The sequence below is a fragment of the Shewanella sp. 0m-8 genome (genome assembly GCF_052977265.1).
In genome coordinates this window covers 1-115,343 of record NZ_JBRIMB010000003.1, presented here as the reverse complement: position 1 = coordinate 115,343, position 115,343 = coordinate 1, and the positions used below count along the sequence as shown (strand labels likewise).

Genomic DNA, 115,343 nt, shown 5'->3' with positions numbered 1-115,343 from the left:
AAATGACTATGCTCTTCACTCGTTGCAAACCACATGGTCTTGTATGTTCCCGACATACATAAGACATTTCCTCTATCCGTTAAGGTTTGCTGCTGGAAATATCATAAATGCAAGCTTGTATGAATACACGACTATATGAAAACAAGGCTATATGAATACAAGGCTATATGAATATAGGAGGCTGAGTAACGCAGGCGCAGTTACCGAAGAGCCATGAATGGCCTTGCCTCTGCAGCGCTAAGCTCTGGCTGAGGAAGCAAATCTTTATACTGACTTTGATTACCTGTTAAAGGGGGAGCAGCACCAGTAGTGTTTTAAACGTTAACCGCATGTCGACTAAGAATACATTGTTAAATTACAGACACAAAAAAGCCACTCGAAGGAGTGGCTTTTTTGTTTTTATGGTGCCGGCACCAAGAGTCGAACTCGGGACCTACTGATTACAAGTCAGTTGCTCTACCAACTGAGCTATGCCGGCTTATTTGTTTAACCAGTCAATTAACTATTGTTAACTCACTCATTAAAAAATGTTGGTGCCCGAACCCGGAATCGAACCAGGGACACGAGGATTTTCAATCCTCTGCTCTACCGACTGAGCTATTCGGGCAACTAATCGCTACTAAATGTAAGCGTTAGATTTGCTACTGCAAACTTGATGGCGTTAAAGCCAGTCCCGTTTGGAGTGCGCGTATAATATAGCGATGTTTTTGAAGGTGCAAGTACCTAAGTGTGCAACTGCGCAACAAATAAGCTCTCCCCGAGGTTTGCGCTTGTTTTTAAGGCTGCTTGAGCTTTATTTGCGCAGTGGCGCCATTTGCTTTGCCACTATGAGCTGTAAGCTTTCGCTGCAAAGGGGTAAGTCAGGTAAATATGTTTGCTGGCAAAGCAAGATACTATGAACGCTAGGTGCTATGAACGCTAGGTGCTATGAACGCTAGGTGCTATGAAAAATAACCGAATCATGATGCTTGCGATTTAAACAGTAAGCAAAGCCGTCAGTTTCAGTCGTAAGTTCATTAGTAAGCTAAGCAGAATTTAGCAAAAGGCGTTAGCAAAAGTAAGCTATAGCTAAAAAGGGTAGGTTGCAGTCATTCGAAGTCGATTGAATCGGGCTGCGTCACATTGGGTTTGGCTAAATCAGGTTTCATCATATTAATTGTGATAGTTAAGTATGCATGAGTTACAGTGGCTACCTGACATAAATTATTCAGTCAGGTGAGCAATCCCTGGTGTGATCGAAAGATAATTTATTGAGTGATGTAGCTTAGGTATAGATTGGGTATAGCTTTGGGAATATGCTTGCTGATTTTAGATACAAAAAAGCCACTCTATTGAGTGGCTTTTTTGTTTTTATGGTGCCGGCACCAAGAGTCGAACTCGGGACCTACTGATTACAAGTCAGTTGCTCTACCAACTGAGCTATGCCGGCTTATTTGCTTAACAAGTCAATTAACTATTGTTAAGTCACTCATTAAAAAATGTTGGTGCCCGAACCCGGAATCGAACCAGGGACACGAGGATTTTCAATCCTCTGCTCTACCGACTGAGCTATTCGGGCAACTAGCGATACATAAATGTAAACGTTAGATTTGCTACTGCAAACTAGATGGCGTTAAGGCCTGTCCCGTTTGGAGTGCGCGTATCTTATAGCGGGATATAAAATCCTGCAAGGGCTTTTTTACTCATTAATGATTGTTCGGCTAGTTTGTGTGCAGCTTGATAAATCAGAACAATCAACTGAGCCCATGCGCTCATCAATTGATTAACCGTTGCGCTATTAATAAAGCGTTAACGAAAACAGCAATAGTAATACCGCGATGTTTGAGCTGCTTTATTCAACCATGAGCAGTTTGCTTAGCTATCGAGCAAAACCTTTCTAAAAAATAGAATTTAACCGCCTAAATTTGCTGGTTTTATGTTTAAAAATAGTTTGTATGATGGGTTCATTAACTAGGTGCTGGGAAAATTATGTTTCGCAATACAGATAACTCTTACGGCTTGGTGGCCATTTTGATCCATTGGTTATCAGCCATCGCTGTGATTGGACTGTTTGCCGTCGGCTTTTGGATGGTCGATTTAACCTATTACAGCAGTTGGTACCAAACTGCCCCCCACCTGCATAAGAGTATTGGGTTGTTATTGCTGCTACTGACTTTAATTAGACTCGTTTGGCGTTATTTTTCGGTTAAACCGGCCGAGTTGACGACCCATAAGCCTTGGGAAAAGCGTGCAGCTCACTTAGCGCACAATGCACTTTATCTATTAATGCTGCTGATTATGCTCAGTGGTTATCTCATTTCGACGGCGGATGGCAGAGGTATTTGGATATTTGATTGGTTAGAGGTGCCAAGTTTTGGTGAGTTGATAAGCAAACAAGCCGATATCGCTGGGGCTATTCATCAATATTTAGCTTATGGGCTAATTGCTCTGGTGGTTATTCATGCTATAGGCGCATTCAAACATCACTATATTGATAAAGACAAAACCCTAAGCAGAATGATTAAGCCATTGCCATAGGGCCTTAAAGTTACGCCGCTATGGCAGCAAAGATTAACCAGCTCAAACGATTTAGCTCATTTAATCGAGCGCACGATAAACAAGGATAGAATATGAACAGCCAATTTTTAGCTCTAGCATTAACAGCATCAGTAACCACTTCTATGAGTATGGTAAGTACCGCGCAAGCCGCAGACTATGTGATAGATACAGAGGGCGCGCATGCCTCTATCGAATTTAAAGTAAGCCATTTAGGTTATAGCTTTGTGGTAGGCCGTTTTAATCAATTTGCAGGTGATTTTAGCTTCGATATCAACAATATTGCAGATTCTACAGTCAATGTGACCATTAATACAGCCAGCGTCGATTCTAATCATGCTGAGCGAGATAAGCATTTACGTAGTGGCGACTTCTTAAATACGGGCAAATTTCCGCAGGCAAGCTTTGTATCAACATCAGCAGTAGACAAGGGCGACGGCAATTTTGTTATTAATGGTGACTTTACTTTTAATGGTGTCACAAAGCCGTTAGCCATAGATGCCAAAATAATAGGTGAGGGCAGTGACCCATGGGGCGGCTATCGTTCAGGTTTTGTTGGCAGCACTGAATTTGCCTTAAAAGACTATGACGTTAAAGTCGATTTAGGGCCAGCATCAGCTAATGTGGTTTTAGATTTAGTGGTAGAAGGAATTCGTAAGTAATTTCAAGTCACCAAAAAGTGCTTTAAATAGATAAAACAAAACGCCGCTTAAATTAATTTAAGCGGCGTTTTTGATGACGTTACATTGTGGCGCAGACTAAAGCTGCGACCAGCTCGAACTAATGCTAAACAGTCAGTTACTCGTCGTCTTTTTGCGGCACGTAGCCTTCAATTTCGACATCTTTACCTTCAAACAAAAAGTTTACCATCTGCTCTTCTAAGAACTTACGGTCATCAACATTCATCATGTTCAGTTTCTTTTCGTTGATCAGCATGGTTTGCTTTGACTGCCAAAGTGCCCAAGCTTCTTTACTGACATTGTCGAAAATACGCTTGCCCAAGTCACCTGGGTAAAGCTGAAAACCTAGGCCTTCTGCTTCTTTGTTTAAGTACACGCAGTTTACTGTGCGAGCCATGATTACTCCTTAATTAATACAGAACCTAAGTCAGCCAGAATTCGCTCAGTAGCGGCGGCTAAACCAACTTTAGGTGGATGAGATAAGTTATACCAGAGCGCGGAACTTTGTTCCATGATCTGGTTATTGCTAATACCACTTACTCGGACCAACACCGGCTGGATATCGAGGTGAAAGTGGCTAAAAGTGTGTCTAAAACCGACTAACTCTTGTTGCGAGGTCATTTTTAGTTGCTTGTCTTTAATATAAGCGTCGAGTTCGGCGCGCTCTGCAAATTGAGGAAAGCACCAGAGACCGCCCCAAATACCCACGGGTGGTCGTTTCTCAAGATGCACTTGATGCTCATCTTCTATGACTAATAGCCAAGCAAACTTTTCTGGAATGGATTTCTTTGGTTTTTTACCTGGATATTCGGTCTGCCGGCCACTTAACTGGGCTTTACAGTCTATGGCTACAGGGCATTGGGCGCAGTTAGGCTTGGAGCGCGTACAGACTGTTGCACCAATATCCATCATGGCCTGATTATATTTTTGAATATCTTTAGCTGGGGTTAACATTTCGGTTAATTGCCAAAGTTGCTGCTCGACAGGTTTTTTACCTGGCCAGCCTTCGATTGCACCATGGCGAGCTAAAACACGCTTCACATTACCGTCGAGAATAGCAAAGTTGAGTCCTAAAGATAGCGAAAGCACTGCACCTGCCGTTGAACGACCAATACCAGGTAATGCCAAAACATCATCAAAGTGAGTTGGAAACTCGCCATTAAAATCAGACTGCATTATTTGTGCGGCTTTATGTAGGTTTCTGGCGCGCGCGTAATAACCAAGTCCAGTCCAGTGATGCAACACTTCGTCCTGCTCGGCACAGGCTAGGCTATCAATATCTGGAAATCGTGCGATAAACTTTTCGAAATAGGGGATAACCGTAGCAACTTGCGTTTGCTGGAGCATGATCTCTGAAATCCATACTTTATATGGGGTTTTATTGAGTTGCCAAGGAAGTTGTTTACGACCAAAGTTGTCGTACCATTCGATAATTCTTGTTGAAAAAAGCGCGGTAGTTTTCATCGGCGCAGTGTAACTTTAGCCTAGGGTTTAAACAAGCAAAGCACAGGGCTTTTTATGGCAAAGTGGCTGGAGTTGTAAGCAAAATATGGCTTATTTAGCTGTAAAGCAAAGGCACTGCTCGCACAAACTGAGATTATTGGTATAATTTCGCCACAATAAGGCTTGCACTGAAGGTTGAACTTTGGATAATGCCTTTCTTTTTTAAATTATGCTGTCTTAAGCGAGGGCGAAAATGAGCGACGTAACAACCGCTGAATTCAATGAAGAAGGTAAATACCTTCGCAAAGTGAGAAGCTTTGTATTGAGAGAGGGCCGTTTAACTAAAGGCCAAGCTCAAGCAATGGAGCAGCAATGGCCAATCATGGGCCTAGATTACACTCCAGAATCGATTGATTTAGTCGAAGTATTTGGTCGTGAAGCAGATACCGTTCTAGAGATCGGCTTTGGCATGGGCGCGTCATTGGTAGAAATGGCTAAGGCGGCTCCTGAGCTTAACTTTATCGGTATCGAAGTGCATAAACCCGGCGTCGGTGCATGCTTGGCAGAAGCTGCTGAAGCGGGCGTGACTAACTTACGTGTTTATCACCATGATGCAATTGAAGTACTTGAAAATAGCATTGCTGAAGGCAGTCTGGCTTGTGTGCAATTGTTCTTCCCAGATCCTTGGCATAAAACTCGTCATCATAAGCGCCGTATCGTTCAAGCACCATTTGCTGAATTGATCCGCAAGAAACTTAAAGTTGGCGGTGTATTCCATCTGGCAACAGATTGGGAAAACTACAGCGAACATATGCTAGAAGTGATGAATGCCGCGCCTGGTTATAAAAACCAATCTGCGACAGGTGATGTTGTTGAACGTCCAGATCATCGTCCATTGACTAAATTCGAAGCGCGTGGCCACCGTTTAGGTCATGGGGTTTGGGATCTTATGTTTGAGCGTGTTTAAGCGCTAAACCGAATTTATATACTGTAAATAAGCTATCTAGGAGAACAACCATGGCAGCAAACCGTAGCCGTCGCTTACGTAAGAAATTACGCGTTGATGAGTTCCAAGAGTTTGGATTTGACGTTAACTGGATTTTTAATGAGTCAGTAACAGAAGAGCAAATTGATGCAATCGTTGATCAGTTTATCGATGAAGTGATTGAACCTAACGACCTAGGTTATCACGGCGGTGGACACAAAGAGTGGGAAGGTATTATTGCCACTCAAGGTATCGGCAAGTGTACAGAAGAGCACCGAGCTGCAGTTAAAGCATTCTTTGACGCTCAACCTGTATCTGATCTCGAAATTGGCGAGCTTTACGATATTTGGTGGGGCTAATGCCTGAATTGGCATTACTTGAAGAGATCCTAGAAAAAGTACGACCTCTTCTAGGACAGGGTAAAGTGGCTGACTATATTCCAGCCCTTGCCCAAGTTGATGCTAATAAGTTAGGTATTGCAGTGACGACCTCTGACGGTGTCACTATAGGGGCTGGAGATTATCTCGAGCCCTTTTCAATTCAGAGTATTTCTAAGGTATTTAGTCTTACCTTGGCGCTAATGCTGTATGAAGAAGATGAGATTTGGTCGAGAGTCGGTAAAGAACCCTCAGGCCATTCTTTTAACTCTTTAGTTCAAGTTGAATTGGAAAAAGGCTTACCGCGAAATCCATTTATCAATGCTGGTGCGCTGGTTATTGCCGATCTTTTGCAAAGTCGTTTAGGTGCGCCTAAGCACCGTATGCTTGAGATTGTTCGTGGTTTAAGTGAAAACAATAGAGTGGGATACGATAAAATCGTTGCCGCATCTGAATATCAACACAGCGCAAGAAACGCCGCGATAGCTTACTTGATGAAATCATTCGGTAATTTTAATAACGACGTTGATACTGTGTTGCACAGCTACTTTCACTATTGCTCACTTCGCATGAGCTGCGCAGATCTTTCCCGTGCTATGTTTTACTTAGCTAACTCAGGTAAAAGCCTTGCTGGTAAACAGTTAATTAGTCCTGTACAGAATCGGCAGTTAAATGCGTTATTAGCCACATCCGGCCTTTATGACGGTGCGGGTGAGTTCGCTTATCGCGTCGGTATGCCGGGTAAGAGCGGTGTCGGCGGTGGCATTATCGCGGTGATCCCTGGTGACATGTCTGTATGTGTTTGGTCTCCGGAGCTTGATGCCAATGGCAACTCTTTAGCGGGCACGGCAGTGTTAGAAGCCTTGAGTCAGACTTTAGGCCGTTCGATTTTTTAGTTTTACTCAGTCAATTGTCTACAGCCAGTCACTATAGTCAGTTTCTACAATTAGTTCCTACATCAGTATCAACATCAGCTGTTTTTGATATTTGGCCAATTGTTAGCTTAATTGGCCAAATATATTATTTAGCAGCGTGTATCACCTCTATACAACTCAAGTGATAACCTTTAAAAACATGGTGTTAGCTTGTTTGGCATGGTCTATGCTTTATTTACATCAAGATTGAAAATAATATCATACAGACTATAGCGATAAAGGATTGATGCGATGAAAAAACTACTTACCTCTGTTGGGATCTCAGCCGTGTTGCTATCAGCAACGAGTCTACAAACCGTTGCCGCTCATAGCGACCAGTCAATGAATAAAGAGTGCGAAGTCGCGCTTAATTATGACGTCACGGTAGAGCCTAAGAAACTGATTGTCAGTGAGGTTGGTGATGAAAAGTATCGCATCGAAATGGATGAGCTATTTGTTAATGGCAAGCAAGTGTCACTTAATAAACAGCAGCAAGCATTAGTGAGTCAGTATTCACAAGAGGTTTCTTCGCAAGTACCTGAGGTGATTGAACTGGTTAATGATGCGGTTGGAATGGCTTCTTCTGCAGTGAGTCTTGCGTTAACCCCACTGTTAGGTGATAGCGCAGGTGCTAAGATTGACGAAATGATGTCAGGTCTTGAGCAACGAATCGAAAGCGTAGCGTACCAACATGGCGATACGTTTTACCTTGGCTCGACAGAGTCATCACTAGAAGATGCCTTTGGAGAGGAGTTTGAGCAAGAGATGGAAGAGTTAGTGCAGAACTCACTCGGCAGCATGATGATGACTTTAGGCGCACAAATGATGTCGGGCGACGGTGATAGCTTTGAACAGAAGATGGACTCTTTTTCTCAAAAGATGGAAACCATTGGTGATGATATCGAGATGCAGATGGAGCAGCAAGCCGCTGATCTAGAAGCCCGTGGCGAAAAGCTATGCGAAAGATTTAAAACCTTAGTGGTACTGGAGCAACAGTTGCGTGACGAGATCCCAGAACTTGCTAGCTATCCTTTAGTTGAATCCTCTAATACCACTATGCTTGAGTAAACATTACTTCACTGGACTCGTTACTAAGATATACGCTTGGTAAAACAATGAAGTAAAGCTGTTGCCTTGATTGATTTGCAACCTCCCCTGCATCCCCCCTTTATGCAGGGGTTTTTACATTTAAAGCCTCACTAGACTTTTGTACTACCGATCCCCTTTGTACCTAGCCCAAACTACATATTTGATGAGTTATGGGGATTTTTTGGTATACTTCTAAAAATAAAAACAAAAACCAACTATTGGTTACATAATACAAACTCTACTCTAGCGTACATATATTCACTTAAGATATTGTTTTTAATAGAAAACAGCATGTCTTAGCGATGGAAGTACTATTACTGTCGTAAACACCTTAAGGCGATTTACATGTTAGAACTTTTAGAACCAATCGCAATTTTTACCCATGTGGCTCGAGCGGGCAGTTTTAGCTCTGCGGCGAGAAAGTTAGGCATATCAAAGTCTAAAGTAAGTACCCAAGTGGCCGATCTGGAGCATAAGCTTGGTGTTCAATTGATTCAACGTACCACAAGAAGCTTGAGTTTAACTGAGGCGGGCCATCTATTGTATGCCCAAGGAGAAGAGTTATTAAGAGATGCCGACCAAGCTGTTGCTAGCGTTCATAATCTTAATGATGCTACCCGAGGCGTATTGAAAGTGGGTATTTCTCAGTCATTCGGTACCATGCACATCATCCCTGCTTTGCCAGAGTTTATGGCTAAGCATCCAGAGCTCGAACTTCAAGTTAGCTTACTTGACCATAAAGTCGACGTGGTTAGTGAAGGTTTAGACCTACTACTTACGATGTCAGAGCAATTGCCACTTGGGATGGTTGCAAGACCACTGATGAAATGTCAGTTCTTGTTAGCCGCGTCGCCATCATATGTAGAGAAGCATGGTGTACCTAGCCGCCCAGAGCAGTTAGTAGACCATAACTGCTTGGTATATCAAGGTGAATGGCATGAGCACAGTATCTGGCAATTTAAGCAAGGTGATGATTACTGTGAGATTGGCGTAACAGGTAATTTCAGAGTCGATAATGCCCCAGCATTAAAGTCGGCGGCGGTAAGCGGACTCGGTGTGGTTTATCTAGCAAGCTATCTGCTTGAAGATGAGCTGGAAAAGGGGACTCTGGTGCCAATTCTTGAAGACTGGCAGTTGACTCATCATTTGCCATTACAAGCGGTTTACCCAAGACGTAAACACTTAGCACCAAAGGTCAGTGCCTTTATTGATTTTATAAAAGATCATATCGGTACACCGCCATATTGGGATGCGCCTTTAAAAGAATTGTATGCAAAACGTAAGTAAAATGGAGAAACATTGTTTTATATTTTGAACAGTGTGAAATCTTGCTAATGTAGTGAGTTCTTAAGTGCTTTTTATTCAATCACTTAATCCCTGCTGTACATTGTTTAGTCAAGCTGAATTTAGCCTTGGCTAAACAACTTAAAATCATTTCAGTTGAAGTTTGTTCTCGTTTTAATACAATTGCTGGCAGTTGATTCAAAAGTTCTGAGTCCTATAGTGTAATCGAGAATGACCCCTCTCTATTGTGCTATACAGAGCAGCTAAAAGCATTTTGCATCAATGCTGACAGACGGTTTAAGAACTAAAACAATGTCAGCCTTAAAACCATCACCTAGTTTGGTTTACCCCGGTTATTTATAGCCGGGGTATTTTTCTTTTTGGGCTGTACCAAAGCTTAAATACCTTCCCTTGTTCTGCATTTGAAACAGTTTGAAGTTCGTTCTATATCAAGGTCTTTCACTTTTGAATCATTTCAGTCTGGTGAATAATGAAAGTCGTGAGCAGTCTGCTTACTGGGCTGGCAGGTGAACCGTGCTACTGTTTATAACCGAGGAGATGAGTTTAGCGAGCCTTATCATCATCGGCATCTGCTGGTGGCCTGGGTATAGAAGCCATTGTTAGCCGAATTTGCTTGCAGGGTTAATGACCAAGCATATTTCGGCCTCGAGTTTAGTTACGGCCCAGATTGGTATAAAGCGCTTGATACTTGAAGTGAAACTATCTTAAGCTACAGATAATATTGGAAAATATTATCTTCTCTTAGCTTTATCGTTCGATGCTTTGTAGAGCCATTTATTTCATGAGACATGTATTACATTGAATAAATTTATTAAGTCACTTTTTTCGCGTTCTGCTGATCTTGGAACTGCATCTGAAACCGTAGCTGAAACTATCTCTGCAGAAAAGATTTCAGCAACAATTACTTCGGAAACAACTACCTCAGCAGAAAAGATTTCAGCAACTACGACCTCAGAAACAAGTGCTGAGCATGAATACTCTTTTCAGCACCATAGGTTGTACTACGATGGATTGATTCAGCTGCAAATCGTTAAACGCAGTGGTTTCAATATTGAGCTATTGAGTCAGTTTGAATTGGTTGGTAGTGATAACTGCGAACTGCTTTTGGTTGAGTGGCTTGATGATGAGCGCTTTATTGCGGTGGATTCAATAGGCCGAATTTATAGTGCTTGTTTCAGCTCTGGTGCCCGCTCTGATATCAGCAATGGCATAAGCTCCGACATGAGTTTAAATACATCCTCAGCTTCTAGCTCTCAAAGCCGCAAGCCAAGCAAGCTGAGTTTAGTTGCGCTAACATCGCTAGAGTTGTACCCAACAAATGATGCCTGCTGTAACAATGGCAAGCTTTGGCTCGTTGGCGCCAAGCAGGGTGGGCGACGCAGCGCCCGGTCAATGTACTGTATCGATATAGGCGCAGCCTTAAATAGGCAGGCAAGCGCGGCTGCAGAGAATGACTGCCATACAAAAGTTGGCTCTTTTGAGCTCCTCTATACCGATATCAGTTGTTATGAAATGCCATTTAGGTTTGTTAACGGCAGTATGGTGTATTTGGCTGATAATGAGTTTGTGTTTTATCAGCGTGAAAAGCGCAGAATGCATCAACTGGTGAGCTTTAGCCCTCTTAGTTCTGAGATGAAAGTTCATCCACTTGAAGGCAAGCCCGCACCGACGGAAATTTCTGTTCGTAATACTTTTTTCATGGATAACCAACGCGGTATAGCGCTGCTTGCCAATGCTGAGACGGTTAGCATGACTGTATTAACTGATACTGACGCTTCTGAATCGATTGCCGAGGCTCTTAATCAAGCTGAAGTGATTGCTCAGGCTGAAGCTTTTGATCAGGCTGAAGCTCCAGGCTTTGATTTTGTATTACAGCTAATCGATTTTAAGCAGAAAAAGGCACTGTGGAGCCGCAGTGTTAGGACACTTAATCCATCACAAATTTGTGCCAGTTATCAAGCTGAAGAGCTTGTGGCGTCATTAACTGCGATTGCCGCTGGCGATAGCAGCTCAAGTCACCATGATGAGCTGCAAACCTTTGTAGAGTGTCTAACCTCGGCCACTGTTGCTGCTGATGGCAACAGCATTTGGCTTGGCTGGCAAGATGGCGTGGTGCAGCAGCTATCGTTAACGGGTGAATGTATATTCCCTCTGAAGCAACTGATGCAACGAAATAGTGGTGGCATTCTTCGCTCTTTGCTGGTGTTTGGGCTCGAACCCGTTGTGATTAAATCTCAAATTGATGACCAATTATTGGTGGCGGTTGGTGACGAGGAGGATGGGCGTATTTGGCTGATGGATCTCGCTGATAAAAAACAGGGTTCTTCAGCGAGTCTTGTTTCAGCGGTATGTCGGCAAAAAGGGGTCATATTAGATATACCAGCAGGGCTGACTGAAGTGCCGACTCAGAGTGGGCAAGTCGATATTTTTTATCAAGATTTAAATGATACGTCAGCAAAGCTGGCAACGCTTGAAACACTGAACGCTTTAATGCCGAAGCTACAGCTGCATTACCACGCCAGTTATGAGCTGATGAATAAAAATGCCCCCAACTTGGATGCAAAGCTAGAGCTAAGTAATGAGCAGAATAAAGTTTTAAATAAAACGCCAAACCAAGCTCTAAAACAAGAGCAAGCTCAAGATAAGCCGTTATCACTATTCTTTGGCTTTGTTACTCAACAAGTCAACGGGTGTACCGTCCAAAGTGAGTACGATCTGTTTGCTTCAGCAGGTTACGATGAAAAGGGCGCAGACTTATTAGCAAGTATCATCAAGCAGTTTGCCAGCTGGGACTGTGCCGCTCATCTGTCAGGTCTTAAAGGGGCGCCGGTAATGGCCGATGCAGTGTTAGCTCTAGCTGACAAAAAAGAGTATTTAGATATTCTTGCTGAGTACTTTAACGCCATTGGTGCTAATGAGCCTATACATCCCTTTCATGTACACAGGACGATGGTTGTGATCCGTGAGCAACACGCTGACTCTCCTGAATTAGCAGCCTTTATGGCGAAGGTGCCTTGGCCTTGGAATGATGTCAGTTTTAGCGTGCCTAATGTCGGAGCTTACGACTAAATGTGATGGCCTAGAACCTAGGACCTAGGACTGAACATTTTCATGATGTTTTTCAGAGCTTGCCCTTCTTAGAAACGACATGGTTTGATGTGGTTGGGTTCTTCATAATATGGCCACCTTTAAATCCCTTTATTGTGCCAGTCGCTGCGATAATCCAGGCACAAATTAAGCCGGCAAATAAAATAACTGCAGCCCACTCAAACGCAGGTAGCCCAGTATGTAAAGCTAATTGTGTGGTTCCGGTAACGCAAGTACCAACAGGGAAAGTAAATGCCCACCAAGTGAGCGCAAAGGGCATTTTTCTGCGCAGAGCGCGCAGTGTTAGTAAGCTTGCTAATATCGACCAGAAAAAAGCAAATCCCCAGATAGGCACCCCATAAAGAATTGCCATAGTATTCATGCCTGTAGAAATCGGCTCATCGACCACAAATAGCGCCGCGCTACCCAGTGCTCCAGCCGCAGTAACAGATTGCCCGAGAGGCCCTAAGACAATCCAAAGGGTCGGAACGCGCGCGCTGCCTGATGTGCCTGAGTAAGCTAAGCGGCTCCAGATCATGGTGATAATGATTAGTGCACTAAGTAAGCTAATGCCAAACATGGCGTAGCAGGCATAAAGCAGCGTTTGTTGTAGGGCAATATTTTCAGAATGGGGGATTAACATGGCGCCAATAGCAGCAGAGACCATAGGCGGTACAACGGGCATCAACCAACCACCAAAAGCGGCGTCTTCCCGGACCTGATGATGGGTAAAAAGACGAAATGGAATAACAACGGCGGTCAGCAGCCCAAGTAGTGTTCCTACTATCCACAGGCTCCAGGCTAGCGTCATTGCGGTCTCTACGGCCATAACTTGTGAGCCGTACAACAGCGCGCCTCCTGCTATAGTCATCATCGCCATGGGAGGTGCACCAAAAAATTGCGACATCACTGGGTCGTTAAATTGTCGTTTGATAATGTGGGGCTTGGTAATGGTCTGAACTATTTTCAGTAATAGCATAGCAACTAACATCAAGGATGCGAGTAACCAGATAATCAGCCCTATGTCGTTTAAGTGCCCGCCAAACATAGGTAGCCCGATTGCGGCGTTAGCGATGATGCCTGTGCCCATAACAGAGGCAAACCAGTTTGGACCTATCTCTGTGCTTAGCTCAACTTGCGTATTTTCAGACATATATTCCCTTAACCGCAACATGTTTACATTTATCTTATTAAAACTAATTTGTTTGAGGTGATAAGTACAATTTTGAATCGAATTTACTGTTTACATAAACCGTTAGGCTGCAATCAATGGCTAAGGCCGTGAGGTAAATTAGAATATTTTAGGGCTGGTGTCTTGTTGATCAACTTAGAAATGAAAGCGGGCACAATATAATTGTGCCCGCTTTCATTTAGATTTCTATATTGCGCTAGAGCGACTGCAATTAAGCAACTGCAGCTAGGCTTCTATCGCTCAGTCATTGTGGCAGGCTGGCTCATCGTGGCTAAGCTAGAGCAACTAAGCAACTAAGCAACTGAGCAACTGAGCAATAGCGACTGAGCTCGCCTGACAGCACCTGGATGACTATTTACAACCGTTATTAATCGCTGTTATTAGCTGTTTTGCTCTATCCATAGGTCGATTTCACTTTCGAGTACATCTAACGGTACTGGACCATTTTTAAGGACTATGGTGTGAAAATCGCGAATATCAAATTTATCGCCTAGGGCTTGCTGCGCTTTGTCTCTTAAGGCTAGTAGCTTTAGCATTCCCACTTTATAAGCGGTTGCCTGAGATGGCATCACAATATGGCGCTCAACCATTTTTACTGCATCAGATTTGGCATTGGGCGTGTTAGAAACGTAATACTCGATAGACTCTTCACGCGTCCATTTTTTAGCGTGAATACCGGTATCGACCACTAAACGACAAGCGCGCCATAACTCCATCGCTAAGCGGCCAAAGTCTGAATATGGGTCAGAGTACATGCCCATCTCTTTCGGGAAATACTCACTGTAAAGCCCCCAGCCTTCGATATAAGCGGTATAGCCGCCAAACTTACGAAACTTTGGTACACCATTAAGCTCCTGGGCGATAGCTATCTGCATATGGTGACCCGGCGTGCCTTCATGGTAGGCCAACGCCTCCATCTGATATTTTGGCATGGCTTTCATGTCATATAGATTGGCATAGTAGGTACCAGGGCGGCTTCCGTCTGGTGATGGGTTGTTGTAAAAAGCTTTACCTGCAGATTTCTCTCTAAAGGCTTCAACCTGTTTAACTATCATAGGTGCTTGAGGTTTGACCTTAAACACTTCATCGAGCCTGCTGCTCATGGTGTCGATAAGTGCGGTGGCCTCTGTGAGGTATGCCTGACGGCCTTTATCGTCATTGGCGTAATAGAACTGCTCGTCTTCGCGCATAAACTTGAAGAACTCGGTTAATGAGCCTTCAAAGTTAACTTTGGTCATGATATCGCGCATTTCGCTGTGAATACGCGCCACTTCAGATAGACCTAGCTCATGGATATCATTAGCGGTCATGTCGGTTGTCGTCGTGCGAGCTAATGCATTGTTGTAGTAAGTCTCGCCCTGTGGAAATTTCCACGCGCCGTCACGAGTATCGGCTTTAGTTTCAAGCTTAGTCATGTAGGCGATTAGCTTGTCGTAGGCAGGTTTTACATCGTTAACTAATGCCGTTTTAGCATCGCGTAATAAGCTATCTTGGTCGCTATCGCTCAATTCAAGGCTTGATACTTTGCGTTTAAAGTCAGCCCATAGCGCGCTATCTTGTGCCATATCGCCCTTATTAGACTCAGCAGTGAAAGGTGCGCCAGCTACGATATTTTTGCTGTCGGTTATTACATAAGGGAAGACAAACTTAGGCGCAACAATGCCCCTAGTTTCACGCGCTTCTAAGGCCGCTTGTAGTTGAGATAATCGCTTAGGCACACCTTGTAGGCGGCTAATATAGGCTTTGGCATCTTCAACGTTGCCAATTTGGTGCTGGTTAATCAAGAAAGAGGCGATTTGTGAGTGGCCACCATACATCTGGTTGACCGGGTAGCTATGGTAACGCCACTTGTCATCTTTAATGCTTTGCTCAAGCTTTTGAGTTAATAGCTGATAGCTAAGTAGAGTCTGTCTATCGAGCTTACTTGGGTCGATTTTTTGTAGCAGAGTTAAGTTTTTTTTATCTCGTGCAAGGGCTGCGTCATCGGCGGCATCACCCATCTCGTCCCATTTGTCATAGTCAGTTTTAATCCCAAGGTGCGTTTGTGAAATAGGGCTCGCCATAACATTTTCCATGAAAATGCTTTCAAATAAGAGGTTGGCTTTTTCTGACTCGCTTTCAGCCTTATGAGCAATGCTCTCACTTGGACTTAATAATTGTACAGAGGATGAGGCGGCAATCGCTGTGGTGCTAAATGTGGTAGTGGCACTAAATACAATTGAAAGTGATAGGGCGATAGAGCTGATTTTTGTTTTTATAGGCATTTTTAGGCTTCCTTAGAATTATGATTGTTATCCTAAAGAAGCCGGCGGTTAATTTTTTGATCTAAGTGTTAGTAAATGTTTCTATGCTAGCCGGTATTAACCGGCTTTGCTTTTTTATTCAGCTAGTTAATTGGTGTTTGTAACAGATGGAACGCGCTATAGAAACTGTGACAGCAACTCATTGACGAACAGGTGACCTTTGCTAGTCAGTTGCCAATGTTCATCAGACTCGGTCATTAAGCCTTTGGCACAGGCTTGTTTGATGCCATCACTAATGGTGTCTCGTGATAAACCGGTACGCTGCTCAAATTGCACCTTAGGAATGGGGCTCATTAGGCGTAAGCGATTCATTAGATACTCTAATGCTCGATCTTCTTGCGCAACTTCGGTGGTTTCGTAGGTATAGTTATCTGCTGTTAAATAGCCCTTAGGGTGCTTTATTTTAACTGTGCGGATAATTTTGCTGTCGCTAACGTTATTATCGTTAATTAGGGTGATTTTACCGTGGGCGCCACAACCGATCCCCAAGTAGTCGCCAAACTGCCAATAGTTAAGGTTATGTCTGCACTGATAGCCTTCTTTAGCATATGCTGAGATCTCATATTGCTGATAGCCCAGCTCAGCTAGACGTTTCTGGCCTTGTTCGTAGATCTGCCACAAGTTTTCATCATCTGGTAACTGCGGTGGTTTAGAATGGAACAAGGTATTTGGTTCTATGGTGAGCTGATACCAAGACAAATGCGGCGGCGCGAGTCCTGTTGCTGTTTCAATATCGGCAAGGGCTTCATCAAAACTTTGGTTTGGTAAACCATGCATTAAGTCTAAGTTAAAGCTTTGGTAGCCTGAAACTTTGGCTTTTTGCGCAGCAACTTGAGCCTCATCTTTATCGTGAATACGACCAAGCAGATTGAGCTTGTCAGTCGAGAAACTTTGTACGCCAATAGAAAGACGAGTTACACCTGCTTTATTGTATGCTTCAAAATCATCATGCTCTAGGGTGCCAGGGTTTGCTTCCATGGTGATTTCAATGTTGTCGCTAAAGGGGATGAGTGCATCCACCTCTTCGAGTAAACGCCCTATATGCGCAGCATCGAACAAAGAGGGCGTTCCGCCACCGATAAAAATCGTGTGTAGTTGCCTACCTTGCACATAATGCAGATCTTGTTTGAGATCCTTAATCAGTGCTTCAACATATTCAGCCTGGGGTAACTCTCCATGTTGGCCATGGGAATTAAAATCACAATAAGGGCACTTTTGTACGCACCAAGGAATATGAATATAAAGGCTTAACGGTGGCAGGGTTAGCATTAGTTAAAGATACCTTGTTGCTTCATGGCTTGAATTAACAATACCAATGCTTTACCACGATGACTGAGCGTATTTTTTTCATCACTGCTTAGCTCAGCTGCGGCGCATTCGTGTTCTGCAGGGATAAAAATAGGGTCGTAACCGTGGCCATTTTCGCCTTGTGGGCCAAAACCTATTGTGCCTTCCCATGCTGCTTGGCAAATAATAGGGGTTGGATCTTTAGCGTGACGCATATAGACCAATACACACTGAAAACGCGCATTGCGTTCAGTTTGGCCTTCAAGTGCATTTAATAGTTTTGTGTAATTTTGCTCATCTTTAGCGCCTTCACCGGCATAACGCGCTGAGTAAATACCTGGGGCGCCTTGTAGGAAGTCAACTTCTAGACCCGAGTCATCAGCGATGGCAGCATGACCGGTAATTTCCGCGGCGTGCCTTGCCTTGATAATGGCATTTTCAACAAATGTAGTACCAGTTTCAGGGACTTCAACAACATTGAACTCACTCTGAGCTAAGATCTCGACGCCGTAATTAGCCATCAATTCAGAAAATTCTTTGAGTTTACCTTTGTTGCCGCTGGCAAGGACGATTTGGTTCATGGGATTCTTTCGATGAGTCAGTAAATAATGGCGGCAATAATAGCCGAGATACGGTGTTTTCGATAGTAGCAATCGCGTTGAACAATTAAAAAAATAGAGGCGAAATGCCCCTATTTATTCAATTTAATGAGAGATTATTCGACGTAGAATTTTTGTTTGAACTTGAGTGTGGTATTGAGCTTTTTACCGGACTTAATTGCGATCTTGAAGTTGATCTCTTGATCGTCACGATACGGAACTTCGGCAATATAATAAATAGAGTTACCTTCGCGAATTTCCCTAAACTTTAAGTCGATTCTGGCATCGAGTAAGTTATTGGCGACGCCTGAGATCTCAACAGGAACGGCAGGGTGACCTTTGACGCTAGTATCGAGCACTGAAATATTGATGATGCCGGTGTAGCTACTACGTTTAATACCATAACTCTTGGCAATACTCGGGGTTAAAAAGGTGCTACTAAGGGCTACATAGTGGATATCGTAGTTGCCCACTTTTTCTTTTTGTTCGGCAAATGCATTGCTGCTTAAACAAAAGCAGAGCATTAGCACAGCGGTTAAAGAACGGATCATATTCGCTTTCCTTAGGAAGATATCTTGCTAACAGTATAGAACTTTGTTGGGCTCAATGCGCTATTGGAATAATACGCATAAGGTTACAAAAGGTTTTGTATTTCAGCTGGGATAAGCTTAGGAGCGGTGATTTTTACCTGTTTATGGCGTCCCATTTGGTCTTTCACTATGGCAATATCGCCCTTCGGTACTTTAAAGGCTTTTGATAAGTACTTAGTTAAATGGGCGTTGGCCTTGCCATCAACGGGTGGCGCTGTGATAGCAATTTTTATCTCTTCACCATGTAGGCCAACAATTTGGTCACGACTCGCTTTAGGCTGGATATAGAGTTGAAGCAGCAGGTCACCCTGCTGCAATATGGCTGGTGTCACTATACGCTAGCCCAAAATGGCACGTACTGCGCGAGTAAGATATTGACGAAGTTAAGAATAATCATCATGACCAGCAATGACAGATCTAAGCCGCCCATTGGCGGTAAAATACGGCGAATTGGCGCAAGCAATGGCTCCGTCAGTTGACCCATTACCATCTCAATTGGGTTACTGCCTTGGCTTACCCAACTTAAAATTGCACGTAAGATTAGCATCCAGAACAGCAGTACACCCGCTTCTTTAATCACAGAGACTAGCGAGATAAGTAGCAGTGTCAGTACATCAATCGCTGCGCCAGCCATCAGGCTTAAGATAACAAACTTTGCTATCACGACGGTTATTGCCAGTACGAAAGAGGCGGTGTCAAAACTACCAAAAGAGGGCAGTACTCGGCGTAATGGGCCAACAATCGGGTGGGTGGCTTTTACAATAAATTGGCTAAACGGGTTATAAAAATCAGCTTTGGCTAGCTGTAGCCAAATACGTAATACCACAACCATCAGGTATAGATCGAATACCGTGCTTATCAGAAAACTAAATGCATTCATCTGTTTACTCTACTTGTTCAAGTTAAATTTAAAAACTAATACTGCTTTGCCATCTCTTCAGCGCGGGCGATGCAATTGTTCATTGCGCTATCGACCAAGCCTCGTAAGTTACCTTTTTCAAACGTCTCAACGGCTTGCGCTGTTGTGCCCCCTTTTGAGGTGACGTTTGCTCTTAGCTGAGCAAGGCTTAGCTCAGGGTTTTGCTTCACCATTAACGCCGCACCTAGGGCTGCTTGCTGCGCCATATCTCTAGCGGCTACTTCAGACATCCCCCCTTTGACAGCACTTTCTACCATAGATTCTAAAAATAGGAAGAAATAAGCTGGAGAGCTACCCGCTAGTGCAATGACTTGGTTTAAATCGTCTTCCTTGTCGACCCAAACAATTTCACCACCTGTGGCCATTAGCGTTTCGCAAATAGCTTTTTGCTCAGCAGATATATCTTCACCTGCAAAAAGGCCCGTTAAGCCTACACCGATTTGCGTAGGAGTATTAGGCATAGTGCGGATTAGTTTGATCTCTTGCTTAAAATAATCGCCATAACGCTTTGCAGTAACCCCTGCTGCTATGGTGATAATCAGTTTGCTTGAGAGATCTAAGCCGCTAAGCTCTTCGCCAACAACTTGCATTAAATGCGGTTTAACGCCAAGTACGATGACCTCTGCTGCTTGTGCAGCTTTAAGATTGTTATTTGAAACCTTAATACCAAAATCGCTGACCATAGCATCTAGCTTTGGTTGGCTAGGGTTAGTGGCTTCGATTAGTTCAGGGTTATAACCGCTGTTGACTAGGCCGCTAACGATACTGCGAGTCATATTGCCCGCACCAATAAAGCATACTTTTTTTTGCGTCATGAAGATCTCTTGTTGTTTTAGTTGGTTTTATGGCAACTTTAGCTATTAATATCTGGGCTAAACCGTGAATTGCAAGCTGTTGGCACTTAAATGTATCGTGCTAGCAATCATTTCATATTACGATTGATTTCATCTTACGATTGTTTGCCAAGCACTATTATCTTAAATCTTATCTAACTGTAATCGCGAGCACCAAATATAGCGCTGCCAATACGTACCATGGTTGAGCCGTGAGCGACGGCAAGCTCTAGATCGTTACTCATGCCCACAGACAAGGTATCGACACTATCAAAGCGCTTAGCGAGCTCTGTATAAAGGCCTTGTAACGCTGAAAGTTCAGCCGCTGCGGTTTGTTCATCAACGTCGGCCGAGGGGATCGCCATCAGGCCGCGTAATGTCAGCTTAGGTAATTGCGCTATTTTTTCTGCAAGGTCAAATACATCATCTACAGCCACCCCTGATTTACTGGCTTCTTGGCTAATGTTGACCTGAATACATACATTGAGTGCTGGCAATGATTCAGGGCGTTGTTCGCTTAAGCGTTGAGCGATTTTTTCACGCTCAAGTGTATGCATCCAGTCAAACAAGCTTGCGACTATTTTGCTCTTGTTAGATTGCAGTGGCCCAATAAAGTGCCATTCGATATCTGGATACGCTTCGCTAAGCGTATTTATCTTAGATTCCCCCTCTTGCACATAGTTTTCGCCAAAGCGACGTTGTCCGGCTTGGTAGGCTTCGATTATGTATTCATTGGGCTTAGTTTTGCTTACCGCTAGCAGTTGTACATCTTCTGCTCGACGAGAAGCCTTTTGCGCCGCTTGAGCGATCCGATGCTGGGCGATTGCGAGTCTGTCTGTTATTGTTGTCATGTTGTAAGTTTTTGGTTGAATGGATATCCCAAACTATGGAAATCACAGAGTTACTTGCCTTTAGTGTAAAACACAATGCGTCAGATCTACACCTTTCAGCGGGTGTTTCTCCCATGATCCGTGTTGATGGTGAAGTGAGAAAGATTAATTTACCTGCTTTAGACCATCAAGGTGTGCATAGCCTAGTCTATGACATCATGAATGATAAGCAGCGTAAGGATTATGAAGAACATTTAGAAATCGATTTTTCGTTTGAAGTTCCAGGTCTTGCACGTTTTCGTGTTAACGCCTTTAATCAGTCTCGTGGTGCGGCTGCGGTTTTTCGTACCATTCCAAGCGATATTTTGAGCTTAGAGCAGTTAGGTGCCCCCGAAATCTTTAAGAAGATCTCAAGTTTTCCTCGTGGTCTAGTGTTAGTGACCGGGCCAACCGGCTCAGGTAAGAGTACCACCTTGGCGGCAATGATAGATTACGTCAATGATAACCGCCATGACCACATTCTAACGATTGAAGATCCGATAGAATTTGTGCATCAAAATAAACAGTGTTTGATTAACCAACGTGAAGTTCACCGTCATACCCACAGCTTTAACGCCGCGCTACGAAGTGCACTGCGTGAAGATCCGGATGTGATCTTAGTCGGTGAGATGCGAGACCTTGAAACCATCCGACTAGCAATGACTGCAGCGGAAACGGGTCACTTGGTATTTGGTACCTTACATACGACCTCTGCTGCTAAAACGATTGACCGAATCGTCGATGTATTCCCAGAAGGCGAGAAAGGTATGGTAAGAACCATGTTGTCTGAATCTTTACAGGCGGTTATCTCTCAGACCTTGATTAAAAAGGTGGGCGGAGGCCGAGTGGCTGCTCACGAAATTATGATGGGTACGCCTGCTATTCGTAACCTTATCCGTGAAGATAAAGTCGCGCAGATGTATTCGGCAATTCAAACAGGTATGGCTCATGGTATGCAGACCCTTGACCAGTGTTTACAGAACTTGGTTAATCGCGGTCAGATCACCCGTGAAGATGCCATAGCTAAGAGTTCGAATAAACAAACCAACTTTTAATAGGGATAGTTAGGCTATGGATGTTCGTCCTTTTCTAAAGGTGATGATTGATCGTAAGGCATCGGATCTGTTTATCACTGCAGGTTTTCCGCCAAGCGCAAAGGTTGATGGTGAGCTGCGCCCACTGGGGGAAAACCCGTTTACTCCGGCGCAGTCGTTAGACTTTGTGGAGTCGTTGATGACAGAGGCACAAAAGTTGGAGTTTCATGAGTCTCGTGAATGTAATTTTGCCTTCGCCGCACAAGATCTGGGCCGATTCCGTGTCAGTGCCTTTTGGCAACGTGAAGCCCCTGGTTGTGTGATGCGCCGTATCGAGACCAAGATCCCTGATGTCGATGAGCTAATGCTGCCACCGATCCTTAAAGACTTAGTGATGAGTAAACGTGGTCTGGTGATCATGGTGGGCGGTACAGGCACAGGTAAGTCAACTTCACTTGCGGCTTTGGTTGGTTATCGCAATAACCATGCACGTGGGCACATTTTGACTATTGAAGACCCAGTGGAATTTGTCCATGACCACAGGCAGAGCATTATTACGCAGCGTGAGGTGGGTATTGATACTGAGTCCTTTGATGCTGCACTTAAGAGCTCACTACGTCAGGCTCCTGATGTGATTTTGATTGGTGAAATTCGTAGCCAAGAAACCATGGAGTTTGCGCTGTCGTTTGCTGAAACGGGTCATCTATGTATGGCTACCTTACATGCTAACAATGCTAACCAAGCCCTTGACCGAATTATGCATCTTGTGCCTGAAAGTAAGCATCATCAATTGTTATTTGATCTGTCGTTAAACCTGCGTGGCATTGTGGCTCAACAGCTAGTACCTAAAAGTGATGGTACGGGACGGCGTGCGGCGATTGAGGTGTTAATTAACACGCCTCGTGTGGCAAGTTTGATTGCTAAAAATGAGCTACATTTGCTAAAAGATACCATGGCAAAATCCAATGAGCAGGGCATGCAGACGTTTGACCAAGCCTTGTTAAAACTCTATAGCGATGGTGAAATTAGTTACGCTGATGCATTGCATCACGCTGACTCGCCAAATGACTTACGCTTGATGATTAAGTTACAGAGTTCAGATCCCGCGAGTAGCAGTTCGATGGATGGAGTGACACTCAATTTAGATTAATTAACAACGGTTTAATAAAAAGCTGGCAATATCTTGTATTGCCAGCTTTTTTATGATTAATGTTGATCTCAAAGCGGATCAAAACGTATCTGTAGCTATCATTAAAAGGTTAAGGAGTTATCTTGGCTAAGTTTTCAGGATTGACCAAAGAAGTTGGGCATAAAAAGCGCGGTAAAACTGGGGTGTTGTTAGTTAATTTAGGAACCCCTGATGCGCCTACAGCATCAGCTGTAAGACGTTATCTGGCAGAATTTCTAGCCGATCCGCGTGTAGTCGAGATCCCAAAGTTGCTTTGGATGATCATTTTACACGGTATTATATTGCGTGTACGGCCAGCAAAATCTGCAGCACTTTATCAACAAGTGTGGACCGAGCAAGGCTCACCTTTGATGGATATCACGCGTCGTCAAACCCAAAAGTTGGCAGAGCACTTCGATCAAGCTGGAACAGACGTGTCGGTTGATTTTTGTATGCGTTACGGCTCGCCATCAGTGTCATCGACCCTGCAACGAATGCATAAAGAGGGAGTTGATAAAATAGTGGTGTTGCCGCTTTACCCGCAATATTCGGCGCCAACAACAGCATCGGCTTTCGATGCCATAGCTAAAGAGTTGGCAAGCTGGCGTTACCTGCCTGCGCTGCATTTTATCAATACTTATCATGATCATCCTGACTTTATTGATGCCTTAGCGGTATCGATTGCTAAAGACTTTGAGCTTAATGGTCAGCCACAAAAGTTAGTGCTCTCATACCATGGTATGCCTGAGCGTAACCTGCATTTAGGTGACCCTTATTACTGTTTCTGCATGACAACGACTAAGCTGGTGGTTGAAAAGCTAGGCCTGAGTGAAGAGCAATATATAACAACATTCCAATCTCGTTTCGGTAAAGCTAAGTGGCTAACGCCTTATACTGACGCGACAATGGCTGCTTTACCTGGTCAAGGTGTTAAAGACATTGCTGTTGTTTGTCCGGCTTTTAGTGCCGATTGCTTAGAAACCTTAGAAGAGATCGCCGGTGAAAACCGTGAAATCTTTGAAGAGGCTGGTGGTGAACAATATCGTTATATTGCAGCGCTAAATGATGATGACGCCCATATTAAGATGATGGCGAATATCGTTAAACCGTATATTTAAGCTTATACCGGCGTGATACAAAAAGGGAGCGACTCAATCAATAGTCGCTCCCTTTTTAATATTGATGTGGGTTACTCAGATTTTGCACCGAATTACAGATATTGATTCTCGAAGTAACTTTCAACAATCAAGACTGCAGACATAGCATCAACCTGACCTTTGGTCAGTGCCTTGTAGCCACCCATTTCAAAGAGTCTTGCTTTGGCATCGGCAGTGGTAAGGCGCTCATCTTGAGTCTCGACCTTGATACCAAAACGGCCATTTATTCGATTCGCAAATTTTCTGGCTCGTTGAGTCATCTCTTGTTCTGTGCCATCCATATTAAGTGGCAAACCAACAACAACAAGATCGGGTTTCCATTCGGTGATGAGTGCGCCAATTTCATCCCATTTTGGAATACCATCGACCGCTTTAATTGATAATAGAGGTCGTGCACTCGCAGTGAGCTCTTGACCAATAGCGATACCAATACTCTTGGTACCGTAATCAAATCCTAAGACGCTTTTATCGCCCATCTCTGTGTATTCCTATGTATTTATGCTACTACAGTACCGATTACGGTAATCATGCATGGCCTGTGAGGTTAGAGAGTTGCCAAATGTCGAAACCGAGGGACTCAGTTGCTTGTTGCCAACGTTCGTCGTGCTCTACTTCAAACAGTAGTTCTGCCGTTGCTGGGATTGATAGCCAGGTGTTTTCAATTATCTCTTGCTCTAGCTGGCCACGGGTCCAACCTGCATAGCCAAGAGCAATTAAGAATTTCTCTGGCGCTTTATCTGAGCCTAAACAGGTGAGTACATCTTGTGAGGTTGTTAGCATGATCTCATCGCTGACAGCCTCGCTGTTGCTCCAGCAATCTTGTGTGCTGTGGAGTACAAAACCTCGCTCAGGATTAACGGGCCCACCAACTAACACCTCAGCAGCCAAAGCTTCAATTGCTTCAGGCTCTTCAGTCAGCTCCATCTGCTCTAAAAGTTCATCAACAATAATGCCGCTGGGTTTATTAACAACAATGCCCATAGCGCCTTTTTCGTTGTGCTCACAGATATAAATGAGTGAACGTTCAAAATAGGTATCTTGCAAAGATGGCATCGCGATTAAGAAGTGATTCTGTAGACTGTCCATAGACTTTTCCATATTAGGCGCGTTTAGCCACCAGCCAATTTGACAGTATAATTGAGCTTCTCGAGCAACGTTTTCACTTGCTCTCTATTATCGGTTTGCACTTCAATATTGAAGTCTTTTACCGTACCACCACAGCCACATTGTTTTTTCAGTTTTTGTGCCAAAGCTTTTAATTCTTTTTCAGGTAAACCTAGGCCCTTAATAACTGAAACCCCTTTGCCTTTACGACCCTTACTGTCTTTATGAATTCTGACAATGCCATCACCTTCAGGAGCAGATTGGATCGCTTTTTCGGGGGCTATTCTACCGCTATCAGTGCTGTAGACTAAAGATACGTTTGGATCAGATTTCATATATATGGTCGTTGGTTAACTTATGGCTGCAGTTTAGCAAAGATGCAGGCAATACGGGAGAGGCAAGCGAAAGAGAATCATATCTGTTGAGAGGCGAGCTAGAGCAAAAACTGCAGCTCTTTACAGAATTTAAAACCTTTATAGGTAAAGCGCGAGCTCAATGAATAACGAGGCAAAGGTTAAGCATGCTAGCGGTGCAATATATTTATGTGTACTTGGCAAGGCTATAGCGCAAGACGTTAGAGCAAAACCGATTGCAGTACCGGCAAAGTGCGTTACGGGGGCTGTTGCAATCGCAATCACAACCCAGCTAAGAACGACTAATGGCAATATGACTAATGAGTATTTGCTGAGTTTGTCAATTGATGAGGTGTCAGTGGCTGTGGTTTCAGTCACTTTTTCTGGGGTAATTAAAAACACGATAGGGGCGATAGCAAACGCGGCCATAAACCAAAGCATAATGATTCTCTTAAATACACTAATTGATAATCATTATCATTAAGCTGGGCGATGAAGTCAAGCTCAATGACAGGTGTCTTTACTAAAATAGAGTTGTAGATTAATAGATTGCTCTGTAAGCTGGCTTAATAAGTGCTCAAAATATATATGATTATTGTTGGAGTAAAACATGAAGAAGTTATTGATTGTCATTGCTGCGCTGGCGTTAAGTGCATGTAGTTCACTTAAGACAAGTTCAGACTATGATCCAGGTGTAAACTTTTCAGAAGTGAAAACTTACGCTTGGGTTCAAAAGAAAACTGATGATGCAACTTATCATCTCGATGGGCTTATGGATCAACGCGTTCGCAATGCGGTTGAAGATCAGCTACAGCTAAAAGGGCTAACAAGAACGGATGCTGCAACAGCCGATGTTTTAGTAAACTACTTAACTAAAGTCGACAAGAAAATTAATGTAGACACGTTCAATACCAACTACGGCTATAACCCATATTACGGCCCTGGCTGGGGTTGGAGTGGCAGTGCTGGTCATAGCCAAACAACGGTTCGTGAATATGAAGTCGGTACTTTAATTTTAGATATGGTCGACCGCAAGACGGGGCAGCTTATCTGGAGAGGTTCTGTTGCAGACACAATGCGCGACAAAGATACGCCAGAAGAGCGTGTCGAAGTGGTTAACGAAGCGGTAGGAGCATTACTGCTTAACTACCCGCCAAAGCCTGAAGGCAAGTAAAGCTTTTATATTTAGTCAGCTTTACACCAGCTAGCTTTGAGTAAGTTAGCTCAAATATGAAAACGGCCAAATGGCCGTTTTTTTTAAACCATCTTTTAATCAATGTGAGCCTTTTTGCTTAATTGAGCAGATCTCTCATCAATACTCTTAGCTGACGATTAAGCGAGTTATCGAGTCGGCTTTTATGTTGAATCACATCAACATTGGCTTGCCAACCGAGCTGCTCGAAATCAATCTTAAGCTTACATAACTGCTTTTCTGCAATGGCCTCTTCACACATGTGCAGTGGTAATAAGGTCCAGCCAAAACCTGCCTTTGTTAACTCAAGCAACATGTAGTAGTTATCTGCATGCCATACATCCGGAGAGTGAGGGGTATTAAACCAACCTTTTTGTTTTGCTTTAGAACCAATAACTAACTGTCTATGTAGTTTAAGTACGTCGATATGAGATGAGGTCGACTGTGCAAGCGGGTGGTTAGGGCTTACGAGCAACTCAAACTTTACGGTACCTAATGATTCAAAATCGAGACTCTCAGAGTAAGTCAGTTCGCTAAAGACGATGCCTAAATCGGCTCGCTTAGTATCTACCAATTGAATGATATCTAGACTCGAAGCACATAGGAGCTCAAGTTCACACTCTGGATATTGATTCGATAGGTTGCTGAGCATTGCTGTAAACCTGTCATAAGGGATCCCTTCGTCCACAGCGAGCGTAAGTTTTAATTCTTCTTGCTTGTCGAGTGCGGCAACTTGCTGGTTGAGCCGTTGGTGTTGAGCTATCACGGCTTTAGCCTGAGGCAGTAATTGTTCCCCTGCACGAGTTAATACCGGATAGCGATGACTTCTATCAAATAAAGTCTGATTCGTATCGATTTCGAGGTTAATAATGTGCTGGCTAATTGCAGACTGAACCTTGCCAAGCTTTCTCGCTGCGGCAGAAAAAGATCCTGCCTCAACGGTCGTTACAAATGAGTAGAGCTGTTCAATGGTTAACATATCAGTAAAGGTGATGGTATCTAATTTTTAAGTATCGTAATTAAAGATGATAATAGCGACAAGTAAATTTTAGGACGCATAAAAATGACGTTTAAAGACAGAATCACTCACGCTATTCTTTTTGAGGCAATCGCGTTGGCCATTATTGTTCCAGTAGCGTCGATGCTATCGGGTACAGAAGCCACATCTATGATGGCAGTGGGTGTTGGACTGAGTCTGTATACTGTTGTTTGGAATTACATTTATAACATTTGGTTTGATAAGCGCTTCGGCGCAGACAGAATTAACCGTAGCTTAAAGGTGCGAATTGCCCATACCTGTGGCTTTGAAGGTGGACTGATATTTATAACCGTACCAGCCATTGCGTGGTTTTTAGACTTGACGCTATTACAAGCTTTAGCCATGGAAGCCGCTTTCTTAGTGTTTTTCTTTTTCTATGCTGTGGCTTTTAACTGGTGCTACGACACTATCAAAGTCAGGTTAAAAGCGACAAGTTAGAACGCTATTAATAAACACAAATAAGCCGTTATTACATCAGTAATAACGGTTTTTTTATGCTTTGCGTTCGGTCTTTATTGTTGCATGAGGGGAAAATAGCCCTAAAATCGAAATATGCTAGATATTAGCTATGCTTGTAATGCTTAAGTTAATTATTCTGCTGTGTTTTTAAATTATTTGGCGTAAAATGTTGACCGCCTGGCCCGTGGTGATAGATGTTGGGTCTCGCTGGTAAAATCGAACATTTCTAGTCAGATATAAGGTTTATCGATAAAAGCTTAGTAGAGTGTGTTAGGTTTTTAGAGGAGATGACTTTGGTAAAGTTGATGCTGATGTTGCTTATTACCATGAACTTATCGGCAGGGTTATCGGCTCGGCAGTGGCAAGATACCGATCTTGATGGAGTGCCAGATTTAAAAGATGCTTGTGAAGATACTGCCAGAGATCTGCGTGTCGATGCTCGAGGTTGTGATCATCGTCAAGGCAGTGCAGTGGTCATCGAGCAGCTTAGAATCGTGCCAAACTTATGTTTTTCGACCAGTGATGGGCGTTTATATCCGGCTAGCTGTAAAGAAAATAGATCGGTGGTTGTTAAGTTTGAATTTGCTCAATCCCAAGTTTTAATGTCCCAGGTAAAAGCATTTGAGCTGCTAACGCGTTGGCTAGCCGTGACAAGAGTGCCACTGTTGCTCGTTGGCCATACGGATTCTATCGGTGACAGGAGCGTTAATCAAAAGTTGTCGCGAGAGCGAGCCGAGCAGGTAAAGAAAGTATTAGTTGAGCAGTTTGGGTTTGCTGCCAATAGATTTCAGGTTAAAGGTATGGGGAGTCAATTCCCGGTTGCCAGTAATCAAAACGCGTATGGTCGTCAACAGAACCGACGTGTCGAGTTTTTAGTTATTATTCAATAGTTTTATCATATATTTAAGGGAGTATGTAAATGGATAACTTGCAAGGTTTAATGGACCAAGCACCAGAGCTAATCGTCACCTATGGCATGAAGATACTTTTTGCCATTATCATTTTTGTCATCGGTAAGTTCTTATCGAATATAGCAAAAAAACTAACTACAAAATTATTGAAAAAGCGTAAAGTCGATACGACGGTCGTGTCGTTTGTTGCCAATATGGCTTGGGCATTGGTGTTTGTATTTACCATCGTTGCCACGCTTGGCCAAATTGGTGTGCAAACCGCCTCGTTAGTTGCTGTTATTGGTGCCGCGGGTTTAGCGGTAGGCTTGGCACTTCAAGGCTCACTGTCTAACTTTGCCGCTGGCGTGTTAATGGTGCTGTTTAGACCATGCCGTGTTGGTGACTATGTTGAAGCTGCTGGCATTGCGGGTACGGTAGATGAAATCACTATCTTCTCAACTCGACTGCTGACACCTGACAATAAAGTGGTTATCGCACCAAACTCGGCAATGATGAATGGCACCATTGTTAACTATTCCGCGATGGAGACTCGTCGCTTAGGTTTAGTGATTGGTGTTTCGTATGATGCAAATCTAGCTGAGACGAAAAAGGTACTGTCTAGCATTCTTGAAAATAACCAGTATGTGCTAAAAGATCCTGCATACACAGTAGCCGTTTCAGAGCTTGCTGATTCATCGGTTAACTTTGTGGTTCGCCCATGGGTAAATGGTTCTGACTACTGGCCTGCGCATTTTGAAATTCTAGAGCAGATTAAAATTGCACTAGATGAAGCTGGCATTGGTATTCCATACCCACAAATGGATCTCTATGTAAAAGAGACTCCAGCCGCTTAATGACTATCAAATAGTATTAAACTTGAGTGAATAAAAAAGGTCGGCATTAGCCGACCTTTTAGTTTCTATAGATTATACCGAATGAGCATTAATGCGCGTTATCAGATTGGTACTGATAATCAAATTTGGGCATTGACCACTTATAACGAATTGCTAGCATTCTAAAGCTAAAACCAAAGGTTAACGATATTGAAAGGTTAATCCACTCCGGCACGCCATAAAACTTCATTGCCACATAAGCCGCAGCGGTTAATAGTGCGACTAAAGCGTATAGCTCTTTCTTAAAGATAAGTGGTACCTGGTTACAGAGAATATCCCTAATCACACCACCAAATACGCCTGTAACGACACCCATAACGATAGCTATTTCAGGGCTAAAACCTAGCATTAAGGTTTTTTGAGCGCCAATAATTGAAAACACAGCCAAACCGATGGCATCGATGGCCAAAAATAGTTTAGACAGATGACGCATAACTGGTGCAATCATTACAGTGAGTAATGAGGCTGCAGCAATGGCAATCAAGTAATGGACATTTTCAATCCAAATCAATGGGTAGTTGCCGAGTAAAATATCGCGCAACGTGCCGCCACCTATGGCGGTAACACAACCTATTATGACTACACCAAACAGGTCCATCTGTTTTTTACCTGCAGCCAGTGCACCTGTCATCGCTTCGGCAAGAATACCGATAAGCCACAAAAAGCTGATAACTTTAACTTCTAACATAATTTGCACTAGCTAAATAAAAGGGAGACGATTTTCGCTCTTTTTACGATAAAAATACAATGATAAAAGATATGTTGTTGCATTATTTTTTCTAATGGTTGTTTTCTTGCTCCTGCCTAAAGTCTACATATTTGCTGGGTTTTGAGTTTTTCGGGATTAGATTTCTATTTTATTTGTATTCATGTTTGTTAAATTTAGGCGTTAGAGCTACAGGCTACGCTTTGCTGACTATTTTTTTATGTTTGTAAACTTTGCAATTTGAACTGGCAGTTCATTAAACGCCGCAGTAATATTAGCCTTTGTTTGATAATTCCAGATCAAGAGACTTGAGGTTAACAATGATTGATTTTCGCAGTGATACGGTCACTAAGCCTACGGCTGCTATGCGCGCCGCGATTAGTCAGGCTGAAGTTGGGGATGATGTTTATGGCGACGATCCAAGTGTTAACTACCTTGAAGATATGGCCGCTGAAATGTTTGGCTATGATAATGCACTTTTTACCTCTTCAGGGACTCAAGCGAACTTACTTGCGTTGATGGGGCACTGTGAGCGCGGTGACGAATACCTTTGTGGTCAACAGGCGCACAACTATAAGTTTGAAGGCGGAGGGGCAGCAGTTCTAGGCAGTATTCAGCCTCAACCCCTCACCAATCAGGCTGACGGTAGTATCTTATTAACGGATATTGAAGCAGCGATTAAACCTGATGATATCCACTTTGCCCGCACACGCTTACTGAGCATAGAAAACACCATAGGTGGAAAGATTGTGCCGCAAGAATATCTTGCCTCGGCGCAAGCATTGGCTTTCGAGCGAGGTTTGAAAATTCACCTCGATGGTGCCCGTGTTGCTAACGCAGCGGTGGCGCAAAACATGCCAATGACAGAGATCACTCAGTATTTTGACTCGGTTTCAATTTGTCTTTCTAAGGGGCTATGTGCACCCGTAGGTTCTATTTTATTAGGTGACGAGCGCTTAATTACTAAGGCGAGACGTTGGCGTAAAGTGTTAGGTGGTGGTATGCGCCAGGCAGGTATTTTGGCATCGGCAGCAACGCTGGCGCTAACAGAGCAGGTAGAACGCTTAGCTGAAGATCATGATAATGCCGCTTACCTTGCAACGGAGCTTGCGACTATCGAAGGCTTCGAAGTCGATATGTCACAAGTGCAGACTAATATGGTGTTTGCTGTGGTGAGTGACAAGATTGATACTAAAGCACTTGCGCTTGATTTGAAGGCCAAAGGTATTTTATTGAGCCCAGGTAAAACCATCCGTTTTGTGACGCACGCGGATATTTCAAGAGCCGATATCACCCACTTTATTAGCGAGCTAAAGGGGCTGTTGAGCCGCGTTTAACTGGTCTGATTTTGCGGATGGAAAGATAAAAACCTAGGTCTACGCCTAGGTTTTTTTGTTATTAAACAGTCGAAGCCAAAGGGGATAAGGTATTAAGGGGGATGCGGTATTAATGCTGGTGGCCACTTTCACCACTAGATAGCTGATTCCCCTGGCTGTCATAAAAGCCAGAACTGCCGTGCTGAATAAATCCTTGGTGGATCATTTTTGCAATAAAAGGGTCTGACTCATTGTCACCAACATCGGCAAAGTCCATATCGTTATAATTTGAAATTAAAGCAGCAAAGGCATCAGATGAGAAGGGCTCTATTTCGGTTAACTGGTAACTGAACTGCTTACCTTTTTGTTGCACCGTCATCGTTACTGGCAGCATTAGTTTTGTCATCCAGACGAGATTGAGTGTATTACCTGCTAACAGACCTTCGTAGTGTGCTACCGCTTGGCAGCTTAGGTTGGCTGAGTGATGCGTTTCATGTTGTTCGGGGCTAGGTGCTGCAGTTTCATGCTGGGCGTTTGATAACTGCTTGATTAACTCCGGTGAAATAAGATGCGTTAACTGCTGTAAATCGAAATGCATGTTCAAAGATAATAAGTCACCCTTGCGATAGGTGATAGAACGCTGTTCTGTGGGAAAGTAACGCACATACTCACCTTGTTTATCCCACATTTCAAAGCTCGTCGGACTGCGCTGGTAAATGACTTTATCAGCGCTTCTAAGCAATGTTATTGTGCTTTGTTGACCAGATGCATTCGTGGCGCTGTAAGTCGCACTGAGGTGAGCGGGGTTAATTTGCTCACATTGTCTGGTTGGCTCGGCATTAGCCGTTGTGACATAGGCACTGAGAAAGCACAGACTCAATAAACGATTGAAGATTATCGCCTGTGATAACGGTTTCTTGGGGCGGTTTACATTGCCCTTAGAATGATTGGATTGCGAAATGAATGAAAACGGCATCTTGATTCCTATTAATGGTTCTTACTTAATGCTTCTTACATAATGAAGATGTTGAAGACTCGAATTCGAGAGTATTAAGGCATTAATCAATGCCACCGAGTGAACAAACCTCGGTGGCGATTAATGCCTTACCCTTGGTGTTTTATTGCGCCGCTTCAGCTTTTTCGACTAAGTTTCCAGCATGATTCATTACGTGAAATAGATGATTTTGCTCCACAGTACCTTGGATTAAATGCGCTCCAGGGCCGCTGGCAAAAATGGCAACATCTTCACCTGCGTGAGTTTCACTCCCTAGTGGTACTAATGCTTCTTGATGGAAACCTGCACTTTGGGTGTCGACATAGTTTAGATCGAAGCGCCCTGGCGCTGCAGCGTAGCCATAACGCTCATCGCCACCACTTGCGAGGTTGGCGTAACCTAGTCCATTGGCATAACCAACAGTGGTATAAGGTAAACCATTTGAGTCAGTAGCATTGGTCACGACGGGTAACCCGTCAGAACCATTACTTTTAACTAAGCCTAAAATTGGGTTACCGCGAGTGGGGTAGCCTGCAATGGTAAACACATGGCTGTGATCTGCCGTTACCATGAGAAGGGTATCTTTAGTCGATGTTTTTTCCATGGCGACACGTACGGCTTCTGACAGTGCAATGGTGTCATGCAGCGCACGGGCAGCATTACCTGCGTGGTGAGCATGATCGATGCGCCCGGCTTCGACAATCAGCACAAAGCCTTTGTCGTTCTTTTGCAGAATATCAATTGACTTGGCTGTCATTTCAGCAAGAGATGGCTCGCCACTAGCACCGTCAATGGTACGGTCAAGTTCGTATTCCATATGCGATGAGTTAAATAGTCCAAGTGCATGATCGGTCGTTGTTGGGTCGAGGTTTAAAAATTCATCTCGGTCGGCAACATAAGCGGCATTAGTGTACTTAGATAACCATTCACTGGTTAAGTCTCTGCTGTCTGTACGTTTACCTGACTTACCTTCAGGATCGGTCACTGTCGTTGGAATAAAGGCGCGGCGCCCGCCACCCATGACCACGTTTAGCCCTGTACCATAATCAAAATCCAGTAATTGAGATGCGATATCACTGCAACCATTGGCGATGGCTTCTGCAGGGAGGTCGGCATCACTTTCCCAATTACGTTCAGGGGCATGGGCGTAAGTGGCTGCTGGAGTGGCGTGAGTAATACGCGCTGTAGAAACAACACCTGTTGACAGGCCAGCCATTGCTGCAAGCTCTAAAGAGGTGACTAAGTTTTGGCCTTCGGTCGATGCACAGTTAGCGCGGGTAACACCTTCGGCTTGTGAAATCACCCCTACATCCGTTTTAACACCAGTGACCATTGCCGTCATAGTGCCGGCCGAATCTGGTGTTTGACCGTCAACGTTATAGGTTTTGGCAAGACCTAGATAAGGTAAGGTTTCGAAAGACAATGAGTGCTCTTCACCGGTCTGGCCTTTTAGTTGGCCTTCTAAAATGCGTGCAGCAGTGACGGTTGAAACGCCCATGCCGTCACCTACGAATAGGATGATGTTCTTAGCTGCGCCTGATTGATTATTGATGCTCAGCCCTTGGGCTTTAGTGACGCGCGATTGGCCATCAACATACCATTGGTTGACGCTTGTCCAATCTTGACCATTATTGCCATCTTCGCCTTTATCACCGTCATCGCCACACGCGGCAAGTCCCAGCATGGCAGTTATTGATATTACCAGTAATTTCTTATTCATTTTAAACTCCATAAATCGGTACTAGTGCTGACTGTTTTAGTCAGTGAGAGTCATGTGTGAACACCGCTTATGGTTAGTCGTCATCGGATTGATCCGAGTACTCTAAACCGTGCAGCTTTTAGTCTTCATACTAAAAGCATTAGTGCTCATAGCTCATAGCGTTTAGTATTTGGTTCCGCCAAGCTCTTGGGCTTGATTGATGATGTGAAAAATTACGTTTTGCTCAATAACGCCTTGAACAAGATCTGAACCCGGCCCAGTTGCGTGCAGAGTAATATCTTCGCCGGCATGGGTTTCACTACTCATAGGCACAAGTGCCTGCTGCATAAACTCTTTATCTTGAGTATCAACCGAGCTTAAGTCATCACGCTGACCGACAACTGCGCCGGGGCCATTGGTGTAACCCACGGTGGTATAGGGCTTGCCATCTTGAGCAACGGCAACGCTGCCATCAATGTTGTGGACCAGACCTAAAATCGGGTTACCGCGCTTAGGATAGCCTGCAATGGTAAACACGTGGCTGTGGTCAGCTGTGACCATGATGAGGGTTTCTTCAGGGTTGGTATTTTCAACCGCAGCTTGCACTGCATTAGATAACTCAACCGTATCCATCATGGCTCGGTAGGCGTTACCAGCATGGTGAGCATGATCGATTCTGCCTGATTCAACTATCAGTAAATAACCGTCTTCATTCTTGTTCAACAATTCAATAGACTTAGTTGTCATCTCAGTTAGTGAAGGCTCACCAGCGGTATCATTAGCGCGGTCAGCTTCATACTGCATATGTGATGAGTTGAATAAGCCAAGTAGGTGCTCTGTTGACGCGACATCAACAGCATCGAAACCTGCTTTATCCCAAACGTAAGCGGCATTACTTAGGTTGTCAGTCCAGACCTTGGTTAAATTTACGCCATCATTTCTGCGGCCAGATTTATCTTCACCGTCAATCATATCGCTGGGAATAAAGTTTCTACGTCCACCGCCTAGTGCAACGGTTAACGCATCCGCTTCCTCACGCATGACTAGCTGGTAGGCGATATCTTTACATTCGTTGGTTATCGCTTCATCGGGTAGATTTGAATCAGCCTCCCAGTTTCGCTCTGGAGAAGTGGCATAGGTTGCTGCGGGGGTTGCGTGAGTAATTCGTGCAGTAGTGACAACGCCAGTAGAAAGGCCTTTGGCATTGGCTAAATCAACCAAAGTAACTAACTCATTCCCTCTAGACGATAAGCAGTTTGCCCGAAGGCTAGTATCAGAAACTGATAACACGCCGGCTTTGGATTTTACGCCTGTCGCAATAGCAGTCATGGTGCCTGCTGAGTCGGGGGTTTGTTGGTTAGTATTGTAGGTTTTAACCAGTGCGGTTTTTGGAAACTTCTCGAAACTTAAGAAGTTTTCTTCTCCACCTTGGTTACCCGTTTGTCGCTGGCCTTCAAAAATACGAGCCGCTGTTAAGGTTGATACCCCCATGCCATCACCAACAAAAAGAATGACATTCTTGGCTTTCGGTGTCGTTGTTTGCTGGGTTTTATCGCTGACAAGTTTGGCACTATCTTTATACCATTGGCTGTCTGTTTGATTGCTAGGCAATACAGAGGCCGTTGCCGCTGCAGTTGCTAGACTACAAGAGATAATCACAGCTATTTTGTTAATATTATTCACTATTATCACCGTCAGTTAATAAGGTTTATATAAGGTTTCCTTGTGCGAGGTGATTGTCATGCAAAAGCATGACGGTATTGAGTCGGATTTATGTCGGTTTTGTTGCTTAAGCAAGTGTTCAGCTGTAAAGCGGGGCATAACGAGTTAAATTGTCGGAGCACTTTTTAGGGGCAAGCGGCGCCACATTAGTGCAATCACACTAATTGAATAAACCTTTGTGAACGGTAAGTGCTTGAATTTCATTGTTTACCATTGTCGGCGTTATTTTTGCTACTACTAAATAGATATTTAACTTATAGGGCAGCAAAATGAAATATTACAGTCGTCGTTTTATTAAACCTGAGCACTTAAACCCAGCTAACTTTCTTTTTGGTGGGCAGCTATTAAGTTGGATTGATGAAGAGGCTGCCATATTTGCTGGCTGTCAGATGAAAAGCCAACGTCACGTGACTAAAATTATCTCGGAAATCAATTTTTTATCACCTGCGAGGCAGGGAGATGTCATTGAATTTGGTTTAGAGCTGATAAGTGCAGGGGCTACCTCAATCACCATCTCTTGTGAGGTGCGTAATAAGCTCACTCATTTGCCAATCGTGAGAGTCGATAAAATTGTATTTGTGCATGTGAATGAAAAAGGGCAACCCACAGCACACGGTATGCGAGCCAATGCTGCTTAACGTCGAGGCTTAATCGTAAAGGCGAATAATTTGGAGAAAAAACAAAAGGCGCAATAGTAAATATTGCGCCTTTAGCACGATAGAAACATCTTAATACTCAATATCAGTCTTCGCTAAGATCTTCTTTTACCGAGTTAACCGCATCTCTTGAGGCGTGGCCTATGGCGCGGGTGGTATCTCGAGTGGCATGGCCAATATCAGTTGTCACTTCTTTAGTGGTAGTGCCAATTTGACGTCCAGCGTCTTTCAATTCTGCGCAGCCGGTGAAAACGAGAGTGCAAAATAGCGCTGCTACTAAAGTTAACTTTTTCATAGGGGAGTTGTCTCTTTCTTATAATATTGCTGGCATATTGCCAGTATTATCTAAGCTGCGCTAGGGCAGATCATCACGTTATCAGGGTAGCCTTCTAATAAAGGCTGATTATATTTTTTGTTTGGTGTTACTAAGCCGCTGTTTCTAACTTGAGAATTCATTGCTATAAATCGCCTGCACATACGCCTGCACATACGCCGGCCGCAGGCCATGGGAACCACTTTAGTTGGAGGCCACTCTTAGCCTGAAGATATAGAGCTTGATGGACTTTGTTATCAAACGAAGTTTGATTTTGAAGTGTCGCAGAACTGAACAAGCCAACTCAAATTGGTAAAAAATGTTGCTGGTGCTATACCAAAATACCAGCAACATTCACAAAGCTAATTAGTGCAGCTTCAAATGTGGGTGCACTATACGGCTAATGCCTTTGGCTAACATCAATAGCGTGCCTTTTATTGGTCCATGAAGTTCAATAAGGTGTCTTCTATAAAGAGAGGTATAAACGAAGCGAGCAATCTTACCTTCTACCATTACGCCGCCACCGATAAATGACATCAAGTTACCTACCGTGTGGAACTTAGACAGGTTAACCAAAGCACCTAAGTCTTTATAGACATAGTTATTTGAGGCAGGTTTACCTGCTAATAATAACTTAATATTGTCTGCAGTCATTAGTGCCATTTGGCGTGCAGATTGACCACGTGGTGGAACCCAGCTGCCATCTTCCTGTGGGCAAGCTGCGCAGTCACCTATCGCGAAAATAGCGGGGTCGCGAGTCGTTTGCATATTTTGGTTAACCATTACTTGATTAATATGATTGCTTTCAAGGCCGCCGATATCTTTTAAGAAGTCTGGCGCTTTAACACCTGTAGACCAGATCACCATATCTGAAGCGATAAATTCGCCTTCAGATGTGTGCAGGCCATCTTCTGTGACTTGATTGATACGAGTATTGGTCATCACTTTGACACCAATAGCTGTCAGTTCTTTTGCGACTGAAGCTGAGATTTCTTCCTTTTCAACCTTAGGTAAAATGCGCTCATCGGCTTCAATCAGGGTAATTTCTAACAGGCTACTATCGATTTTATAGCCGAAACCACGTAACTGATCGACCGCATGGTGCATCTCTGCAGACATTTCTACACCGGTTGCTCCAGCACCTACGACAGCAATTTTAATTTTGTCATCTAACTGATGATGGCTTGCATAGCGCATGAACTTATTTAACAGCATGGTACGAATTTCCATGGCTTGTTCTGTGCTATCTAAAAATACGCAGTGGTCGCGCACACCAGTAATATTAAAGTCGTTTGCGATACTGCCAATAGCAATTACCAAGTAATCGTAGTCAATAAGACGAGCAGGCAGTAATTCGTGGCCTTTATCGTCATTAATGGCCGCCAGCGTGATCTGTTTGGTTTCTCTATCTAGATCTATCATCGCACCTTGCTGAAAGTGATAACCATGGCTCGCTGCATGGCCTCGGTAGCTGATGGCATCGATACCAATGTCGAGCGCACCCGTTGCAACTTCATGCAGAAGGGGTTTCCAAATATGGCTTTCAGCGCAATCAACTAATGTGACTCTGGCTTTGCCTTTACGTCCCAGCTGATGACCGAGTTTGGTGGCGATCTCCATACCACCAGCGCCGCCACCTACGATGACAATATTTGGCATTTCATGCATGATTTTTATAATCCTTAATCAGATAAAACTGAAAATAAATCTAGGGTGTAGTGAGTAATACAATTGGCATTGGTTTTAAGGTATAAACAGTTTTATATTAGTAGCTTAAGGTTAATTGCTAATTGTTTTACATACAGAATAGTTTTGATGAGAAAACCAGAAAAGTGTAGCAGTAGATATAAAAAACGGCAATTAGAGGTCTAGAGAGTTAAAACCTAGGGAAAGAGAAGGTGTTCTTTTTTATCTCGTTGTATTTTATTACTTTTAATTTTTTTGTTTGAGCGTTTTTATGGCTTTCTTTGGCTAAAGCTAACTCGTGATTTGTGAGCTGAACAAGGGGAGGAAAGTCAGAAGTGTGAACTTGCTCTTTTATGGAAGTAAAATATAAAGCGGCATGCTCTAGAGTCTAATCACTAAAGCATGCCGGCAATGATTAAAGCTTGCTTAAGCGAGACTTATAATCTTCGATAACATGCTCCATGATTTCTTGTACCGATGTGTCTTTAGTCTTGTTATCCATAAACACTTTGAAAGTCACTAATGCATGCTTGTCATCGTTGAGACGGTCATTTTGCATGGCGAAGTAGGCTTGCTCTTGCTCACACTCTCTGACGACAAACCCTTCATGTTCAAATAGTCGGTTGCCAGAATGGCCGTGCCATTTAGTAATTCTATCTAGTGCGATTTCGCAAGAGCGGTTGAGCTCAACATGGTTTCGCCAGCTAGTTGGGTGTGCGGGATCCTTAACGTGAGGACATCGGACTGTGTAGTTGTATACATGAGAGATTGCTGTCATAAATTACCTACCTGTTCGCTGTGACTAATGCCATCTTAGGCATCGTTTTTAATCTTGGTCAACCACCTAGGTGGCTTGAGCGTACTTTCTGTGTAGTTAGAGCAAAGATGGGTTAACTCAATATCTACTAATTCTATAGCGCTTTAATATAACGCCTAGTTAACACTCTAGTTGCTGTACCTATTGTTTACCATGACATTTGGCTTAATAACCTTGTTCCAGATCTCACTTTTATCGATACAGGTAAACTAAGTAGTCGCTTTGGCTAATAAAGCATCAGTTGAAGTGTTTGTATTGTTGATTGTTAAGCAGCGGAGTGAATTGGCCTTAATCAGGCTTCACGTATTAGTTATGTTGCCTTGTTTGATGTTCTGTTGCGAAAAGGTATCTTTTGTTGGTGGGTTAAGCCTATAATTTCAGGATAAAAATATAGCGCAGACCCTATCTACCTGGAGGCTTAAATGGCCGGTTCAACAGTTTCAAACCTTAAGTTGTGGATGTTAATTTTTAGCGCCACGGCACTCACAGCCTGTGGTGACGCGCCCGCGCCGCAACAAGCCATGTTGCCTAGTGTTATTGTCAACACCGCTCATACACAGTTGATAACACCTAAATCAGAAATTGTTGGCCGAACTAGGGCATCAGAAGATGTGATTATTAAGTCACAGATCCAAGGTCAGTTACTCAAGCGTAGCTTTATTGAGGGTGATGATGTTACTGCGGGGGATCTATTATTTGAAATCGATCCATCGACCTATGAAGCAGAATTAGCGCAGCAAAAAGCAGTATTAAAGCAAGCGGTTGCATCAAGGGATGTGGCTGTTATGAATTGGGAACGTGGCCGTCGGTTATTGCCTGATGGCATGATCAGTGCGCAGGATATGGATGAACTCACCAGTCGAAAATTGACCACCGCAGCTGGAGTGGTTCAAGCCGAGGCTGCCGTGCAGTCCGCAGAGCTACAATTAAGCTATACCAAGGTATATGCACCAATATCTGGGCGGATCAGTCACTCAAAAGTCAGTACCGGCGACATCATTACCCCGCAATCTGAAATGGCGAGTTTAGTGCAGCTTCAACCTATGTGGGTTAATTTTCAAGTCGCAGAAAAGAAGCTGATCACTGCTCAACAAAACTTCTCTAAGGCTGTCGATAGAGACGTAAAAATTACTGATATTGTTATGCGCCTTAGATTACCCAACGGCACCATGTTCAATGAAGTCGGCTATATCGACTTTGTTGGCAATCGCGTTGACGCGGCTACCGGGACTTTACCTGTTCGAGCCACGTTTAAAAATGATGACAAGCTGATGCTTCCAGGTTTGTTTGTCACCTTAGTGATTGAATCACCCATCACCGAAAGTGCACTACTTATCCCTCAAGCTGCAGTGCAGGAAGATCAACAAGGTCGTTTTGTTATGGTGCTCAATGAGCAAGATGAAGTTCAAAAACGTATTGTTGAGCTGGGTGACCGTTTCGGCGTTGAATGGCGTGTATTGGGTGGTTTAGTCGATGGTGAACGCATTGTGGTAGAAGGGCTGCAAAAAATTCGTCCAGGCATCAAGGTTAATCCAGTAGAGCAAGAAGTTGTTCCTTTCAAAGAAGATGAAAAATAATAGCCGGAGCAGTCAAGATGAATGTATTTATTCACATCTGCTCCGTGATCCCTTTTGGGGTCTTCGACGAGCAACGCCTAGATTTGATTGGGGAATGTCATGATTAGTGAATTTTTTATTAAAGCAGGTGCCCTAAGTTTGCCGCTTTTTGCGGGAGGGATTTCATGATTAGTGAATTTTTTATTAAAGCAGGTGCCCTAAGTTTGCCGCTTTTGGCGGGAGGGATTTCATGATTAGTGAATTTTTTATTAAAGCAGGTGCCCTAAGTTTGCCGCTTTTTGCGGGAGGGAACTCATGATTAGTGAATTTTTTATTAACAGGCCGAAATTTGCCTTTGTGATCTCAACGGTTTTGACCTTGGTTGGTCTGATCGCCATTCCAGTGTTATCTGTGTCAGAATTTCCAGAAATAGCACCGCCACAAGTAAGTGTATCAACCAGTTACTCTGGTGCCAGCGCTGATATTGTCAAAGACACCATAGCCCAGCCTTTAGAAGCCGAAGTGAACGGTGTTGAAGGCATGATATATATGGAGTCGAAAAGTGCTAACGATGGTAGTTACTCGTTAAATGTTACTTTTGAGGTAGGCACCGATGCCGATATGGCTCAGGTGAAAGTACAAAACCGAGTGCAGCAGGCCATGCCGCGTCTACCTGAAGAGGTAAAGCGTCAGGGGGTTAAGGTCGAAAAACAAAGCCCTAACATGCTGATGGTGGTCAACCTCGTTTCCCCTAATGAAACCTTTGATTCACTGTTTATTACTAATTATGCCGGTTTAAACGTTAAAGACGCACTTGCGCGTCAATATGGTGTGTCTAAAGTGCAAGTGATTGGTGCACTGGATTATGCCATGCGTATTTGGCTCGACCCTGACAAAATGGCAAGCCTAGCGGTTACTGCGAGCGATGTTATTGCAGCGCTACAAGAGCAAAATATTCAAGTGGCAGCAGGACGAATTGGCGCCGCGCCAGTGGATCCTGAACAGCAATTTCAGTATACATTGCAGACCAAGGGGCGTTTAAAGGACCCTAAAGAGTTTTACGACGTGATGATTAGAGCGAATAACGATGGCTCTAAGGTGGTGGTTGGCGATGTTGCTAGAGTGGAGCTTGGCTCTCAAACCTATGATGCTCAAGGTAAGCTAAATAACAAGCCATCGGCAATTATCGCCATCTATCAATCACCAGATGCAAACGCCTTAGAAGTCGGTAAAGCGATTAAGGCCGAAATGGAAAACCTGTCTGAGCGTTTTCCTGATGATCTGCAGTATGAAGTGCTGTATGACACCACTGAGTTTGTTGAAACCTCAATTAAAGAGGTGGTGCAAACCCTGTTTATCTCTATTGCGCTGGTGGTTTTTGTCGTATTTATCTTTTTACAGGATGCACGCTCAACCTTAGTGCCTGCTATTGCCATTCCAGTTTCGCTTATCGGTACATTTGCCTTCTTACTTGCTTTTGATATGAGTATCAATACTGTTTCTTTATTCGCGCTTATTCTCGCGATTGGTATCGTCGTCGATGATGCGATTGTGGTGGTGGAGAACGTCACTCGTTTGATGCAAGATGAAGGCTTATCACCTAAAGAGGCGACATCTAAAGCGATGAAAGAGGTCACAGGGCCGATTATTGCAACGACCCTGGTATTGCTTGCGGTATTTGCACCAACGGCTGTGATGCCGGGGATCACTGGACAGATGTATGCCCAGTTCTCCGTGACTATCTGTATCTCTGTACTTATCTCATCAATTAATGCACTTACCTTAAGCCCAGCTCTTTGTGCATCATTACTACGCCCGCCTAAGACACATACGAAAGGCTTCCATGCTGCCTTTAATAAGTACTTTGAACAATTTACGGGCAAGTACATGAAGTTAGTGTCGTTGCTGACACGTAAGCTCGTCATCGTTGGCGTGGTGTATGTTGGTCTAATCCTTGTGACCGGCGGGGTCGCCAAAATGTTACCGTCGGGTTTTGTACCGATGGAAGATAAGAAAGCCTTCATGGTGGATATTCAGCTACCCGATGGCGCCTCACTTAACCGTACCGAAGATGTGATGCGAGATCTGGTTGAGTTAACGCTTGCCGAACCGGGGGTGGAGAATGTGATCCATGCCAGTGGCTTTAGTATTTTAACCGGTTCAGTGTCATCAAATGGTGGTTTGATGATTGTCACTCTATCAACTTGGAGTGAACGTGAATCCCCCGACATGGTTGAGTCAGCGATTGTAGCTAAGCTACAAGCTAAATATGCCGCTAACCCTGCAGTGAAGGCGATGGCATTCTCACTGCCGCCAATTCCTGGCGTAGGTAGCGTGGGTGGCTTTGAGTTTGTATTGCAAGACACTCAAGGGCGCAGTCCCCAAGAGTTGGCCTCTGTGATGCGTGCTTTAATTATGAAAGCCAATGAGCAACCTGAAATCGCCATGGCCTTTAGTAATTTCCGCGCCGATGTGCCACAAATGTTTGTTGATGTTGATAGAGATAAAGCTAAAGCACTGGGGATCTCGTTAAATGAGATCTTCTCGACGATGCAAACCATGCTTGGCTCTATGTACGTCAATGACTTTAACCGTTTCGGTAAGGTGTTTAGAGTTATTTTGCAGGCAGAATCAGAGTACCGTAACTCCGATAGAGATATTTCACGTTTCTATGTGCGCTCTAAGACTGGCGAGATGGTCCCCTTAAGTACGTTGGTGACAGTGACACCAATTTTGGGGCCTGACGTGATGAATAACTACAACATGTTTAGTTCGACCACGATTAATGGTTTTCCGGCTCCCGGCTTTAGTTCGGGTGATGCGATTACTGCAATGGAGCGCGCGGCCAACGAGTCGCTTCCGGCTGGTTACACCTTTGAGTGGACAGGACAAACTTATCAAGAGATTAAAGCGGGTAACCTAGCACCGCTGATTTTCTCGTTGGCGTTAGTCTTTACTTACCTATTCCTAGTGGCTCAGTACGAGAGTTGGACAATTCCATTTGCCGTTATTCTAGCGGTACCAATAGCGGTATTAGGAGCATTCCTTAACATCTTGTTAGTGGGGTCAGACTTAAACCTCTATGCTCAGATTGGTTTGGTGCTCTTGATTGGTCTTGCCTGTAAGAATGCGATTTTGATTGTGGAGTTTGCTAAACAGTTGCACGAAGAGGGTAAGAGTATCATTGAAGCTGCACAGACGGCGGCGCGATTACGCTTTCGTGCAGTATTGATGACGGCGTTCTCATTCCTTTTAGGGGTATTGCCATTAGTGATAGCGACGGGCGCAGGCTCAGGAAGCCGCCGCGCGTTGGGTTACTCTGTGTTTGGCGGTATGTTAGCGGCCACTATTGTGGGTACGTTATTAGTGCCGGTATTTTACGTTATCATGCAAAAGATGCGTGAAAGGGCTAAAGGCTTACCTAAAGAACCTGAGGAGTCTCAAGTTCAAGAGCATCAAGTAAAGCCATAAGACATTAGCCTACGGTTATCGCTTTAACTAAATTGCCTGCTGCAAAGCAGGCTTTTTTATGCAGAGTGATTGTGGGACTTAAGCGAGTATCGGTTATGAAAGTAAGGTCTGCCTTGGTCGTTGGCGCTAGCATGCATAACCACAATCAATATTGTTATGATTTAGAATGTACTTTATGAAATGGCGCGAAGTGGTGCGGTTAAATTGCTGCAGAAAGGAAAAAACCCACTCCGAGGAGTGGGTTTCTAAGCTTGCTTTAACTTTTGCAGGGAAAAAGCGAACCAGATAATTATATCAAACATGTATCGCTTTGTATCCTACCTCCAACATTAAAATAATCTTAAAGTAGTACTCTTTTGCTACACATTGTTAAAAATTAGCAGTTTTTTTTCTAAAAAAATTAAATCTAGAGCAGATTGTCGGCAATATGGTTAACGACTCATTATCGAATGAGAAGAGCATAAAAGGCGCAAGTCAAATTATGGGAGCTAAATTTGCTTGCGACCTTTCACCTCTTACTTAACCGTTAAGTGTTTGCTCTGGGTAAAACTAGACTTTGACTTTTTAGAGCGAGTTAATGCGTATTAACTATTGTTCTTAACTAAAGCGCATTAACTATTGCTTCTTACTTCTTACTTCTTACTTCTTTAACTAAAGCGCATTAGTAAAAATTTGGCAGATCTCTGCGTGAGTCGCTTGCTTAGGGTTGGTAAAACCACATGCATCTTTAAGTGCATTGTCAGCAAGTGTTGCAATATCTTCAGCCTTGACCCCAAGTTTGGTGAGGTTTTCTGGGATATTGACTGCAACAGATAGCGTTTTAATGGCTTCAATTGCAGCTTGTGCACCTTGCTCATCACTCATTGCTGTGACATCAACACCCATGGCTTTGGCCACATCTTTTAGACGAGCGGGCACCACTTGTGCGTTGTAGGCTTGCACATGAGGCAGTAGTAATGCGTTACATACGCCATGTGGTAGGTCATAGAAACCGCCGAGTTGGTGCGCCATTGCATGCACATAACCAAGGCTCGCATTGTTAAATGCCATACCGGCTAAGAACTGTGCGTATGCCATTTGATCGCGCGCTTCAATGCTTTGGCCATTTTCAACGGCCTCGACCAAGTTTGCTTGAATGAGCTCAATCGCTTTAATCGCGCACGCATCCGTTATTGGGTTCGCGGCAATCGATACGTAAGCCTCGATGGCGTGGGTTAATGCATCCATACCTGTCGCAGCGGTTAGGCCTGCAGGCTTTAGTAGCATTAACTCAGGATCGTTTACGGAAAGAATGGGGGTCGTGTTCTTATCTACGATGGCCATCTTAATATGACGCTCTTCATCGGTAATGATGCAGAAACGGGTCATTTCACTCGCAGTGCCTGCGGTGGTGTTGATGGCAACGAGGGGAAGTTGTGGCTTAGTTGATACATCTAAACCTTCATAATCTTTAATGCTGCCACCATTGGTTGCAACTAATGCGATGCCTTTTGCGCAGTCATGTGGCGAGCCACCACCAAGAGATATCACGAAATCACAGTTGTTAGCGGTTAATATTTCAAGACCTGCTTCGACGTTACCCACTGTTGGGTTAGGTTGTACACCATCGAAGATGACAGAGTTAATATTGTTGCTTGCCAACTTGTCTGTGACCTGGGCTACCAGACCAATATCAACGAGAGGTTTATCTGTAACAATTAATGCATTTTTAAAGCCTAGTGACTTGATGTCACCAATCGCTTCAGTAACAGCATCTTGCCCTAAGATATTGACAGATGGGATAAAAAATTTAGCAGCCATAAGAATCACCTATTACGCTTTTAATGTTAAAAGTTGTTATCTTTTCTGGTAATTAAAGTACCAACACTAGTTTGATAAAGGTGTGACCAACTTCAAATAAGGCTTTATTTAGCTAAAAAATAGCCCGAAAGTTGGATCTGTCTTACTAATTTTGTAATTTTATGACATGGAGACAAGTATTCAGTTAAGCACAATTTTTCAGGTATTCGCTCTACTGAATTTTGATATTACTGTTCGCTCTTAATCTCTTATTTTATGGCTAATATCGTTCAATATCGGTCAGCGGCTGCGCTAATTTTGTGCAGATGTCTGCCTGACTGTTTAATGCCTTTTTTAGATGTTTCGATTACATCTGTTTGTACTTCCCATTTAACGTGCTGATTTTATTAGCATGAATAATGTCACCCTGTTGCAATAAAACTGTCTTCAAGCTGTTATTTGTCTTTGGCATGGTAACTGCTCTATTAAGTTTTTGAATGGCGAAGTGCAAGGATGACAGGTATGGGGCTAGAAAAGTTACTGTATTTGCAAGGCGTAGCGGCGGAGTTTATCGACTGCCATGGCGCGCACATCCGGATCTCAGAGGAGGATAGGCTTAATATATTAGCCTGCATGCTAGCACCCCATGAGCAGCATAAATGTGAACCCGCAATGGTACGCCGTCATCAACTTCAGTCTTCCCCATGGATAGAGCAAAGAAACTATCTACTTGATGCTAAACCTTGGACACAACTATTACCGGTATTTCAGCATTGCGATATTAACCAGCTAACCCTAGAGGTTTATCTGCCACAAACTTATCGGCAGGTGCTTAATATTAAGCTGCAGCTTGAATGCGGTGAGTGTTATCAATTTAGTTGTACGCCGCACAGTAACGAGCACTGTGAGGTTATTGGTAATTATCACATCGCTGCAGATGTGTATCTGCATTATCGATTAACAATATCAGCGGCTTTAATGGGTATTGAGTTACCTCACATCGGCCTTGGGTATCATAAAGTCAGTGTCGAGCTTGATACCTTAGGGGCTATACCTGAAGCGTCATTGACTCAAGCCTTAACTGAATCGAGCAAGCAGCATGCTACGGGGACTTGGCTGGTGGCACCTGTTGAGACTTTTCAGGGAGCAGAAGCGGTAGCGCGGGCCAGTAAATTTACTAAATCTACTAATGCCACTAATGCCAATAAGCCCACGAAAGCCTGGGGACTGAGTATTCAGCTTTATAGTCTACGCAGCGAAAACCAGTGGGGGATAGGTGATTTTGGCGACTTAATGCAGCTTATCGATATGCTTGCTAAGCATGGCGGGGCATTTATTTTACTTAACCCACTACACGCACTCGATATTGCCAATCCAGATGCAGTGAGTCCTTACAGCCCAGATGATCGACGTCGACTTAATCCACTTTATATTAATATTGAGCAAGTGGCAGAATTTGAACTGCTGAAGCTTGAAGCGCTATTAACGGCATTAAATCGTGGTTACGCACCGAGTAAAGCACATAAGCCATCGGTAAGTGATGACAGCTTCAAAGGAGTTGCTAGTCTTGATGCGTTAAAAATGGTGTTAAACCAATCAAACTGGTTAAATTATCGAGATATTAGCCACTATAAATACATCGTTTATCAACAGTTATATCAGGCATTTTGTCAGCAACACCTAGAAGTTAATACACCTAGAGCGCGGCTATTTAAACAATTTGTCTGCGAGCAAGGCGCGGCGCTTAACCAGTTTTGCCAGCATCAGTCTGCAGCCCAAAAGTGTAACCGTGACGAACCGCAGTTTTTTGCTTACTTGCAGTTTATCGCGGAGCAGCAGTTAGCCCAGTGTCAATTGCACGCTAAACAGTTGCAGATGTCTATCGGGCTAGTCCGCGATCTTGCCGTTGGGGTATCGGCCGATAGCTGTGAAGTCGCGTCTCAGCCTGAGTTATTTTGTACCCATGCCAGTATTGGCGCGCCGCCCGATGAGTTTGCACCTCAGGGGCAAAACTGGGGACTGACTCCTTTTGATCCAATCGCGCTTAAATCCACTGGTTATCAGCATTTTATCGATTTATTACGCTTGAATATGCAGTCTTGCGGGGCCCTTCGTATCGATCATGTTATGTCACTACTGCGTTTATGGTGGTGGCCAAAGGATAGCGAGCTTGGTGGCGGGGCTTATGTTTATTATCCGCAGGATTGCTTGATTGCGATCTTATGCATCGAAAGTCAGCGTGCTCGCTGCCAGATTATTGGTGAAGATTTAGGCTTGATTCCGCCAGAAATAGTGTGTCGCTTGCAAGCTGCTGGGGTGATGTCAAACCAATTGTTTTATTTCAATAAGCAAGATGATCAGTTTACTCCCCCGGCGGATTATAAACGTCGTTGTTTAATGATGTTAGCCAATCATGACGTCCCAACATTAAAAGCCTGGTGGCAAGGTAGCGACTTGTACTTACGTCGCTCGCTTGAGCTTATTGATAGTGATGAAGCGCTTAAGTTTGCACAAGATGAGCGCGCCAAGAATAAGATACAACTGCTCAATCTGTTGATCAACCAAGGTGCGATGTCTAGTCAGTGCAAATTACATGAGATTGATTATCCGCAATTGTTACAGGCTTGGATAAAGGTGAGTGCAGCCGGTAATGCTGAATTATTTAGTGTACAGCTGTGCGATCTTACATTAGAGCGTTTAAGCGTTAATGTGCCGGGCACGTGGCAGCAATACCCTAACTGGCAGCGACGCTTACCTAAAACATTAGCTGAGATAGCAAAAGATGACCGCGTGCAGCATTTGATGCTGCAAGTGTCGGCAGGTCGCATGGCGGGTTTTGCCGCTAATACTAAGGACGCAGTTCAACATAGCAGCAGTGACACTGGCTTAGAGCTGTGCAGGGACAAGACGTTTGAGAGTGCAAGCTCGTCAATTTCTGAATATTCAAACCACACCAATACGGACAACCTTCTATGAACTCTATTGCTATGACTCAACATGCTGGTGAATTGCAAAGCGGTGGCGATATTGCGCTACTTAATAGCGAATATGTAGACGTATTTGGTTTGCTAGGCATGCACAGTATTAATCAAGGTAAGGCTTTGAGTGTACGTTGCTTCTTGCGTGGTGCGCTAAGTGTTGAGGTCATTTGCTATAAAACAGGTCGTAAAGTTGCCAGCCTAGAAAGACATAATGAAGAGGGGATATTTAGCGGCATTATGGGGCGTAGAGTTAAACCTTTTTTGTATCTATTGCGCGTGCAATACCCTTTGAACCAAGAAGATATTATTGACCCTTACCAATTCCCGAGTTTGTTAGCTGATGATGACGTATATCTGTTTGGTGAAGGTCGACAAGAGCACGCTTACCAGTTTCTGGGCGCTAACTGGCGCAGTGTCCAAGGTATCGAGGGGGTGCATTTTTGTGTATGGGCTCCCAATGCAAAGCGAGTCTCGCTTCTAGGGGATTTTAATCATTGGGACGGCGCCGTTCATGTTATGCGTCAGCATTTGGCCAATGGTTTATGGGAGATTTTTCTTCCCAGCGCCAAAGGGGGTCAACATTACAAATTTGAAATTGTTAGCTGCCATGGCGAACGGTTAGAAAAGTCCGATCCTTATGCCAAGGCGATGCAAGCTGCGCCAAGTAATGCTTCATTGGTACCGCAGCAAACTTTATATCAATGGCAAGATAGCCAATGGCTTCAGGCTCGCGCTAAGGTCAAATGGCATCAAGCGCCGATGTCAATTTATGAAGTTCACTTAGCATCATGGCGGCGTAAAGGTGAGCAGGGTGAAGAGTATTTTGACTATCAAGACTTGATTGAACAGCTTATTCCCTATGTCGTTGATATGGGTTTTACCCATTTACAGTTAATGCCAATCAGCGAGTATCCGTTTGATGGCTCATGGGGGTATCAGCCTGTTGGCTTGTTTGCGCCTACTTGTCGTTTTGGTGATCCCCAAGCCCTTAAAGCTTTTATTGATGCCTGCCATCAAGCAGGGATCGCAGTGATCTTAGATTGGGTGGCGGCGCATTTTCCAAAAGATCCCCATGGATTAGCTCAGTTTGATGGGAGTTGCCTTTATGAACATAACGATCCTCGCCAGGGGGAACATCCTGATTGGGACACGCTTATCTATAATTATGGCCGCGGTGAGGTACAAAGCTACCTGTTGAGTAATGCGTGCTATTGGCTCAAAGAGTTTCATTTTGACGGACTCAGGTTAGATGCCGTGTCATCTATGCTTTATCTCGATTACAGCCGAGAACCCGGAGAGTGGCAGCCTAATGAGTTTGGTGGTCGAGAAAACTTAGCGGCCATTGACTTTTTACAGGCGCTGAATCAGCGCATGTACCAAGCGTTTCCGGGGATCTGCATGATAGCCGAGGAGTCTACCGCTTGGCCGGGGGTCACTCATATGCTTGATGCGCAAGACGCCGAGCGACACGGCTCACACAATTTGGGCTTTGGCTTTAAGTGGAACATGGGCTGGATGAATGACAGCTTAGGTTATATTAAGCGCGACCCGATTTACCGAGTACACCATCACCAAGAATTGACATTTAGCTTAGTGTACCAATATACCGAGCAGTTTATTTTGGCGCTTAGCCATGATGAAGTGGTACACGGTAAAGGCTCTTTACTGCACAAAATTCCCAATGATGATTGGCAAAAATTTGCCACCCTAAGAGCCTATTATGGCTTTATGTGGGGTCATCCGGGGAAAAAGTTGCTGTTTATGGGCAGTGAGTTTGCTCAGCGTGATGAATGGAGCCATAACAAGAGTTTAGATTGGCATCTACTGCAATACGCGCCCCATCAAGGAGTGCAATTGTGGCTTAAAGATCTCAATAGACTTTATCAGTCGAGTGAGCAATTGTGGCAGCTAGATGGCGAACCTGACGGGTTTCGTTGGTTAGATTGCAATAACAGCCAAAGCTGTATTTTTAGCTTTATGCGCAGTAGCAGGGCCGTCGATAGTAAACAAGGTGATAGTAAAAAAGGCGAGAGCCCAATTATCTTTATTATCAATATGACGCCACAGGTGCATGAAGGCTTTCGTATCGGTTTACCCGATAAGCATGATTATATCGAATTACTCAATAGTGATAGTCAGGCCTATGGTGGCAGCAATGTCAGCAATAGTGGCGGTATTTTAGCGCAAGAACAGCCCTATCAGGGACTGGCTTATAGCGCTGAGATCACGATTGCTCCACTTGCTTGTTTAGTCTTAGGTCGGGGCTAAAGCGTGCAAGTACTGAAGGGAAGACCTTACCCTCTTGGGGCGACCTTAGATGACAATGGGGTTAATTTTGCGCTGTTTTCTGCCCATGCAACCAAAGCCACGCTGTGTTTATTTGACCGCAGCGGTCGTTTTGAAACCCAGCAAATCGTATTGACCGAAAACACACAACAGGTTTGGCACGTGTATTTGCAAGGCGTAGATGCCGCTCAGGTTTATGGTTACCGGGTTGATGGCTTATATGAACCTCATTCAGGGCACAGATTTAACCCTTATAAACTGTTACTCGACCCTTACGCTAAGCAGTGGGTGGGTGAGTTTATTGAGCACGAAAGTCACTATGCTTATCAGGTGCAAACTGCTGATGATGTGGGAAGTGCACATGATAAGAGCGGCAACTATGACAAGAGTAGCGATCAGGATTTATGCTTAGATCTGCGTGATAATAGCCAATATATGCCAAAGTGTAAGGTGGTTGATTGTCGAAATCTGCCCCCAATAGCCCCACTCAATCACATAGTTCAAGCTGCATATCCTCATAATGAAGTTGGCTGTCATAGCGGCAATCATAGCGGCAATATGAGTGGAGATGAGCCAACAGCACTAGAGCAAAGCATTATCTATGAGCTGCATGTAAAAGGCTTTTCTCAGCAGCATCCCCAGATTGAACCACGTTTTAAAGGCACTTTTCTCGGTTTAGCTCAGCCTAGCGTACTGCAATATCTCAAACAGTTAGGGGTGACGGCAGTTGAGTTGTTGCCCGTCCATAGCTTTATCTCCGAAGCGTTTCTGCAAGATAAACAGCTAACCAATTACTGGGGATACAACAGCCTTGGGTTCTTTGCCCCCCACAACGCATATTTAAGCCAAGGTAATATCGACGAGTTTCGCCAAATGGTGAGCGCGCTGCATCAATCCGGTATCGAGGTGATCCTCGATGTGGTTTACAACCATACCGGTGAAGGAAATCACCTTGGACCTACGCTGAGTTTTAAAGGCATAGATAACCTAAGCTATTACCGCTTACTGGCGAACGATAAACGCTTTTATATTAATGACACAGGCTGTGGCAACAGTTTGAACATCACTCACCCGCGGGTGTTACAACTGGTTCTCGACTCGTTACGATATTGGGTCGAGGTGATGGGGGTTGATGGTTTTCGGTTTGATCTGGCCAGCGCGCTTGGGCGGGAGGCCTATGGATTTGATCCGGGATCTGGTTTTTTTGATGCTATCGCGCAAGATCCCGTGCTTAATCGAGTGAAATTGATCGCTGAGCCATGGGACATTGGTCCGGGCGGTTATCAGCTGGGGGGCTATCCACAAGGGTGGAGCGAGTGGAATGATCGATATCGCGATACCTTAAGGCGGTTTTGGCGCGGCGATATGGGCATGTTGCCAGAGCTTGCGCGCCGATTTCATGGCTCAAGTGATCTGTTTGAGCCGTCAAAGCGTGGCCCCTGCGCGAGCATCAACTTTATAACCAGTCACGACGGTTTTACCTTACAAGATCTTTTGAGTTACAGCGAGCGTCATAATCATGCCAATGGCGAAGATAATCGCGATGGACACCAAGAAAACGTTAGCAGTAATTACGGCGTAGAAGGGCAGACCGAGCAGGCTGAGATCCAGTCATTACGTCATCGACAGGCGCGTAATATTTTGACCTGTTTAATGTTGTCCCAAGGTGTGCCCATGTTACTGGCAGGCGATGAATTTGGCCACAGCCAACAAGGCAACAATAACGCTTACTGCCAAGATAATCCGCTTACCTGGCTTAATTGGAACCTGGCAGATTGGCAGCAACAACGTTTGCTGTTTACTCAGGCGCTCATCGCGCTAAGAAAACGTTACAGAGCGCTGTGTTACAAGCGGTATATCCATAACGACTCCTCTGATGATTCACCACAGTTACATTGGTTTTGCCGTCAAGCTGAGCCCATGAGTAAGGTGCTTTGGGCTGAAGGACAAACTCGCAGTTTAAGTCTTATTTTAAGTGGTGAATTAGAGGGGACATCGGGTAAGCAACAAGCCTTACTGTTAATGCTTAATAGCGACGAGCAAGCATTACAGTTCACCGCCCCCACGCTAGCCAATTTCTCCCCATGGCAGCGACTTATCGATACTCATAGTGAGCATTTTAGCGGCCAAGTCTGCCTTGACGCAAAGTCGCAGTTTACGCTTGAGCCCCAACAAACCTTATTGTTACAAGACAGAAGTGTAATGTTGTTTTACGCCCAATCTAAAGGAGTGACTGCATGACGACGCCTGTAAAAACAAGCGCTAAGACCTCGCTTAAAAAACAAAGCAAAGATAAAACATCGGCTGTAATCAAGGAGCGGGAGCAAGGCCAGGAAGCGATTCAAGCGATTGACCCTTGCAGTTCGCTCGGGGCTAGAATGCAGCGTCATGTTAATAATGGACTCGGTCGAGACTTACATGACAAGCAAGAGTTGTTTAATGCCTTGGCTTTAAGTGTTAAGGAGCAAATGCTTGAAAGCTGGCGCGCCACTCGTCAAGCCGATTGTCAGTTTGAGCGTAAGCAGGTGGCGTACCTGTCATTAGAGTTTCTTATGGGGCGGGCCATGGGGAACGCCGTTATGAACCTAGATCTGTTGCAGCAAACTAAAGAGGTGTTACAAAGCTATGCGGTTGAGCTCGAAGAGATTGAGCAGATGGAGCATGACGCAGGATTAGGTAATGGTGGCTTGGGCCGCTTGGCGGCTTGTTTTCTTGATAGCTGCGCCAGTTTAGATCTGTGCGTCACAGGTTACGGCATTCGTTACGAATACGGTATGTTTGCGCAAAAGCTGGTGGAGGGTTTTCAAGTAGAGCGCCCTGATCGCTGGCTTCGAGAGGGTAACCCATGGGAAGTACGGGTTGCTGAGCATAATGTCACAGTGCCATTTTTCGGCCACACCAGTAGTTATGTTGACCCAAGTGGTCGTCGTAATGTGGTCTGGTTAGATACGCAAGATGTGTTAGCAGTCGCCTATGACATGCCCGTTCCTGGCTATCAAAATAATCGTATCAATACCTTAAGGTTATGGAAATCAGAAGCTACCGATGATTTTGACTTAGAAGAGTTTAATCAAGGCGATTACACCGAGGCGGTGGCGCGAAAGAACATGGCTGAGCAGATCACTATGGTGCTCTATCCAAACGATGCCAGTGAAAACGGTAAAGAGCTGCGCTTAAGGCAGCAATACTTTCTCAGCTCTGCCAGCTTACAAGATTTACTGAGAACCTGGGTTCAGCGCCGCGGTAATGATTTTAGCCAATTTGCCAAATTTAATGTGATGCAGCTAAACGATACGCACCCGAGCATTGCCATTCCTGAGTTAATGCGGCTGTTAATTGATGAACACTTTTTAGAGTGGGATGCCGCGTGGCAAGTGGTAACACAAACCATGGCGTATACCAACCATACGCTATTACCTGAAGCGCTTGAGCGCTGGCCTGTACGGATGTTGGCGCACATGTTGCCTAGGATTTTAGAGATTATTTATGAGATCAACGCCCGTTATTTAGAGCAAGTGGCGCATCACTGGCCTGGAGATGCACAGCAACTGGCGGCAATGTCGATTATCGAAGAGGGCAGTGAACCCCATGTGCGCATGGCCTACCTAGCAATTGTGGCAAGCTTTTCGGTTAATGGCGTGGCAGAGCTGCATAGCAAGCTCTTGGTTTCAGGGTTGTTTAAAGACTTCTATCAGCTATGGCCTGAAAAGTTTAATAACAAGACAAACGGTGTCACCCCAAGGCGCTGGCTAGCCCATTGTAATTCGGAGCTCGCAGCGTTGCTGACCAGGCGTTTGGGGGATGAGTGGGTGACAGATTTGAGTCATCTCAATGCCTTGAATGCCTTTACCGATGACAACGCTTTCCTGCAAGAGTGGCGCCAGGTCAAACAGAATAATAAAGCAAAGCTGGCACAATTGATTAAAGCCGAGTGCGATGTCGATTTTGATGTTGAGATGCTGTTTGATGTGCAAGTTAAGCGTATTCATGAATACAAACGCCAGTTACTCAATATCTTGCATGTTATCCATCTATACCACCAAATTCAGCAAGGCCATACCAGTGAACTGGTCCCCCGCTGCGTACTGATTGGCGGTAAAGCCGCGCCGGGTTATGCCATGGCCAAACTGGTCATTAAGCTTGCCAGTAATGTGGCTCACATGGTCAATTGCGATCCCGCAGTATCTAAGTATTTACGCGTAGCCTTTTTAACCAATTATAACGTCAGCGCGATGGAAAAAATTTGCCCAGGGACGGATCTGTCAGAGCAAATTTCGACAGCAGGTAAAGAAGCGTCGGGCACTGGCAATATGAAGTTTATGATGAATGGTGCCATTACCATCGGCACCTTAGATGGTGCCAATGTTGAGATGCTCGAAGAGGTGGGCAAAGACAATTTTTTCCTGTTCGGGCTAGATGCTCAAGAGGTGATGCGTCAGCGCCAAGATTATTGTCCGCAGCATTTTATTGATGCTTCTCCGGCTTTAAGTGAAGTGTTGGCGCTACTTAAAAGTGGTCATTTTAGCCTGCTTGAACAAGGGATCTTCTCACCAATCATTGATGCCATCACCAATAAAAATGACCCATGGATGATAGCCGCTGACTTTGAGTCATACCGTTTAGCGCAAGAGAAAGTGTCCAGAGCCTATAAAAATCCGATCACATGGACACAAATGAGTATCCGTAACACCGCTGCAAGCGGTCGTTTCTCTAGTGATGTCACCATCGCTAATTATCGTGACGAAATCTGGAAGGCTTAACCATGGAACAGATACAGACTCAGATAAATAACGCACGACTTAATCTCGATTTTTGTTCAAGGAGTGAACGCTAATGACTATTACCAACCCACGTTATATTAGTAACTTAACCCGCGATACTTATGCCATTATTCTTGCGGGGGGCAGAGGTTCTCGCTTACATGAACTGACGGACTGGCGCGCTAAACCTTCATTATATTTTGGAGGCAAATTTCGCATTATCGATTTTCCGTTATCTAACTGTATTAATTCTGGGATCCGCAAGATTGGTGTGGTGACTCAATATAAATCTCATTCACTGATCCGTCATGTGATGCGCGGTTGGGGGCACTTTAAGAAGGAGCTGGGTGAGTCGGTTGAGATCTTACCAGCATCACAACGTTACTCGGAAAACTGGTACCAAGGTACGGCTGATGCAGTGTTTCAGAACATTGATATTATTCGCCACGAGTTGCCCAAATACGTGATGATATTATCGGGCGATCACGTATATCGCATGGATTATGCGGGGTTGTTGGCAACTCACGTTGAATCGGGGGCTGATATGACAGTTTCCTGTTTAGAGGTTCCGGTTGCAGAGGCCGCTGGTGCATTTGGGGTGGTTGAAGTGGATGAAACCAAACGTATTTTAGGTTTTGAAGAGAAACCTGAACTACCTAAGCATTTACCTGAAAACCCTGAGATGTGTTTAGCCTCTATGGGCAACTATGTGTTTAATACAGAGTTCTTATTTGATCAACTTAAGCGTGATGCTCAAAACGAAGATTCAGATCGGGATTTTGGCAAGGATATCATTCCAGCCATTATTAAAGAGCACCAAGTGTTTGCCCACCGTTTTCGCAGTGCCTTTCCGAACGAGGAAGCTTACTGGCGTGATGTGGGGACATTAGATTCGTTTTGGCAAGCCAATATGGAGCTGCTATCACCGACACCAGCACTTAACCTTTATGACGCCAAGTGGCCGATTTGGACGTATCAAGAGCAACTGCCGCCAGCTAAATTTGTATTTGACGATGATGAACGTCGCGGCATGGCATTGGACTCGATTATTTCTGGTGGCTGCATTATCTCTGGCTCAACGGTGCGCCGCAGTGTGCTATTTAATGAAGTGCGAGTGTGTTCATTTTCCAGTGTCGAAGACTCGGTTATCTTGCCTGATGTGGTGGTGCTACGAAATTGCAAAATCAAAAATGCGATTATAGACAGGGGCTGCATTATTCCCGAAGGGACTGTGATTGGCTATAACCACGAGCATGACAAAGCCAAAGGCTTTAGAGTTTCGGAAAAAGGTAAAGTGTTAGTCACGCGAGATATGTTGGGCTTACCTGTGGGGTATGAGTGATTTATGCTGCCGCACAATAATATCGACAACCAGACTCAGGCGCTGAACGTGGGTAATGGTCTGAGCCAAAACCATACGCTAAGCAATGAGCTTAATCGTGCGCCTACTGAAACCACCCAGGCTCGGGTATTAATGCTGGCCGCTGAAAACGGAGCGATTCCAGGCGCGAAAGTTGGCGGCATGGCCGATGTGATCAATGACTTACCAGTGGCGTTAGCGGAGCTCAATATTGCCGTTGATGTGGCAATGCCAAGTTTTGGCTCATTGATAGCGGCGGCCAATGCACATTGGCTGGCAGATGTTGACGTTGAGTTTTCAGGGAGAAAGCAACAGGTCGGCGTGTACCGCGCGCTAAACCCTAAGCTTGCTAATAGTCATTTCTACTTATTTGAACATCCACTTTTTCATGGCAATCATGGCGCTTATTCTCAAGGTGATGCCTCTAGACCATTTGCAGAAGATGCAACTAAGTTTGCCTTGTTTAATCTTGCTGTTGCAGAAGCGCTGCGCATCGATTTTCTAACTGAAGACGGAGCGCAGTACTTTGCTGATAAACCGAGTCATATTCATCTGCATGATTGGCATAACGGATTATTTGCGGTGCTGCGTGCCTTCGATAGTCGCTATGGTTTTTTGCAAGATTTACCTTGTGTGTTCAGTATTCATAATTTGGCATTGCAGGGGATTAGGCCTTTTAACGATGAGGTGTCGTCATTTGCAGCCTGGTATCCGCACTTAAGTGCCGAGCTTACTGAACTGCAATGCAGCTTGATTAAAGATCCACGCTATAGCAACTGCATTAACCCAATGCGGGCAGGTATTATGCTCAGTGATAAGGTTCACCTGGTATCGCCAAGTTATGCCTTAGAGGTGCTCAGCCCCTCATTACCCGAGCAGGGTTTCTTTGGTGGCGAGGGCTTAGAGCTGGACTTGCAACATCAGCGTAATCGCAACAACCTGGTGGGTATACTTAATGGCTGTATGTACCCACAAGCACTGGCAGATGTTGAAAAAGAGGTCGAACAAGGCGGTGATAACGAGCATTGCAGCAATGTAGATGCTGAAGTTACCAAGCAAGAGGCTAACAAGAAAAAGCCTAACAAGAAAAAGCCTAGCAAGAAAGCCAATCAACAAGGCCGAGTCGATTTAACTAGGCAGTTTATCGAGCAGGCGTTAAACACGATTATTCAATGGCAGGTGGGCAAGGCACAGGTAAGAACGCAAGACTTTATTGCTCAATGGCGTTTGCAGCAATGGCTGGCAGAGGTGACTCATCATATCGATTTAAACAGTGCCAATGCAAAAGAGGCCACTCACACTGAAGATACTAGGTTTATCATGACCTCAGTTGGTCGCCTAACGGATCAGAAGGTGATGTTGCTGCGTAGCCGTTTTGAGCTCGACAATGACGACTGCACTTTACGAGGCCGCACGGTATTAGAGGCCTTGCTGATACGCATGGCTGCTTTCGATGTTAATGCACGTTTTGTCATGCTGGGGAGCGGTGATGCAGAGATAGCCCGTGAGTTTTCAGACATAGCGGCTAAACATCAACAGTTTATTTTCTTAGATGGTTATGATGAACAGCTATCCGATAAGCTTTACAAGCTTGGCTCTCTATTTTTAATGCCCAGCTCGTTTGAACCTTGCGGGATCAGCCAAATGTTGGCGATGCGCGCGGGGCAGCTCTGTTTAGTTAATCGGATCGGTGGGCTTAAAGATACGGTACATCATCTAGAAACAGGTTTTACCTTTGAGGGGGGCGATATTCCATCTCAGGGCGCGGCGCTATTGCAGGCCTTTGATGAGGCTACCACTATGGTGGGAAGTTTACGTTGGAATGCTATGCAGCAAAGCGCCAAGGCGCAGAGGTTTGATTGGCATTCACAGGCAAAGCGTTATCAGGCGTTGTTATACGACTGCACTTGAACAATAAGCTGTTAACGGGCTTGTAGCAACGCACCTGAAAAGTAATGGCTGTTAACTGGATAAATAAATTATGGCGGACAGATAGTCCGCCATAACACTTGTCGCTCACTCAAAAATGTCACTGTTACAGCAGTAAGCTGTCATTGATTTCGTGGAACTGTTCAGTTGAGTCAATCAGTGATTTGGCCGTTAAACTAGGCACGCCATAAACTTGGGTTTCAACACCATATCTTTGTTTTATTTTTTGCATTAACAGATCAAAGTCACCATCGCCAGATAGCAAAATCACCGCGTCGACTTCACTTGCGGCTTCCATGATGTCAATGGTAATACCTACGTCCCAATCGCCTTTAGCTGAGCCATCGCTGCGCTGAATAAAAGGCTTAAGTTTTACCTCAAACCCTATGTGTTTTAATGCATCTTGAAACTTGAGCTGGCCATCATCACCGCGATGAATGGCATAAGCGGTCGCTTGAACTATGTCACCTTCATAGCCTAAATGTTGCCACAGTTTGCGGTAATTAAATTGCCGTCCGTATGCTTGGCGGCACGTGTAATAGATGTTTTGTACATCAACAAAAAGGGCAATTTTTTTCACAGAGTACTCATTGGGTTAGCGTGCTATAGCTTAATGATGAACATTATTGTTGCAGCACTGAGGTTACTTTTCATTGGCAAGCAAAGACAATAGCGCAGCTTGGCTATTGAGTGAAGTCCAGTATTGGGAAAATTATCGCTAAATGTAGAGATCTACCAGATGGGAGTCATTATTATCTGATTGTCGGCGATCGTAGACATCTAAATGAGGACTGTGAGGGTATTTACTTTGGTTGCCACTTAAGCGGCGCTCTGCGATAAATTGCCCATTAATAAAAACTGTCTCGTAGATCCTTGGTTCGGCTTCCTGCCAATCTTTTTGTTTAAACTCTGCTTCCTGCATAAGTTCCACCTAACGCTATAAGTCATTATTCGAGCGTGAATAACGGCTGTTTATGTGTGATTTAGCAACCTTGATACCTTTTAGTATAGAAAGAATTGATTAAATCGCAGCAGTATCGGTAAGGTAAGTGGATTGCCATATAAACAAAAAGGAGCTCAATGAGCTCCTTTTTTACGCAAAAACGGGAACTTACGCTATTGTTTTGCGGGGTTTGAATGCAGATGTTCTGCAATGGCTTTATCAAGTTGTGACTCGACAAAACCGGGTGATTTAGTTGCTCCAGAGATCAAGCGATACATAGCGGGGATCACTAGCAAGGTCACAAAGGTGGCAAAGGCCATGCCAAAGAACACCACTGTACCAACGGCTATCCGGCTTTCAGAGCCTGCTCCTGTAGACAGGATAAGCGGGATTGCGCCAATTAAGGTGGTAAAGGCTGTCATTAGAATGGGGCGCAAGCGTCTTACCGAGGCATCGATAATCGCTTGTTCGATCTCAAGACCTTTATCACGTAGCTGGTTAGCAAATTCAACAATCAAAATACCATTTTTAGTTACCATGCCAATCAGCATTATCATGCCTATCTGGCTGTAAATATTCAGGCCTTGACCAGTTAAATACAAACCTAAGAAACCGCCAAATACTCCCATAGGAACAGTAAACATGACGACCAATGGGTTAATAAAGCTTTCAAACTGCGCGGCTAAAACAAGATAGGCTACCAGCAGAGCTAAACCAAAGACCATAAACACACTGCTTTGGTTTTCTTTAAAGTCTTTAGACTCGCCTGTATAGGCAACCGAAATATCGCTTGGCAGCATCTCAATGGCTTTCTGGTCAAGAAAGTCCAATGCCTGGCCTAACGTATAACCCTCACCTAAATTGGCTTTTAAGGTGATTGATTTCTGTTTATTGTTATGACTTAGCTTTTGTGCTGACGCCACCTCTTCGATGTGGGTGATGGTGTCTAGGGTGATTAGTTCACCTTTGGCTGAGCGCATATAGATTTGGCTTAAGTCTGCTACGTTACTAAAGCTGTTTTCGTTACCGCGAAGGTAAACATCGTATTCTTCACCGCGCTCAACAAAGGTGGTTTCACTGCGACCGCCGAGCATGATCTCTAAAGTTTCAGACACTTGGGCAACACTTATCCCAAGCTCTGCAGCGCGTTCTTTATCAACTGTGACCACAAGTTCCGGTGTGGTTTCTTTATAATCGATTTCAGGGCTTTCAAAGATTGGACTATAAAGTGCTTCCTCTTCTAAAGCTTGTGCCCATTTAAAGAGCTCTTGGTAATCACTGCCACCAAGTACAAACTGAACCGGTTCGCTCGAGCCACCTCTAAAACCGGGTAATAGCGGGCGCACCATAACATCGGGAATGCCTTTTAACGCGTTGGCAATGACACCTAGGGCTTGCTGCGCATTAACGGTTCTTTCGTTCCAGTCCTCAAGTTGAATGATGACAAAGCCTGTTTGATCACCTGCTCGGCCGCCAAAGGCTGGCGCTTGCACACTGAAAGACTTGACCACACCTTGGCCTAATAGCGGCATTAACTTATCTTCCGCTATCTCCATATTGGCTGCCATACGGTTATAACTGGTGCCTTCAGCGCCTTTAATAAAGGCAAAGATAACGCCTCTATCTTCTTGGGGGGCTAGCTGAGCGGGCACTTGCTGCATTAACCAGCCGCTACCTACAATGCAGGCAATAATGACCAGGGGAGCGGCAACTCTAAATGACACTGCCTTACTTACCATCTTGCGGTAGGCGTGTTCTAGTTTGCTAAATATTGACTCAACCCAGAGGTTAAAGCGGTTTGGTTTAACGTTCGCTTTAAGTAACTTACTGCCTAATACCGGTGTTAAGGTTAGCGCAATAAGTGACGAGAACAGCACTGAGACCGCTAGCATTACCGAAAATTCGGTAAATAGCAGGCCGACCATACCCTCCATAAAGGAGATAGGTAGGAAAACCATGACCAGTACGGCGGTGGTTGCAATAACCGCAAAGCCGACTTCTCGAGTACCGTTATAGGCAGCTAAGAGAGGAGGCTCGCCCTTTTCAATATGGTGGAAGATATTTTCCACCACCACGATGGCATCATCGACCACAAGGCCAATAGAGAGGATAAGTGCCATGAGGGTGAGTAGGTTAATCGAATAACCCAACATATTGGCAGCAATAAAAGCTGAAATTAGTGACACAGGGACAGTCACTGCAGGAATTAACGTCGCCCTTGCTTGGCCGATAAAGATGTACAGTACTAAGACAACCAGCAAGGCCGTTACAGCTAAAGTACTAAACACTTCGTCAATTGAACGGTCAATAAACACTGTGGAGTCATAATCGACAATCAGTTTAGTGCCTTCGGGTAAGAATTTTTGAATACGCTCCACTTCTTTGTGGACGTCTTGAGCCACTTCAAGCGGATTGGCGTCAGACTGCGGTACAACGCCTAAGCTAATATTGACCACACCATCGCTTTTAAACGTTGAGTTTTCATTCATCGCACCAATAAATACATTGGCGACATCTTTAAGATAAATAGGTGTACCATCGGCTGCAGTGCGAATAACGAGGTAGTCAAAATCTTCAGGAGTTTGATACATACGCGCTGTGCGTACCGCCATCACGGTGGTGTCGTTTCGCACTTCACCGCCGGGTGTTTCAACGTTTTCTTTATTGAGCACGCTGACGATATCTGATGCGGTGACATTGCGGCCAGCCATTAGCTCAGGCTTAAGCTGTACATACATAACCTTGTACAAACCACCTGAGATATCAACACTGCTCACGCCAGAGATAAGGCTGAACCTATCTTCTAAAACACGCTGAGCGTAATCGGTCAACTGCGTTCTGTCCATGACAGATGAGCTTAAGTTGACGTAAACAGAAGGCTCTCCGGTACCGTTATCCTTTGATACGATAGGGTCGTTGGCTTCATCGGGAAGTCGGCGTTGTGCACGCGCTACCGCGTCACGAACGTCGCTGACCCCTTCGGTTAAATTCCATCCTAAAAGGAAGGTCACTGTAATACGTGACATGCCGTTTCGGGTCACCGACTCAATTTGGTCGACACCGCTAATACCGGTTAACTCGCCTTCAAGTGCGGTAGTAATTTGGCTTTCCATAATGGTTGCAGAAGCACCTTCATAGGTGGTCATAACGGTGACCACTGGGCTTTCTACATCGGGCATTTCACGCACGGCAAGCTTACTAAAGGATACCGCGCCAAATACACACAGTAATAGGCTTAAGACGATGGCGACAACAGGGCGTTTTACTGAAACATCAGACAACCACATTTAGATGCTTCCTCGTGCTTGTTGCTCTTTAGCCGTCTCTTTTGCATCTTCTTTGTGTGCTAGTGCAACGTCGGCTAAATCGTCTACGCGTAGCCCGTCACGCATATTGACTAAACCTTGTACAACGACTTTGTCACCAATGCTTAGTCCGCCGGTAATTAACACTTCATTTTCGATGCGAGCGCCAAGGGTCACTTTAGTGCGTTTGGCAATTCCGTTTTCGTCAATGACATACACAAAACGGTTAGTGCCTGAGTATTCAAGTGCTTGTACCGGAATGACGGGTTCAGACACACTTGGAAATAGCAGGGTTGCTGACATCATCATGCCCGGTTTTAGCTGCAGGTTTGGATTATTGAATTGCACTCTCACCCTAAGATTTAAGGTGTCTTGATTGACTCGTGAGTCAATGGCGATAACCTTGCCGATAAAGTCTGTATTTGGCCATGCACGGCTTTTGGCGCTGACTCTCATGCCAACGCTGAGTTGTGACAGGTGATTTTCCGGTACCTGCAGATCAAGACGCATGCTGGATAAGTCATCTAGGGTTAATAGCTCTGTACCTGCGGTGACCATTTTGCCTTGACTGAAATCAATCAGGCCTGCAGTGCCGGCAAATGGCGCAGTTAAATAGTGATAATCAAGGTCGGCTTGTGCGGCGGCTAAACGAGCGCTCGCCATATCGACACTGGCTTTTTGGGCGTCAATTTCAGTTTGGGTGATAGCATTTTTATCTATCAGTTTTAGAAACTCTTTTAACTTACGTTTTTCATCGGCTAAATAGGCGGCTGCCTCGGCAAGGGCTGCTTGTGCTTTTGCGTCATCAAGCTGGATCAGTATCTGGCCGTTATCAATTTTTTGCTCTGTGCTGACTAGAATAGACTTTATCTTACCTGCAATTTGCGGGGCGATATAAACTGATTGCTCGGCATCAAGTTTACCGATTAAGGACAGCGACTGAGAAAGATCGTGTTGCTGAACAATGCCAGTAACGACTGGCACGGTGCGAACAGGTCTTTGTTTGAGATCTGTTCGTTTCGCTTCAGTCAGACTACTGAAGGTTATTGCGCCAGCAACAACCAATAATATAGGGATAAGAATATATGAGGATTTCATGAATGATTACTTACACAGCCAAAGTTGAGATTATTTTAGATAAAATTTCAACCTCATAGGGTAAAGCAATGTAAAGTAAAGAAAAGTAGAAGTTAATACTTTACCTTTTACGAACAATTTATTGGCAATTTTAACTTGCTGTAACCTTTGTTACGGCTTTTGCTAGGTTTGTATTTTATCGGTCGGTTAGCGGGGAAGGTTATCTATGAGCCAGGGAGCAGTAGTCGGTAAAGCTGAGGGATGGCAAAGAAGTTAAATTATGTGGGGTTAAATTAAGCGGAGTGAAGTTGATCATGACAGGGCTGTTGCTTAGCGATAGTTAACTGGCCAACATTCAAACTAAAGCTAACCAAGCATTAACTAGCAAACTTGGTTCTAGGTTCTAGGTCCTAAGTTCTACGTTCTGCGCTCTAACTTAATGCACTGGTAGCAAACATGCCCCTAGTGCACTAGATCGCGAGTGAAAGGCTACAATGCTTGGCGAGAACCATCGAAAAGGCCTCGTACTAATTCATGATTTTCAATCAGTAACAACTCACCTTGCTTACCCCGCTTAATGCTACTATCGATGGCGATGACCTTATTGTTAAATAGTCCAAGTACCCGCTTTTGAGAAGTATGGCCAACGGTTATATGCTTGACGTTAAAATAAGCCAGTATTTTATCGAGTTCAGCTTCGGTAAAACTATCTTTAAAATAGCCTCGATACCAGGTTGGCCCATTGCCATAAAATAGAAAACTCAATAACTCATCTTGTTTTAGCTCAGCCTTAGGTCGACCTATGTTAGCGCGAAACAGACGATTCGCTTCCTCGATAGTTAACTGGCGCTCTAACCATTCACTGCTGATCCCGCCATGCATATATAACACGTCATTAATCTTAACTAAGGTATTTTTACTTCTTAGCCACTGACCAATTTCGGTGTTATCCGCGTAAAGTTCATCGTTACTTCTGTTTAATAGTTTACTGGCTAGGTCGTAACGTTGATGCACGTATCTAAGATCGCCACCGAGTACCATCTGCTCATGGTTACCCATGAGTAGGTGCAGCATACCGCCAGCCGCTTTGGCTTGTCTGTCTAGCTGGTACATAAACCAAAGTACTTCGTTGATTTGGTCGCCGCGGTCAAACATGTCGCCTGTCATCACCATATGACCATCGCCAAAGGCCCAGTTATGATCGGCATCAATGATTTTTTGATTTTTTAGTAAGGTGATTAATACATCGTACTGGCCATGAACGTCACTGAGTGCGACCACTTTTTTTATACCGCTGTAGCTATCAGGCATGACCTGCTTTATGGCATGACTCAGTGTAGGTTGTGGTAGTTGACCGCAGTTATCTGGGCGTTTAAGTGTGCGCTCACTCACTCGAGTCGTTTTAAGTTCTGCATTACAGATCCAATAGGCGGTCTGTTGATGTGACTCTTGGCTGGCATTGGCCTTCTGATCAGTTGTGACTTCTTGGATCAGGTAGGGCCCATCAAATTGATAGTCTTCATTGGCGCTAAGCTGCGTTGACAGCAAGAGCAGCGTTGCGGCATAGAGTAGAGGTTTAAACATAATGTGGTAACTCTTAATATTAGTTATTTGTATCGATTGGTACTGTAACTTGCTTCTTTTTTTTATCGTTTTACTTGGGTGGTTCTTGCTACTTACCAGCCGATTAAATAGCGGCTACGTTTACTGAGTAGCTTTTTAATGATGATGGCAATCAAGTAAGAGATAGCTACAACCACTAAGGTGACGATTAAAGTGGTAAAGATATTACCTTGGCCATTTAATCCCAAAAAATCTGGGCTGTCATAGAGCATCCACCACGGCGTTGTTATCCATGGGTGGATAAAGTAAATCGCAAAACTGACTTCTGCTAGCTTTTGTAGTGGTGCAATCGAGATATGCTCAAACTTGTTCAAAATTGCCAGTATCACCAGGGTGAGTAAGATTTTTTGTGGCAGCATTAAGTCTGGCACTGTCATTTCAAATGGGGCTTTATTAAGCGTGCCTGCACCAAAGTATTGCGCCTGTATAAGCGCTAAGGCAATACCCGTGAGTAACATCGGCAGCCAATACTTATCGATAAACGGGAACAGTTTATCGCGATGCGCCGAGCCCCAAACTCCAAGCAGGTAGACGGGTAAGAAGTAGACTAAAGACTGAATCGCATTGAGGTTTGATATGGGGCGATGCACCATAATGGCAATGATTAAAAGCGGAATCGCGTAGTAGAGTACTTGCTGCTTTTTAATGAGATACATGACCCAAGGCGATAGGGCGAATAACATCATTCCCATTGGAATATACCAATAAGCGGTAAGGGTACGGCCAGTTATTACGTACCAGCTCGCCGCCGCTGCAGGGCCGGAAATATCTGCCATTTCCTTATGCATCATGGGGTCGGTTCCCACTGTGAGATGCCAAACAATCCAAGGCAGAGACAAAAGTAGATAAGGAAGGAAAACAAATTTAGTTTTGCTCTTCATATACTTTTTGTAGTCCCAGCGGTGATAAAACACATGGTGAAAAAGAAAGCCGGAAATAAACACGAAAAAGACCGTGCCATTCATCATTAAGTTAAACCAGGCTTTATCGGCAAAGGTTTCAATTTGCCAACCCGCTGGGCGATAGCAGTGCGCCATGACGATAAAGATAATCGCAATACCACGGAAGTGATTAATACTATTTAAAAAAGCTTTTGGCTTGCTAATGCTAGGTGTGACGTCTGTTTCTGCTGTGACAGTTTCTTCAGTAACTTTATTTTCCCTAATAAGGGGCCCAGCGGGCTCTGTCTTCAGCTTATCGGCCGTTACTGCGGGCTGCTGTTTGTCATCCATTGCTTTGCTCGTCCATAAATGTTCGTCGTTTAATATATCGAGTGCACGACTTGTTGTTTTTAATTGGCTATTTTATACCAATGGATATCTTCGCATAATTAGCAGGTATTTTGTTACGCAGTTGAAAAATATTTATTTATTAGCCATCTATTTTATTGGCCATCTATTTATTAGATGACTGTTCATTAGGTTCATTAGGTTCATTAGGTAGCTATTTATTAGGTGGCCACTTATTCGCTAGCTGCTGAGGAAGGCGGGAGTAAACTTAACGGGACAAGTAGATAATAAAAAGGAGGCCAATGAGGCCTCCTTGTTTAATCGAGTGTAAGAATTATTTAACCATGCGCTTATACTTCAAGCGATGTGGCTCAACAACATCAGTACCCATAGTTTCTTTCAACCATGTTGAGTACTCGGTGTAGTTACCCTCATAGAAGTTCACCTTGCCCTCATCACGGTAATCTAGGATATGGGTCGCGATTCTATCGAGGAACCAACGGTCGTGCGAAATCACCATGGCACAACCAGGGAATTCAAGTAACGCTTCCTCTAGTGCACGTAAGGTTTCAACGTCCAAATCGTTGGTTGGTTCATCGAGTAGCAGTACGTTACCGCCAGCTTGTAGAAGCTTAGCTAAATGCACACGATTACGTTCACCACCTGATAGGCTGCCGATAATCTTTTGCTGATCGCCACCACGGAAGTTAAAGCGGCCTACATAGGCACGGCTTGGAATTTCGGTGTTGTTGATGCGCATGATATCTTGGCCATCAGAGATCTCTTGCCAAACCGTGTTCTTGTCATTCATTGAATCACGGAATTGCTCAACAGAAGCGATTTGTACAGATTCGCCTAACTCAACGCTGCCGCTGTCTGGCTGCTCTGCACCTGAAATCATCTTAAATAGCGTTGATTTACCCGCGCCGTTAGCACCGATAATACCAACGATAGCGCCTTTTGGTACTGAGAAAGTCAAGTCGTCAATCAGTACACGGTCGCCATAAGATTTAGTCAGGTTAGTGATTTCAATAACCTTGTCACCTAAGCGTGGTCCTGGTGGAATAAATAGCTCGTTGGTCTCGTTACGCTTTTGGTAGTCGTTAGTATTAAGCTCTTCAAAGCGAGCCATACGCGCCTTACCTTTAGACTGACGGCCTTTAGCCCCTTGGCGCACCCATTCAAGTTCTTTGGCAATTGTTTTTTGACGCGCGCTTTCTGTGGCAGATTCTTGGGTTAGACGGGCATCTTTTTGCTCAAGCCAAGATGAGTAGTTACCTTCCCATGGAATACCTTCACCACGGTCAAGTTCTAAAATCCAACCAGCGGCATTATCAAGGAAGTATCTATCGTGGGTAATGGCCACAACGGTACCAGTGTACTCTTGTAAGAAGCGCTCTAACCAGGCTACCGATTCGGCATCCAAGTGGTTGGTTGGTTCGTCGAGCAACAGCATGTCTGGCTTTTCAAGCAGTAAGCGACAAATTGCCACACGGCGGCGTTCACCACCTGAAAGCACTTCAATTTTCTCATCCCAATCAGGAAGACGCAGTGCGTTCGCTGCGCGATCTAGCACAACATCCAGATTGTGAGCATCTTGCGATTGAATAATGGCTTCTAACTGGCCCTGCTCTTTAGCAAGGGCGTCAAAGTCAGCATCGGGCTCGGCATAAAGCGCATAAACTTCGTCTAAACGTACCAGTGCATTTTTGGCTTCGGCCACGGCTTCTTCAACCGTTTCACGTACAGTTTGGTTTGGATCAAGTTTTGGTTCCTGCGGTAAGTAACCAATTTTTAGGTCCTGCATTGGGCGCGCTTCGCCCTCAATTTCAGTATCCAAGCCCGCCATAATGCGCAGTAGGGTGGATTTACCTGAGCCGTTTAAGCCTAAGACACCGATTTTTGCGCCAGGGAAAAAGCTTAATGAAATATCTTTTAAGATCTGTTTTTTAGGCGGGACAATCTTGCCCACTCTAAGCATGCTATATACAAATTGAGCCATGTTATTTCTCTTTGATTGTATTTTTTCTACGTTGATTGGCGGCAATTCTACTTGATTCGATACAGAACTTAAATCTGAATTCGAGCAGTTTCATTCACAGTTAACGCATAAATCTGTTAGCTAGGTATTGGTGGTTATTTATACCGATTAGTGCTTTTTACGAAACTCTCTCATCTAGAAATGCAAGTAATTTCATGTTGTAAATACTGGGATTGTGATCGAATGCGCTGTATCATACCGCGCAACCCTACTAGAAGAATTTTACAGCTGGAGTGAGTAATGCTGAAAAAAGATATGAATATCGCGGATTACGATCCACAACTATTTGCAGCAATTGAAGATGAAACGCGTCGTCAAGAAGAGCACATCGAACTCATTGCTTCAGAAAACTACACTAGTCCTCGTGTTATCGAAGCTCAAGGTACACAGCTAACTAACAAGTACGCTGAAGGTTACCCAGGTAAGCGTTACTACGGTGGTTGTGAGCATGTAGATATCGTTGAAGAATTAGCTATCTCGCGCGCTAAAGAGCTATTTGGCGCTACATACGCTAACGTTCAGCCACACTCTGGCTCACAAGCAAACGCAGCTGTGTTTATGGCATTGCTACAAGGTGGTGATACCGTTTTAGGCATGAGCCTAGCCCACGGTGGTCACTTAACTCACGGTTCTCATGTGAGCTTCTCTGGCAAGCTATACAATGCTGTTCAGTACGGTATCGATGAATCAACAGGTAAGATTGATTACGCTGAAGTTGAGCGTCTTGCTTTTGAGCACAAGCCTAAGATGATTATTGCGGGTTTCAGCGCATATTCGGGCATTGTTGATTGGGGTAAATTCCGTGAAATCGCTGATAAAGTAGGTGCATACCTGTTTGTTGATATGGCGCATGTTGCAGGTTTAGTTGCCGCGGGGATCTACCCGAGCCCTATGCCACACGCTCACGTTGTGACAACAACAACGCATAAGACACTGGCTGGCCCACGTGGCGGCTTGATTCTATCTGCGATTAACGATGAAGATATCTACAAAAAGCTAAACTCTGCGGTATTCCCTGGCGGCCAGGGTGGTCCTTTAATGCACGTTATTGCTGCTAAAGCCGTTGCATTTAAAGAAGCACTAGACCCTGAGTTCACGACTTACCAAGAGCAAGTGGTTGTTAACGCTAAAGCGATGGCGCGTACGTTCATTGAACGTGGCTATGATGTGGTATCTGGTGGTACTGAAAACCACCTATTCTTGCTTGATTTAATCAGCAAGGACATCACAGGTAAAGATGCTGATGCCGCTCTTGGCAATGCTAACATTACCGTTAACAAGAACTCTGTACCAAACGACCCTCGCTCACCATTTGTGACCTCTGGTCTGCGTATCGGTTCACCTGCAATTACCCGTCGTGGATTTGGTGAAGAAGAATCGGTGCTGTTAACTAACTGGATGTGTGACATCTTAGATGACATTTCAGATCTTGCCGTTAGCGAACGCGTTAAGAGTCAGGTTCTGGAATTGTGCGCTAAGTTCCCTGTTTACGGTTAACCTTAAGCGTTTAATCAGGTAGACTCCTATGGCCGCATTTATGCGGCCATTTTTGTTATTATTCGAGCATACTTTTGATTCGAGCCTACTTTCTGAGGTTTTGCTAAATTCAGTGAGTGAAACTACCTAATTTCTAACCGGAGGCTAAATGCATTGTCCATTTTGCAGCGCAACTGACACAAAAGTGATTGATTCGCGATTAGTCGCTGACGGCCATCAGGTTCGTCGACGTAGAGAGTGTGTTCAATGCCATGAACGTTTTACTACCTTTGAAGGTGCCGAGCTTGTGATGCCTCGCGTAGTGAAACAAGATGGCAGTCGCCAGCCGTTTGATGAAGAAAAATTACGTGGTGGCATGTTAAGAGCCGTAGAGAAAAGACCTGTGTCTATGGATCAAATTGAACAGGCATTAACTAAGATTAAATCGACTTTACGCGCGACCGGTGAGCGTGAAGTTAAATCAGAAATGATAGGTAATCTGATGATGGACCACTTAGTCAACTTAGATAAAGTTGCCTATATTCGTTTTGCTTCTGTCTATCGTGCCTTTGAAGATGTTTCAGAGTTTGGTGATGCAATCGCTAAACTGCAAAAATAACCTATGCTACATGGGCTAAGCTAACCGCTTAGTCCTCAAATAATCGAACAATCGGAATTGCCGCCATTATGTGGTCTATCGAAGACAGTCAAATGATGAGCCTGGCCATTGAATTGGCACAAAAGGGCATTTACACCACTCGTCCCAATCCTTGTGTTGGCAGCGTTATCGTCAAAGATGGCGAAATTGTTGGCGAAGGCTACCATATTCGTGCTGGCGGTCCTCACGCCGAAGTTTACGCCTTAAATATGGCTGGAATCGATGCCAAAGGGGCTACCGCCTATGTCACGCTAGAACCTTGCAGCCACTATGGCCGTACGCCTCCTTGTGCTAAAGCATTAATCGAGCACGGTGTAAGCCGTGTTGTCATTGCCGTTACCGACCCCAATCCACAAGTGTCTGGTCGTGGCATTGCCATGCTGCGAGAGGCTGGCATTCAAGTCGATGTGGGCTTGATGACCGAAGAAGCGAAGCAAGTTAACCTAGGCTTTTTAAAGCGAATGGAGAAAGGCTTGCCGTGGGTCACGGTTAAGCTTGCTGCGAGTATCGATGGTAAGACTGCGCTGTCTAATGGTGTGTCAAAATGGATAACGGGACCTGAAGCGCGCAGCGACGTTCAGCGGCTTCGTGCGCGCCATTGTGCATTGGTCACAGGTGTTGAGACGATACTTGCTGATGATCCGAGCCTCAATGTGCGTCATAGCGAATTAGGCTCGCTTGCACACCAGTTAGCACCAGCAGAAATTCATCAACCACTGCGGGTAGTATTAGACAGTCAAGCACGCCTTGGCGCTGAGCTAAACTTATTTAACACAACAAGCCCTACTTTGTTGGTGTCGACAATCGCGTACCCCGAGAATGTGAAAGCAGCTTGGCCAGCTCATGTGACTCATCAAATTTTGCCCGCGGTTGATTCTCGTATTGACCTGCAAGCCTTGTTGGGTTTATTGGGGGAGAGTTGTAACTCAGTACTCGTTGAAGCTGGGGCAACACTCGCAGGGGCCTTTGTTAACCAAGAGCTTGCAGATGAAATCGTGCTGTATCAAGCGATGAAAATCTTAGGCTCTCATGGGCGTAATTTGCTCGCGCTAGATGATTTTCAAGCCATGATGGACATACCGCGCCTCAACCTAATCGATGAGCGCAAAGTGGGTAAAGACACCCGCTTAACGTTAAGAGTGAGTAATTAGTTTATGTTTACTGGGATTATTGAGTCAGTTGGTCACTTAAGAAAAGTGCAGCGCCGTGGTGATGATATTCGTTTAACCGTCGCCAGCGGAAAACTGGATTTGTCAGATGTTAAACTTGGCGACAGTATTGCTACCAATGGTGTGTGTTTAACCGTTGTTGAGTTAATGAGCGACGGTTATGTGGCAGATATTTCAGCCGAAACAGTCAATTTGACGGGGTTCTCTCATTATCAGGTTGGAAAAGCCGTTAACCTTGAAAAAGCCGTTACCCCCACAACCCGTTTAGGTGGGCATATGGTCAGTGGTCATGTTGATGGTATTGCCCATGTGGACGACAGACAGTTTCGGGGCCAAGCGATTGAGTTTTGGCTAACACCACCTGTAGAACTGGGCCGCTATATCGCCCATAAAGGTTCAATTACAATCGATGGTGTGAGCTTAACCGTTAATGAAGTGCAAGGGCATAGATTTAGGCTGACCATAGTACCGCACACTGCAGGTGAAACGACCTTAGTGGATTTGAAGGCCGGCGACAACGTTAATATTGAAGTGGACTTGATAGCCCGTCATTTAGAAAGGCTAATGAGTTACGGCACCCAAGAGCAAGAGAGCAGCCCCAAGTCAGAAGTGACTATGGAATTGTTAGCTCGCTCAGGTTTTTTACGATAAAGACTGGCTTAAGGCGGATTTGACGATTAAATTTGTCTTAATCAAGTCTATATACAATCAAGAATAATCATTACATTAGATACTGGTTTAAGTTCATCGTTATTGACGCATGTAACTTAGAATACAGTGAGAAAAATAAAGGTCTGAACATGGCGTTACATAGTATAGAAGAGATCATCGAAGATATTCGTCTAGGTAAGATGGTGATCTTGATGGATGACGAAGACAGAGAAAATGAAGGCGATCTGATCATGGCTGCCGACATGGTGACGCCTGAAGCTGTGAATTTCATGGCGACATTTGGCCGTGGCCTTATCTGCCAAACATTGACTAAAGCGCGCTGTCAGCAGCTTAACTTACCTTTGATGGTCACTAACAACAATGCCCAGTTTTCGACTAACTTTACCGTTTCAATCGAAGCGGCCGAGGGCGTAACCACGGGCATTTCGGCGCAAGACCGTGCAGTAACCGTGCTTGCGGCGGTGGGTAAAGATGCAAAGCCATCGGATATCGTGCAGCCTGGCCACATCTTCCCGCTAATGGCGCAAGAAGGTGGCGTACTTATTCGTGCTGGTCACACTGAAGCGGGCTGTGATTTAGCGCGCCTAGCAGGTTTTGAAGCATCATCGGTCATTGTTGAAATTCTTAATGATGACGGCACCATGGCCCGTCGCCCTGATCTTGAAATCTTCGCGAAAAAGCATGGCTTGAAGATGGGCACGATTGCCGACCTTATCGAATACCGTAACACCAAAGAAACCAGTGTTGTTCGTGAAGCGAAATGTAAGTTGCCAACTCGTTTTGGCGAGTTTGAAATGCTGACTTACCGCGATACAATCGATAACCAGTTGCATCATGTATTAGTTAAAGGCGACGTTACCGAAAACACGTTAGTACGTGTGCATCTACAAAACACCTTCAATGATTTATTGCATTCAGAGCGTGATCAGCAGCGTAGCTGGCCATTAGAGAAAGCGATGGAGCGCATTAGCAATGAGGGTGGCGTGTTGGTGTTATTGGGTAATCATGAGCACAGCAGCGATATTCTAGCCAAAGTTAAAGCTTTTGAAGCTGAAGATAACGGTAGCACACCTGTTGCTGCACAATGGCAAGGTACGTCTCGCCAAGTGGGTGTAGGCTCACAAATTCTTGCGGATGTGGGCGTAACAAAGATGCGTTTATTAAGCTCGCCAAAGCGCTATCATTCTCTTTCAGGCTTTGGTTTAGAAGTAACTGAATATATTGCAGAATAAATGCTGGCCTCAGGTTGATTGTCAGTCTGAGGCTTAAATTCACACTTTTCTTATTAATTGCATAGCGATCAGTGCGGAGTGCTGTGGTATCATACCGCCTCTTCCGTCCCTATGCTGGGTAATTAAGCTAATTTAGGTAAGATAAATGAACGTAGTTCAAGGTAATATCGAATCGAAAAACGCCAAAGTTGCGATCGTAGTTTCACGTTTTAACAGTTTTCTTGTTGATAGTTTACTCGATGGCGCGGTTGACACTCTTAAGCGTTTTGGCCAAGTTGCAGATGACAATATCACTGTAGTTAAAGTGCCTGGCGCTGTTGAACTGCCACTCGCTGCACGCCGCGTCGCGGCTAGCGGAAAATTTGACGGTATCATCGCACTAGGTGCGGTTATCCGTGGTGGTACACCTCATTTCGATTTTGTTGCAGGTGAATGTAATAAAGGTTTGGCTCAAGTAGCACTTGAGTTTGATATTCCCGTTGCATTTGGCGTTTTAACCACAGATACCATTGAACAAGCTATTGAGCGTTCGGGTACTAAAGCAGGTAACAAAGGCGGCGAAGCTGCACTTGGTCTGCTAGAAATGGTTAACGTTCTGCAAGCACTTGAAGAACAGCTGTAATTTAGGACAATTTAATGAAGCCTTCAGAGCGCCGTAAGGCCCGCCGTTTAGCCGTTCAGGCCATTTACTCATGGCAGCTAAGTGGTAACAATATTGCTGATGTTGAGCATGAGTTTCTAACAGAACAAGTTATTGATGGCGTCGATATCGCTTACTTTCGTGAGCTATTAGGTGGCGTTGCAACAAAGAAGAGTCAATTGGATGAGTTAATCACTCCATTCTTGACTCGTCCACTTGATGAAGTGGACCCAGTTGAAAAAGCGATTGTACGTCTAGCAACTTATGAACTGACATTCCGCAAGGATGTGCCTTATAAGGTAGCGATTAACGAAGCTATCGAGCTTGCAAAAGCATTCGGCGCAGAAGATGGACATAAGTTTGTTAACGGCATTCTCGATAAGCTGGTAGCACGCAATAGATAGTTAATAGAAACGGCATCCTAGGATGCCGTTTTTGTTAGATCTGACAGTGGGATAAGAACAGTCCATGCATTTTCCACCTGAGCAAAGCGCAGTAATTCCTAATCTTTGCTAGCGTGACGGCCTGATTTACACTTACCTTATTTATCCCTGAATCCTTCCTCTAATTTGTGATTGGTATTGTGAAAGAATTTCAATTAATCGAAAGTTTTTTTACTGGGCGCGCTCAGTCTCGCAAAGACGTTGTTATTGGTATTGGCGATGATTGCGCCATAGTTAAGCCAGCAGAAAATAAGTCTATTGCCATCTCGTGTGACACTTTAGTTGAAAATGTACACTTTTTCCCTGATATGCCAGCTAAAGAGCTTGGCTATAAGTCGCTTGCAGTAAACTTATCTGATTTGGCGTCAATGGGCGCAGAACCTGCTTGGATGACCTTAGCACTGACCTTACCCGAGGTTGATGAGGCTTGGCTCGCTGACTTTAGTGCGGGCTTGTTTGAGATAGCAGAATATTATGGTGTCGCACTTATCGGTGGCGACACCACACGCGGTCCACGCTCTATCACCATCACTATTAATGGTCAGGTACCTAGAGGCTGCGGGCTGACTCGTAGTGGTGCTAAAAATGGTGATTGGATTTATGTAACAGGAAATCTAGGGGACTCAGCACTAGGCTTAGATCTTCTGCGTAATAAAGCTGAGGCTAACATCGATGACAGAGCGTATCTGATAAACCGTCATTACAGGCCTACTCCGCGGGTGCTAGCTGGGCAATCACTGCGCACACTTGCCTCAAGCGCCATTGATATCTCTGATGGACTCATATCAGATATTCAACATGTGCTTAAAAGCTCACAAGTTGGCGCTATCATTAATGTCGATAATATCCCAATGTCTGCACAGCTTAAACGTAATACGTCAGCTGAGATGGCACTAAGCTATGCATTAACCGGTGGTGAAGATTATGAGCTATTATTCACCGTTCCAGAAGCTCAAAAAGGTGCGCTAGAGATATCACTCGTTGAATCGGGTGTGAAATTTACCCAGATTGGACAAGTATGTACTGGCGGGCAATTACAATTGCTTAGTGGAAATCAGCCATTTGAACCTATTAATTTGGGCTTTGAGCACTTTAACTAATGAATTTACTCTCTAAAGATCCTGTACTAGCTAAGCTTTCATTAAAAAATCCTATCCACTTTTTGGCTTTAGGATTTGGCTCTGGGCTCGCGGCAAAAGCGCCGGGTACTTTTGGCACTATCGCTGCCATTCCACTTTATTTACTCATGGCACCTTTGAGTTTGCCTTGGTATATCGGATTGACTGTTATCTGTATGCTTGCGGGTTTTTACATCTGTGATAAAGCATCAAAAGATATGGGCGTGCATGACCATGGTGCGATTGTTTGGGATGAGGTAGTCGGATTGTTGATCACCATGATTGCCGCACCAGCAGGGTGGCAGTGGTTGGCTATTGGTTTTCTACTGTTTCGTTTATTCGATATCTTAAAGCCATGGCCCATTCGTTGGCTTGATGCTAAGGTTCATGGCGGTTTTGGTATTATGATTGACGATGTGCTTGCGGGTATTTTTTCGCTACTTTGTTTACAAGGTTTAGCTTACTACTTTGCTTGATAGCTGTTTAAAGAATAAAAAATGCAGAGCTTAGCTCTGCATTTTTGTTTTACTCGCTAAAAAAGAGATTAGCTAAGCAGGAGTTCCTTTGCGTTCGCCAGAGTATTGCTGGTGATGGTGTCGCCACCTAATAGACGTGCGAGCTCTTCAATGCGCTGAGTTTTATCGAGCGTCACCATTGAGGTCTCCGTTTTGCCGGCCTTACTGCTTTTATTAACGAACATATGTTGATGGCCATTACCTGCAACCTGAGGCAAATGAGTCACACAAAATACCTGTGTTGATCCACCAAGACTTCTAAGCATACGACCAACAACGGCAGCTGTCGGCCCTGAAATACCGACGTCGACCTCATCAAAAATCAAGGTTGGAGTTGAGACCTTCTTAGCGGTGATCACCTGAATACCTAAACCAATACGTGACAGTTCACCACCCGATGCCACTTTGGCAATTGGCTGCAGAGGCTGACCAGGGTTAGTTGAAACTAAAAATTCAATATTGTCACAACCCGTTGGCGTAACAACAGCCTCGTTAAAATTCACCGCAATAGTAAACTTGCCCTTAGGCATGTTGAGCTCATGGATAGACTGAGTCACTTGCTTATCAAGCTCTTTAGCGTAGCGGCTGCGGCTTTGACTGAGTTTTTTAGCATGCTGTAAATAGGCTGCCTGGCTTGCTCTTAGTTGCTCGCGTATATCGTCAAGTTTGTCGTCATCAGAGCCTAAATCCATGAGTTCATCTAATAGACTTTGGTGATGTTTATAGAGTTCGTTACCTGATACTTGATGTTTACGCGCAAGTTGCATAGCTTTTGAGAGTCGCAGCTCTAAGTGAGCGAAGTATTCTGGATCGAGCTCTAAGCCATCTAAGTAGCGTTCAAGTTCACTGCTACTCTCCTGCACTTGGATCAGCGCATCGTTAAGCATAGCCACGACATTACCCAGCTCAGGATCGTAGCTTTCGAGATCTTGCCCTTGGCTGATACTGGTATTTAGCAGTGATTCAACACAGCCTTCATCACAGTCTTGTAGAATGTGTAGTTGGCTACGGCAAAGCTCGATAAGCGCGGTGCTGTTCGCCAGCTTCTTGTGCTCGGCTTCAATAGACTCAAATTCACCTTCATTAATGGCAAACTCGTTTAGCTCTTCAACCTGATATTGCAGCAACTGCTTTCGAGCTAAGCGTTCTTGCTGGGACATTTCTAATAGGTGTAGCTGTTTTTCGATTGTCTTACATCTATGGTAGCTGGCGGTCACACCGTCGAGCAGCATCTTATGGTTAGCATAGCTATCTAATAGAGTGAGTTGATGTTCACTTTTTAACATGGCGTGGTGGGCATGTTGACCGTGAATACCAATTAATAGTTGTCCTAGCGACTTGATTTGCACTAAGGGAACTGGGTTACCGTTTATGTAGGCGCGTGAGCGGCCGTCACTGCTAATCGTGCGGCGTAAGATGCATTCATCATCAAGTTCAAGATCGTTATCTTCAAGCCAGCGTTTAGCGGCTGGAGTATCATCTAATAAAAAGCGGGCACTTACTTCGGCCTTAGTGGCACCAGGTCTAATGCTATTCGCGTCGGCTCGATTACCTAAACAAAGGCCAAGGGCATCGATAGCAATCGATTTCCCCGCGCCAGTCTCACCAGTAATACTGGTCATACCGGCTTTAAAGTCGAGTTCCAAAAAACGCACAATAGCAAAGTTGTTGATGCTGAGTTGGCAAAGCATAGTGATGTCCTTTTCAAAACACTGTATTGATAAACAGTATATACTGTTTTTATGTACAGTAAATACCTGGTTGGTAAATCAATCGATTTGATTGCATTTATGGGACGCTGTTTCAAATGGAATGAATCTGACAAATAGCCACTTTTAAGAGTTTAGAAATAAAGTATCTATTTTTCAATGTGGTAAGATGAGCTGCATCATAGCGATAGGCCATGTATGTCTGTTTTAGGTTGTACCCCAGTTATGGCTATCTATGGCATTTTAGACGGTATAAACAGTTTTCGATTGCAGTAAGTTGAATTTATTATGTGAATAGCGGCTTGTTAGAAGGTGCTAGGTGCTTCATTTTGTATGAGGGGAAATAACAGGAGTGTTCATGCTACACAGCCGCTATGTTTGAGATAACAATTGTGAGCAACTATTCGCAGTTACCATTTGAGTAAATATGCGAGCAACTAACAGTAATCTGATAAGAATGAGCTATCAGTTAGCAAATATCATTTATAAACCATGAGTTATCAATCATCACGTATCGAATATAGCGATAGTTTAAGAGTAAGCAATGACAACATATAATGATGAGTATTATATTGCTTTTCGTCCTCGTGGTGATGAGCTGGTATACATTCGGCCTGATAGAGAAACAGCGCAAAGAAAATATCATTACACAAAGCTAGTTAGCGGTGAACAACCATTGATTTTTTCTAATGGTTTTAGAGACGAAACAAATCAGAAACGGCCTTTAACGGATCTGTTTGTTGATACTTCAGGTTTATTGATAAACGATGAACTGAAGGACAAATTTAGCCAATACAAGATCGAGGGGATGCAAATTTACCCCGCTGTATTTATAGATGATCCTAGCGTTTGGCATGATAGTTATTGGTATTTTGGCTTCTATAAAGAGTTGGACTGTATTGATCTTGTTAACTCCGAAATTGAAATGTTTTATTTTGACGATGACGATCTGCTTGAGGTAAAGCGCTATTCTCTGAATAAGACTGTATTAGATAGTATTGATGAAGCTAATCGTCTGATTTTTAAAGTTGCCAACTGCTCTAAGAGTTATGTTTTTTTTCATAAAAGCATCGTTGAGTTCATCTCTAATAGAGCGTTTTCTGGTGTTCAATTTATTAAAGTGTCTGACTTTAGAGAGGGCGATCAGTTTTAAATCTTATTACTACATATCGCAGAGTCATTAATAAGGTTAATGACTCTGCGCACTAACAAGAAGCCCTTGTTCAAAGTAGAGGTGCTGCACTCATTTTAAAGTGGCTTAATGGTTAGCTTTTCACTCGCAAAAAGCAGTTACTCAGCTTGGTTTGTACACTTATCGAGGGCTGATTGGTAATACTCTTGGTAATTGTTTGCTACGAGTTCTTCATCAACATACAGCTGCCTGATAACATTATCGCATCGAGCGATGATCTGCTGAACTTGCCCCGCGCCATATTGCCTAGGCCAAACATAAGACAATGACTTGATAATATTCAAGCACACGGTTTTTAGCAGTGGAGCCTTTTCATTTATTGCGAGGTAGGTTTCAAGCAGAGTTAATTTGTCTGCGCCGTTATTTTTTACGAAGGTGTATTGCTCTTTTAACCAGACTCGTTTTACTGCATTTCCCGTTTTCAAACTATCGAGCATCGCGACTTTACTCGAAAAAATAATCTGACTTGTCTCATAGCCTAAGGTTTCGCTAGACCATTGGATTGCTAGATCAAATTCATTTTCAACACTCATAACATTCAGTAGCCAGGCATAATGAAATGCGGCGTAAAAGTGCTGAAAAGCCCCCTTAGAGTGTAAGCCCTTTAACATACTGATGGCACTGCGATAATAGCCTAACTCAATTGAGATATGAGCTTTAATAAGTGTGACTTCATTTTTAATTGACTCGTCTTTTGAGTCCATCAATAGCCGAAGGTGATGTTTCGCTTCTTCTATTAAGGTATTTCTTTTATGAGAAGTGCGGGCTGAATAGAGAATGGTACGGATCAAACTCAGTTTGGCGTATTCATTATTTCGGTAGGTATCTTTGTTGATCTCCAGATAAAGTCTAAAGCGCTCAAGTGCCTGATCATAGTCGTTAACTGAAAGGCAAAGGTTAACGATGATCTGCTCTCTTTCAGAATTACCCGGTACAAGTTGACTGGCTAGCTCTAGATGCGATATCGCCGTGGGAATATCGTTATTCTTAAGTTTTACATAGGCAGCTTCAGTTCTTACTCGCGTATCGTTGGGTAAAGAGATAAGCAATTGGTTGATAATACAATCGGCTTCCTCGGTTTGCCCTAGGTTTGCTAACGAGTTGGCTAATCCTACTTTAGCCCAGTCCAGATCTTTTTTGGCGAGTGTAGACTGGTACACTATTTTAGCCTGTTCATGACGCTCCAGCATCGTTAAGAATACGCCTCTAAAGCGTTGGATGACAAAGTAGTATTCAGGATGAAATGGTGCCATTTCGTCGCATAGTTGTAGCCCTTGGTGGGCATCTAATTTTCGCTCAGCAGTATAGAGACCTAATAATTTTTTTCTGCGCCTAATGGCGATAGATAAGCGATTTTTTAAGGTAATGGCATTGAAAGGCTTTAATAAATACTCGTCAGGTTTCAGTTCAAGAATAGGTCTGACAGTAGCGGACGAATTATCTCCCGTGACTAGTATAAAGACGGCTTCATCGCTCAGCAGGTTTAGGTGCTTGAACTCCTCAAACAATTGTTTCCCATTCATGCCTACACCAAAGTTGAAATCACAAATAATTACATCAAACTGCTTATTTGCAGCAAGAGCGAGTGCCATTTTGGCGCTTTTTGATGTCAGCACGTCGGTTTCAGAAAAACCTAGCTTTACCAACATACTCTTGATGGTAAATAGAAATGTGGGGGCATCATCGATGATAAGTACTTTTAGTGTTTGAAACGATTGCATAGCAAATATTGTCCAGAAAGAAATGTTGACTGCAGTGCTCAGTAATAAAATCCGCGTTAAAACTCTATAGCAATATCTGATAATGTTGCTATTTTTTGCTTAGTTGCTTAGTTGCTTAGTTGCTTAGTTGCTTAGTTGCTTAGCCGCTTAACGACCTCATGAGGTCGTTAAGTAAAGTGGACTTTCATTTAGCCACGTAATTACGGTTAACATTCTAAGGCTTATTGATACTGGCTAATTAACCATTGATTGATTGTATTTACAACGGCATCAATCTCCGCGCTCAGTTGCTTAATTGCATCCGGTGCACCGTCGCAGTTAACTGATTCACAGTTAGCTGCTGCAGTGGCTAATTGAGTTAGCCCTAGTGCATTTGCTGCGCCTTTAATGCGGTGGCCTAATGCTGATAATGGAATAGCTTGCTCTGTTAGCTCGGCTTTATCTGCCAGTAATGAATCTCTGACGATGGCAGAAAGTTCGAGTTGTTCTTCAGCACTATAGTCACTTAGCCACTCCAGCTGCTCTTGGTTATCGCCATTGGTTTTCTCGGCGCAGTAACGCCCTAAAACCTCACTAAGCAAGATAAAAGAGTAAGGCTTATATAGTACCTCACTCATACCTGCCTGATTTGCTTTTTCAGCTGCAAGACGTGAGTCTTCAGCGGTGCAGCCGACGATAGCTAAGTTTTTAAATTCAGGCTTGGATCTCAACTGGCGCACCAGGTCATAACCATTAAGATTTGGCATATGACAGTCTGTTATAAGCAGTGATACATTGTTTTTATTGGATGCTAAGTAAAGTAGCGCTTCTAGCCCATCGTTGACGGTTACCACTTCTAGCCCAAGTTTGCTAAGCTGCTTTTGAAATAAAAAGCGGTTAATCGGATCATCATCAGCAACTAAAACCTTGCCTTGGTATTGTTTGCTTTTAGCCGCGATCATCTCTTTGCTTTGGTGATTAGATCGTAAGACTTGTCTTAATAACAGATCCGGATATACATTGCTTGTTTCTGCTGAGGATTCGACCGTCAACACATTTGTGGCACTTTGCTGTAAGGTGATCCCCCATAGTGTAAGCCAACTTTTAATAGCCTCGTCTTGAGCGTACGCCTCGCTGACAAGTCCTAGATCTAAAACTGAAAACTTTGCAGGTAAACTTACCAATACTTTAGTGCCTAGATTAAGCTGACTGGTTACAGATATTTGCCCGCCCATTAGTTCAACGAGGTGCTGAACAATTGACATGCCTAGTCCCGAACCTCCATATTTACGGTTAATACTGGCATCTGCTTGCACAAAAGGCTGAAATAGCAACTGTTGTTGTTCGGGAGTCATACCACAACCACTGTCTTCAATAACTAATGAGAGTGTATTGCTAGTATTGCTAACAGAGACTTTGACAAATCCTTGTTGGGTAAATTTGATTGAATTACTGACCAGATTGTTGACTATTTGGCTAAGGCGTAACCAATCTAATTCTGCGCGGCATAGCGTGGTGGGTTGCCAATCAAGCTTAAAGTTAACCTGTTTAACCTTTATGTTTGCAGCCTGCAGTCTCAGCGTCGCCCCAAGCTCTTCAAATAAGCAGCTGTTGTAACAATCAAGTTGCAACTGGTCCGCTTCCATTTTGGAAAAGTCTAAAATATCGTTCACTAAACCTTTTAATCGTTCAGCGGAAGCCTGAGCATTTTTCATTAACTCTTTATTCTTTGATGACTTGAGTTCAGGGCTAAGCAGTTCCATTAGGCCCATCATTGCTGCTAAGGGGGTTCTTAGCTCGTGACTGATAATGGCTAAAAATGACTCTCGGGTTTTTAAGGCTTCAATAGCTTGTCGTTTAGATGCTTTTAGCTCAGTAAAATCAGTAAAAACGGTGATGTGATACGCTTGGCCATCATTATGATGCACCACTTCTCGAGACACTCGATAATACTTGCCAGCAACAAAGCATTCGTTATTCGATGTTATTAGCCCTTCATTGGTCATATTTGACCGCTGTGCAGTTTCGCTATCGAGATAGGCACAAGGCACGGCGTTAGCTTTGTAGTCGTTATATGCTTGATTAGACAATAACGGTTTACCACTGGCGTCAGAAATAATCACCATGCCTGGAAAACTGTTCAATATGCTGGTTAACCACTGCATTTCATCATTAGACTTTTTGCCATTAGCGATAGCTTCTGATAAATATACTTTTAGCTTCTTATTCCATAAAAAACCGATAAAAACAGAAGCAATAGCAATTAATAACAATAAGATAATGGTATTTATTGTTTGCGCTTTATCATAGCCATAGAGTGTATGGATCTTTTGATGATTTTGAACGGCTAAGTGAATTTCATTTTTTGTGGTGACAGCGATTGCCACATCAAGCATATTTCTTAAGGCAAGTGATGTTGAGCTGAGTTTTATACACATGAGACTTTCTAGCGGCGGTTGTTCACCTATGACTAACTCGAAGTCTTCACCGGCACCATAGTACAGATATTGCTGCGCAGTGGTTTCAGGTATGTACGCGTGGGTGATAACACCCTCTTTTATATCGTTTTTTAACGCTGTAAAATCTGAATAAATCGCAGGTGTACTGTCAAGGAAATCGAATGTATCTTGTATAGATATATGATTGGTGCGATCGAGTATTGCTATTTTAGTTTGGGTGTATGGCTTTTTGGTACGGATATACGACCACTTTACCGTATAAAAAGGCTGCGTCGAACTGGTATTGGGCTGAGCAATAAAGCGTCCGGGAATGAAGTCAACAATCGCTTGTTCAAGCATTGCATCAACATCCCTGCCATCTGGGTACACATATTCAAAATTCAAACCCGTTTTGCGAGCATAAATTTTCATGATGTCATGAATGTAGCCTGAGATCTCCCCAGTTTCTTTTTGAATGTACGACAGTGGATATAGGTTTTCTTCGATCGTATAGCGAATCGTATCTCTGTTGTATTGCTGATAGATAGCTTTGATGGCTAGCTTATTGTGCAACAAACTTAAATTTTTGAAATTAAAAGGCTGTATCGCGGGACTGTCTTGGTTTTGTTGCAGATATTGATTCAATATCTGCATTAAAGTCAGGTTGTTTTTAGCGACAATAAATGATGATTCGATAGGTTTTGCATCTTCATGAAATACAATGTCCCCTAGCCAGTCATGAGTTGTGACAGTTTGATAGTAATGGTGGACGGCACCAAAATGTATCACTGCAGCATCGGCCTTACCTGTCGATAACTGGTGTATTAAGCTTTTGATTGAATCGACTTTAATCAGTGATTTGTAGCCACGTTTTGCGCTAATGTCACAAGAAAATGAGCCTTTAATACATATCCAGTTTAACTTAGAGGGGGCGGTGTCGCGATAAGTTGAGTTACTTAACCAGTTTAATTGATAGTTTTTAAATACAGGTTGAGAGAACAGCAGCTTCTTTTCTCGCTCAGTCGTTGGTAAAAACCCAAGGGATAAGTCTGCTTCTCCAGATGCAACGGCCTCAATAAGTGTATCTAAGCTACTATATTCTTTAAATTCAATCTGGATGTCCAACTGCTGACCCAGTTCAGCGATGTAATCGGCATACCGCCCTTGATAGCCTGAAGCCATGTTCCAGTGAGTGCGAAGCCCTTCGCTAGGCTTAGCAACAACCAGTACTTTTTTATTTTGCAGAAAGGCTTTCTCTTGTGGTTCAAGTTCGAAAGATTGTGCGAACGCAGAGCTTAAAAGCGTTGTGAGTAACAAGAAAAAACCAGCAAACTTTGTCATTTTTTGAGCGGTGTATGAAAAAAGGTTGCGAATAGTAATCTACAAATCACTTTTTGACCAATCAATTTTTTACGAAAATCATGTTTTATAAAACCAGCATTCATGGCGTTAAAGCGAATGTAAAATCGCTTTGGTTAAAATGCACTTACTGGTTGGTTTTGCGTATTTTTTCGTTAATTTTTTGCTGGTGCGCGTTGCTGGTAATTTAATCTGTTGGTGGTTTTTACGTTGCTTATTAACAGCAAGGTTTTAGCTTTATACGTCATTTTACTATCTAGCTAATTAATGAGCTAGATATGTTTCCAGCATGGGCAAAGTCACAAAGGTAATTAGGGTGCCAAGTAAGATCCCTTGAGCACTGGTTATGACTTGGGTTTGATACCTTTGTGCCAACAGGTAGACACTGGCGGCAGTGGGGAGCGCAGCTAGTATGACTCCCATAGCAACTAGTTGTGGTTCTACATTCAATCCACGCATTATGATATAGGTCATTAGCGGCTGGAAAAATAATTTAGCAGAGTTAATTAAGCTTATTTCTAAGGCCTGTTTAAGGCTCATAAAATGTCGAGAGGTTTGATATTGGCTCGATTTTGCTAACACCATTCCGATGGCAAATAACGCACAAGGACTGGATGTCATACCTAATTGATGAACCATTAGCGCTAAACTGTCAGGTAGCTTAAGGTTAAGGGCTGAGAGACTAATACCTATTAAGCTGCCGATGACAATCGGATTCCTCATTAATGCCGTGATGATGATCTTAGCGGGTGAGGCTTTATTGGTTTGCTTGGTGATCTCCAGTGATACCAGCGCGATAGCAAAGACAAGCACTGATAATAAACTGGCTATTGCCGCCGCAGTGAGTGCGATTTGTTCATCAGGAAATAGCATCGCCATAAGTGGAATACCAATAAAAGCCGTGTTGCCAAACGTTGCATTTAGAGCGCGCATGGTAGCGATAGCACTGCTCTTAGGGTTAACAAATAGTGATAACAGATAACTTAAACCATAGCTTGCCAGCATGGCTAAGCTAAAGCCTAGGATGAAACCCCAATGCATAATGTCATTTATGGGGGTCTGCGCTAGAGTGATCAACATGATGGCAGGGAAAGCAATATAATAGACATATTGGTTTAAGACTTGGTCAGTCTCAACGGGCAAGAGTTTTAATTTTTGTATTAAGGTGCCCATCAGCATAATACCGAAAACAGCAAGTAGTGGTGTTAGTGTTGCTGACATATTGTTCTCTAATGTATCTAATTTAAGATAAGTAAAATGGGATAAAGTTGAGCCAGAACATTACCATAATTATGCATTAGTATAATATTGACCTTAGGTCGAATCTCGGCCTGCTATTGTGTTTTAAACTGCGGGAATGATATCGATGAGTACCAATTTTGGCTTGGAGCTACAGCTAATCTACCAATTTGTCCATCTGGTGAATGCGGGCAGTTTTTCGCTGGCAGCCAAAGAGCTCGATATGCCAATTGCTACAGTGAGCCGTAAACTGACGAAGTTAGAAACAGTGTTAGATAAACAGCTGCTGATGCGTAATACCCGCAAACTGAGGTTGACTGAAGAGGGCATTGCACTATTTCAGCAATATCAATCTATTATCTCACAGTTTGACGGTATCAGTGGCTCAACGGTAGATAAGCCTGAGGGTACGCTACGCATTGCTGCCCCCGTGTCGATAATCTCGATGATTTTTATTAAGACGCTGAATGACTTTTGTGAAGCTTATCCTGATATTCAATTGCATATTGCGCAAAACAATAACGTCATCGACTTAATTGATGAAGGCGTCGATGTGGCGATTGTCGGAGGGACTCAGCCTGATTCATCTTGGATCTCTAGTTCGCTCGGTGTGCTCAATTATGGCTTATTCGCATCACCACAATATATCAATAATGCGCCCACATTAACCCATCCAAGGGAGCTTGCTGAACACGCATTAATTAAAGTGTGGCCGCTATATAACTGGTCACTTAAGCACCCCAATGGTGACGCTTTTTATTATGATGGTAAGGCCAAACTGACATTAAGTGACTTGCATGGCGCTGTAGAGGCGACGGTTGATGATGGCGGTATTCTTTATGGACCAGAATTATTTGTAAAGCAACAGCTTAAATCTGGGACACTGCAGGCATTGCTACCCGAGTGGATTGGTGAGAAGAGGCGGATCTCTATCTTGTATCATCAGAGAAGCCATCAACCATTAAAGGTTAAACTGTTTATTGAATTTATGCAGTTGAAGGCGGATAGTCTATTTTCACTGCAGAGTTGAGGTCTAAGACCTAAGACTGCAGTATTTTTGGGCTTGATAACGTAGCCTTAGCTTGAAGTCTCTGTTTTAATTCAGGGTCTGAAAGCGGCGGCTTTTAATGTGAGTTGTAGGCTTGCGATGATAAACCGCCAATAAAAAAGCGCACGGGTGTGAACCTCTGTGCGCTTAGTTAAACGGGTATGTTTAGCTTATCGACTTGCTTCGATACCAATGTTAGAAACACCAATTTCAACAATTTCTCGGCGCAGTTCTTTAATAAACTCGGCCTTCATGTTTGGGTTCTCTTCAATGATCTCTAAAAGAGAGCTTTGCATCTCTTTTTCTTCTTGCATCACTTCATGGCTAAAGATGTAATCATCTAATGCATCTTCATTATCAAACTCTTGCTCACAAGTTGCTTCGATATAGTTAGCGACCGTGGCTGATGACAACTTGCTGATATTAACAATATCTTCTTCTACTTTGCTCTGTAGCGCACTGATCAGCGAAGTTAACGCAACGGCGGCATCCATTGCTGGATAAACACCATAAACATCAAAATCGGCAGGCTCTGGGGTATTGGCTTCAAGTCGCTCAAGGTAGATGTCGATATTGAGTTTTAGCTTGCTGTCGTACATCGACTGCCAAAGCAGGTTTAGTAAGGTATCGAGTACCTTAGGGTCGCCAAATTCGCATACTTCTGAAAACAGCTGATAGTTAGGCAGCATGCGTTGGCATAGGGCAACCGCAAAAAGCTTTTTTTGAGGTAACTCTAATGCTTTTAGGCGTTTAAAAAATCCCTGTTTGTTTGTCATCTTATATATCCACTGATAGCTGGGAGATCACTTGATTAGCGGCAGATTCTACCTTAGTTAACTCATCAAGTAACTCTAGTATTTCCGGTTCTACATCGTCTATTGTCACGCCGCGCTTTAATCCAGATTCTATTTCTCGACAAAGATTCTGCGTAGTTGGCACGCCGCAATAACAACAAGCTCCATGAAGCTTATGGATGCATGCGAGCATTTTATCATTGTCTGAACTTGAAAGGGCACCTTCTATCTTCTCAATTGTCTCTGGTAATGACTTTAACAGCATCTTTAACATGTCTAACGCTAAGTCTGGCTTATTATTGGCCTGGGTCAAACAAAGGTCCCAATTTAATGTGCGTTGATCAAAGTGCGTAAACTTAGGTTTGGTTTTCCACCGAGTGATAACCCCTTTTAACGCCGCCTCATCAATAGGCTTTGGTAAGTAGCCATCCATTCCACTAGACGAGATCCGTTCTCGTTCTTCGGCAATAGCGTGAGCGGTAACAGCAATAATTGGCGTGTTACGGTTAGAAGAGCTATGTCTGATCTGTTTGGTTGCGGTGATACCATCAGTCCCCGGCATCTGAATATCCATAAAGATAAGATCGTAACTGCGTTCCTTGGCGAGCTTGACGGCTAATTCACCATTATCTGCAACTTGAACTTGGGTGACTAATTCTTTTAATAACGTATCAATCAGTTTTAGGTTTGCGGGGTTATCGTCGACGGCAAGAACGCTTAAGTTTTCACGTTTTGCTGGCGTAAGTGCTGGCCCGATAGGAAGAAGCGTTTCGTTCATTAAGCTGGAATGCTGACCAAGTAGTGAGCTTGAAAGCAGCCTTTCTCCCACAGGCATAGAAAGTTGCTTATCGATATAAGATCGCATCTGGGAGAAAACCGCTTCTTGCTCGGCACAATCAGAGACTAGCAGTAAGTAATCGATTTTAGACTTTGCAAGTTTTAGTACCTCAGCGGGTTGTCCGGTAGCTGCCACTGCGCGGCAACTCAGCAGACCAAAATCAAAAACATGATTTGATTGCGTGGTAATAAACTCTAACTGTTTAATATTTTTAGCGATAGAGACCTTTAAGCCCCAGCGCTGTAACATTCGCTCTATGGCATGTCGTGAAAGGTTGCTAGGCTCAAATAGCAGGATGCTCTTACCCTCTAATGTCGTTAAAGGTAAGGTGTCATTAATTGGATATTGACTAATATTTAATGGAAGAGAAAACCAGAAGGTAGAGCCTTGTTTCACTTCTGAATAGCAGCCAATTTGCCCTCCCATGCGGTTAACTAAGCGTTTAGTAATAACCAGCCCAAGACCTGTACCACCAAAGCGGCGCGATATTGATGAATCTGCCTGACCAAAGGCCTGAAATAGTGACGACTGCTGCTGCTCATCAATACCAATACCCGTGTCTATCACCTCACAGCGCAGATGAACTTTTTGATCTTTTATCTCTTCAAGTTGTAGCTTTAACTGCACGCTGCCCTTATCGGTAAATTTAATTGCGTTACCGACTAAGTTGGTGATCACCTGGCTAAAGCGCATGGCATCACCGGTGACATCTTCTGGGATGCGAGCGTCGACATCGATAACTAACTCAAGCTCTTTTTCGCGTGCAGTGCTCGATAACATGGTAACGGTTTCTTCTAATGTTTCGCGAAGAGAGAAAGGAATATTCTCGAGTACCATTTTACCGGCCTCGAGTTTAGAAAAATCAAGAATATCGTTAATAATGCCGAGCAGGTTGGTTGCGCTGCGCTCTATGGTACGAATATAGTCTTGCTGACTTGAGTGCAGTGGGGTTTTTAATAACTGCTTAGCAAAACCAATCACTCCGTTAAGCGGCGTTCTTAGCTCGTGAGACATGTTAGCTAAGAACTCAGATTTGATGCGGCTAGCTTCTTGAGCCCGCTTCTTTGCCATGTCTAACTCGACGTTTTGGATCTCAATTTGCTCTAGTGTTTCACGCAAATCTGAGGTTGCCTGATCGATATTTTGCTGCATCTCATCGTGGTATTCAGAGAGCGAGCCTGCCATCGCATTAATACCGCGCTTAAGCAGATCAAGCTCGCCAATCAAGTTGCCGGTTAAACGGGTATCGAGTTTGCCTTCACGGATTTTAGCAACTACACGCACCATCTCTGTAATTGGCTGAGTGACGTTTTTAACCAGACGGAAAGTAAAGAACAGATTTAGCTGCACACCGATTAATACAATAATAAAGGCTGCTACGGCAGCGCGGTGTTGCTGTAGTAGTGCATTCTCTTTATTGATCAAGATGGCAATATAGCCAATTTTTATGATGTCTTGACCAATTTGCTGGTTTTTATCGAAGCCTTGAACGGGCGCATTACTGCTCTTAAAGATGGGGGCGCGCAAAATCATGCTGTCGCCGACTTGTTCAAGCTCAGTGCGTAGCACAGAGTCTAAAGGCTTATCAAAGCGCATGACTTCGTGATTTTTATAATGATGTGAGGTGACAACTACCCGGTTATTGTCGTCAAAGATGGCAATAAACTGCACCAATGAAGCTTTATTCAATTGCGCTGAGGTGATAAGTCTTTTGGTGGTTTCGAAATCTTTACTTTCAAGCCCAACTTCAGCGGCAATGGCCAGAGGCTCGATGATATTACTTGCTTGTTCTATGAGCGTATCTTCAAGTTCATAGAATCTATTTATGGTAAAATAGCTACCCAACAAGATCCCCACTAATATTGTAGGGGCTAACGCCAATACCAGAACCCACGAACGAAGGCTGTATTTGGTCATATTGTTGGCATTATTCATTCTTTGTAAAGGTTACCATTAAATAATAGTGTGGGTAACCGATAGACTGCCAGATATTAACCTGTGTTGGCCAGTTTTTTTATCTATTTAGAGAGCAAAATGGCACAATTTTTTAAAGCAAAACCAAATAGATCTAAGCAATTATCGTCAAAGTTATCGCTGAAAGTGACTCAACTTGATCATCTTGGTGCGGGTATAGCGCATCACGATGGCAAGATTGTGTTTATTAATGGCTCGCTGCCGGGTGAGACGGTATCGGTACAGTTGACTGAGCAAAAGAAGAAGTTTGCTCGAGCTAAGTTACTTAAAATAGAGCAAGCCTCGGCCGAACGCGTTGAGGCGGCATGTCCGCACTACCAACTGTGTGGTGGTTGTGACTTACAGCACCTTGATATCGCAGCACAGCGTAAACATAAAGCCAACACCTTAGTGGATTTGGTGCATAAGTTTTCTCAGGCTCAGGCTAGCGAACTTAGCGACACCATAAGTGATAACGCTTGGCATTATCGACGTCGTGCTCGCTTAGCGACCTGGTATGACAAAAATACCAAGCACATCAGTCTTGGATTTAGAGCGAGTAGCAGTAGTGATGTTGTCGAAATTCAGTCCTGTGCGGTGTTGGCAGAGCCTTTATCCGCTTTGATCCCAGACCTTGCGTTTCTGCTTAATCAGTTAAGCGGTAAAAAAGCACTGGGTCACGTCGAACTGACTCAGGCTGATAACGGTAATTTTGTAGTGCTTCGAGTCACTAAAATATTTTCGGATAAAGATAAGGCTCGCCTTGTCGAGTTTGCTGAAAAGCATGGCGTGATTGTTTTGCTGCAAGGTGATGAGGGCGAATGCGAGCATCTCAATGGGCCTGGGCTACAAGCTTACTATGGTTTTACGTCAGAGGCAGATGATGCCGATATCAAGCTGAATTTTTCGGCGGGTAACTTTATTCAAGTTAATGACGCAGTCAACCAGGCTATGGTTAAGCAAGCTGTACAATGGTTATCACCTCAAGCGGGTGAGCGAGTATTAGATCTATTTTGCGGGATCGGTAATTTTAGCCTGCCACTAGCCAAAGGCGGCGCCGAGGTGATTGGTGTGGAAGGTGTGCCAGCGATGGTTGAGCAAGCACGAGTCAATGCTAAGCAAAGTGGTTTAGATAACGTTTCCTTCTATCATGCAGATTTGAGTGCTGACCTATCAAAAGAGCCTTGGCTTGGTAAGGTCGATAAGATGCTTATCGACCCGGCACGAGCAGGTGCTTATGAAAGTATGCAGTCGCTTAAGAAGCTCAAGCCAAAAGCATTAGTGTATGTTTCGTGTAATCCAGCGAGCCTTGCCCGTGATAGTGAAGTGATTTTAAAGCAAGGTTATAAGCTTAAAAAAATTGGCTTAATCGATATGTTCCCTCAAACCCATCACTTAGAGTCGATGGCGCTGTTTGAGTTAGGGAAATAAACAAAAAGACACAAAAAGATACATTTAATGAAACGTTTTGCTTAAATATAACCCATACAAATCAAACTCTGGTGTTATAGCTGTTTTTAGTCGCAATTGTCAGCTTTTGTTCATTGACAATAATCGCTGAATGCTGAAGATAGAGCGTATAAATTAAAAAGATATAGTTAAGCGGTTGTTAACCTCTATCTGCGGTATGTAAAGGAATTAAATACGATGGTATCTGTTCGTGAAGCACATTTTAGCACCCCTGATTTTCAACTCGAAGAGTGGGTGCAACGTTATATAAGTGATGCTTCGGAAGCTCAAACTCTTTTGGCCTTAATTGAACGGGTCGAACTGCTCGTGGGACAAAAGAAAGAGGCGAGCGTTACCGTATTAAATCGCGCGCGTGAGATGATAGAAATCCTCGCGCCATTGAATATGGATATTGAAACCCTACAGGCTGCCATTTTGTTTGTGGTATTTGATGCAGGGCTTATCACTCAAGAAGATATTGAAGAGCAGTTCGGCGCTAAACTCGCGATACTGGTTTCTAGCGTTGAGACCATGAATGCCATTGGCGCGTTAAAGATAGATAATCAAACCCGTAATGGCGAGCCGCAAATCGACAATATTCGCAAGATGTTGTTAGCGATGGTGGAAGATGTGCGCGCGGTAGTGATTAAACTTGCCGAGCGTATTTGCCTATTGCGAGAAATAAAGAATGCCGACGAAGAGGTTAAGGTGCTTATCGCGCGTGAAATTGCCGATATCTATGCCCCACTGGCTAACCGACTCGGTATTGGTCAGCTTAAGTGGGAACTAGAAGATATTTCATTTCGCTACCTGCATCCGCAGACATATAAAGATATTGCTAAGCAACTAGATGGCAAGCGCCTCGATAGAGAAACCTTTATCGATGACTTTGTTAGTCAGCTGCAAGCCCGTTTAGATAAAGACCATATTCGTGCAAAAGTGTATGGTAGGCCAAAGCATATTTATAGCATTTGGAAAAAGATGAAAGGCAAGCAGCTTAAGTTTGATGAGCTGTTTGACGTACGTGCGGTGCGAATCGTCACGGACCGCTTGCAAGACTGTTATGGCGCCTTAGGTGTGGTGCATACGCTTTGGCATCATATTCCACGAGAATTTGATGATTACGTCGCTAACCCGAAACCAAACGGTTATCAGTCTATTCATACGGTTGTTGTCGGGCCAGAAGATAAAACGGTTGAGATCCAAATCCGCACCGAGCAGATGCATGAAGATGCTGAGCTTGGCGTTGCGGCGCATTGGAAATATAAAGAAGGTAGCGCAAGCGGAAAGCAAAGCGGTTATGAAGAGAAGATCAACTGGCTACGTAAGATCTTGCAATGGCAAGAAGATGTGGCTGAAAGCGGTAACTTAGTTGATGAAGTGCGTAGCCAGGTATTTGAAGACCGTGTTTATGTGTTTACCCCAAGTGGCGAAGTGGTTGACTTGCCGTTAGGTTCAACGGTGCTAGATTTTGCCTATTATATTCACTCCCATGTTGGGCATAAGTGTATTGGCGCTAAAGTTGACGGCCGTATTGTACAGTTTACTTATCAAGTGGAAACGGGCCAGCGTATAGAGATTATAACCTCTAAGCACCCAAATCCTAAGCGGGATTGGCTTAACCCTAACTTGGGGTATATCAGAACCTCGCGTGCACGATCGAAAATTCTGCACTGGTTTAAACAGCAAGATAGAGATAAAAATATTGTTGCTGGTCGCGAAATGCTTGAAGCTGAGCTGGCTAAGATCCACTTACTCATCAAAGATGCTCAGTCTGCAGTTGAACGCTTCAATTTAGTGAGCATGGATGATTTACTGGCGGGTATTGGCGGCGGCGATGTGCGCCTTAATCAGGTTGTTAATCATGTTCAAAGCCGTTTACGCACTAAAGATTTAAGTGATGAAGCCGCGGTTGAAGACTTAGTTAAAAAGAATCAAAGCAAGTCGATTAAAAAAGGCAAAGGCCAAGTCGAAGTGAATGGTGTCGGCAACCTGATGAGCCATATTGCTAAGTGTTGTCAGCCGGTACCAGGTGATGAGATCTTTGGCTTTATCACAAAAGGCCGTGGCATTTCGGTCCATAGAGCGGATTGCGATCAAGTTAAAGAACTGGTTCGCGCATCACCTGAGCGTTCAGTTGAAGTGGTGTGGGGCGAAAACTATTCAGGCGGTTATAAAATCCGCTTGAGCATTGTAGCCAATGATCGCTCTGGTTTGCTCAGAGATTTAACCTCTGTGCTGGCGGCAGAAAAGACTCACGTAATGGCGTTGAGCTCAACATCTGATGTGAAAACTCAAACAGCGACTATTGAACTGGAGCTTGAGTTATATAACTTAGATGGTTTGTCTAAAGTACTCGCGAAAATAAATCAGGTCGATGGCGTAATGCAGGCCAGAAGAGTTTAATTGCTATAACGACAAACTTAACGGCAACTCAATAGTTGCCGTTTTTTATGGTTTACTCTTAACATCAATACTGGCCAAGGTATGCAGTCTTGTGGGCAATAAACACCAGGCGATATAAGAACAGGTTAATAGGAAAGTAAAATGACAAGCTTTGTTGGTGATACTCGCCCCCTACTCAATATTATGCACAAGCTGCGTGATCCTGATTCGGGTTGCCCTTGGGATAAGGCGCAGAGTTTTCAAACTATCGTCCCTTTTACTATCGAAGAGGCTTATGAAGTCGCCGATACCATTGAGCGTATGGCGCTTGATGAGTTGCCTGACGAGTTAGGTGATCTACTCTTTCAGGTGGTATTTTACTGCCAGTTGGGAAAAGAGCAGGGGCTTTTTGATTTCAATACCGTGGTTGAGCGGATATGCGATAAATTGACTCGCCGTCACCCCCATGTGTTTGAAGGATTAGCAACAATAAGTACTGATGAGATCAAGCAAAACTGGGAACAGTTAAAAGCTTTAGAGCGCAGCGAACGTGCACTCGATTCTGTACTCGATGATATTCCACTGAGTTTGCCTGCATTATCACGCTCAATGAAAATTCAAAAGCGTGTTGCCCGAGTGGGTTTTGACTGGGCAGAGTTACCGCCGGTGGTTGCAAAAATCCATGAAGAGATCGATGAAGTGCTTTTTGAAGTTGAGCAAGAAAAAATCGATGCTCAAAAAGTGCAAGACGAAATGGGTGACTTATTGTTTGCCGTTGTGAACCTTGCCCGGCACTTAGGGGTTGAGCCTGAAAAGGCATTAAGGCAAGCAAATCATAAGTTTGAAAGACGATTTAGAGGTGTTGAAGCCTATGCGCAAGCGGACGGTCGCAGCATGAATGAACACTCATTAACGGAGCTAGATGGCTACTGGGATAAAGTAAAACTGGATGAGAGAAATAAATAACTTAGCTTTTAAGTTAATTCTAGTTTGTCGAATCACTGTTGCTTTGGTATAATATTGCCCCGTCCTAGTGCTTTCTTACAAGCACATATTTCCAACTCATTTTCTCAGGTTCAGCATGACTACAAGGTATATCTTCGTTACTGGTGGCGTGGTTTCATCACTAGGTAAAGGCATTGCAGCAGCTTCTTTGGCTGCAATATTAGAGGCTCGCGGCCTAAACGTAACCATTATGAAGCTGGATCCATACATTAACGTAGATCCAGGTACCATGAGTCCAACACAACACGGTGAAGTGTTTGTGACAGAAGACGGCGCTGAAACTGATCTAGATTTAGGTCACTATGAGCGTTTCATCCGTACCAAGATGAACCGTCGTAACAACTTTACTACGGGTCGTATTTATGAAGAAGTACTTCGTAAAGAACGTCGTGGTGACTACTTAGGTGCAACCATTCAGGTTATTCCACACATTACTAACGCTATCAAGGAAAAAGTCCTTGCTGGTGGCGAAGGTCATGATGTGGCGATTGTTGAGATTGGTGGCACGGTAGGTGATATTGAATCATTACCATTCCTAGAGTCTATCCGTCAGCTAGGCGTTGAGCTTGGCCGTGATAGAACCCTATTTATGCATTTGACGCTTGTTCCTTTCTTAGGCGCGGCGGGCGAAGTTAAGACTAAGCCAACACAGCACTCTGTAAAAGAGCTACGTTCTATCGGTATCGCTCCAGATGTGTTGGTTTGTCGTGGTGATCGCGCTATTCCTGCAAACGAGAAAGCTAAGATTTCTCTATTCTGTAATGTTGAAGAACGTGCAGTTATCTCACTAAAAGACGTAGACAGTATCTATAAGATCCCTGCACTACTAAAAGCACAAGGTCTAGACCAACTTGTGACCAAGCGTTTCGGCATCGATTGTAAAGAAGCCGATTTGTCTGAGTGGGAACAGGTTGTTTACCAAGAAGCTAACCCTGTAGGTGAAGTGACGATTGGTATGGTAGGTAAGTACATTGAACTACCTGATGCATATAAGTCAGTTAACGAAGCCTTAAAGCATGCGGGTCTATTTAATCGCGTATCAGTGAACATCAAGTATATTGATTCACAAAACGTAGAAGCTAAGGGTGATGAAGTCCTACAAGGCTTAGACGGTATCTTGGTTCCTGGCGGATTCGGTGAGCGCGGTGTTGAAGGTAAGATCATGGCGGCTCAGTACGCTCGTGAAAATAACCTTCCATATTTTGGTATCTGTTTAGGTATGCAGGTTGCGTTGATTGAATTCGCACGCCATGTAGCGGGTCTTGAAGGCGCACACTCAACTGAGTTTGCACCAAATACGCCGCATCCAGTTGTTGGTTTGATCACTGAGTGGATCAATGAAGATGGCCAAGTTGAAGAGCGTCATGAAGAGTCTGATTTAGGCGGTACTATGCGTCTAGGTGCTCAGCTATGTCACCTTGAAGAAGGCACTAAAGCTGCAAAGGCTTATAAATCGACAACCTGTGTAGAGCGTCATCGTCACCGTTACGAAGTGAATAACAATTATAAAGAGCGCCTTGAAAAAGCAGGCTTGATCTTTAGTGGTCTTTCATCAGACCGCTCACTGGTTGAAATGATTGAGTTGCCAAACCACCCATGGTTCGTAGCCGGTCAATTCCACCCAGAGTTTACATCGACTCCTCGCGATGGTCAGCCGTTATTTGAAGGGTTTGTTGCTGCCGCAGCTGCCTACCAGAAACGTGATTTAGAAGACTAAACAAAACACAACCGCTTCCATGCTATGGGGGCGGTTTTTTTGTTTCTAGCGATGCAAGTTTAGATGAACAGAATTTCGTTTTACTTTTATCTTTAAATTTATCTTTAAAACTTAAATCGAGGGCATTATGGCTAAGATTATTAACATTATCGGTCGCGAAATCATGGATTCTCGCGGTAACCCAACTGTTGAAGCTGAAGTTCATTTAGAAGGCGGATTCATGGGGATGGCTGCTGCACCATCAGGCGCATCTACTGGTAGCCGTGAAGCATTAGAGCTTCGTGATGGCGATAAAGCACGTTACATGGGTAAAGGTGTATTAAAAGCTGTTGAAAACATCAACGGACTTATCCGTGATGCGTTGATGGGCAAAGATGCAACAGCGCAAGCTGAACTTGACCAAATCATGATCGACGTAGATGGCACAGAAAACAAAGATAAGCTAGGCGCTAACGCGATTCTTGCAGTTTCTTTGGCTGCTGCTAAAGCGGCTGCAGCATTTAAAGGCGTTCCTTTATATGCGCACATCGCTGATCTAAACGGCACCCCTGGCCAGTACTCTATGCCTGTTCCTATGATGAACATCTTAAACGGTGGTGAGCACGCTGATAACAACGTTGATATCCAAGAGTTCATGGTTCAACCTGTTGGTGCGAAAAGCTTCCGTGAAGCACTACGTATGGGCGCTGAAATCTTCCATAGTCTAAAGAGTGTGCTTAAGGCTAAAGGCCTAAGCACTTCAGTGGGTGATGAAGGTGGTTTCGCACCAGACCTAGCATCAAATGCTGACGCACTTGCCATCATCAAGGTTGCAGTAGAGCAAGCAGGTTACACGCTAGGTACTGACGTTACACTAGCACTAGATTGCGCTGCATCTGAGTTTTATAAAGATGGTCAATATGACCTATCTGGTGAAGGAAAAGTATTCTCTGCAAACGGTTTCTCTGACTTCCTTAAGTCGCTAACCGAGCAGTACCCAATTGCTTCAATCGAAGATGGCTTAGACGAGTCAGATTGGGATGGCTGGGCTTACCAGACTCAAATCATGGGTGACAAGATCCAGCTTGTTGGTGACGACTTATTCGTAACTAACACTAAGATCTTAAAGCGCGGTATCGACAACAATATTGCTAACTCAATCCTGATTAAGTTTAACCAAATCGGTTCACTTACTGAAACCCTAGCTGCAATTCGCATGGCGAAAGAAGCGGGTTACACTGTGGTGATCTCTCACCGTAGTGGTGAAACTGAAGATGCAACGATTGCCGATCTTGCTGTAGCGACTTCTGCAGGTCAAATCAAGACGGGTTCACTATGCCGTAGTGATCGTGTTGCTAAGTACAATCAGCTACTTCGTATCGAAGAGCAGTTAGGCGAAAAAGCTCCTTATAACGGTCTTAAAGAGATCAAAGGTCAAGCATAAATCGCTATAAACTTTAAAAAGGCCACCACTCGGTGGCCTTTTTTGTTGTACTATCTGTCTAATATTCTCAATTTCTATTGTTAATCATGAAACGCCTTCTTATTGTATTAATCGCTTTGCTTGCCATGCTTGAATATCGCCTTTGGTTTGGGGAGAAGAGCCTTGCTGAGTCTTTTCATTTGCAGGAGCAAATTAAGCTTCAGCAGCAAAGTAATGCGCAATTAGTTGCACGTAACCAAGTCTTAAGAGAAGAGATTAATGATCTTCGTAGTGGCACCGAGGCGTTAGAAGAGCGTGCTCGCAATGAGTTAGGCATGGTTAAAGAGGGAGAAACCTTCTTCCGTGTTGTCGGAGGCGAACGCGGCAATAAACCAAATGATTAACCAGCGTTGATTGTTTGTGTATTTAGTAAAGTCCTAGGTCGATGAGAGAAAGATGTCGTTAATATATGGAGCTCAATCATGAGCCAAACACCTAAGCAAATTATTGCAATTGTCCCAGCTGCCGGTATTGGTAGTCGTATGGGGGCAGAGATCCCAAAGCAGTACCTTCAGCTAAACCAGCAGAGCATCTTGAGCCATACCTTAGATTGTCTATTATCACATCCAAACATTGAGAAAGTGATTGTCGCGTTGAATCCGGCAGACGCCATCTTTGCCAGTTTGGAGCAAGCTAAACACCCAAAATTGCAATGTGTTAATGGCGGCCAAGAGCGGGCAGACTCGGTATTAGCTGCGTTAAAGGTTGCGAGTCTAGATGCTTGGGCATTAGTGCATGATGCTGCGCGTCCGTGTTTGACCCATCATGATATAGATAAGTTAATTGAGTCTGCTAGTACGTTCCCGCAGGGTGCCATTTTAGCGGCGCCAGTGCGTGATACGATGAAACGTAGCGATGCTAATGGCTTAATTAGTGAAACAGTCTGCCGAGAAAGACTATGGCATGCATTAACGCCGCAATACTTTCCTGTTTCAAGTTTGATGCATCACTTGAGCGATGCATTAGCTGCTGGTGCACTGATCACTGATGAGGCCTCTGCTATGGAGTGGGCTGGAATTATGCCGGGGATCGTCTCAGGACGTGCCGATAACATTAAAGTGACGCACCCAGATGATTTGCAACTTGCAGCGCTGTTTCTCAAAAATACACTATAACAAGCAGCCGTAGCATCCATTAGATAGATAAATAGGAACACCTATGAAAATTAGAATTGGTCACGGGTTTGATGTACACAAGTTTGGTGGCGAGCCACCACTTATTCTAGGCGGTGTCGAAGTACCTTACGATGTGGGCTTAATTGCACATTCTGATGGTGATGTCGTCCTGCATGCAATCTCTGATGCGATTCTTGGAGCGATGGCGCTAGGCGACATTGGCAAGCATTTCCCAGATACCGACCCCGAGTTCAAAGGCGCTGACAGCCGTGTCCTGTTAAGGCATTGCTATACGTTGGCGACCGATATGGGCTTTAGCCTATCTAACTTAGATGTCACGATTATTGCTCAGGCGCCGAAAATGGCTCCTCATATAGAAGCTATTCGAGCGTTGTTATCTGAAGATCTTGCAGCAGATATTAATGATATCAATGTTAAGGCGACAACAACGGAAAAGCTTGGCTTTACTGGCAGAAAAGAAGGCATAGCAGTTGAAGCCGTTGTGCTGATGATAAAAGCCTAGTTAATTGTGTAGGCTTGCTAGCTTAGCAAGCTGTAGTAACAATAGATTTTAAAGATAGTCAGATACTTTAGTGAGATCATTTAGCGATATGAGCGAATTACATTATTTATACGGCAAGCCAACTTCCACTGCCGATCTGCGTACCCATAATAGTGACTTTCAAGTGCAAGAGATTTTGCCTTTCGCACCGACAGGCGAGGGTGAGCATCATTTGCTCCACATCCGTAAAGACGGACTCAATACTCTTGAAATAGTCAAGAGGCTATCGATCTTTGCGCATGTACACCCAAAAGAGGTGACATATGCAGGTCAAAAAGATAAGCATGCAGTGACAGAACAGTGGTTTGGGGTGCGTATTCCAGGCAAAGAAACGCCAGACTGGCAGCAGCTAAATTGTGAGCAAGTTACAGTACTTAGCGCTGCAAGACACAGCAAAAAGCTACGGATTGGCGCACTAGCAGGCAATCGCTTTACCCTAATTTTACGTAATGTTAGCGATATTAATGATGTGATTAGACGTATTGACTTAGTTAGGGAACAAGGCGTACCGAACTATTTTGGTGAGCAACGTTTTGGGCATGATGGTAAAAATTTAGTGTTTGGTCGCCAGATGTTTACAGGCCGTAAAGTTAAAGACCGTAACAAGCGTAGTATGTATCTGTCTGCAGTACGCTCAAACGTGTTTAATGTTGCTGGTTCAGGTCGTTTAGCGCTGCACGGCACTAAACCCTTAGCGGGTGATTGTGTCATGCTTGCTGGCAGCAAAAGTTACTTTGTTGCAGAGCTGTGGGATGAAACATTAATAGAGCGCCTAAATAATAAAGATATTCAGCTTTCTGCACCATTATGGGGGCGTGGCTTACCGCTTGCTCAGGGAGAAGCCGCTCTGTGCGAGGCAGACGCTCTTGAGTCACTCGCAATTGATAAAGACGGTTTAGAGCATGCAGGTCTTAGCCAAGAGAGACGTGCTTTGTTACTTGAGCCACAACATCTGCAATATCAAGTAGATGAAGATACCATTACCCTTAAATTTGCATTACCATCAGGCTCTTATGCAACCTCGATACTGCGTGAGCTGTTTCAGTATCAAGATGTTCAAGAAGTCGCGCGTCAACAGATGCTCGCTGAACAAAGAAGCGCTGAGGCTGAGCAATGAAGATTTTGATCAGCAATGACGATGGTGTGAATGCTGAAGGTATTGCTGCGTTAACCGCAGCATTGAGCCAAATAGCAGAAACATTGACGGTTGGACCTGATAGAAACTGCTCTGGTGCGAGTAACTCGTTAACCTTGACCAATCCACTACGACTGAATACCTTAGATAATGGTTTTATTTCGGTGAGTGGCACGCCGACTGATTGTGTGCACTTAGCAATTAGAGAGCTGTATCAAGATGAACCCGATATGGTGGTATCTGGTATTAATGCGGGTGCGAATATGGGGGATGATACTCTGTATTCAGGTACCGTTGCCGCTGCAATGGAGGGGCGCTTCTTAGGCTTTCCAGCCATTGCTATCTCATTAGTTGGTCATGAGTTGAAACACTATGATACCGCGGCTCATTATGCGTTAAAAATTGTTAAAGCTTTGCAAGAGAGCCCAGTTGCACAAGATAAAATCTTGAATATTAATGTGCCAGATCTTCCTTTGGATGAAGTCAAAGGCATTAAGATAACCCGCCTTGGTGCACGGCATCGAGCCGAAGGGATGGTGAGAACCCAAGATCCTGCGGGCCGAGAGATTTTTTGGTTAGGCCCACCAGGTGATGAGCAAGATGCGAGTGAAGGAACTGACTTTTATGCCGTTGCCAACGGCTATGTGTCTATCACGCCGCTCACTGTTGATTTAACGGCATTTGAGCAAGTGAGTGCCTTAGAGAACTGGCTAACTCAGATCCACGATTAATTGGTGCACGACCTTGTTTACATGGGGCGTGCTGAAATTAATGAATTGCCCAATAACAGTATCATCACTGTTCGAATAAATGACATTTTGGACTATTGGAATAACAGAAATATGAACCCAGTCGCCTCAACATCAGCATTGAACCTTGCAAGAAGTTTGTTTGAGGCAGGGATCCGTAATGAAGCGGTACTACTGGCTGTGGCAAACACCCCGAGAGAGCAATTTCTCGATGCTGCTCTGGGTCACAAAGCTTATGAGAATACGGCGCTGCCTATAGGGCAAGGGCAAACGATTTCTCAGCCCTATATTGTTGCTAAAATGACAGAGATCATCTTGCAAACTAAGCCAACAAAGGTGTTAGAGATAGGAACTGGCTCAGGTTATCAAGCTGCCATTTTGGCAAAATTAGTACCGCAGCTGTTTACTGTGGAGCGGATCAAGAGCTTACAGATCCAAGCTAGGCAAAGATTAAAAAGGCTCGACTTACACAATATCGCTTTTAAATATGGTGATGGTTGGCAAGGATGGCCGAGTAAAGGCCTTTATGATGCAATCATGGTTACTGCTGCAGCAAGCTCAATTCCCGAGGCATTGGTCTCTCAGTTAGTTGACGGTGGCATCTTAGTGATCCCGGTTGGGGAAACCGCGCAGCAGTTATTAACAGTGACACGTCGTGGTGATAAATATTCGTCTGAAGTCGTTGAAGATGTTCGTTTCGTGCCACTTATTAATGGCGAACTTGCATAGTTTTTTTCCATAAGCATTAAACAGTGAAATAGGTTGATTTGGGGTGATGAGTTAATAATGAGGTTGGTATGTTTGTTAAGTGTCTGCCTATCACTGGTGCTATGTGGCTGTAGTTTTCAGGCTGATAGGCCCGCTCCTGTGGAGTCTTTGAACGGACCATCAACGCCGTCGATCAGTAAAGGATCGATAACGGCAAGCCGTTATGTGGTTAAAAAAGGCGATACTTTATATTCAATCGCATGGGGATCTAATAAAGATTTCGTTGATATTGCTAAGAGCAATCGTCTACCAAAGCCTTATACCATCTACCCTGGACAAGTTTTGAGCTTAAGCTCTAAAAAATATGTTACAAATAGCCAAAGTGTTAAAAAAACAACTAATTCAGCGCCTAAAAAACCAGTTAAATCGAGTAAAAGCGATTCAAGTCAACAGGTTAGTATTAAACCAGTATCTGTAAGTCCTCAGAATGAAAGGTCAAAAAAACAGCTTGATCCTAATCCTAAGTCTGCGTATTCTGTTACAAGCAGTCAACAAGATGTTAACGGGGTTGTCCACAAGCCAGCCGAGCTTCCAAACAAAGTAAGCAAATGGTCATGGCCTGTAAAAGGAAAAGTGTTTGGTACTTTCTCTGCCAAAGAGCAGGGAAATAAAGGAATAAAGATCGCTGGAAATCGAGGTGATGCGATTAAAGCAGCTGCAAGCGGTAGAGTTGTTTATGCTGGTAGTGCACTTCGAGGGTACGGTAATTTGGTTATCATCAAACATAGTGATGATTATCTCAGTGCTTATGCTCATGCAGATAAGATCTTAGTTAAAGAAAAGCAGGCTGTCACGATTGGACAGACTGTAGCGACAATGGGTAATACTGGTACTAATCGGGTCATGCTACATTTTGAGATCCGCTACCATGGTAAGTCAGTAAACCCTTTAAAATTTTTGCCTAAACAATAGTTAATGTTTGTTAGGTTGCCAATTTGGCGGATCGGAGGATAGTAACGTGCAGTAATTTATTTAGAAATTCGGGAGAGATATTATGGGCAGAGTAAGTAATGCCGTTGTAGCAGATAACGCTAAAAGTCAATCTGCAGATCAGTTAACGAATAAAGATACTAAACAAGAGATCAAAGAAGCTGAACTTGAGCAGCAAGTACAAGATGATCTACAAAAAAATCTAGATGCGACTCAATTGTATCTAGGCGAAATTGGTTTTTCCCCCCTCCTCAGTGCTGAGGAAGAAGTCTATTTTTCACGAAAGTCCTTAAAAGGCTGTGAGAAATCTCGCAATCGTATGATTGAAAGTAACCTTAGGCTAGTCGTAAAAATTGCTCGTCGATACAATAATCGTGGCTTAGCGCTGCTAGATCTTATCGAAGAAGGTAATTTGGGCTTGATCCGTGCCGTAGAAAAATTTGACCCCGAGCGTGGTTTCAGATTCTCAACCTATGCAACATGGTGGATTAGACAGACGATTGAACGAGCAATCATGAATCAGACTCGTACTATTCGCTTACCTATTCATGTTGTCAAAGAGCTTAATGTTTATTTGCGTACAGCCAGAGAGCTCGCACATAAGCTGGATCACGAACCGACAGCAGAAGAGATCGCTGACCAACTCGATTTACCGAGTGCAGATGTTAGCCGTATGCTCAAGCTCAATGAAAGAATTACTTCTGTCGATACACCGCTAGGTGGCGAAAGTGATAAAGCCTTATTAGATGTACTTGCTGATGATGACAACGTAGGGCCAGATTATAAGGTTCAGGATGAAGATATGTCTAAGTCCGTTGTTAAGTGGTTAGATGAACTCAATACTAAGCAACGAGAAGTGCTAGCGCGCCGATTCGGTTTGTTAGGTTATGAGCCGTCAACTCTAGAAAATGTAGGCAAAGAGATTGGTTTGACTCGTGAAAGAGTACGTCAAATTCAGGTCGAGGCGCTTAAGCGCTTGAAGGACTTACTGGGGGCGCAAGGCCTTTCTGTAGAAGCAATCTTCAGAGTGTAATCTAGAATGTAATCTAGAGTATAAAAAGTAAGGGTATAAATAAAAGCGCAGCTGATTATCAACTGCGCTTTTTTAGTATCTCATGTTTGGCGTTTAGCGCACTTTAGCTCAGCGCACTTTAATTCAGTGCACTTTAATTTAGCCATATTGAAGCAATATGGCGACTGAGCACTTCAAACAATTAAAGTGCCAACTTCTTAAGGTTGTATAGATAATCTAATGCTTGTCTTGGCGTTAATTCATCCGGGTTTAGCTTGGCTAATGCTTCCAAAGCGGGAGATGGCGCCGGTGCTGAAAAGCTCATGCTTTGCTGTAAAGGCTGCTGAGCATTATTGGATTGATTATCATGATCGCGGCTTTCTAACTGATGCAACTTATGCTTTGCGGCGCTAATCACACAATTAGGCACACCTGCAAGCGCAGCTACCTGTAGGCCATAACTGCGGCTCGCTGCACCTTCTTGAACAGCATGCATAAATACAATGTTATCGCCATGCTCGACGGCATCTAAATGCACATTCTCCACATTAGATAATTGCTCTGGCAGTTGAGTTAACTCAAAGTAATGGGTGGCAAATAGCGTCATTGCTTGTAAGTGTGTAGCCAAATACTCTGCAGCAGACCAAGCAAGTGATAGACCATCGTAAGTTGAAGTTCCACGGCCAATTTCATCCATCAACACTAAGCTGTTAGGGGTCGCGTTATGTAAGATGTTGGCAGTTTCAGTCATCTCGACCATGAAAGTTGAACGGCCAGAGGCTAAATCATCAGATGCACCGATTCGGGTGAATATTCGATCTACAGGACCAATAACGGCATGCTCTGCTGGTACATAACAGCCAATATGTGCCATTAGGGTAATCAATGCGACTTGGCGCATATAGGTAGATTTACCGCCCATGTTTGGACCTGTCACAATTAACATCTTGCGTTGATTGTTTAAAGTCACAGGATTGGCAATAAATGGGCTTTGGCTGACTTGCTCTACCACTGGATGGCGACCCGCTTCTATTTGGATCCCTGAAATAGTTGATAGCTCTGGGCAGTGATAGTTCAGGCTCTCTGCACGCTCGGCAAAATTACATAGCACGTCTAATTCAGCAGAGGCTCTAGCAAAATCTTGTAACTCATGTAATTTAGGCAAGATAAGATCAAACAGTTGTTCCCAAAGCTGCTTTTCAAGCGCTAACGCTTTACCTTGGCTAGATAATACCTTTTCTTCGTGCTCTTTAAGCTCAGGGATAATATAGCGTTCAGTGTTCTTGAGTGTTTGTCTACGTTGGTAGCTTAGTGGTACCAAGTCAGACTCACGGCGACTGACTTCGATATAGTAGCCATGAACGCGATTGTAGCCGACCTTTAACGTAGAAATTCCTGTCTGGTGTTTTTCTCTAGCTTCAAGCTCATGAAGGTAATCGGTTGCGCCTTCACTGAGTTTACGCCATTGATCGAGCTCTTCGTTGTATCCTTCACGGATCACACCACCATCACGAATAAGCATCGGAGGATTATCGACTACGGCTCGTGATAGTAGCTCAAGTTCATCGGGGAACTCACCAATCACTTGCGATAGATATTTAAGGTGTGCAGCAGTAGCTTGAGTCAACGTTTGTTGCAACTGGGGTAGTAATGCGAGCGCTTGACGTAAGCGAGCAAAGTCTCGTGGACGGGCATTGCGTAGGGCAATACGTGCAGTAATTCGCTCAATATCACCAAGGGCTTTTAGATCTTCCGATAGCACTTCATAGTGACCATTACCCAGCAACTCTTCAATCGAGGCCTGTCTTGCACGAATAATATCATGGTCACGAAGTGGCTGATGTAACCAGCGCTGCAGCATACGACTGCCCATAGGCGTAACAGTGTTATCGAGCACGGAGGCGAGGGTGTTTTCTCGCCCACCTTGCAAGTTCACCGTTAGCTCTAAGTTACGACGCGTTGCAGCATCTAGCACTATGCTGTCAGATTGATTAAAACGCACAATCGAGTTGATATGTGGTAGTGCGGTACGTTGAGTATCTTTGACGTACTGCATTAAGCAGCCTGCAGCCTGGAGTGACAGTCTCGCGTCTTCGATGCCAAAGCCTTTTAAATCTTTAGTGCCGAACTGATTGAGCAGTAATCGATGGCAAGTGTCGTAGTCGAACTCCCATTCTGGTCGGCGTCGAGTGCCATTCATTGCAGCGATTAGACTCATTTCAGAGAAGTCTTCGCTATAGAGTAATTCAGCGGGGTTGGTCCGTTGTAACTCGGCTTCAAGCGCTTCAGTATTGGCAAGTTCAGTAATGACAAAACGACCTGAAGCAACATCTAAAGTTGCATAGCCGTATCCGGTTTTACCCTGGTAAAGCGCTGCAAGTAAGTTGTCTTGTCTTTCTTGCAGTAGGGCTTCATCGGTTAAGGTTCCAGGGGTAACGATACGTACTACTTTACGTTCAACCGGTCCCTTAGAGGTCGCAGGATCGCCAATTTGTTCGCAAATCGCTACCGAAACACGAAGTTGCACTAGCTTGGCCAGATAACCTTCAACCGCATGATAGGGCAGACCTGCCATCGGAATCGGGTCTCCACCACTTTTACCTCGTGCGGTTAATGAGATCCCTAGTAGCTCAGAGGCTCGTTTGGCATCCTCATAAAAGAGCTCATAGAAATCGCCCATACGATAAAAGAGCAACATGTCTGGATGTTGGGCTTTTAACGTCAAATATTGACGCATCATTGGGGTATGTTTTTCTAAGCTTTGCGGATCAATAGCGGTCATCGATTTGTTTTGCCTGTGATTTACTGTGGCGGCTAAAAGCGCCTGAAACAATATTGGCGCTAATCTTAACAATATTTTGTCTAGATTAGGCGGAATTCTTACAGTGTTTCAGCAATAAATTACGGTGCAAAAATGCTAGATGCTCCTAAATGATTGATTTTAAACTTTTTGTAAAATATTTTTACACAGCACTTGATACTGTATGATTGTACAGTATACTAGTTTCATATTGAGGCTCTAGCCAAGGCTAAAATGAGTCGTCACCAAATGAAAATTCAGTGCCAATACCGTGTAGCACTGTGATCCAGAGGATATCAGAATGAAGATAGATCCAAATAAAGAGAAAGCATTGAACGCCGTTTTAGGTCAGATTGAGAAGCAGTTTGGTAAAGGCTCAATCATGAAGCTAGGTGAAGACCGTTCAATGGACGTAGAAACGATTTCTACTGGCTCATTATCTTTGGATGTTGCTTTAGGTGCAGGCGGATTGCCTATGGGTCGTATCGTTGAAATCTACGGTCCAGAGTCATCAGGTAAAACAACACTGACCCTAGAAGTGATTGCAGCAGCTCAGAAGCAGGGAAAAACCTGTGCCTTTATCGATGCAGAGCATGCTCTAGACCCTATTTATGCTAAAAAGCTAGGTGTTGATATCGATAACCTACTTTGTTCTCAGCCTGATACCGGTGAGCAAGCACTAGAAATTTGTGACGCATTAACACGCAGTGGTGCTGTAGATGTTATCGTCGTTGACTCGGTAGCAGCATTGACACCAAAAGCTGAAATCGAAGGTGAAATTGGTGACTCTCACATGGGCCTTGCGGCGCGTATGATGAGCCAAGCGATGCGTAAGCTTGCTGGTAACCTTAAGCAGTCAAACACTCTGCTTATTTTTATTAACCAAATTCGTATGAAAATTGGTGTAATGTTCGGTAACCCTGAAACGACCACTGGTGGTAACGCACTTAAGTTTTACGCTTCAGTTCGTCTAGATATCCGCCGTACAGGTGCGATTAAAGACAGAGAAGAGGTGATTGGTAACGAAACTCGCGTAAAAGTGGTGAAGAACAAAATTGCTGCGCCATTTAAACAAGCTGAATTTCAGATCCTTTATGGCCAAGGCATTAACAAAACTGGCGAGCTCGTTGACTTAGGTGTTATGCATAAGCTAATTGAAAAGTCAGGTGCCTGGTATGCCTATAAAGGCAATAAGATTGGTCAAGGCCGTGCAAACGCAGGTAAGTACTTAATCGAAAATCCTGCAGTGTCAGATGAAATCGAAACGACGCTACGCGCTATGCTGTTAGGCAAAGGTGAGAAGGTTACTGCTGAGGCTGCCGATACAGCCGGTGACAACGTTGACTTAGAGACTGGCGAAGTATTTTAAGCCCACTCTAAATGCATAGCTGAGGCTTCAGCTATGCATTTCGCGGTTGCGCTATGAGTTTTATTCCACGATGAATAACTCTGTGCGCCGCGACCATTCTCGTAAGAGAGCTCGACTAGATTACTAATCCAAGATTTCTATTTTCTGCAACTAAAAACTCTTCGATAGCGACAAACTCATTGCGTCATGATATTCCCCATTGCGCAACTGTGTTTATGACGAACTACAAACGGCTACATTTGATGCGCTAGCAAGTATTTAGCAGATTCCGTTATCTTCTTATATTGACTCATTCAAGCTTCAGGGCGCTAATTTCTTAGCCACTACACAGTTTTGTATCAACAGGGCTGGTTGTTAGCCATGACTCTGCTTATAATGCTATCCATAAAAATTTATCACTCAGCTCTTTTGGAGCTATTTGCACAACCTAATTCAGGACGGTTTCATGTATCAAACCACTGCAGCACTGCGAAGTGCTTTTTTGGAATATTTCCGCACAAATGGTCACCAGGTCGTTGATAGTAGTTCGCTCGTTCCTGTGAACGATCCAACCCTACTATTTACTAATGCGGGTATGAACCAGTTTAAAGATGTGTTTTTGGGTGCTGATAAGCGTAGTTACTCTCGTGCAACTTCTTCACAGCGCTGTGTACGCGCGGGTGGTAAGCACAACGATTTAGATAACGTTGGCTATACAGCTCGTCACCATACATTCTTTGAAATGTTAGGTAACTTTAGCTTTGGTGATTACTTCAAAGAAGAAGCGATTAACTTTGCATGGACTTTCCTTACTGAAGAATTAAAGCTGCCAAAAGAGCGTCTTTGCGTCACCATTTATGAAACAGATGATGAAGCGTTTGAAATCTGGAATAAGAAAATTGGCGTTGCAGCAGAAAACATTATCCGCATCGGCGACAATAAAGGTGCAGCTTATGCATCAGATAACTTCTGGCAAATGGGCGACACAGGTCCTTGTGGACCTTGTTCTGAAATCTTCTATGATCATGGCGATCATATCTGGGGTGGACGCCCTGGTACACCTGAAGAAGATGGCGATCGCTTTATTGAGATCTGGAACATCGTATTTATGCAGTACAACCGTCAAGCTGACGGTGAGATGAAGCCACTGCCTAAGCCATCTGTTGATACTGGTATGGGTATTGAGCGTATCGCTGCCATTATGCAGGGTGTACATTCAAACTATGAGATTGATATTTTCCAAGCGTTAATCAAGAAAGCGGCCGCTATTCTTGGTGTAACAGATCTTGAAAACAAATCGCTACGTGTGATTGCTGACCATATTCGTTCATGTGCCTTCTTGATTGCGGATGGCGTTATGCCGTCAAATGAAGGCCGCGGCTATGTACTGCGTCGTATTATTCGTCGTGCAGTCCGTCATGGTAATAAGCTAGGTGCAACTGAAAGCTTCTTTTATAAGTTAGTACCAACACTCATCGAAGTGATGGGCGATGCAGCGAAAGGCTTGCAAGAGACTCAAGCTATTGTTGAGAAGTCGCTTAAAGCTGAAGAGGAGCAGTTTGCTCGTACATTAGAGCGTGGGCTAGGTATTTTGGATGCCGCGCTATCAGCATTAACAACTGATGTTTTAGATGGCGAAACAGCATTTAAGCTTTATGACACCTATGGCTTCCCTGTCGATTTAACTGCTGATGTTTGTCGTGAGCGTGAAATCACTGTCGATGAAGCTGGCTTTGAAGTGGCAATGGCGGAGCAGCGCAGTCGCGCACAGGCTGCGGGTCAGTTTGATACCGACTATAACGAAGGTTTAAAAATTGACGAACAAAGTCGTTTCACTGGTTATACCGAGCTTAATAACCAAACGACAGTAACGGCTATCTTCACATCAGGTGAAGCAACAGACGCTATTGCGGCGGGTGATGAAGCGGTTATTGTACTCGACAACACACCATTTTATGGTGAGTCGGGCGGTCAAAGTGGCGATAAAGGTATATTGATTGCAGAGGGAGTTGAGTTCACTGTTACTGACACACAAAAGTATGGTCAAGCAATTGGACATATCGGGCGTGTTATCACTGGCGAGCTTAAAACCGGTCAGGCATTAACCGCTAATGTTGATAAGAAGCTACGTCATAGAACAGAGCTAAATCACTCAGTTACCCACCTTTTACACGCAGCGCTACGTCAAGTACTTGGTACTCACGTGACTCAAAAAGGTTCTTTGGTCGATCCAGACCGCTTACGTTTTGACTTCTCTCACTTTGAAGGTGTTAAAGCGCATGAGCTGAAAGAGGTTGAAGAGCTTGTTAATACACAAATTCGTCGTAACCACGAATTGACTGCTGAAGTCATGGATATCGAATCTGCCAAAGAAAAAGGTGCAATGGCACTGTTTGGTGAGAAATATGATTCTGAAGTACGTGTTGTGACCATGGGTGACTTCTCTATTGAGCTATGTGGTGGTACTCACGTTGGCCGTACAGGAGATATAGGTTTATTCAAGATCACCTCTGAAGGTGGTATTGCTGCAGGCGTGCGTCGTATCGAGGCTGTAACCGGTGCTGCTGCTATGGCCTATGTTGCTAAGCAACAAGCAGACCTAGAAGAAGCTGCTGCACTATTAAAGGGTGACAGTGCTTCAGTGGTGACTAAGCTTAAGGCGCAGCTTGATAAAACTAAGCAGCTTGAAAAGGAGCTATCTCAGTTGAAAGATAAGCTGGCTGCAGCGACAAGTGCCGATCTTGCTGGCGAAGCTGTTGATGTAAATGGCGTTAAGGTGTTAGTTAAGAAGCTTGAAGGTATCGATGCAGGCGCACTACGCGGCTTGCAAGATGAGCTTAAGCAAAAGCTACAATCGGGTATCGTTGTGTTAGCGATTGCTGGCGATGAAAAAGTTAACCTTATTGTGGGTGTGACTAAAGATTTGACTGGCAAAGTCAAAGCGGGTGAATTAGTCGCTTCTATCGCTGTTCAAGTTGGTGGTAAAGGTGGCGGACGTCCTGACATGGCTCAAGCTGGCGGTAGCCAGCCAGAGAACCTTGACGGCGCGTTAGAGCAAGTTATCCCTTGGATAACCGCTAAACTGTCTTAAATAGGCTAAAGCGATAGCTAACCTTAAATAAAAACGTCCGTTATGGACGTTTTTTTATGGAATAAATAAGCTTATTTTGATTTATTAAAACCGTTTTTTCCTGCGAGTATATATCCGGTTGATAGTGATTTTTACTGATGTTTATGGGCAGGGAATTTAAGATGAATAGCCTTTATTTTAAAACTGAATTAGAGAGTTGTTTAGCCTAAGTTTGTATATTGTAGCCTTAGATTTGGGTAATCTTCTAATTCATGCTAGTTTAATGTTAACACCTGATAATGATATTTATTGGGTAAAAGTTATTCTCAATCTGGTTAAAAAGGTTTCAAACACTTAACTGTGATATTTTACTGAAAAAGGTGTAATTATTTGACGCTTTTCTCATAGAATACTGTTATTTTGTACTAAGCTAACCTTATAATACAGTTATAACGGAATTATGCCGTATAAAGCAGAATTAGGAACTAAAGGAGCAAAATAATGCTGATATTGACTCGTCGTGTTGGTGAAACACTGATGATTGGTGATGAAGTAACTGTCACTGTATTAGGCGTTAAAGGTAACCAAGTAAGAATTGGTGTAAATGCACCTAAAGAAGTCTCTGTGCATCGTGAAGAGATTTACCAGCGCATTCAGTCTGAAAAATCAGGTACGCCATCAGAAGGCGGTAACTTTTGATCTAATCCAGATCAATTTAAGAATTCTAGAAGCCAGTTAATAACTGGCTTTTTTATTTTATGTCTCTTGAATATGCTAATACTAATCGATGTGGGTAACTTTTGATCTTAATGAGATCAATTGAAGAATTCTAGTCGTCAGTTGATAGCTGACTTTTCAAATTTTCGAGTCTATAAGTTTCCATAAACAGTTAAAAAATCCAATTTGAAGGGGAAGTTAGACTGTTATACAAGCAAGGTGCTTAAAAACAGCTCAAACGGGAATGCTTTCTTAAAAAGGGTTTGACTTATTTTCGGCAGACAGTAATATGTGCGCCAAGAAACGGAGAGGTGGCCGAGTGGCCGAAGGCGCTCCCCTGCTAAGGGAGTATGGGCTTTAACTCCCATCGAGGGTTCGAAT

At 44.0% G+C, this 115,343-nt stretch carries 90 protein-coding genes and 4 tRNA genes; 52 read left to right on the top strand and 42 right to left on the bottom strand.

Annotation, left to right across the window (positions count from 1 at the left end; all coding sequences use genetic code 11):
- Positions 1-402 precede the first annotated feature (402 nt).
- From ACVBIO_RS02635 to ACVBIO_RS02620, 4 genes are all read right to left on the bottom strand, one after another.
- A tRNA-Thr gene (locus ACVBIO_RS02635) sits at positions 403-478 on the bottom strand.
- A gap of 53 nt (positions 479-531) precedes the next feature.
- Positions 532-607: transfer RNA gene (locus ACVBIO_RS02630), tRNA-Phe, on the bottom strand.
- A 746-nt stretch (positions 608-1,353) separates the two neighbouring features.
- Positions 1,354-1,429: transfer RNA gene (locus ACVBIO_RS02625), tRNA-Thr, on the bottom strand.
- A 53-nt stretch (positions 1,430-1,482) separates the two neighbouring features.
- A tRNA-Phe gene (locus ACVBIO_RS02620) sits at positions 1,483-1,558 on the bottom strand.
- Positions 1,559-1,968: 410 nt separating this feature from the next.
- Between ACVBIO_RS02620 and ACVBIO_RS02615 the strand changes: the two genes are divergently transcribed.
- Positions 1,969-2,517, top strand: coding sequence for a cytochrome b (locus ACVBIO_RS02615; RefSeq protein WP_447160479.1), 549 nt, complete (start codon positions 1,969-1,971; stop codon positions 2,515-2,517).
- 92 nt (positions 2,518-2,609) lie between these two features.
- Positions 2,610-3,197, top strand: coding sequence for a YceI family protein (locus ACVBIO_RS02610; RefSeq protein WP_447171897.1), 588 nt, complete (start codon positions 2,610-2,612; stop codon positions 3,195-3,197).
- A gap of 136 nt (positions 3,198-3,333) precedes the next feature.
- Here ACVBIO_RS02610 and ACVBIO_RS02605 read toward each other — a convergent pair whose 3' ends face one another.
- The gene (locus ACVBIO_RS02605) at positions 3,334-3,612 is read right to left on the bottom strand and encodes an oxidative damage protection protein (RefSeq protein WP_012276265.1); all 279 of its coding nucleotides are present in this window, start codon (positions 3,610-3,612) and stop codon (positions 3,334-3,336) included.
- A gap of 2 nt (positions 3,613-3,614) precedes the next feature.
- Complete coding sequence (gene mutY / locus ACVBIO_RS02600) at positions 3,615-4,679, bottom strand: A/G-specific adenine glycosylase (protein ID WP_447171896.1); 1,065 nt, start codon at positions 4,677-4,679, stop codon at positions 3,615-3,617.
- 232 nt (positions 4,680-4,911) lie between these two features.
- Here mutY and trmB point away from each other — a divergent pair, with 232 nt between their 5' ends.
- The 6 genes from trmB to ACVBIO_RS02570 all read left to right on the top strand — a co-directional run bounded on the left by trmB (position 4,912) and on the right by ACVBIO_RS02570 (position 12,397).
- The gene (gene trmB / locus ACVBIO_RS02595; RefSeq protein ID WP_447160482.1) at positions 4,912-5,625 is read left to right on the top strand and encodes a tRNA (guanosine(46)-N7)-methyltransferase TrmB; all 714 of its coding nucleotides are present in this window, start codon (positions 4,912-4,914) and stop codon (positions 5,623-5,625) included.
- Between the two features lie 50 nt (positions 5,626-5,675).
- Complete coding sequence (locus ACVBIO_RS02590) at positions 5,676-6,002, top strand: YggL family protein (RefSeq protein WP_447160483.1); 327 nt, start codon at positions 5,676-5,678, stop codon at positions 6,000-6,002.
- Positions 6,002-6,916: a glutaminase B gene (gene glsB / locus ACVBIO_RS02585; RefSeq protein WP_447160484.1), complete on the top strand. Its 915-nt coding sequence runs from the start codon at positions 6,002-6,004 to the stop codon at positions 6,914-6,916. Before ACVBIO_RS02590 ends, glsB begins: the two co-directional genes overlap by 1 nt.
- 270 nt (positions 6,917-7,186) lie before the next feature.
- Positions 7,187-8,002, top strand: coding sequence for a YggN family protein (locus tag ACVBIO_RS02580; RefSeq protein ID WP_447160485.1), 816 nt, complete (start codon positions 7,187-7,189; stop codon positions 8,000-8,002).
- A gap of 366 nt (positions 8,003-8,368) precedes the next feature.
- Positions 8,369-9,310: a LysR family transcriptional regulator gene (locus ACVBIO_RS02575; RefSeq protein WP_447160486.1), complete on the top strand. Its 942-nt coding sequence runs from the start codon at positions 8,369-8,371 to the stop codon at positions 9,308-9,310.
- Positions 9,311-10,126: 816 nt separating this feature from the next.
- Positions 10,127-12,397 (top strand): hypothetical protein, encoded by a 2,271-nt coding sequence (locus ACVBIO_RS02570; RefSeq protein WP_447171895.1) that lies wholly within the window; start codon positions 10,127-10,129, stop codon positions 12,395-12,397.
- A gap of 52 nt (positions 12,398-12,449) precedes the next feature.
- On the opposite strand, the gene ACVBIO_RS02565 is transcribed toward ACVBIO_RS02570, so the two are convergent.
- The 9 genes from ACVBIO_RS02565 to ACVBIO_RS02525 form a co-directional block, all read right to left on the bottom strand.
- Positions 12,450-13,568 (bottom strand): TDT family transporter, encoded by a 1,119-nt coding sequence (locus ACVBIO_RS02565; RefSeq protein WP_447171894.1) that lies wholly within the window; start codon positions 13,566-13,568, stop codon positions 12,450-12,452.
- Between the two features lie 419 nt (positions 13,569-13,987).
- Positions 13,988-15,871 carry a DUF885 domain-containing protein gene (locus ACVBIO_RS02560; protein WP_447171893.1) on the bottom strand — a complete coding sequence of 628 codons (1,884 nt, stop codon included), beginning with the start codon at positions 15,869-15,871 and terminating at the stop codon, positions 13,988-13,990.
- A gap of 156 nt (positions 15,872-16,027) precedes the next feature.
- Positions 16,028-17,179 carry a radical SAM family heme chaperone HemW gene (gene hemW / locus ACVBIO_RS02555; RefSeq protein WP_447171892.1) on the bottom strand — a complete coding sequence of 384 codons (1,152 nt, stop codon included), beginning with the start codon at positions 17,177-17,179 and terminating at the stop codon, positions 16,028-16,030.
- Entirely contained in the window at positions 17,179-17,778 is a 600-nt protein-coding gene (gene rdgB / locus ACVBIO_RS02550; RefSeq protein WP_447160491.1) for an RdgB/HAM1 family non-canonical purine NTP pyrophosphatase, read from the bottom strand. Before rdgB ends, hemW begins: the two co-directional genes overlap by 1 nt.
- Positions 17,779-17,912: 134 nt before the next feature.
- Entirely contained in the window at positions 17,913-18,347 is a 435-nt protein-coding gene (locus ACVBIO_RS02545) for a DUF4426 domain-containing protein (protein ID WP_447160492.1), read from the bottom strand.
- 83 nt (positions 18,348-18,430) lie between these two features.
- On the bottom strand, positions 18,431-18,718 hold the full coding sequence (gene yggU, locus ACVBIO_RS02540; protein ID WP_447171891.1) for a DUF167 family protein YggU: 288 nt from the start codon (positions 18,716-18,718) through the stop codon (positions 18,431-18,433).
- Positions 18,718-19,266: a YggT family protein gene (locus tag ACVBIO_RS02535; RefSeq protein ID WP_447160494.1), complete on the bottom strand. Its 549-nt coding sequence runs from the start codon at positions 19,264-19,266 to the stop codon at positions 18,718-18,720. The genes yggU and ACVBIO_RS02535 overlap by 1 nt, the downstream gene beginning before the upstream one ends.
- A 35-nt stretch (positions 19,267-19,301) precedes the next feature.
- On the bottom strand, positions 19,302-20,120 hold the full coding sequence (gene proC, locus ACVBIO_RS02530; protein WP_447160495.1) for a pyrroline-5-carboxylate reductase: 819 nt from the start codon (positions 20,118-20,120) through the stop codon (positions 19,302-19,304).
- 173 nt (positions 20,121-20,293) lie between these two features.
- A complete protein-coding gene (locus ACVBIO_RS02525) occupies positions 20,294-20,989 on the bottom strand; it encodes a YggS family pyridoxal phosphate-dependent enzyme (RefSeq protein WP_447160496.1) in 696 nt (231 codons plus the stop codon).
- 35 nt (positions 20,990-21,024) lie between these two features.
- Here ACVBIO_RS02525 and ACVBIO_RS02520 point away from each other — a divergent pair, with 35 nt between their 5' ends.
- From ACVBIO_RS02520 to hemH, 3 genes are all read left to right on the top strand, one after another.
- A complete protein-coding gene (locus ACVBIO_RS02520) occupies positions 21,025-22,062 on the top strand; it encodes a type IV pilus twitching motility protein PilT (RefSeq protein ID WP_447171890.1) in 1,038 nt (345 codons plus the stop codon).
- 16 nt (positions 22,063-22,078) lie between these two features.
- Complete coding sequence (locus tag ACVBIO_RS02515; RefSeq protein ID WP_447160498.1) at positions 22,079-23,191, top strand: PilT/PilU family type 4a pilus ATPase; 1,113 nt, start codon at positions 22,079-22,081, stop codon at positions 23,189-23,191.
- A gap of 122 nt (positions 23,192-23,313) precedes the next feature.
- Complete coding sequence (gene hemH / locus ACVBIO_RS02510; RefSeq protein ID WP_447171889.1) at positions 23,314-24,327, top strand: ferrochelatase; 1,014 nt, start codon at positions 23,314-23,316, stop codon at positions 24,325-24,327.
- Positions 24,328-24,419: 92 nt separating this feature from the next.
- On the opposite strand, the gene ruvX is transcribed toward hemH, so the two are convergent.
- The 4 genes from ruvX to ACVBIO_RS02490 all read right to left on the bottom strand — a co-directional run bounded on the left by ruvX (position 24,420) and on the right by ACVBIO_RS02490 (position 26,264).
- Positions 24,420-24,842 carry a Holliday junction resolvase RuvX gene (gene ruvX, locus ACVBIO_RS02505; protein ID WP_447163675.1) on the bottom strand — a complete coding sequence of 141 codons (423 nt, stop codon included), beginning with the start codon at positions 24,840-24,842 and terminating at the stop codon, positions 24,420-24,422.
- Between the two features lie 49 nt (positions 24,843-24,891).
- Positions 24,892-25,452 carry a YqgE/AlgH family protein gene (locus ACVBIO_RS02500; protein ID WP_447160501.1) on the bottom strand — a complete coding sequence of 187 codons (561 nt, stop codon included), beginning with the start codon at positions 25,450-25,452 and terminating at the stop codon, positions 24,892-24,894.
- 23 nt (positions 25,453-25,475) lie between these two features.
- Positions 25,476-25,805, bottom strand: coding sequence for a stress response translation initiation inhibitor YciH (yciH, locus tag ACVBIO_RS02495; protein ID WP_447160502.1), 330 nt, complete (start codon positions 25,803-25,805; stop codon positions 25,476-25,478).
- A gap of 138 nt (positions 25,806-25,943) precedes the next feature.
- Positions 25,944-26,264: a hypothetical protein gene (locus ACVBIO_RS02490; RefSeq protein WP_447171888.1), complete on the bottom strand. Its 321-nt coding sequence runs from the start codon at positions 26,262-26,264 to the stop codon at positions 25,944-25,946.
- Positions 26,265-26,433: 169 nt separating this feature from the next.
- Between ACVBIO_RS02490 and ACVBIO_RS02485 the strand changes: the two genes are divergently transcribed.
- Positions 26,434-26,997, top strand: coding sequence for a DUF4136 domain-containing protein (locus ACVBIO_RS02485; RefSeq protein ID WP_447171887.1), 564 nt, complete (start codon positions 26,434-26,436; stop codon positions 26,995-26,997).
- Between the two features lie 118 nt (positions 26,998-27,115).
- Here ACVBIO_RS02485 and ACVBIO_RS02480 read toward each other — a convergent pair whose 3' ends face one another.
- The gene (locus ACVBIO_RS02480) at positions 27,116-27,994 is read right to left on the bottom strand and encodes a LysR family transcriptional regulator (protein ID WP_447160505.1); all 879 of its coding nucleotides are present in this window, start codon (positions 27,992-27,994) and stop codon (positions 27,116-27,118) included.
- An 84-nt stretch (positions 27,995-28,078) separates the two neighbouring features.
- Between ACVBIO_RS02480 and ACVBIO_RS02475 the strand changes: the two genes are divergently transcribed.
- The 3 genes from ACVBIO_RS02475 (at position 28,079) to ACVBIO_RS02465 (ending at position 30,257) form a co-directional block, all read left to right on the top strand.
- Positions 28,079-28,492 carry a PACE efflux transporter gene (locus ACVBIO_RS02475; RefSeq protein ID WP_447160506.1) on the top strand — a complete coding sequence of 138 codons (414 nt, stop codon included), beginning with the start codon at positions 28,079-28,081 and terminating at the stop codon, positions 28,490-28,492.
- A gap of 308 nt (positions 28,493-28,800) precedes the next feature.
- Positions 28,801-29,403 carry an OmpA family protein gene (locus tag ACVBIO_RS02470; protein WP_447160507.1) on the top strand — a complete coding sequence of 201 codons (603 nt, stop codon included), beginning with the start codon at positions 28,801-28,803 and terminating at the stop codon, positions 29,401-29,403.
- A gap of 29 nt (positions 29,404-29,432) precedes the next feature.
- The gene (locus ACVBIO_RS02465) at positions 29,433-30,257 is read left to right on the top strand and encodes a mechanosensitive ion channel family protein (RefSeq protein WP_447168853.1); all 825 of its coding nucleotides are present in this window, start codon (positions 29,433-29,435) and stop codon (positions 30,255-30,257) included.
- Positions 30,258-30,345: 88 nt separating this feature from the next.
- Here ACVBIO_RS02465 and ACVBIO_RS02460 read toward each other — a convergent pair whose 3' ends face one another.
- The gene (locus ACVBIO_RS02460) at positions 30,346-30,984 is read right to left on the bottom strand and encodes a trimeric intracellular cation channel family protein (protein ID WP_447162685.1); all 639 of its coding nucleotides are present in this window, start codon (positions 30,982-30,984) and stop codon (positions 30,346-30,348) included.
- Positions 30,985-31,322: 338 nt separating this feature from the next.
- Here ACVBIO_RS02460 and ltaE point away from each other — a divergent pair, with 338 nt between their 5' ends.
- A complete protein-coding gene (ltaE, locus tag ACVBIO_RS02455; RefSeq protein WP_447171886.1) occupies positions 31,323-32,339 on the top strand; it encodes a low-specificity L-threonine aldolase in 1,017 nt (338 codons plus the stop codon).
- Positions 32,340-32,448: 109 nt separating this feature from the next.
- Here the strand turns inward: ltaE and ACVBIO_RS02450 are convergent, their stop codons facing one another.
- The 3 genes from ACVBIO_RS02450 to ACVBIO_RS02440 all read right to left on the bottom strand — a co-directional run bounded on the left by ACVBIO_RS02450 (position 32,449) and on the right by ACVBIO_RS02440 (position 36,700).
- The gene (locus tag ACVBIO_RS02450; RefSeq protein ID WP_447171885.1) at positions 32,449-33,294 is read right to left on the bottom strand and encodes a hypothetical protein; all 846 of its coding nucleotides are present in this window, start codon (positions 33,292-33,294) and stop codon (positions 32,449-32,451) included.
- Positions 33,295-33,436: 142 nt separating this feature from the next.
- Positions 33,437-35,032, bottom strand: coding sequence for an alkaline phosphatase (locus ACVBIO_RS02445; RefSeq protein ID WP_447162682.1), 1,596 nt, complete (start codon positions 35,030-35,032; stop codon positions 33,437-33,439).
- Between the two features lie 162 nt (positions 35,033-35,194).
- Entirely contained in the window at positions 35,195-36,700 is a 1,506-nt protein-coding gene (locus ACVBIO_RS02440) for an alkaline phosphatase (RefSeq protein ID WP_447162686.1), read from the bottom strand.
- A 302-nt stretch (positions 36,701-37,002) separates the two neighbouring features.
- On the opposite strand from ACVBIO_RS02440, the gene ACVBIO_RS02435 reads away from it, so the two are divergent.
- Complete coding sequence (locus ACVBIO_RS02435) at positions 37,003-37,371, top strand: acyl-CoA thioesterase (RefSeq protein WP_447162681.1); 369 nt, start codon at positions 37,003-37,005, stop codon at positions 37,369-37,371.
- Positions 37,372-37,474: 103 nt separating this feature from the next.
- Here ACVBIO_RS02435 and ACVBIO_RS02430 read toward each other — a convergent pair whose 3' ends face one another.
- From ACVBIO_RS02430 to ACVBIO_RS02420, 3 genes are all read right to left on the bottom strand, one after another.
- Positions 37,475-37,684, bottom strand: coding sequence for a hypothetical protein (locus ACVBIO_RS02430; protein WP_442529678.1), 210 nt, complete (start codon positions 37,682-37,684; stop codon positions 37,475-37,477).
- A gap of 384 nt (positions 37,685-38,068) precedes the next feature.
- Positions 38,069-39,370, bottom strand: a complete 1,302-nt coding sequence (locus tag ACVBIO_RS02425) for an NAD(P)/FAD-dependent oxidoreductase (protein WP_447171884.1) — start codon at positions 39,368-39,370, stop codon at positions 38,069-38,071.
- A gap of 433 nt (positions 39,371-39,803) precedes the next feature.
- Entirely contained in the window at positions 39,804-40,166 is a 363-nt protein-coding gene (locus ACVBIO_RS02420; protein WP_447162679.1) for a cytoplasmic protein, read from the bottom strand.
- Positions 40,167-40,627: 461 nt separating this feature from the next.
- Between ACVBIO_RS02420 and ACVBIO_RS02415 the strand changes: the two genes are divergently transcribed.
- Both ACVBIO_RS02415 and ACVBIO_RS02410 read left to right on the top strand, forming a co-directional pair.
- Positions 40,628-41,782, top strand: coding sequence for an efflux RND transporter periplasmic adaptor subunit (locus ACVBIO_RS02415; protein WP_447163667.1), 1,155 nt, complete (start codon positions 40,628-40,630; stop codon positions 41,780-41,782).
- A 294-nt stretch (positions 41,783-42,076) separates the two neighbouring features.
- Positions 42,077-45,232, top strand: coding sequence for an efflux RND transporter permease subunit (locus ACVBIO_RS02410; RefSeq protein ID WP_447171883.1), 3,156 nt, complete (start codon positions 42,077-42,079; stop codon positions 45,230-45,232).
- A 651-nt stretch (positions 45,233-45,883) separates the two neighbouring features.
- Here the strand turns inward: ACVBIO_RS02410 and yiaY are convergent.
- Positions 45,884-47,032 (bottom strand): L-threonine dehydrogenase, encoded by a 1,149-nt coding sequence (gene yiaY / locus ACVBIO_RS02405; RefSeq protein WP_447161902.1) that lies wholly within the window; start codon positions 47,030-47,032, stop codon positions 45,884-45,886.
- A 501-nt stretch (positions 47,033-47,533) separates the two neighbouring features.
- On the opposite strand from yiaY, the gene malQ reads away from it, so the two are divergent.
- From malQ to ACVBIO_RS02375, 6 genes are all read left to right on the top strand, one after another.
- A complete protein-coding gene (gene malQ, locus ACVBIO_RS02400) occupies positions 47,534-49,987 on the top strand; it encodes a 4-alpha-glucanotransferase (protein WP_447171882.1) in 2,454 nt (817 codons plus the stop codon).
- Positions 49,984-52,260 carry a 1,4-alpha-glucan branching protein GlgB gene (gene glgB / locus ACVBIO_RS02395; RefSeq protein WP_447171881.1) on the top strand — a complete coding sequence of 759 codons (2,277 nt, stop codon included), beginning with the start codon at positions 49,984-49,986 and terminating at the stop codon, positions 52,258-52,260. The genes malQ and glgB overlap by 4 nt, the downstream gene beginning before the upstream one ends.
- Positions 52,261-52,263: 3 nt before the next feature.
- Positions 52,264-54,519, top strand: a complete 2,256-nt coding sequence (glgX, locus tag ACVBIO_RS02390; RefSeq protein ID WP_447171880.1) for a glycogen debranching protein GlgX — start codon at positions 52,264-52,266, stop codon at positions 54,517-54,519.
- Complete coding sequence (locus ACVBIO_RS02385) at positions 54,516-57,038, top strand: glycogen/starch/alpha-glucan phosphorylase (RefSeq protein WP_447171879.1); 2,523 nt, start codon at positions 54,516-54,518, stop codon at positions 57,036-57,038. The genes glgX and ACVBIO_RS02385 overlap by 4 nt, the downstream gene beginning before the upstream one ends.
- A gap of 79 nt (positions 57,039-57,117) precedes the next feature.
- A complete protein-coding gene (gene glgC, locus ACVBIO_RS02380; RefSeq protein WP_447161905.1) occupies positions 57,118-58,380 on the top strand; it encodes a glucose-1-phosphate adenylyltransferase in 1,263 nt (420 codons plus the stop codon).
- 3 nt (positions 58,381-58,383) lie between these two features.
- The gene (locus ACVBIO_RS02375; RefSeq protein ID WP_447171878.1) at positions 58,384-60,309 is read left to right on the top strand and encodes a glycogen synthase; all 1,926 of its coding nucleotides are present in this window, start codon (positions 58,384-58,386) and stop codon (positions 60,307-60,309) included.
- Between the two features lie 124 nt (positions 60,310-60,433).
- On the opposite strand, the gene ACVBIO_RS02370 is transcribed toward ACVBIO_RS02375, so the two are convergent.
- From ACVBIO_RS02370 to ettA, 7 genes are all read right to left on the bottom strand, one after another.
- Positions 60,434-60,907: a LabA-like NYN domain-containing protein gene (locus ACVBIO_RS02370; protein ID WP_447161896.1), complete on the bottom strand. Its 474-nt coding sequence runs from the start codon at positions 60,905-60,907 to the stop codon at positions 60,434-60,436.
- Between the two features lie 138 nt (positions 60,908-61,045).
- Positions 61,046-61,249, bottom strand: coding sequence for a hypothetical protein (locus ACVBIO_RS02365; RefSeq protein ID WP_447161895.1), 204 nt, complete (start codon positions 61,247-61,249; stop codon positions 61,046-61,048).
- Between the two features lie 194 nt (positions 61,250-61,443).
- Complete coding sequence (locus ACVBIO_RS02360) at positions 61,444-64,557, bottom strand: multidrug efflux RND transporter permease subunit (protein ID WP_447171877.1); 3,114 nt, start codon at positions 64,555-64,557, stop codon at positions 61,444-61,446.
- On the bottom strand, positions 64,558-65,673 hold the full coding sequence (locus tag ACVBIO_RS02355; RefSeq protein WP_447171876.1) for an efflux RND transporter periplasmic adaptor subunit: 1,116 nt from the start codon (positions 65,671-65,673) through the stop codon (positions 64,558-64,560).
- Between the two features lie 468 nt (positions 65,674-66,141).
- Positions 66,142-67,236, bottom strand: coding sequence for a shewanella-like protein phosphatase (locus tag ACVBIO_RS02350; protein ID WP_447161892.1), 1,095 nt, complete (start codon positions 67,234-67,236; stop codon positions 66,142-66,144).
- Between the two features lie 92 nt (positions 67,237-67,328).
- Positions 67,329-68,507 carry an acyltransferase family protein gene (locus tag ACVBIO_RS02345; RefSeq protein ID WP_447171875.1) on the bottom strand — a complete coding sequence of 393 codons (1,179 nt, stop codon included), beginning with the start codon at positions 68,505-68,507 and terminating at the stop codon, positions 67,329-67,331.
- 331 nt (positions 68,508-68,838) lie between these two features.
- A complete protein-coding gene (gene ettA, locus ACVBIO_RS02340; RefSeq protein WP_447171874.1) occupies positions 68,839-70,506 on the bottom strand; it encodes an energy-dependent translational throttle protein EttA in 1,668 nt (555 codons plus the stop codon).
- Between the two features lie 279 nt (positions 70,507-70,785).
- Between ettA and glyA the strand changes: the two genes are divergently transcribed.
- The 9 genes from glyA to ACVBIO_RS02295 all read left to right on the top strand — a co-directional run bounded on the left by glyA (position 70,786) and on the right by ACVBIO_RS02295 (position 78,429).
- Complete coding sequence (gene glyA / locus ACVBIO_RS02335; RefSeq protein WP_447161889.1) at positions 70,786-72,042, top strand: serine hydroxymethyltransferase; 1,257 nt, start codon at positions 70,786-70,788, stop codon at positions 72,040-72,042.
- A 148-nt stretch (positions 72,043-72,190) separates the two neighbouring features.
- Positions 72,191-72,640 carry a transcriptional regulator NrdR gene (gene nrdR / locus ACVBIO_RS02330; protein ID WP_012276315.1) on the top strand — a complete coding sequence of 150 codons (450 nt, stop codon included), beginning with the start codon at positions 72,191-72,193 and terminating at the stop codon, positions 72,638-72,640.
- Positions 72,641-72,708: 68 nt separating this feature from the next.
- Positions 72,709-73,830 carry a bifunctional diaminohydroxyphosphoribosylaminopyrimidine deaminase/5-amino-6-(5-phosphoribosylamino)uracil reductase RibD gene (ribD, locus tag ACVBIO_RS02325; protein ID WP_447163657.1) on the top strand — a complete coding sequence of 374 codons (1,122 nt, stop codon included), beginning with the start codon at positions 72,709-72,711 and terminating at the stop codon, positions 73,828-73,830.
- Positions 73,831-73,833: 3 nt separating this feature from the next.
- A complete protein-coding gene (locus ACVBIO_RS02320; protein ID WP_447161887.1) occupies positions 73,834-74,499 on the top strand; it encodes a riboflavin synthase in 666 nt (221 codons plus the stop codon).
- 149 nt (positions 74,500-74,648) lie between these two features.
- Positions 74,649-75,752, top strand: a complete 1,104-nt coding sequence (gene ribBA, locus ACVBIO_RS02315) for a bifunctional 3,4-dihydroxy-2-butanone-4-phosphate synthase/GTP cyclohydrolase II (protein WP_447161886.1) — start codon at positions 74,649-74,651, stop codon at positions 75,750-75,752.
- A gap of 145 nt (positions 75,753-75,897) precedes the next feature.
- Positions 75,898-76,374: a 6,7-dimethyl-8-ribityllumazine synthase gene (gene ribH, locus ACVBIO_RS02310; protein WP_447161885.1), complete on the top strand. Its 477-nt coding sequence runs from the start codon at positions 75,898-75,900 to the stop codon at positions 76,372-76,374.
- Between the two features lie 14 nt (positions 76,375-76,388).
- Positions 76,389-76,796 (top strand): transcription antitermination factor NusB, encoded by a 408-nt coding sequence (nusB, locus tag ACVBIO_RS02305; RefSeq protein ID WP_447161884.1) that lies wholly within the window; start codon positions 76,389-76,391, stop codon positions 76,794-76,796.
- Between the two features lie 179 nt (positions 76,797-76,975).
- On the top strand, positions 76,976-77,935 hold the full coding sequence (gene thiL, locus ACVBIO_RS02300) for a thiamine-phosphate kinase (protein ID WP_447171873.1): 960 nt from the start codon (positions 76,976-76,978) through the stop codon (positions 77,933-77,935).
- The gene (locus ACVBIO_RS02295; protein ID WP_447161882.1) at positions 77,935-78,429 is read left to right on the top strand and encodes a phosphatidylglycerophosphatase A family protein; all 495 of its coding nucleotides are present in this window, start codon (positions 77,935-77,937) and stop codon (positions 78,427-78,429) included. Before thiL ends, ACVBIO_RS02295 begins: the two co-directional genes overlap by 1 nt.
- Positions 78,430-78,497: 68 nt before the next feature.
- Here ACVBIO_RS02295 and recN read toward each other — a convergent pair whose 3' ends face one another.
- Positions 78,498-80,159, bottom strand: coding sequence for a DNA repair protein RecN (recN, locus tag ACVBIO_RS02290; RefSeq protein WP_447161881.1), 1,662 nt, complete (start codon positions 80,157-80,159; stop codon positions 78,498-78,500).
- 562 nt (positions 80,160-80,721) lie between these two features.
- On the opposite strand from recN, the gene ACVBIO_RS02285 reads away from it, so the two are divergent.
- Positions 80,722-81,330: an imm11 family protein gene (locus tag ACVBIO_RS02285; RefSeq protein WP_447171872.1), complete on the top strand. Its 609-nt coding sequence runs from the start codon at positions 80,722-80,724 to the stop codon at positions 81,328-81,330.
- A 137-nt stretch (positions 81,331-81,467) separates the two neighbouring features.
- On the opposite strand, the gene ACVBIO_RS02280 is transcribed toward ACVBIO_RS02285, so the two are convergent.
- The 3 genes from ACVBIO_RS02280 to ACVBIO_RS02270 all read right to left on the bottom strand — a co-directional run bounded on the left by ACVBIO_RS02280 (position 81,468) and on the right by ACVBIO_RS02270 (position 88,087).
- The gene (locus tag ACVBIO_RS02280) at positions 81,468-83,090 is read right to left on the bottom strand and encodes a response regulator (protein ID WP_447161879.1); all 1,623 of its coding nucleotides are present in this window, start codon (positions 83,088-83,090) and stop codon (positions 81,468-81,470) included.
- A gap of 221 nt (positions 83,091-83,311) precedes the next feature.
- The gene (locus ACVBIO_RS02275; RefSeq protein WP_447171871.1) at positions 83,312-86,848 is read right to left on the bottom strand and encodes an ATP-binding protein; all 3,537 of its coding nucleotides are present in this window, start codon (positions 86,846-86,848) and stop codon (positions 83,312-83,314) included.
- 282 nt (positions 86,849-87,130) lie between these two features.
- Positions 87,131-88,087 (bottom strand): AEC family transporter, encoded by a 957-nt coding sequence (locus ACVBIO_RS02270; RefSeq protein ID WP_447161877.1) that lies wholly within the window; start codon positions 88,085-88,087, stop codon positions 87,131-87,133.
- Positions 88,088-88,232: 145 nt separating this feature from the next.
- Between ACVBIO_RS02270 and ACVBIO_RS02265 the strand changes: the two genes are divergently transcribed.
- Positions 88,233-89,135 carry a LysR substrate-binding domain-containing protein gene (locus ACVBIO_RS02265; protein WP_447171870.1) on the top strand — a complete coding sequence of 301 codons (903 nt, stop codon included), beginning with the start codon at positions 88,233-88,235 and terminating at the stop codon, positions 89,133-89,135.
- Positions 89,136-89,323: 188 nt separating this feature from the next.
- Here the strand turns inward: ACVBIO_RS02265 and ACVBIO_RS02260 are convergent, their stop codons facing one another.
- Positions 89,324-89,929, bottom strand: a complete 606-nt coding sequence (locus tag ACVBIO_RS02260; RefSeq protein ID WP_447161875.1) for a YjaG family protein — start codon at positions 89,927-89,929, stop codon at positions 89,324-89,326.
- Position 89,930: 1 nt separating this feature from the next.
- The gene (gene barA, locus ACVBIO_RS02255; protein ID WP_447171869.1) at positions 89,931-92,702 is read right to left on the bottom strand and encodes a two-component sensor histidine kinase BarA; all 2,772 of its coding nucleotides are present in this window, start codon (positions 92,700-92,702) and stop codon (positions 89,931-89,933) included.
- A 117-nt stretch (positions 92,703-92,819) separates the two neighbouring features.
- Here barA and rlmD point away from each other — a divergent pair, with 117 nt between their 5' ends.
- From rlmD to rpoS, 13 genes are all read left to right on the top strand, one after another.
- Entirely contained in the window at positions 92,820-94,169 is a 1,350-nt protein-coding gene (gene rlmD / locus ACVBIO_RS02250) for a 23S rRNA (uracil(1939)-C(5))-methyltransferase RlmD (RefSeq protein WP_447161873.1), read from the top strand.
- A 216-nt stretch (positions 94,170-94,385) separates the two neighbouring features.
- A complete protein-coding gene (gene relA / locus ACVBIO_RS02245) occupies positions 94,386-96,593 on the top strand; it encodes a GTP diphosphokinase (RefSeq protein ID WP_447171868.1) in 2,208 nt (735 codons plus the stop codon).
- 141 nt (positions 96,594-96,734) lie between these two features.
- Positions 96,735-97,538, top strand: a complete 804-nt coding sequence (gene mazG / locus ACVBIO_RS02240) for a nucleoside triphosphate pyrophosphohydrolase (protein WP_447168874.1) — start codon at positions 96,735-96,737, stop codon at positions 97,536-97,538.
- A 115-nt stretch (positions 97,539-97,653) separates the two neighbouring features.
- Positions 97,654-99,294 carry a CTP synthase gene (locus ACVBIO_RS02235; RefSeq protein ID WP_447161870.1) on the top strand — a complete coding sequence of 547 codons (1,641 nt, stop codon included), beginning with the start codon at positions 97,654-97,656 and terminating at the stop codon, positions 99,292-99,294.
- A gap of 127 nt (positions 99,295-99,421) precedes the next feature.
- Positions 99,422-100,717 carry a phosphopyruvate hydratase gene (gene eno, locus ACVBIO_RS02230; RefSeq protein WP_447161869.1) on the top strand — a complete coding sequence of 432 codons (1,296 nt, stop codon included), beginning with the start codon at positions 99,422-99,424 and terminating at the stop codon, positions 100,715-100,717.
- Positions 100,718-100,803: 86 nt separating this feature from the next.
- Entirely contained in the window at positions 100,804-101,100 is a 297-nt protein-coding gene (gene ftsB, locus ACVBIO_RS02225) for a cell division protein FtsB (protein WP_447161868.1), read from the top strand.
- Positions 101,101-101,178: 78 nt separating this feature from the next.
- On the top strand, positions 101,179-101,871 hold the full coding sequence (gene ispD, locus ACVBIO_RS02220) for a 2-C-methyl-D-erythritol 4-phosphate cytidylyltransferase (RefSeq protein ID WP_447161867.1): 693 nt from the start codon (positions 101,179-101,181) through the stop codon (positions 101,869-101,871).
- A gap of 43 nt (positions 101,872-101,914) precedes the next feature.
- Positions 101,915-102,394: a 2-C-methyl-D-erythritol 2,4-cyclodiphosphate synthase gene (ispF, locus tag ACVBIO_RS02215; RefSeq protein WP_447168875.1), complete on the top strand. Its 480-nt coding sequence runs from the start codon at positions 101,915-101,917 to the stop codon at positions 102,392-102,394.
- Between the two features lie 88 nt (positions 102,395-102,482).
- Positions 102,483-103,550 carry a tRNA pseudouridine(13) synthase TruD gene (truD, locus tag ACVBIO_RS02210; protein WP_447168876.1) on the top strand — a complete coding sequence of 356 codons (1,068 nt, stop codon included), beginning with the start codon at positions 102,483-102,485 and terminating at the stop codon, positions 103,548-103,550.
- On the top strand, positions 103,547-104,299 hold the full coding sequence (gene surE, locus ACVBIO_RS02205) for a 5'/3'-nucleotidase SurE (protein ID WP_447163649.1): 753 nt from the start codon (positions 103,547-103,549) through the stop codon (positions 104,297-104,299). The genes truD and surE overlap by 4 nt, the downstream gene beginning before the upstream one ends.
- A 111-nt stretch (positions 104,300-104,410) precedes the next feature.
- Positions 104,411-105,046: a protein-L-isoaspartate(D-aspartate) O-methyltransferase gene (locus ACVBIO_RS02200; protein ID WP_447161863.1), complete on the top strand. Its 636-nt coding sequence runs from the start codon at positions 104,411-104,413 to the stop codon at positions 105,044-105,046.
- A 54-nt stretch (positions 105,047-105,100) separates the two neighbouring features.
- Positions 105,101-105,997 carry a peptidoglycan DD-metalloendopeptidase family protein gene (locus tag ACVBIO_RS02195; RefSeq protein WP_447171909.1) on the top strand — a complete coding sequence of 299 codons (897 nt, stop codon included), beginning with the start codon at positions 105,101-105,103 and terminating at the stop codon, positions 105,995-105,997.
- A gap of 82 nt (positions 105,998-106,079) precedes the next feature.
- Positions 106,080-107,048, top strand: coding sequence for an RNA polymerase sigma factor RpoS (gene rpoS / locus ACVBIO_RS02190; RefSeq protein ID WP_447161862.1), 969 nt, complete (start codon positions 106,080-106,082; stop codon positions 107,046-107,048).
- Positions 107,049-107,229: 181 nt separating this feature from the next.
- Here the strand turns inward: rpoS and mutS are convergent, their stop codons facing one another.
- Positions 107,230-109,809 carry a DNA mismatch repair protein MutS gene (gene mutS, locus ACVBIO_RS02185; protein ID WP_447161861.1) on the bottom strand — a complete coding sequence of 860 codons (2,580 nt, stop codon included), beginning with the start codon at positions 109,807-109,809 and terminating at the stop codon, positions 107,230-107,232.
- 319 nt (positions 109,810-110,128) lie between these two features.
- Here mutS and recA point away from each other — a divergent pair, with 319 nt between their 5' ends.
- The 3 genes from recA (at position 110,129) to csrA (ending at position 114,944) form a co-directional block, all read left to right on the top strand.
- Complete coding sequence (recA, locus tag ACVBIO_RS02180; RefSeq protein WP_447161860.1) at positions 110,129-111,196, top strand: recombinase RecA; 1,068 nt, start codon at positions 110,129-110,131, stop codon at positions 111,194-111,196.
- Positions 111,197-111,641: 445 nt separating this feature from the next.
- Positions 111,642-114,266 (top strand): alanine--tRNA ligase, encoded by a 2,625-nt coding sequence (alaS, locus tag ACVBIO_RS02175; RefSeq protein ID WP_447171867.1) that lies wholly within the window; start codon positions 111,642-111,644, stop codon positions 114,264-114,266.
- 480 nt (positions 114,267-114,746) lie between these two features.
- Positions 114,747-114,944: a carbon storage regulator CsrA gene (csrA, locus tag ACVBIO_RS02170; protein ID WP_006082602.1), complete on the top strand. Its 198-nt coding sequence runs from the start codon at positions 114,747-114,749 to the stop codon at positions 114,942-114,944.
- Positions 114,945-115,343 lie beyond the last annotated feature (399 nt).

Coding starts and splice junctions, on each gene's coding strand:
- ACVBIO_RS02615 (WP_447160479.1), top strand. CDS start 1,969: ATGTTTCGCAATACAGATAACTCTTACGGCTTGGTGGCCATTTTGATC.
- ACVBIO_RS02610 (WP_447171897.1), top strand. CDS start 2,610: ATGAACAGCCAATTTTTAGCTCTAGCATTAACAGCATCAGTAACCACT.
- ACVBIO_RS02605 (WP_012276265.1), bottom strand. CDS start 3,612: ATGGCTCGCACAGTAAACTGCGTGTACTTAAACAAAGAAGCAGAAGGC.
- mutY (WP_447171896.1), bottom strand. CDS start 4,679: ATGAAAACTACCGCGCTTTTTTCAACAAGAATTATCGAATGGTACGAC.
- trmB (WP_447160482.1), top strand. CDS start 4,912: ATGAGCGACGTAACAACCGCTGAATTCAATGAAGAAGGTAAATACCTT.
- ACVBIO_RS02590 (WP_447160483.1), top strand. CDS start 5,676: ATGGCAGCAAACCGTAGCCGTCGCTTACGTAAGAAATTACGCGTTGAT.
- glsB (WP_447160484.1), top strand. CDS start 6,002: ATGCCTGAATTGGCATTACTTGAAGAGATCCTAGAAAAAGTACGACCT.
- ACVBIO_RS02580 (WP_447160485.1), top strand. CDS start 7,187: ATGAAAAAACTACTTACCTCTGTTGGGATCTCAGCCGTGTTGCTATCA.
- ACVBIO_RS02575 (WP_447160486.1), top strand. CDS start 8,369: ATGTTAGAACTTTTAGAACCAATCGCAATTTTTACCCATGTGGCTCGA.
- ACVBIO_RS02565 (WP_447171894.1), bottom strand. CDS start 13,568: ATGTCTGAAAATACGCAAGTTGAGCTAAGCACAGAGATAGGTCCAAAC.
- ACVBIO_RS02560 (WP_447171893.1), bottom strand. CDS start 15,871: ATGCCTATAAAAACAAAAATCAGCTCTATCGCCCTATCACTTTCAATT.
- hemW (WP_447171892.1), bottom strand. CDS start 17,179: ATGCTAACCCTGCCACCGTTAAGCCTTTATATTCATATTCCTTGGTGC.
- rdgB (WP_447160491.1), bottom strand. CDS start 17,778: ATGAACCAAATCGTCCTTGCCAGCGGCAACAAAGGTAAACTCAAAGAA.
- ACVBIO_RS02545 (WP_447160492.1), bottom strand. CDS start 18,347: ATGATCCGTTCTTTAACCGCTGTGCTAATGCTCTGCTTTTGTTTAAGC.
- ACVBIO_RS02535 (WP_447160494.1), bottom strand. CDS start 19,266: ATGAATGCATTTAGTTTTCTGATAAGCACGGTATTCGATCTATACCTG.
- proC (WP_447160495.1), bottom strand. CDS start 20,120: ATGACGCAAAAAAAAGTATGCTTTATTGGTGCGGGCAATATGACTCGC.
- ACVBIO_RS02525 (WP_447160496.1), bottom strand. CDS start 20,989: ATGACAACAATAACAGACAGACTCGCAATCGCCCAGCATCGGATCGCT.
- ACVBIO_RS02520 (WP_447171890.1), top strand. CDS start 21,025: ATGGAAATCACAGAGTTACTTGCCTTTAGTGTAAAACACAATGCGTCA.
- ACVBIO_RS02515 (WP_447160498.1), top strand. CDS start 22,079: ATGGATGTTCGTCCTTTTCTAAAGGTGATGATTGATCGTAAGGCATCG.
- ruvX (WP_447163675.1), bottom strand. CDS start 24,842: ATGGGCGATAAAAGCGTCTTAGGATTTGATTACGGTACCAAGAGTATT.
- ACVBIO_RS02500 (WP_447160501.1), bottom strand. CDS start 25,452: ATGGACAGTCTACAGAATCACTTCTTAATCGCGATGCCATCTTTGCAA.
- yciH (WP_447160502.1), bottom strand. CDS start 25,805: ATGAAATCTGATCCAAACGTATCTTTAGTCTACAGCACTGATAGCGGT.
- ACVBIO_RS02490 (WP_447171888.1), bottom strand. CDS start 26,264: ATGCTTTGGTTTATGGCCGCGTTTGCTATCGCCCCTATCGTGTTTTTA.
- ACVBIO_RS02485 (WP_447171887.1), top strand. CDS start 26,434: ATGAAGAAGTTATTGATTGTCATTGCTGCGCTGGCGTTAAGTGCATGT.
- ACVBIO_RS02480 (WP_447160505.1), bottom strand. CDS start 27,994: ATGTTAACCATTGAACAGCTCTACTCATTTGTAACGACCGTTGAGGCA.
- ACVBIO_RS02475 (WP_447160506.1), top strand. CDS start 28,079: ATGACGTTTAAAGACAGAATCACTCACGCTATTCTTTTTGAGGCAATC.
- ACVBIO_RS02470 (WP_447160507.1), top strand. CDS start 28,801: ATGACTTTGGTAAAGTTGATGCTGATGTTGCTTATTACCATGAACTTA.
- ACVBIO_RS02465 (WP_447168853.1), top strand. CDS start 29,433: ATGGATAACTTGCAAGGTTTAATGGACCAAGCACCAGAGCTAATCGTC.
- ACVBIO_RS02460 (WP_447162685.1), bottom strand. CDS start 30,984: ATGTTAGAAGTTAAAGTTATCAGCTTTTTGTGGCTTATCGGTATTCTT.
- ltaE (WP_447171886.1), top strand. CDS start 31,323: ATGATTGATTTTCGCAGTGATACGGTCACTAAGCCTACGGCTGCTATG.
- ACVBIO_RS02450 (WP_447171885.1), bottom strand. CDS start 33,294: ATGCCGTTTTCATTCATTTCGCAATCCAATCATTCTAAGGGCAATGTA.
- ACVBIO_RS02445 (WP_447162682.1), bottom strand. CDS start 35,032: ATGAATAAGAAATTACTGGTAATATCAATAACTGCCATGCTGGGACTT.
- ACVBIO_RS02435 (WP_447162681.1), top strand. CDS start 37,003: ATGAAATATTACAGTCGTCGTTTTATTAAACCTGAGCACTTAAACCCA.
- ACVBIO_RS02430 (WP_442529678.1), bottom strand. CDS start 37,684: ATGAAAAAGTTAACTTTAGTAGCAGCGCTATTTTGCACTCTCGTTTTC.
- ACVBIO_RS02425 (WP_447171884.1), bottom strand. CDS start 39,370: ATGCATGAAATGCCAAATATTGTCATCGTAGGTGGCGGCGCTGGTGGT.
- ACVBIO_RS02420 (WP_447162679.1), bottom strand. CDS start 40,166: ATGACAGCAATCTCTCATGTATACAACTACACAGTCCGATGTCCTCAC.
- ACVBIO_RS02415 (WP_447163667.1), top strand. CDS start 40,628: ATGGCCGGTTCAACAGTTTCAAACCTTAAGTTGTGGATGTTAATTTTT.
- ACVBIO_RS02410 (WP_447171883.1), top strand. CDS start 42,077: ATGATTAGTGAATTTTTTATTAACAGGCCGAAATTTGCCTTTGTGATC.
- yiaY (WP_447161902.1), bottom strand. CDS start 47,032: ATGGCTGCTAAATTTTTTATCCCATCTGTCAATATCTTAGGGCAAGAT.
- malQ (WP_447171882.1), top strand. CDS start 47,534: ATGGGGCTAGAAAAGTTACTGTATTTGCAAGGCGTAGCGGCGGAGTTT.
- glgB (WP_447171881.1), top strand. CDS start 49,984: ATGAACTCTATTGCTATGACTCAACATGCTGGTGAATTGCAAAGCGGT.
- ACVBIO_RS02385 (WP_447171879.1), top strand. CDS start 54,516: ATGACGACGCCTGTAAAAACAAGCGCTAAGACCTCGCTTAAAAAACAA.
- ACVBIO_RS02375 (WP_447171878.1), top strand. CDS start 58,384: ATGCTGCCGCACAATAATATCGACAACCAGACTCAGGCGCTGAACGTG.
- ACVBIO_RS02365 (WP_447161895.1), bottom strand. CDS start 61,249: ATGCAGGAAGCAGAGTTTAAACAAAAAGATTGGCAGGAAGCCGAACCA.
- ACVBIO_RS02360 (WP_447171877.1), bottom strand. CDS start 64,557: ATGTGGTTGTCTGATGTTTCAGTAAAACGCCCTGTTGTCGCCATCGTC.
- ACVBIO_RS02355 (WP_447171876.1), bottom strand. CDS start 65,673: ATGAAATCCTCATATATTCTTATCCCTATATTATTGGTTGTTGCTGGC.
- ACVBIO_RS02350 (WP_447161892.1), bottom strand. CDS start 67,236: ATGTTTAAACCTCTACTCTATGCCGCAACGCTGCTCTTGCTGTCAACG.
- ACVBIO_RS02345 (WP_447171875.1), bottom strand. CDS start 68,507: ATGGATGACAAACAGCAGCCCGCAGTAACGGCCGATAAGCTGAAGACA.
- ettA (WP_447171874.1), bottom strand. CDS start 70,506: ATGGCTCAATTTGTATATAGCATGCTTAGAGTGGGCAAGATTGTCCCG.
- glyA (WP_447161889.1), top strand. CDS start 70,786: ATGCTGAAAAAAGATATGAATATCGCGGATTACGATCCACAACTATTT.
- nrdR (WP_012276315.1), top strand. CDS start 72,191: ATGCATTGTCCATTTTGCAGCGCAACTGACACAAAAGTGATTGATTCG.
- ribD (WP_447163657.1), top strand. CDS start 72,709: ATGTGGTCTATCGAAGACAGTCAAATGATGAGCCTGGCCATTGAATTG.
- ACVBIO_RS02320 (WP_447161887.1), top strand. CDS start 73,834: ATGTTTACTGGGATTATTGAGTCAGTTGGTCACTTAAGAAAAGTGCAG.
- ribBA (WP_447161886.1), top strand. CDS start 74,649: ATGGCGTTACATAGTATAGAAGAGATCATCGAAGATATTCGTCTAGGT.
- ribH (WP_447161885.1), top strand. CDS start 75,898: ATGAACGTAGTTCAAGGTAATATCGAATCGAAAAACGCCAAAGTTGCG.
- nusB (WP_447161884.1), top strand. CDS start 76,389: ATGAAGCCTTCAGAGCGCCGTAAGGCCCGCCGTTTAGCCGTTCAGGCC.
- ACVBIO_RS02295 (WP_447161882.1), top strand. CDS start 77,935: ATGAATTTACTCTCTAAAGATCCTGTACTAGCTAAGCTTTCATTAAAA.
- recN (WP_447161881.1), bottom strand. CDS start 80,159: ATGCTTTGCCAACTCAGCATCAACAACTTTGCTATTGTGCGTTTTTTG.
- ACVBIO_RS02285 (WP_447171872.1), top strand. CDS start 80,722: ATGACAACATATAATGATGAGTATTATATTGCTTTTCGTCCTCGTGGT.
- ACVBIO_RS02280 (WP_447161879.1), bottom strand. CDS start 83,090: ATGCAATCGTTTCAAACACTAAAAGTACTTATCATCGATGATGCCCCC.
- ACVBIO_RS02275 (WP_447171871.1), bottom strand. CDS start 86,848: ATGACAAAGTTTGCTGGTTTTTTCTTGTTACTCACAACGCTTTTAAGC.
- ACVBIO_RS02270 (WP_447161877.1), bottom strand. CDS start 88,087: ATGTCAGCAACACTAACACCACTACTTGCTGTTTTCGGTATTATGCTG.
- ACVBIO_RS02265 (WP_447171870.1), top strand. CDS start 88,233: ATGAGTACCAATTTTGGCTTGGAGCTACAGCTAATCTACCAATTTGTC.
- ACVBIO_RS02260 (WP_447161875.1), bottom strand. CDS start 89,929: ATGACAAACAAACAGGGATTTTTTAAACGCCTAAAAGCATTAGAGTTA.
- barA (WP_447171869.1), bottom strand. CDS start 92,702: ATGACCAAATACAGCCTTCGTTCGTGGGTTCTGGTATTGGCGTTAGCC.
- rlmD (WP_447161873.1), top strand. CDS start 92,820: ATGGCACAATTTTTTAAAGCAAAACCAAATAGATCTAAGCAATTATCG.
- relA (WP_447171868.1), top strand. CDS start 94,386: ATGGTATCTGTTCGTGAAGCACATTTTAGCACCCCTGATTTTCAACTC.
- mazG (WP_447168874.1), top strand. CDS start 96,735: ATGACAAGCTTTGTTGGTGATACTCGCCCCCTACTCAATATTATGCAC.
- ACVBIO_RS02235 (WP_447161870.1), top strand. CDS start 97,654: ATGACTACAAGGTATATCTTCGTTACTGGTGGCGTGGTTTCATCACTA.
- eno (WP_447161869.1), top strand. CDS start 99,422: ATGGCTAAGATTATTAACATTATCGGTCGCGAAATCATGGATTCTCGC.
- ftsB (WP_447161868.1), top strand. CDS start 100,804: ATGAAACGCCTTCTTATTGTATTAATCGCTTTGCTTGCCATGCTTGAA.
- ispD (WP_447161867.1), top strand. CDS start 101,179: ATGAGCCAAACACCTAAGCAAATTATTGCAATTGTCCCAGCTGCCGGT.
- ispF (WP_447168875.1), top strand. CDS start 101,915: ATGAAAATTAGAATTGGTCACGGGTTTGATGTACACAAGTTTGGTGGC.
- truD (WP_447168876.1), top strand. CDS start 102,483: ATGAGCGAATTACATTATTTATACGGCAAGCCAACTTCCACTGCCGAT.
- surE (WP_447163649.1), top strand. CDS start 103,547: ATGAAGATTTTGATCAGCAATGACGATGGTGTGAATGCTGAAGGTATT.
- ACVBIO_RS02200 (WP_447161863.1), top strand. CDS start 104,411: ATGAACCCAGTCGCCTCAACATCAGCATTGAACCTTGCAAGAAGTTTG.
- rpoS (WP_447161862.1), top strand. CDS start 106,080: ATGGGCAGAGTAAGTAATGCCGTTGTAGCAGATAACGCTAAAAGTCAA.
- mutS (WP_447161861.1), bottom strand. CDS start 109,809: ATGACCGCTATTGATCCGCAAAGCTTAGAAAAACATACCCCAATGATG.
- recA (WP_447161860.1), top strand. CDS start 110,129: ATGAAGATAGATCCAAATAAAGAGAAAGCATTGAACGCCGTTTTAGGT.
- alaS (WP_447171867.1), top strand. CDS start 111,642: ATGTATCAAACCACTGCAGCACTGCGAAGTGCTTTTTTGGAATATTTC.
- csrA (WP_006082602.1), top strand. CDS start 114,747: ATGCTGATATTGACTCGTCGTGTTGGTGAAACACTGATGATTGGTGAT.